Origin of the sequence: Pragia fontium DSM 5563 = ATCC 49100, from assembly GCF_900112475.1 — a bacterium.
In the GTDB taxonomy this organism is placed as follows: Bacteria; Pseudomonadota; Gammaproteobacteria; order Enterobacterales; family Enterobacteriaceae; genus Pragia; species Pragia fontium.
Genome location: NZ_FOLW01000002.1, coordinates 1 through 115,343 on the forward strand (window position 1 = coordinate 1; position 115,343 = coordinate 115,343).

General features: G+C 43.8%; 103 protein-coding genes and 5 tRNA genes (1 of these 108 running past the window's edge). 77 read left to right on the forward strand and 31 right to left on the reverse strand.

Annotated features, from left to right (window positions below; genetic code table 11):
* Positions 1-260: IS200/IS605 family transposase (tnpA, locus tag BMZ28_RS03085; RefSeq protein WP_074820650.1), on the forward strand; the 260-nt coding region annotated here is incomplete at its 5' end.
* A gap of 98 nt (positions 261-358) precedes the next feature.
* Here the strand turns inward: tnpA and BMZ28_RS03090 are convergent.
* Genes BMZ28_RS03090 through BMZ28_RS03100 form a run of 3 tightly spaced genes read right to left on the reverse strand, consistent with a single transcriptional unit; the run spans position 359 to position 2,836 of the window.
* Positions 359-1,471 carry a M20 family metallopeptidase gene (locus BMZ28_RS03090; RefSeq protein ID WP_074820652.1) on the reverse strand — a complete coding sequence of 371 codons (1,113 nt, stop codon included), beginning with the start codon at positions 1,469-1,471 and terminating at the stop codon, positions 359-361.
* 55 nt (positions 1,472-1,526) lie between these two features.
* The gene (locus tag BMZ28_RS03095) at positions 1,527-1,994 is read right to left on the reverse strand and encodes a YjiG family protein (protein WP_047780339.1); all 468 of its coding nucleotides are present in this window, start codon (positions 1,992-1,994) and stop codon (positions 1,527-1,529) included.
* 11 nt (positions 1,995-2,005) lie between these two features.
* Positions 2,006-2,836 (reverse strand): nucleoside recognition domain-containing protein, encoded by an 831-nt coding sequence (locus tag BMZ28_RS03100; RefSeq protein ID WP_047780340.1) that lies wholly within the window; start codon positions 2,834-2,836, stop codon positions 2,006-2,008.
* 368 nt (positions 2,837-3,204) lie between these two features.
* Here BMZ28_RS03100 and BMZ28_RS03105 point away from each other — a divergent pair, with 368 nt between their 5' ends.
* The 13 genes from BMZ28_RS03105 (at position 3,205) to rpoS (ending at position 13,383) form a co-directional block, all read left to right on the forward strand.
* The gene (locus BMZ28_RS03105; protein WP_074820654.1) at positions 3,205-3,981 is read left to right on the forward strand and encodes a basic amino acid ABC transporter substrate-binding protein; all 777 of its coding nucleotides are present in this window, start codon (positions 3,205-3,207) and stop codon (positions 3,979-3,981) included.
* Positions 3,982-4,049: 68 nt separating this feature from the next.
* A complete protein-coding gene (locus tag BMZ28_RS03110) occupies positions 4,050-4,811 on the forward strand; it encodes an amino acid ABC transporter permease (RefSeq protein ID WP_047780342.1) in 762 nt (253 codons plus the stop codon).
* Positions 4,804-5,532 (forward strand): amino acid ABC transporter ATP-binding protein, encoded by a 729-nt coding sequence (locus BMZ28_RS03115; protein ID WP_047780343.1) that lies wholly within the window; start codon positions 4,804-4,806, stop codon positions 5,530-5,532. Before BMZ28_RS03110 ends, BMZ28_RS03115 begins: the two co-directional genes overlap by 8 nt.
* A gap of 65 nt (positions 5,533-5,597) precedes the next feature.
* Positions 5,598-6,551: a PfkB family carbohydrate kinase gene (locus BMZ28_RS03120; protein WP_074820656.1), complete on the forward strand. Its 954-nt coding sequence runs from the start codon at positions 5,598-5,600 to the stop codon at positions 6,549-6,551.
* A gap of 76 nt (positions 6,552-6,627) precedes the next feature.
* Positions 6,628-6,924 (forward strand): cell division protein FtsB, encoded by a 297-nt coding sequence (gene ftsB / locus BMZ28_RS03125; protein ID WP_047780345.1) that lies wholly within the window; start codon positions 6,628-6,630, stop codon positions 6,922-6,924.
* Complete coding sequence (gene ispD / locus BMZ28_RS03130) at positions 6,924-7,631, forward strand: 2-C-methyl-D-erythritol 4-phosphate cytidylyltransferase (protein ID WP_074820657.1); 708 nt, start codon at positions 6,924-6,926, stop codon at positions 7,629-7,631. The genes ftsB and ispD overlap by 1 nt, the downstream gene beginning before the upstream one ends.
* Before the next feature lie 18 nt (positions 7,632-7,649).
* A complete protein-coding gene (gene ispF, locus BMZ28_RS03135; RefSeq protein WP_047780347.1) occupies positions 7,650-8,123 on the forward strand; it encodes a 2-C-methyl-D-erythritol 2,4-cyclodiphosphate synthase in 474 nt (157 codons plus the stop codon).
* 8 nt (positions 8,124-8,131) lie between these two features.
* Positions 8,132-9,172: a tRNA pseudouridine(13) synthase TruD gene (gene truD, locus BMZ28_RS03140; RefSeq protein WP_074821473.1), complete on the forward strand. Its 1,041-nt coding sequence runs from the start codon at positions 8,132-8,134 to the stop codon at positions 9,170-9,172.
* A 124-nt stretch (positions 9,173-9,296) separates the two neighbouring features.
* A complete protein-coding gene (locus BMZ28_RS17455) occupies positions 9,297-9,443 on the forward strand; it encodes a hypothetical protein (RefSeq protein WP_169052200.1) in 147 nt (48 codons plus the stop codon).
* Positions 9,444-9,499: 56 nt separating this feature from the next.
* On the forward strand, positions 9,500-10,249 hold the full coding sequence (gene surE / locus BMZ28_RS03145; protein WP_047780348.1) for a 5'/3'-nucleotidase SurE: 750 nt from the start codon (positions 9,500-9,502) through the stop codon (positions 10,247-10,249).
* 2 nt (positions 10,250-10,251) lie between these two features.
* Positions 10,252-10,884: a protein-L-isoaspartate(D-aspartate) O-methyltransferase gene (locus tag BMZ28_RS03150; protein ID WP_047780349.1), complete on the forward strand. Its 633-nt coding sequence runs from the start codon at positions 10,252-10,254 to the stop codon at positions 10,882-10,884.
* A gap of 286 nt (positions 10,885-11,170) precedes the next feature.
* Positions 11,171-12,334, forward strand: coding sequence for a murein hydrolase activator NlpD (nlpD, locus tag BMZ28_RS03155; RefSeq protein ID WP_071845443.1), 1,164 nt, complete (start codon positions 11,171-11,173; stop codon positions 12,332-12,334).
* Between the two features lie 59 nt (positions 12,335-12,393).
* Complete coding sequence (gene rpoS, locus BMZ28_RS03160) at positions 12,394-13,383, forward strand: RNA polymerase sigma factor RpoS (protein ID WP_047780350.1); 990 nt, start codon at positions 12,394-12,396, stop codon at positions 13,381-13,383.
* An 83-nt stretch (positions 13,384-13,466) separates the two neighbouring features.
* Here rpoS and BMZ28_RS03165 read toward each other — a convergent pair whose 3' ends face one another.
* Positions 13,467-15,578: a TonB-dependent siderophore receptor gene (locus BMZ28_RS03165; RefSeq protein ID WP_074820659.1), complete on the reverse strand. Its 2,112-nt coding sequence runs from the start codon at positions 15,576-15,578 to the stop codon at positions 13,467-13,469.
* Positions 15,579-15,799: 221 nt separating this feature from the next.
* On the opposite strand from BMZ28_RS03165, the gene BMZ28_RS03170 reads away from it, so the two are divergent.
* Together BMZ28_RS03170 and BMZ28_RS03175 are read left to right on the forward strand one after the other, a co-directional pair.
* The gene (locus BMZ28_RS03170; protein WP_074820661.1) at positions 15,800-16,906 is read left to right on the forward strand and encodes an ABC transporter substrate-binding protein; all 1,107 of its coding nucleotides are present in this window, start codon (positions 15,800-15,802) and stop codon (positions 16,904-16,906) included.
* Positions 16,907-16,910: 4 nt separating this feature from the next.
* Positions 16,911-17,486: an MSMEG_1061 family FMN-dependent PPOX-type flavoprotein gene (locus tag BMZ28_RS03175; protein ID WP_074820663.1), complete on the forward strand. Its 576-nt coding sequence runs from the start codon at positions 16,911-16,913 to the stop codon at positions 17,484-17,486.
* A gap of 165 nt (positions 17,487-17,651) precedes the next feature.
* On the opposite strand, the gene mutS is transcribed toward BMZ28_RS03175, so the two are convergent.
* Complete coding sequence (mutS, locus tag BMZ28_RS03180; protein WP_074820666.1) at positions 17,652-20,213, reverse strand: DNA mismatch repair protein MutS; 2,562 nt, start codon at positions 20,211-20,213, stop codon at positions 17,652-17,654.
* 882 nt (positions 20,214-21,095) lie between these two features.
* On the opposite strand from mutS, the gene BMZ28_RS03185 reads away from it, so the two are divergent.
* Both BMZ28_RS03185 and BMZ28_RS17460 read left to right on the forward strand, forming a co-directional pair.
* Positions 21,096-22,106: a Fic family protein gene (locus tag BMZ28_RS03185; protein WP_074820668.1), complete on the forward strand. Its 1,011-nt coding sequence runs from the start codon at positions 21,096-21,098 to the stop codon at positions 22,104-22,106.
* Positions 22,107-22,374: 268 nt separating this feature from the next.
* Positions 22,375-22,545, forward strand: coding sequence for a hypothetical protein (locus tag BMZ28_RS17460; RefSeq protein WP_164720438.1), 171 nt, complete (start codon positions 22,375-22,377; stop codon positions 22,543-22,545).
* On the opposite strand, the gene BMZ28_RS03190 is transcribed toward BMZ28_RS17460, so the two are convergent.
* The 16 genes from BMZ28_RS03190 to tssB form a co-directional block, all read right to left on the reverse strand.
* Positions 22,542-23,159, reverse strand: a complete 618-nt coding sequence (locus tag BMZ28_RS03190; protein WP_047780356.1) for a Fic/DOC family protein — start codon at positions 23,157-23,159, stop codon at positions 22,542-22,544. The genes BMZ28_RS17460 and BMZ28_RS03190 overlap by 4 nt on opposite strands.
* Before the next feature lie 530 nt (positions 23,160-23,689).
* Positions 23,690-24,460 carry a lipoprotein YafT gene (locus BMZ28_RS03195; protein ID WP_047780357.1) on the reverse strand — a complete coding sequence of 257 codons (771 nt, stop codon included), beginning with the start codon at positions 24,458-24,460 and terminating at the stop codon, positions 23,690-23,692.
* 40 nt (positions 24,461-24,500) lie between these two features.
* The gene (locus BMZ28_RS03200) at positions 24,501-25,859 is read right to left on the reverse strand and encodes a VasL domain-containing protein (RefSeq protein WP_074820670.1); all 1,359 of its coding nucleotides are present in this window, start codon (positions 25,857-25,859) and stop codon (positions 24,501-24,503) included.
* Between the two features lie 47 nt (positions 25,860-25,906).
* Positions 25,907-29,434 (reverse strand): type VI secretion system membrane subunit TssM, encoded by a 3,528-nt coding sequence (tssM, locus tag BMZ28_RS03205; RefSeq protein WP_074820671.1) that lies wholly within the window; start codon positions 29,432-29,434, stop codon positions 25,907-25,909.
* A 3-nt stretch (positions 29,435-29,437) separates the two neighbouring features.
* Entirely contained in the window at positions 29,438-30,850 is a 1,413-nt protein-coding gene (gene tssA, locus BMZ28_RS03210; protein WP_047780360.1) for a type VI secretion system protein TssA, read from the reverse strand.
* Positions 30,851-30,857: 7 nt separating this feature from the next.
* Positions 30,858-31,544: a type VI secretion system-associated protein VasI gene (gene vasI, locus BMZ28_RS03215; protein ID WP_047780361.1), complete on the reverse strand. Its 687-nt coding sequence runs from the start codon at positions 31,542-31,544 to the stop codon at positions 30,858-30,860.
* Positions 31,538-34,210, reverse strand: a complete 2,673-nt coding sequence (tssH, locus tag BMZ28_RS03220; protein ID WP_074820673.1) for a type VI secretion system ATPase TssH — start codon at positions 34,208-34,210, stop codon at positions 31,538-31,540. Before tssH ends, vasI begins: the two co-directional genes overlap by 7 nt.
* Positions 34,211-34,221: 11 nt before the next feature.
* Positions 34,222-34,986, reverse strand: coding sequence for a type IVB secretion system protein IcmH/DotU (gene icmH, locus BMZ28_RS03225; RefSeq protein ID WP_047780363.1), 765 nt, complete (start codon positions 34,984-34,986; stop codon positions 34,222-34,224).
* The gene (tssK, locus tag BMZ28_RS03230; RefSeq protein ID WP_047780364.1) at positions 34,986-36,329 is read right to left on the reverse strand and encodes a type VI secretion system baseplate subunit TssK; all 1,344 of its coding nucleotides are present in this window, start codon (positions 36,327-36,329) and stop codon (positions 34,986-34,988) included. The genes icmH and tssK overlap by 1 nt, the downstream gene beginning before the upstream one ends.
* A gap of 9 nt (positions 36,330-36,338) precedes the next feature.
* Complete coding sequence (gene tssJ, locus BMZ28_RS03235) at positions 36,339-36,863, reverse strand: type VI secretion system lipoprotein TssJ (RefSeq protein ID WP_047780365.1); 525 nt, start codon at positions 36,861-36,863, stop codon at positions 36,339-36,341.
* Complete coding sequence (tagH, locus tag BMZ28_RS03240) at positions 36,860-38,095, reverse strand: type VI secretion system-associated FHA domain protein TagH (protein ID WP_053007539.1); 1,236 nt, start codon at positions 38,093-38,095, stop codon at positions 36,860-36,862. Before tagH ends, tssJ begins: the two co-directional genes overlap by 4 nt.
* Before the next feature lie 3 nt (positions 38,096-38,098).
* Complete coding sequence (gene tssG, locus BMZ28_RS03245) at positions 38,099-39,076, reverse strand: type VI secretion system baseplate subunit TssG (protein ID WP_047780366.1); 978 nt, start codon at positions 39,074-39,076, stop codon at positions 38,099-38,101.
* Positions 39,055-40,773: a type VI secretion system baseplate subunit TssF gene (tssF, locus tag BMZ28_RS03250; RefSeq protein WP_074820675.1), complete on the reverse strand. Its 1,719-nt coding sequence runs from the start codon at positions 40,771-40,773 to the stop codon at positions 39,055-39,057. Before tssF (BMZ28_RS03250) ends, tssG begins: the two co-directional genes overlap by 22 nt.
* 32 nt (positions 40,774-40,805) lie before the next feature.
* The gene (tssE, locus tag BMZ28_RS03255; RefSeq protein WP_053007540.1) at positions 40,806-41,222 is read right to left on the reverse strand and encodes a type VI secretion system baseplate subunit TssE; all 417 of its coding nucleotides are present in this window, start codon (positions 41,220-41,222) and stop codon (positions 40,806-40,808) included.
* Between the two features lie 4 nt (positions 41,223-41,226).
* The gene (tssC, locus tag BMZ28_RS03260; RefSeq protein WP_047780368.1) at positions 41,227-42,714 is read right to left on the reverse strand and encodes a type VI secretion system contractile sheath large subunit; all 1,488 of its coding nucleotides are present in this window, start codon (positions 42,712-42,714) and stop codon (positions 41,227-41,229) included.
* Positions 42,715-42,803: 89 nt separating this feature from the next.
* On the reverse strand, positions 42,804-43,310 hold the full coding sequence (gene tssB / locus BMZ28_RS03265) for a type VI secretion system contractile sheath small subunit (RefSeq protein WP_047780369.1): 507 nt from the start codon (positions 43,308-43,310) through the stop codon (positions 42,804-42,806).
* A 752-nt stretch (positions 43,311-44,062) separates the two neighbouring features.
* On the opposite strand from tssB, the gene BMZ28_RS03270 reads away from it, so the two are divergent.
* The 13 genes from BMZ28_RS03270 to BMZ28_RS03330 all read left to right on the forward strand — a co-directional run bounded on the left by BMZ28_RS03270 (position 44,063) and on the right by BMZ28_RS03330 (position 56,640).
* Positions 44,063-44,578: an Hcp family type VI secretion system effector gene (locus BMZ28_RS03270; protein WP_047780370.1), complete on the forward strand. Its 516-nt coding sequence runs from the start codon at positions 44,063-44,065 to the stop codon at positions 44,576-44,578.
* A gap of 74 nt (positions 44,579-44,652) precedes the next feature.
* Complete coding sequence (tssF, locus tag BMZ28_RS03275) at positions 44,653-46,404, forward strand: type VI secretion system baseplate subunit TssF (protein WP_047780371.1); 1,752 nt, start codon at positions 44,653-44,655, stop codon at positions 46,402-46,404.
* 84 nt (positions 46,405-46,488) lie between these two features.
* The gene (locus BMZ28_RS03280; protein WP_074820677.1) at positions 46,489-48,669 is read left to right on the forward strand and encodes a type VI secretion system Vgr family protein; all 2,181 of its coding nucleotides are present in this window, start codon (positions 46,489-46,491) and stop codon (positions 48,667-48,669) included.
* A gap of 17 nt (positions 48,670-48,686) precedes the next feature.
* Positions 48,687-49,901 (forward strand): DUF2169 family type VI secretion system accessory protein, encoded by a 1,215-nt coding sequence (locus tag BMZ28_RS03285; protein ID WP_074820679.1) that lies wholly within the window; start codon positions 48,687-48,689, stop codon positions 49,899-49,901.
* 14 nt (positions 49,902-49,915) lie between these two features.
* Positions 49,916-50,269 carry a DUF4150 domain-containing protein gene (locus BMZ28_RS03290; RefSeq protein WP_074820683.1) on the forward strand — a complete coding sequence of 118 codons (354 nt, stop codon included), beginning with the start codon at positions 49,916-49,918 and terminating at the stop codon, positions 50,267-50,269.
* A 17-nt stretch (positions 50,270-50,286) separates the two neighbouring features.
* Positions 50,287-50,493 (forward strand): hypothetical protein, encoded by a 207-nt coding sequence (locus BMZ28_RS03295; RefSeq protein ID WP_074820685.1) that lies wholly within the window; start codon positions 50,287-50,289, stop codon positions 50,491-50,493.
* Positions 50,494-50,511: 18 nt separating this feature from the next.
* Positions 50,512-51,030, forward strand: coding sequence for a hypothetical protein (locus BMZ28_RS03300; RefSeq protein ID WP_074820688.1), 519 nt, complete (start codon positions 50,512-50,514; stop codon positions 51,028-51,030).
* 21 nt (positions 51,031-51,051) lie between these two features.
* The gene (locus tag BMZ28_RS03305; protein ID WP_074820690.1) at positions 51,052-52,158 is read left to right on the forward strand and encodes a beta propeller repeat protein; all 1,107 of its coding nucleotides are present in this window, start codon (positions 51,052-51,054) and stop codon (positions 52,156-52,158) included.
* 1 nt (position 52,159) lies between these two features.
* Entirely contained in the window at positions 52,160-52,705 is a 546-nt protein-coding gene (locus BMZ28_RS03310) for a hypothetical protein (protein ID WP_074820693.1), read from the forward strand.
* 443 nt (positions 52,706-53,148) lie between these two features.
* Entirely contained in the window at positions 53,149-53,409 is a 261-nt protein-coding gene (locus BMZ28_RS03315; RefSeq protein WP_074820694.1) for a hypothetical protein, read from the forward strand.
* A gap of 253 nt (positions 53,410-53,662) precedes the next feature.
* Positions 53,663-54,349 (forward strand): ZIP family metal transporter, encoded by a 687-nt coding sequence (locus BMZ28_RS03320; RefSeq protein ID WP_074820696.1) that lies wholly within the window; start codon positions 53,663-53,665, stop codon positions 54,347-54,349.
* Positions 54,350-54,574: 225 nt separating this feature from the next.
* On the forward strand, positions 54,575-55,660 hold the full coding sequence (mltB, locus tag BMZ28_RS03325; RefSeq protein ID WP_074820698.1) for a lytic murein transglycosylase B: 1,086 nt from the start codon (positions 54,575-54,577) through the stop codon (positions 55,658-55,660).
* 236 nt (positions 55,661-55,896) lie between these two features.
* Positions 55,897-56,640 (forward strand): SDR family NAD(P)-dependent oxidoreductase, encoded by a 744-nt coding sequence (locus BMZ28_RS03330; protein ID WP_074820700.1) that lies wholly within the window; start codon positions 55,897-55,899, stop codon positions 56,638-56,640.
* 76 nt (positions 56,641-56,716) lie between these two features.
* Here the strand turns inward: BMZ28_RS03330 and BMZ28_RS03335 are convergent, their stop codons facing one another.
* Positions 56,717-58,153, reverse strand: coding sequence for a 6-phospho-beta-glucosidase (locus BMZ28_RS03335; protein ID WP_074820702.1), 1,437 nt, complete (start codon positions 58,151-58,153; stop codon positions 56,717-56,719).
* Between the two features lie 216 nt (positions 58,154-58,369).
* Positions 58,370-59,104 carry a MurR/RpiR family transcriptional regulator gene (locus BMZ28_RS03340; protein WP_074820704.1) on the reverse strand — a complete coding sequence of 245 codons (735 nt, stop codon included), beginning with the start codon at positions 59,102-59,104 and terminating at the stop codon, positions 58,370-58,372.
* A 240-nt stretch (positions 59,105-59,344) separates the two neighbouring features.
* Between BMZ28_RS03340 and BMZ28_RS03345 the strand changes: the two genes are divergently transcribed.
* From BMZ28_RS03345 to BMZ28_RS03430, 18 genes are all read left to right on the forward strand, one after another.
* Positions 59,345-59,902: a Ppx/GppA phosphatase family protein gene (locus tag BMZ28_RS03345; RefSeq protein WP_074820706.1), complete on the forward strand. Its 558-nt coding sequence runs from the start codon at positions 59,345-59,347 to the stop codon at positions 59,900-59,902.
* Positions 59,903-60,133: 231 nt separating this feature from the next.
* A complete protein-coding gene (pncC, locus tag BMZ28_RS03350; protein WP_162488760.1) occupies positions 60,134-60,622 on the forward strand; it encodes a nicotinamide-nucleotide amidase in 489 nt (162 codons plus the stop codon).
* A 104-nt stretch (positions 60,623-60,726) separates the two neighbouring features.
* A complete protein-coding gene (gene recA, locus BMZ28_RS03355) occupies positions 60,727-61,770 on the forward strand; it encodes a recombinase RecA (protein ID WP_074820708.1) in 1,044 nt (347 codons plus the stop codon).
* A 27-nt stretch (positions 61,771-61,797) separates the two neighbouring features.
* Entirely contained in the window at positions 61,798-62,280 is a 483-nt protein-coding gene (locus BMZ28_RS03360) for a regulatory protein RecX (RefSeq protein WP_074820709.1), read from the forward strand.
* Positions 62,281-62,420: 140 nt separating this feature from the next.
* Positions 62,421-65,048, forward strand: a complete 2,628-nt coding sequence (gene alaS / locus BMZ28_RS03365) for an alanine--tRNA ligase (protein WP_074820711.1) — start codon at positions 62,421-62,423, stop codon at positions 65,046-65,048.
* 273 nt (positions 65,049-65,321) lie between these two features.
* Positions 65,322-65,507, forward strand: a complete 186-nt coding sequence (csrA, locus tag BMZ28_RS03370) for a carbon storage regulator CsrA (RefSeq protein WP_027275176.1) — start codon at positions 65,322-65,324, stop codon at positions 65,505-65,507.
* Positions 65,508-65,789: 282 nt separating this feature from the next.
* Positions 65,790-65,882: transfer RNA gene (locus tag BMZ28_RS03375), tRNA-Ser, on the forward strand.
* A 25-nt stretch (positions 65,883-65,907) separates the two neighbouring features.
* A tRNA-Arg gene (locus BMZ28_RS03380) sits at positions 65,908-65,984 on the forward strand.
* A 74-nt stretch (positions 65,985-66,058) separates the two neighbouring features.
* Positions 66,059-66,135: transfer RNA gene (locus BMZ28_RS03385), tRNA-Arg, on the forward strand.
* A 204-nt stretch (positions 66,136-66,339) separates the two neighbouring features.
* Positions 66,340-66,416 (forward strand) — tRNA-Arg (locus BMZ28_RS03390).
* Between the two features lie 1,372 nt (positions 66,417-67,788).
* Entirely contained in the window at positions 67,789-69,369 is a 1,581-nt protein-coding gene (locus BMZ28_RS03395; protein WP_074820715.1) for a MotA/TolQ/ExbB proton channel family protein, read from the forward strand.
* A 91-nt stretch (positions 69,370-69,460) separates the two neighbouring features.
* Positions 69,461-70,942, forward strand: a complete 1,482-nt coding sequence (locus tag BMZ28_RS03400) for a TolC family protein (protein ID WP_074820717.1) — start codon at positions 69,461-69,463, stop codon at positions 70,940-70,942.
* A 17-nt stretch (positions 70,943-70,959) separates the two neighbouring features.
* Entirely contained in the window at positions 70,960-71,520 is a 561-nt protein-coding gene (locus BMZ28_RS03405; protein ID WP_047780394.1) for a hypothetical protein, read from the forward strand.
* Positions 71,520-72,812: an HlyD family type I secretion periplasmic adaptor subunit gene (locus tag BMZ28_RS03410; RefSeq protein ID WP_047780395.1), complete on the forward strand. Its 1,293-nt coding sequence runs from the start codon at positions 71,520-71,522 to the stop codon at positions 72,810-72,812. Before BMZ28_RS03405 ends, BMZ28_RS03410 begins: the two co-directional genes overlap by 1 nt.
* 39 nt (positions 72,813-72,851) lie before the next feature.
* Positions 72,852-76,910 carry a beta strand repeat-containing protein gene (locus BMZ28_RS17465; protein WP_169052199.1) on the forward strand — a complete coding sequence of 1,353 codons (4,059 nt, stop codon included), beginning with the start codon at positions 72,852-72,854 and terminating at the stop codon, positions 76,908-76,910.
* Between the two features lie 58 nt (positions 76,911-76,968).
* Positions 76,969-81,024: a beta strand repeat-containing protein gene (locus tag BMZ28_RS03420; protein WP_074820719.1), complete on the forward strand. Its 4,056-nt coding sequence runs from the start codon at positions 76,969-76,971 to the stop codon at positions 81,022-81,024.
* A gap of 40 nt (positions 81,025-81,064) precedes the next feature.
* The gene (locus BMZ28_RS03425) at positions 81,065-83,134 is read left to right on the forward strand and encodes an ATP-binding cassette domain-containing protein (protein WP_074820721.1); all 2,070 of its coding nucleotides are present in this window, start codon (positions 81,065-81,067) and stop codon (positions 83,132-83,134) included.
* A gap of 491 nt (positions 83,135-83,625) precedes the next feature.
* Complete coding sequence (locus BMZ28_RS03430; RefSeq protein WP_053007543.1) at positions 83,626-84,483, forward strand: winged helix-turn-helix domain-containing protein; 858 nt, start codon at positions 83,626-83,628, stop codon at positions 84,481-84,483.
* Positions 84,484-85,294: 811 nt separating this feature from the next.
* On the opposite strand, the gene BMZ28_RS03435 is transcribed toward BMZ28_RS03430, so the two are convergent.
* Positions 85,295-85,369: transfer RNA gene (locus BMZ28_RS03435), tRNA-Arg, on the reverse strand.
* 284 nt (positions 85,370-85,653) lie between these two features.
* Here BMZ28_RS03435 and ccmA point away from each other — a divergent pair.
* The 10 genes from ccmA to mlaA are packed head-to-tail and all read left to right on the forward strand — an operon-like array spanning position 85,654 to position 93,430.
* Entirely contained in the window at positions 85,654-86,280 is a 627-nt protein-coding gene (gene ccmA / locus BMZ28_RS03440) for a cytochrome c biogenesis heme-transporting ATPase CcmA (protein ID WP_074821478.1), read from the forward strand.
* Positions 86,280-86,939, forward strand: a complete 660-nt coding sequence (ccmB, locus tag BMZ28_RS03445) for a heme exporter protein CcmB (RefSeq protein WP_047780399.1) — start codon at positions 86,280-86,282, stop codon at positions 86,937-86,939. The genes ccmA and ccmB overlap by 1 nt, the downstream gene beginning before the upstream one ends.
* A 47-nt stretch (positions 86,940-86,986) precedes the next feature.
* The gene (locus BMZ28_RS03450) at positions 86,987-87,721 is read left to right on the forward strand and encodes a heme ABC transporter permease (RefSeq protein ID WP_074820723.1); all 735 of its coding nucleotides are present in this window, start codon (positions 86,987-86,989) and stop codon (positions 87,719-87,721) included.
* Entirely contained in the window at positions 87,721-87,936 is a 216-nt protein-coding gene (gene ccmD, locus BMZ28_RS03455; RefSeq protein WP_047780401.1) for a heme exporter protein CcmD, read from the forward strand. Before BMZ28_RS03450 ends, ccmD begins: the two co-directional genes overlap by 1 nt.
* On the forward strand, positions 87,933-88,433 hold the full coding sequence (ccmE, locus tag BMZ28_RS03460) for a cytochrome c maturation protein CcmE (RefSeq protein WP_047780402.1): 501 nt from the start codon (positions 87,933-87,935) through the stop codon (positions 88,431-88,433). The genes ccmD and ccmE overlap by 4 nt, the downstream gene beginning before the upstream one ends.
* Positions 88,430-90,391, forward strand: a complete 1,962-nt coding sequence (locus BMZ28_RS03465) for a heme lyase CcmF/NrfE family subunit (protein WP_047780403.1) — start codon at positions 88,430-88,432, stop codon at positions 90,389-90,391. The genes ccmE and BMZ28_RS03465 overlap by 4 nt, the downstream gene beginning before the upstream one ends.
* Positions 90,388-90,942, forward strand: a complete 555-nt coding sequence (locus BMZ28_RS03470) for a DsbE family thiol:disulfide interchange protein (RefSeq protein ID WP_047780404.1) — start codon at positions 90,388-90,390, stop codon at positions 90,940-90,942. Before BMZ28_RS03465 ends, BMZ28_RS03470 begins: the two co-directional genes overlap by 4 nt.
* Positions 90,942-91,436 carry a cytochrome c-type biogenesis protein gene (locus BMZ28_RS03475; RefSeq protein WP_074820725.1) on the forward strand — a complete coding sequence of 165 codons (495 nt, stop codon included), beginning with the start codon at positions 90,942-90,944 and terminating at the stop codon, positions 91,434-91,436. The genes BMZ28_RS03470 and BMZ28_RS03475 overlap by 1 nt, the downstream gene beginning before the upstream one ends.
* A complete protein-coding gene (gene ccmI / locus BMZ28_RS03480) occupies positions 91,436-92,638 on the forward strand; it encodes a c-type cytochrome biogenesis protein CcmI (RefSeq protein WP_074821480.1) in 1,203 nt (400 codons plus the stop codon). The genes BMZ28_RS03475 and ccmI overlap by 1 nt, the downstream gene beginning before the upstream one ends.
* 36 nt (positions 92,639-92,674) lie before the next feature.
* Complete coding sequence (gene mlaA, locus BMZ28_RS03485) at positions 92,675-93,430, forward strand: phospholipid-binding lipoprotein MlaA (RefSeq protein WP_074820727.1); 756 nt, start codon at positions 92,675-92,677, stop codon at positions 93,428-93,430.
* A 102-nt stretch (positions 93,431-93,532) separates the two neighbouring features.
* Here mlaA and fadL read toward each other — a convergent pair whose 3' ends face one another.
* On the reverse strand, positions 93,533-94,828 hold the full coding sequence (gene fadL / locus BMZ28_RS03490) for a long-chain fatty acid transporter FadL (RefSeq protein ID WP_074820728.1): 1,296 nt from the start codon (positions 94,826-94,828) through the stop codon (positions 93,533-93,535).
* A 414-nt stretch (positions 94,829-95,242) separates the two neighbouring features.
* On the opposite strand from fadL, the gene BMZ28_RS03495 reads away from it, so the two are divergent.
* A complete protein-coding gene (locus BMZ28_RS03495; protein WP_074820730.1) occupies positions 95,243-95,536 on the forward strand; it encodes a YfcZ/YiiS family protein in 294 nt (97 codons plus the stop codon).
* Positions 95,537-95,618: 82 nt separating this feature from the next.
* Positions 95,619-96,098, forward strand: a complete 480-nt coding sequence (sixA, locus tag BMZ28_RS03500; RefSeq protein WP_074820733.1) for a phosphohistidine phosphatase SixA — start codon at positions 95,619-95,621, stop codon at positions 96,096-96,098.
* A 59-nt stretch (positions 96,099-96,157) separates the two neighbouring features.
* Here sixA and BMZ28_RS03505 read toward each other — a convergent pair whose 3' ends face one another.
* The 4 genes from BMZ28_RS03505 to smrB form a co-directional block, all read right to left on the reverse strand.
* Positions 96,158-96,487: a low molecular weight protein tyrosine phosphatase family protein gene (locus tag BMZ28_RS03505; protein WP_047780410.1), complete on the reverse strand. Its 330-nt coding sequence runs from the start codon at positions 96,485-96,487 to the stop codon at positions 96,158-96,160.
* Positions 96,484-96,708 carry a hypothetical protein gene (locus BMZ28_RS03510; protein ID WP_047780411.1) on the reverse strand — a complete coding sequence of 75 codons (225 nt, stop codon included), beginning with the start codon at positions 96,706-96,708 and terminating at the stop codon, positions 96,484-96,486. The genes BMZ28_RS03505 and BMZ28_RS03510 overlap by 4 nt, the downstream gene beginning before the upstream one ends.
* A gap of 141 nt (positions 96,709-96,849) precedes the next feature.
* The gene (gene cbrB, locus BMZ28_RS03515) at positions 96,850-97,284 is read right to left on the reverse strand and encodes an inner membrane protein CbrB (protein ID WP_074820735.1); all 435 of its coding nucleotides are present in this window, start codon (positions 97,282-97,284) and stop codon (positions 96,850-96,852) included.
* A gap of 77 nt (positions 97,285-97,361) precedes the next feature.
* A complete protein-coding gene (gene smrB / locus BMZ28_RS03520; protein WP_071845444.1) occupies positions 97,362-97,904 on the reverse strand; it encodes an endonuclease SmrB in 543 nt (180 codons plus the stop codon).
* Between the two features lie 191 nt (positions 97,905-98,095).
* Here smrB and prmB point away from each other — a divergent pair, with 191 nt between their 5' ends.
* The 7 genes from prmB to BMZ28_RS03555 all read left to right on the forward strand — a co-directional run bounded on the left by prmB (position 98,096) and on the right by BMZ28_RS03555 (position 103,195).
* Positions 98,096-99,028: a 50S ribosomal protein L3 N(5)-glutamine methyltransferase gene (prmB, locus tag BMZ28_RS03525; RefSeq protein WP_047780413.1), complete on the forward strand. Its 933-nt coding sequence runs from the start codon at positions 98,096-98,098 to the stop codon at positions 99,026-99,028.
* 65 nt (positions 99,029-99,093) lie between these two features.
* Positions 99,094-100,179: a chorismate synthase gene (gene aroC, locus BMZ28_RS03530; RefSeq protein ID WP_074820737.1), complete on the forward strand. Its 1,086-nt coding sequence runs from the start codon at positions 99,094-99,096 to the stop codon at positions 100,177-100,179.
* 14 nt (positions 100,180-100,193) lie between these two features.
* Positions 100,194-101,027, forward strand: a complete 834-nt coding sequence (gene mepA, locus BMZ28_RS03535; RefSeq protein WP_047780415.1) for a penicillin-insensitive murein endopeptidase — start codon at positions 100,194-100,196, stop codon at positions 101,025-101,027.
* 3 nt (positions 101,028-101,030) lie between these two features.
* Positions 101,031-101,831: a sulfite exporter TauE/SafE family protein gene (locus BMZ28_RS03540; protein ID WP_047780416.1), complete on the forward strand. Its 801-nt coding sequence runs from the start codon at positions 101,031-101,033 to the stop codon at positions 101,829-101,831.
* A 46-nt stretch (positions 101,832-101,877) separates the two neighbouring features.
* Positions 101,878-102,438, forward strand: coding sequence for an elongation factor P hydroxylase (locus BMZ28_RS03545; protein ID WP_047780417.1), 561 nt, complete (start codon positions 101,878-101,880; stop codon positions 102,436-102,438).
* A 46-nt stretch (positions 102,439-102,484) separates the two neighbouring features.
* The gene (locus BMZ28_RS03550) at positions 102,485-102,769 is read left to right on the forward strand and encodes a YfcL family protein (RefSeq protein WP_047780418.1); all 285 of its coding nucleotides are present in this window, start codon (positions 102,485-102,487) and stop codon (positions 102,767-102,769) included.
* Between the two features lie 195 nt (positions 102,770-102,964).
* Entirely contained in the window at positions 102,965-103,195 is a 231-nt protein-coding gene (locus BMZ28_RS03555) for a hypothetical protein (RefSeq protein WP_047780419.1), read from the forward strand.
* A 128-nt stretch (positions 103,196-103,323) separates the two neighbouring features.
* On the opposite strand, the gene mnmC is transcribed toward BMZ28_RS03555, so the two are convergent.
* Positions 103,324-105,348 (reverse strand): bifunctional tRNA (5-methylaminomethyl-2-thiouridine)(34)-methyltransferase MnmC2/FAD-dependent 5-carboxymethylaminomethyl-2-thiouridine(34) oxidoreductase MnmC1, encoded by a 2,025-nt coding sequence (mnmC, locus tag BMZ28_RS03560; protein ID WP_074820739.1) that lies wholly within the window; start codon positions 105,346-105,348, stop codon positions 103,324-103,326.
* 173 nt (positions 105,349-105,521) lie between these two features.
* Here mnmC and fabB point away from each other — a divergent pair, with 173 nt between their 5' ends.
* Together fabB and rhtA are read left to right on the forward strand one after the other, a co-directional pair.
* Positions 105,522-106,736: a beta-ketoacyl-ACP synthase I gene (fabB, locus tag BMZ28_RS03565; protein ID WP_047780422.1), complete on the forward strand. Its 1,215-nt coding sequence runs from the start codon at positions 105,522-105,524 to the stop codon at positions 106,734-106,736.
* 184 nt (positions 106,737-106,920) lie between these two features.
* The gene (rhtA, locus tag BMZ28_RS03570; RefSeq protein ID WP_074820741.1) at positions 106,921-107,835 is read left to right on the forward strand and encodes a threonine/homoserine exporter RhtA; all 915 of its coding nucleotides are present in this window, start codon (positions 106,921-106,923) and stop codon (positions 107,833-107,835) included.
* Positions 107,836-107,999: 164 nt separating this feature from the next.
* On the opposite strand, the gene BMZ28_RS03575 is transcribed toward rhtA, so the two are convergent.
* Positions 108,000-109,040 carry a PLP-dependent cysteine synthase family protein gene (locus BMZ28_RS03575; protein ID WP_074820743.1) on the reverse strand — a complete coding sequence of 347 codons (1,041 nt, stop codon included), beginning with the start codon at positions 109,038-109,040 and terminating at the stop codon, positions 108,000-108,002.
* A gap of 144 nt (positions 109,041-109,184) precedes the next feature.
* On the opposite strand from BMZ28_RS03575, the gene BMZ28_RS03580 reads away from it, so the two are divergent.
* The 7 genes from BMZ28_RS03580 to amtB all read left to right on the forward strand — a co-directional run.
* Positions 109,185-109,646, forward strand: coding sequence for an Lrp/AsnC family transcriptional regulator (locus BMZ28_RS03580; RefSeq protein WP_047782544.1), 462 nt, complete (start codon positions 109,185-109,187; stop codon positions 109,644-109,646).
* 131 nt (positions 109,647-109,777) lie between these two features.
* On the forward strand, positions 109,778-111,517 hold the full coding sequence (locus tag BMZ28_RS03585; RefSeq protein WP_074820745.1) for a SmdA family multidrug ABC transporter permease/ATP-binding protein: 1,740 nt from the start codon (positions 109,778-109,780) through the stop codon (positions 111,515-111,517).
* A gap of 1 nt (position 111,518) precedes the next feature.
* Positions 111,519-113,291 carry a SmdB family multidrug efflux ABC transporter permease/ATP-binding protein gene (locus BMZ28_RS03590; protein WP_074820747.1) on the forward strand — a complete coding sequence of 591 codons (1,773 nt, stop codon included), beginning with the start codon at positions 111,519-111,521 and terminating at the stop codon, positions 113,289-113,291.
* Between the two features lie 590 nt (positions 113,292-113,881).
* Positions 113,882-114,094: a hypothetical protein gene (locus BMZ28_RS03595; protein WP_074820748.1), complete on the forward strand. Its 213-nt coding sequence runs from the start codon at positions 113,882-113,884 to the stop codon at positions 114,092-114,094.
* A gap of 34 nt (positions 114,095-114,128) precedes the next feature.
* The gene (locus BMZ28_RS03600; protein ID WP_074820749.1) at positions 114,129-114,335 is read left to right on the forward strand and encodes a hypothetical protein; all 207 of its coding nucleotides are present in this window, start codon (positions 114,129-114,131) and stop codon (positions 114,333-114,335) included.
* Between the two features lie 470 nt (positions 114,336-114,805).
* Complete coding sequence (gene glnK, locus BMZ28_RS03605; RefSeq protein ID WP_074820751.1) at positions 114,806-115,144, forward strand: P-II family nitrogen regulator; 339 nt, start codon at positions 114,806-114,808, stop codon at positions 115,142-115,144.
* Positions 115,145-115,182: 38 nt separating this feature from the next.
* Positions 115,183-115,343: the 5' portion of an ammonium transporter AmtB gene (amtB, locus tag BMZ28_RS03610; RefSeq protein WP_074820753.1), read on the forward strand. It continues 1,126 nt past the right edge of the window; 161 of the gene's 1,287 nt are visible here — the first part of the coding sequence; the start codon lies at positions 115,183-115,185; its stop codon lies off the right edge, out of view.

Sequence of the window (115,343 nt, forward strand, 5' to 3'; positions counted from 1 at the left end):
ATCACGTTCATTTATTAGTCAAGATCCCACCAAAGCTCTCAGTGTCAGAGGTAATGGGGCACTTGAAAGGAAGAACAGCGATAAGGCTGTTTAATAAATTTCCCTATTTAAGAAAGAAAAAGCTGTGGGGCAACCATTTTTGGGCGAAGGGCTATTGTGTAGATACCGTAGGTGTAAATGCAGAAATGATTCGTAAGTATGTTAAGTATCAAGAGAAACATGAACTTGAAGATAATCAATTAAGCTTAAAAGGGATGTGAAGCGAGGGCCCTATGGGTTCGAGCTTAGTACGCCCCTCAGGGGCGCCAAAGCAATGCCGCCTTCTATGAAGGCGGATTTTTACTTATTCACGCCAAAACTACAGCGACCTAATAATTCGGCTTAGCAGCTTGATACGTGGAATGATACTGTCCAGTTCCACATATTCCGTCAGGCTATGGAAGTCGGCACCGATGGCGCCAAAACCGTCCAGTGAAGGAATACCCAGCGCTGCGGTGTGGTTAGCATCAGAACCGCCGCCAACCGCCAGCCAGTTAATCGGAATGCCTTCCTCTTTACCGCACTTCTCGACCAGTTCCATTAGCTTCTCAGTCTCGGCAGAAGGTGACATGGCTGGCGTGTGTGCCATTTGAGTTACCGTTGTGGTGACATCAGCCACGTAGGCGGTTTTGGTCATTTGGTTGATCGCGGTATTAATACGCTGATACTCATCATTATCCCAGAAACGAACGTCAACTACGGCTTGAGCTTTATCCGGTACGATATTGGCGGCATCACCACCTTTAACTACGCCGACGTTCAGGGTAGTACCAGTTTCTGCACTGCCTAACTGATTAATCGCCAGTATCCAATGGGCTAATTCAGTAATCGCCGAACGACCTTTCTCTGGGGCATTACCCGCATGTGCTGCGCGGCCGTGGAAATCGATGTTATAGCGAACCATACCTTTACGGGCTTTAACTAATGAACCATCTGCACGGGCGGCTTCGGCTACCAGCACATAGCGGCTTTGTTTAGCATATTCACCCAGCCATTCATGGGAATAGACTGAACCCGTTTCCTCATCCGGGTTCATCGCCACGGCGATAGACAGTCTGGCGACATCTTGATCGTTCAGCGCGCGCAGAGCCCACAAAATATTTAGCAGACCGGATTTCATATCTGCGGCGCCCGGCCCATACACACGGGTTTCATCGGTGGACATTGGCCGTTCCGCTGCGGTTCCTGGTGGGAATACGGTATCCATATGGCCAATTAACAGAACGTCAAACTGCGTTGCGCCAGGTTTGTTGGTGGCAAATACGCCAGGGCCAACCTCTTTACCCAGATCGACGATCTCGGCATGCCAGCCTAGATCTTTATATTTCTTTTCCATCATACCCGCGATAACGGCGACGCCTTCGGTGGTTTGGGTACCACAATCAATATTCACCAGAGGACGGAGTTCATCTAAATATTGTTCTAACTGCATGATATTTCCTTATTAAATTTTTAATCTGTTTTTGGAATGAGTCTCAGACAATGGGTTAGAGATTAATAATAATGCGCATCAGGAACATGGAGATAAACGCATTCACTACCGCGATAAGTAGCATCAATGGAATGCGGCTAGCCTTGGTTCCCACCACGCCTAAAATGCGCCCGGCGTATTGCACTAACGAGCCCATCAGATAAATAGCCGGCGCTAAAATAGCTAAATGTTCACCGCTAAGATGGCCGCTTTGGAACAGGCTGACGGCAACCCCGATAGCGCCACCCATCGACATCAGGCTACTGATTAATACCGCTGCTGCTTCGCCGGGCAGGCCGACTAAAGCCATCACCGGTTCACAGAGCTTACCTAGCAGATCTAACAAGCCAGTAATTTGTAGCGCTTTGATAATCACAAACGCCATGAGTACGTTTGGTAGGGTGCTGGTGGTGGCGATGACCCAGCCTTTACGGGCACCGGCAACGAAAATGTCGGTAATCATTGGTTTAGAGTTAGTTGACATTTTGCTATTCCTTATTGTTTTTCTGCGGTTTCATTAGCTGTTTTGGGTTCATCTTTATCTGACAAAATACTGAGATAAAGACGCATGACGTTAGCGCCAAAGACTTTCATAATGAAAATCACGCCAATGCAGGCGCCAATGGTGGTTGGAACAGCAAGTTCACCAGAAACCAGAACCAAGGTAAATAACACTGCACCGGATGAGAAAAAGTTAGTAATCATCGCGCCGCCAGAAAATTGGAACATGGTTAATACTTCTTTCTCTTTGGCGGTTATTTTGTTTTCATCCGCCAGAGCACGGGTCAGTGACGCACCAACGTCGGTGCTTTGTAAGCTACCGATAATGGCTAAGCCGGTAATCCCAGGGACACCCAGCAGTGGGCGCAGAATCACACTTAATAGTTTACGTGCGGCGTTCAGGGCACCATAGTGCTCCAGCACGTTGATCATGGCTAAAGCAAACATCACTGAGGGAATCAAACCAAAGGCAAACAGAAAACCCTCCATTGCACCGCTACCACCGTTGCCGCGGTAGGTGCCACTGGTGGCTTTTAACGCATCATCAACCTGACTAACGCCGGTCAGTACCTTACCGAACGAACCATTAAGCGTAGTAAAGTCGATAGTGGAAAGCAGTGGCACAATCCAAGCGGTTGTCCAATGAGCTAATCCCGGATGGGCGGTATGCAATAGATTAATCTGCGAGGCAATCCAGAGCGTGGTTGATGAATTCGGGCCAAATATTCCGGAGAAGAAGATAATGGCGAAAAAGAGAGCGAAATAGGCCCCAACACCAATCTTGAACTCCTTAGACTGGTCTGGAATAGGCGTTTCATTAGACATATTTAAACAATTCCCTGATGAAATGATATGTAGTTGTTGGTTGTAATTAACTTTTAATTATCGGTATTTCTGTTTTATTGACTTTTGACCTTGATCAAAAAGTGCTACTACTTGATATCACGCTTTGCCAAGAAATAGAATATTAAATCGTTTTTTATTGAATCATGATAAAAAATATAAGGTTAAATTTACGTCAGTATGGTTTTTTATTAATCAATGATGTGGCGAGTAACGGTGTTTCCTACTGTAATTTCAAGATAGACGTCGGTCTTATTATTTTTCTGCTCAGAAAGACATTTTGTGTATTTTTATGCGTTATTCATGCATACTTTCGCTATTCGTTTTAAAAAAAGTAAGGATATAGCTTAATGTTTAAACGTCTTTCCATTTTTGGCGCCTGTCTGGTGGCAGCATTGTGTACTTTACCTATCGTCAATGCAGCAGAGCCAACCTACGTGGTTGGTTCCGGTGGTACTTATCGTCCTTTCGAATTTGAAAACAGTAAAAAAGAACTGGAAGGATTTGATATCGATGTGATTTCGGCCATTGCTCAGGCCGAAAACTTTAAGATCAAGCTGGTGAATACCCCGTGGGAAGGTATTTTTGCTACTTTAAACAGTGGCGATCGTGACATTATTATTTCCGGTATCACCATTACCGATAAACGTAAGCAGATGGTTGATTTCTCAGCCCCTTACTTCCCGGCGGAGCAGGCTATTGTGGTGCCAAAAGGTAAAACCGTTAAGTCGATTGCCGAGCTAAAACCGCTAAAAGTTGGTGTCGTGAACTCCAGTACCGGCGATATTGTAGTTTCTGAGGTGTTGGGTAAAAACAGTACTGCAATCAAGCGATTTGATAATACCCCGCTGCTATTGCAGGAACTGTATGAAGACGGTATTGATGCTGCGGTAGGGGATGTTGGCGTCGCCAAGTTCTATATTAAAAACCACCCGGAAAAAGATTTTTCACTGGTTTCTGACGATAAATTTGAACGTCAGTATTTCGGTATTGCGGTGGCAAAAGGTAATGAGGAACTGCGCAATAAAATTAATGCCGGTTTGAAAAAAATCATTGCCGATGGTACCTACGCCAAGATTTACCAAAAATGGTTTGATAGCAACGTTCCTGTGCTGCCAGCCGAATAATTTTTTCATCATTGTTTTGTTCAGGGCGATAATCTCGCCCTGAATGCTTTTTATACGGATTCATTTTTATGTCAGGATTTCGCTGGGAAATAATCCAGGAATACGCCCCGCTGTTTGCCGAGGGCGCATGGATGACCATCAAATGCACCATTATTTGCGTAATATTGGGCGTCACCTGGGGATTGATTCTCGGGTTAGGGCGTTCCGCTCAGGCACCACGCAGTCGCGGTTTGGATCTCTTTTTACATCTGTTTGTGCAATGGCCGATAAAAATCTATGTCAGTGCCTTTCGCGGTACTCCACTATTTGTCCAGATTATGGTGGTGCATTTCGCGTTAATTCCTTTACTGATTAATCCGCGCGATGGGATATTGGTTAGCAGCGGCATCATGTCGGTGGATTTTGCCCGTATGCTGCGCTCGGAATATGGCGCTTTTCTTTCCTGCGTTGTAGCCATCACACTTAATGCAGGGGCTTATGTTTCCGAAATTTTCCGCGCCGGGATTCAATCGATCGATCGCGGCCAGATGGAAGCCGCCCGTTCCCTTGGCATGAGCTACGGCAAAACGATGCGCAAAATCATTTTGCCACAGGCTTTTCGTCGTATGCTGCCACCATTGGGTAATAATGCGATTTCGATTGTTAAGGATTCTTCGCTGGCATCAGCCATTGGTTTAGCCGATTTGGCTTATGCCGCACGCACCGTTTCTGGCGCTTATGCCAGTTATTGGGAACCCTACCTGACAATTTCTATTATCTATTGGGTTATTACGTTTTTACTTTCCCTGATGGTTAGACACATGGAAAAGAGGTTAGGCCGAAGTGATTAAGATTCGTAATTTACAGAAACAGTTTGGTGAAACTCACGTTTTACGCGGTATCTCCTGTGATATAGCCGCCAATGAAGTGGTGTGCATTATTGGCCCATCCGGTTCAGGAAAAAGTACTTTTTTACGCTGTATGAATGCGCTGGAAGAGATGAGCGGCGGCGAGATTACGGTTAACGGCTTTGAGGTTCACGATCGTAAGACCGATCTGAATAAACTGCGTGAAAGCGTCGGTATGGTGTTCCAACGATTTAACCTGTTCCCACATATGACGGTGTTAGAAAACCTGATTCTGGCGCCGATGGATGTGAAAAAGTTGACCAAGGCCGAGGCGATTAAAAACGCCGAGAGGCTATTACAGAAAGTTGGGCTGCTGGATAAGATTGATGCTTATCCAAGTCAGCTTTCCGGTGGACAGCAGCAGCGGGTGGCCATTGCCAGAGCGTTGGCGATGGAGCCGAAAGTGATGCTGTTTGATGAGCCAACTTCAGCTCTCGATCCTGAGCTGGTGGGAGAGGTGCTGGCGGTCATGAAGTCTCTGGCTCATGAGGGAATGACCATGGTAGTGGTGACCCACGAAATGGGGTTTGCCCGTGACGTGGCAGATCGCGTCATCTTTATCGATCAGGGCATCATTCAGGAACAGGATGTGCCGGAAAAACTGTTTACTGCGCCGTCGAATGAAAGAACTAAAGCATTTTTAAGTAAAATTCTGGCGGTTTAGCTTAAATCAAAAGAGAGAGGCGGACTCACATACCGACTCTCTCTGCTTTTGTATTGATAATGAATATGACAAAAATATGGTCGCTCGGCGATGCGGTAGTGGACTTATTACCGCTGGAGAATATGCAGTATCAGGCCTGTGCCGGTGGTGCGCCGGCTAACGTTGCGGTTGGCGTTGCCCGTTTGGGCGTCGCATCGAGTTTTGTCGGGCGTTTAGGCAGCGATCCTTGTGGGCGGTTTATGCTGAAGTCACTGGCAGAGGAAGGGGTTGACTGCCAGTGTATTGAACAGGATCAACAATATCTGACCAGCACTGTGATGGTAGATCTGGCTGAAAACGGCGAACGTAGTTTTACTTTTTTGGTCAGCCCATCAGCGGATCAGTTTTTACAGCAACAGGAACTCCCTTCTCAGAAGGCTGATATATTACACTTCTGTTCTCTGGCCTTAGTGGGTGACGTCGGTCGACATTCGCTGAATGCGATTCTTCAACAGATTAAGCGCCAACAGGGGCTTGTCAGTTTTGATCTCAACCTACGTGCTCAAATGTGGCAGGACAAAGTGCAGATGCACCGGATGATTAGCCAATATTGTGCTCAGGCCGATATTCTAAAGCTGTCGGATGACGAGTTATTCTGGTTAACGGAATGTACCGCCGGTGATTGGGATAGCGCATTGACGAAACTGGCCAGCTATCCGGCATCGATCAAGGCGATCACTCAAGGTAAAGATGGTTGTTTGGTGATGTATCAAAACAGTATCTATTGCTTTGATGGTTATCCGGTGGTGAGCGTTGACACAACGGGGGCCGGCGATGCTTATATGGCTGGGTTGCTGGCAGCGATAGCGGTTAATGGGATACCCCAGCAATTCGATGCCTTAAATAATGTTATTAGTCAGGCCAGCGCTTGCGGGGCTTTAGCAACGACGCGTAAAGGGGCATGGTCCGCGCTTCCTGATATAAATCAACTACACTCTTTTCTATCAATCCATGGGAAACTGGCCGCAGTAATGCGATAAGTTAAGTTTTATCCCATTTCTGTATGGAGTCTGGCTTGGAGTTATGGGATGATTAGCCGGTTTTTCGGGGGGTGGGATGAAGAAACTTACGCTATTACTAATCGTATTATTTGGCTGGCTACAGTATTCACTGTGGCTGGGCAAGAATGGCGTGCATGATTATATTCGTGTTAAAGATGATGTAGCCGTACAGCAAGACAACAATGCCAAATTGAAATCACGTAATGAACGACTGTTTGCTGAAATTAGCGACTTAAAAGGCGGTCAGGAAGCGATTGAAGAACGTGCCCGTAATGAGCTGGGAATGATTAAACCTGGCGAGAGTTTTTACCGGATTATTCCTGAACAGCCTGCTCAAGGTGGTACAAAGTAGTGAGTCAGTCTGTTGGCCTCCCCCTTAATATTGTTGCCATTTTGCCCGCTGCCGGTATCGGTAGCAGAATGCAGTCGGATTGCCCGAAACAATACCTCTCGATTGGCGATAAGACCATTATTGAATATGCCATCAATATGCTGCTGTCTCATCCGATAGTACAGCATGTGATTGTCGCTCTGCATCCGCAGGATTCGGTTTTTGCTACTTTACCCATTTCCACTGATGAGCGAATCTCAACGGTAACCGGTGGGGCTGAGCGTTCTGATTCTGTGCTGGCAGGCTTGGAACTGGCAAAAACAATGAACGTTGATTGGGTGCTGGTGCACGATGCTGCGCGGCCGTGTCTACGTTATGCGGATTTGGATAACCTGATTCAATCAACCCTGAAAGCTAAACAGGGCGGTATTTTAGCGATGCCGGTCCGGGATACCATGAAACGTGAAGTGATTGGTGCACAAACCATCTCCCATACGGTAGATCGCAGTGCGTTGTGGCACGCACTAACGCCACAAATGTTTCCCCTTGAATTACTCTATGAATGTATTACCTGCGCTCATCAAGAGGGCGTGGTGTTAACGGATGAAGCGTCGGCATTGGAACATTGTGGTTTCCATCCTTTATTGGTTTCCGGCCGTTCAGATAATATTAAAGTGACCCGTCCTGAAGACTTGGCACTGGCAACCTTCTATTTAACTCACCCATAATTAAGAGGAGTGTGACTAATGCGTATTGGTCATGGTTTTGACGTACATAAATTTGGCGGCGAAGGCCCGTTAATTATTGGTGGAGTGCGTATTCCTTATGAGTTTGGTTTACTGGCGCATTCTGATGGTGATGTGGCGCTTCATGCTTTAACCGATGCGCTTTTAGGCGCGGCGGCTCTGGGGGATATTGGTAAATTATTCCCGGACACCGACCCAGAATACAAAGGTGCGGACAGCCGTGAATTACTGCGTGAAGCCTATCGTCGTATTCAGCAAAAGGGATATCGCGTGGGTAATGTTGACGTGACGATTATTGCTCAGGCTCCCAAAATGGCACCGCATATTGCACAAATGCGCGTCAATATTGCTGAGGATTTAGCCTGCCATATGGACGATGTGAATGTGAAGGCAACCACCACCGAACAGTTAGGTTTCACCGGTCGTAAAGAAGGTATCGCTTGTGAAGCGGTCGCCTTATTGGTTAAAGCATGAATCAGGCTATGATGTCATTAGTTTGGCTCTATGGTAAGCCTGAAGGGACGGGAGTGTTGAAACAGTCTCCGGCTGATTTCTGCGTCCGGGAAGATTTAGGCTTTGAACCAGATGGCGATGGTGAACACGTCTTGGTCTATGTGCGTAAAACTGGCTGTAATACCCAGTTTGTCGCCGATAACTTAGCGCGATTCGCTAAAATTTCCGGCCGTGCAGTCAGCTATGCTGGCTTGAAAGACCGTCATGCGGTTACGGAACAGTGGTTCTGTTTACAGATGCCAGGTAAAGAAACTCCCGACTTTAGCGCTTTTACGCTGGAAGGCTGTCAGGTAATTAACGTCGCCCGCCATCGTCGAAAGCTGCGCATTGGTACTTTACGCGGCAATGCTTTTAGTCTGGTATTACGACATATCAGTCAGCGTGATGAGGTTGAGTCGCGCTTACAACAAATTCAACGTTTTGGTGTTCCTAACTATTTTGGTGAACAGCGCTTTGGCCGTGGTGGTAATAATCTGCTGATGGCACAACGTTGGGCCAATAATGATATCGTGGTCAGAGAACGCAATAAGCGCAGTTTTTATCTATCGGCTGCTCGCAGCGCCATGTTTAATCATATTGTTAGTCGTAGGATTGAGCAGATATTGCATCAACAGGTTATGGGTGGCGATGCCATGCAGTTGGCTGGCAGGGGGAGCTGGTTTGTGGCTCAGCCGGAAGAGTTGGTGACCTTGCAACAACGGCTGGATGATGGCGAATTACGTATTACTGCACCCCTGCCGGGAGACGGTGAACTAGGTACACAAGAGCAGGCGCTGGAATTTGAACAGCAGGCTTTAGTCGGCTATGACGATTTTCTTTCACTGGTAAAACGAGAGCGGGTTGAAACTGCACGTCGTGCGGCTTTAGTGATTCCTCAGCAGATGGCATGGCAATGGCAGGATGACAGCACCATAACGGTAGATTTCTGGTTACCGGCCGGGAGTTTTGCTACCAGCGTGGTGCGGGAAGTGATGCTGACGGCGGACGTTGAGGATATGCCTGAAGAGTAAATTATATTCTGCCCGATAAGCATGGCTTAAAATAGGGCAGAATAGCGCTTCTGCTGTTCATTTCACGTTACCTGGTCAGTGACCTCGATTCATTTGTTGTTGATTGCCGAACGGTGACTTTTGTGTGGTCATCGACTTAACCTGTGAATTATCCCCGATAGAAAGTGCCCCATCATTTTCCTGTATGCCAGGAAATGGTTATAATCAGAAAGCTAACGCTGAGTTGGTGGTGCCGATTGCAAAATGCATTGACGATGGCATGATGATTTAACGCATGATAAACAACTAAAATATGACAAAAATAGCAGGCAACGGGTTACTTCCATAATGAGAATTCTTCTGAGCAACGATGATGGCATTTCTGCGCCGGGCATTCAGATTTTATCTGAATCTTTGCGTCAGTTTGCTCAGGTACAACTGGTAGCACCGGACAGAAACTGCAGTGGCTCTTCTAATGCGTTAACGCTGGAGATGCCGGTTAAAATACAGACCTTGGCCAACGGTGATATTTCCGTCAGGGGCACCCCCACAGACTGCGTCTATTTAGGCGTCAATGCACTGATGGTACCGCGACCGGATATTGTGGTATCGGGGATTAACGCGGGTGCCAATCTGGGCGATGATGTGATTTATTCAGGTACCGTAGCAGCGGCAATGGAAGGTCGGCACCTTGGTTTACCTGCACTGGCGGTTTCTCTGGCGGGCTCTCGGTATTTTGATACTGCTGCTGCAGTGACCTGCCGTTTGCTGAAGGCATTGGCTCAAGAGCCGTTACGCACAAGTCGGATACTCAATATTAACGTACCGGATTTACCATTAAGTGAAATCAAAGGTTATAAAGTCACACGCTGTGGGCGACGCCATCCTGCGGATCAGGTGATTTGCCAGCAAGATCCGCGTGGTAATCCGCTGTATTGGATTGGCCCGCCGGGCGAAAAAGACGATTCTGGTACAGGTACTGACTTTGCTGCAATAGAGCAAGGGTATGTTTCTATCACGCCGTTGCAGGTTGATTTAACGGCGTATGCCGCACAAGATGTTATCAATCAATGGTTATCGCAAGTGAAGGTTAGCTGAGTATGTCCAGTAAACGTATGCAAACATTGCTGAAGCAGCTTGTTGAGCAGGGGATCCGCGATGAGCGGGTTCTGCAGGCGATTGCATCCGTGCCACGAGAAGGGTTTGTTGATGAGGCTTTATCACATCAGGCCTACGACAATACCGCTTTACCGATAGGTGCAGGGCAGACTATCTCACAGCCTTACACCGTGGCTAAAATGACCGAGTTACTGAAGCTAACGCCACACTCTAACGTGCTGGAGATCGGCACCGGTTCTGGTTATCAGACCGCGGTTTTAGCCCATCTAGTCAACCATGTCTATTCAGTTGAACGGATTAAAAGTTTACAGTGGCAGGCGAAACGACGTTTAAAACAGCTTGATTTACATAATGTCTCAACGCGTCACGGTGACGGATGGGAAGGATGGCCTGTGCGTGGGCCATTTGATGCTATTATTGTCACTGCGGCACCGGATGAAATTCCACAGTCTTTAATGAGTCAGTTGATCGACGGTGGTCGGCTGGTTTTGCCGGTTGGTGAACAGCGTCAGTCCCAACTATTGCAGTTGGTACAACGCCATGGTGATAAATTTATTGTTGATAATATCGAAATGGTGCGTTTTGTTCCGTTAGTAAAAGGTGATTTAGCCTGAACGTAAAATGTAGATATTGGTAAATATCGCTATTCTTGTTTGACCTTCTGCATAGATATAGTGTCCAATTCTCGGATATTTATCTTTTAGGAATAATTTATTGATTAATAAATTATATAAATAGCTAAACGATTTTATTTTTATAGCAGTGATATTGGCAGAAAATTGTAAGATAAATAGGTTAACCAACGTCTTAAACGGCCATGATTTATGGCATATTGGCTCGATATTTGATCGGGTACTCATGAGTTTTATTGGTTATTGATTTTGCTATGGTGGGGGAAGTATGAAGAAAGGAAGCCCGATGACAACATATCGGCGTATAACAATAGGTGCAGTGGTCAGTATGTTATTGGTGGGTTGTAATAGCGATCCTAAGAACCCCGCACCGATTACTTCTATTAATGACAGTAGCGGTACGCGCCCGTCTTCTTCAGCATCGAATACCAGAGCAAATAATGCTGGCTCGCAGAATACGATGGCGATGGATACCAGTCGTCCGAATATTGTCTACGGTCAGAGCCAAAATACGGCGCCTCAGTCTGGTGCTGGCACTGCTGCATCTCAGAATAGCGGCGGTAATCCATTCGGCCAGAACAATGCAGCCAATCAGGCTAGCAGCGTCAATACAGCCGGCGATCGCATCGTTTATAACCGCAGCTATTCTGACATTCCTAAAGGTTCTTATAACGGTGGACCAACCTATACTGTTTCCCGTGGTGACACACTCTTTTATATCGCTTGGATCACCGGTAATGATTATCGTGATCTAGCACAAAAAAATAACATTTCTGAACCTTATGCTTTATCAGCAGGCCAAACCTTAAATGTGAGTGGCGGCGCTAATAACGGCGGCATGTTGGCTGGAGCCAGTAATAATGGGGCATCCGTCTCATCTTCCACTGGAAATCAAAACCAAATAACAACGGTTGATTCTGGAAATTCAGGGGCGTACACTGCATCTGGTAGTAAACAGAATGTTGACAAAACGTTGCCAACTACCTCGACAGCGGGCACTATGACTGGCGCTTCAACCGGAACTGCAACAACTTCGGTTGCTACTGAAAGTCGTAGTTCAAACGTTCGCTGGCGTTGGCCGACCGAAGGAAAAGTGATTGAGAACTTTTCTACATCGGAAGGGGGCAATAAAGGTATCGACATTGCCGGGTCTCGTGGACAGCCGGTACTTGCCGCATCTGATGGGCGTATTGTATATGCAGGGAATGCGTTACGAGGCTATGGTAACCTCATCATTATTAAGCATAATGATGATTATTTGAGTGCTTATGCACACAATGACTCGATGCTCGTGGCGGAGCAACAAGAAGTCAAAGCTGGTCAAAAAATAGCAACAATGGGTAGTACTGGTACTAGCTCTGTCAGATTGCATTTTGAAATCAGATATAAGGGCAAGTCCGTTAATCCGCTGCAGCACTTGCCGCAGCGTTAACCGGGCAGGAAGTCAGTTTTCCTGCCTGTTGTCGCAATACTACGGGTAGGAAAACAAAAATGAGTTCCAATACGCTGAAAGTCAACGAATGGCCTGAAAATGCTGATTTCGATGATAGTGAACCCGCGGAGTTTGATGAAAAAGCTCAACTTGATGTAGTCGAGGACGACACCTCTGCGGATGACATACTGCTTTCACAAGATGTGACTCAACATGTGCTGGACGCCACACAGCTGTATCTCGGGGAAATTGGCTTTTCACCTTTATTAACTGCGCAGGAAGAAGTCTATTTCGCGCGTCGGGCTTTACGCGGAGATGCCGCAGCTCGTAACCGTATGATAGAAAGTAACCTGCGTTTAGTTGTCAAAATCGCCCGCCGCTATAACAATCGCGGTCTGGCACTTCTCGATCTTATCGAAGAGGGTAATCTTGGTCTTATCCGCGCGGTAGAGAAATTCGATCCTGAAAGGGGCTTCCGTTTTTCTACTTATGCGACATGGTGGATCCGTCAGACGATTGAACGGGCTATCATGAACCAGACCAGAACCATCCGTTTACCGATTCATATCGTTAAAGAGTTGAACGTTTACCTGCGCACTGCTCGTGAACTTTCACAAAAACTGGATCATGAACCACGTGCGGAAGATATTGCCATCCAACTGGATAAGTCAGTTGGTGATGTTAGCCGGATGCTACGCCTTAACGAACGCGTGACTTCTGTCGATTCACCTTTAAACGGTGAGTCAGACAGCGCATTGTTAGACATCCTACCGGATGAAAATAACAATGATCCTGAATATATGATTCAAGATAACGACATCAAACAAAGTATTGTGAAATGGCTGTTTGAGCTGAATCCAAAACAGCGGGAAGTATTAGCCCGTCGTTTCGGTCTGCTAGGCTATGAAGCGGCTACATTGGAAGATGTTGGTGCTGAGATTGGTTTAACCCGTGAACGCGTACGCCAGATTCAGGTTGAAGGTCTGGGTCAACTGCGTGAAATTCTGGTTAAACAAGGTCTGAGTATTGAGGCATTGTTTCAGGAATAATTCAGAGTAACGTGAGTTATTTTAGTCGTTAAGATGATAAAAACACCGTCCCATATGAGACGGTGTTTTTTTAACTTCAATCACTACCAGCGATAGTTCACTTTCGCGGTGACTGTCCGCCCATCACCGTAATAACACCAATAGTCACAGGCGCTGACGTATTTCTTATCTGCCAGATTATTGGCGTTAACCTGCACCGACCACTGCTTATTGACATCATAACGGATCATGGCATCCCACAGCGTATAATCAGGCACTTTCAGCGCTTGAGTGTTGGTCGCATCGCCATAAGTGCTACCAATATAGCGCACACCGGAGCCAATAGTTAATCCATCCAACGGACCGCTTAGTGCATAATCGGCCCATAGTGATGCCATATTTCTCGGGGTTGCCGGTAAGCGTTTACCAATCTCTTCATCATTGAGTGAACGAATGATTTGGATACGACTTAGCGTATAACTGGCGTGTATTTTCAGCGCATCGGTGGCATAACCAACGGCTTCCAGTTCTAATCCACGTGAGCGAGCCATACCGGTTTGGCTACGAATCGCCGGATCGTTTGGATCGGTGGTTAAGGTATTTTTTTGGTAAAGCTCATAGAGTGCTGCGTTGATGTAGCCGTTAAACCCTTGTGGCACGTACTTAATACCAATCTCAGTTTGTTGACCGGTTTGCGGAACGTAGGGTTTATTGTCGTTATTACGGCCGGACAATGGCTGGAATGATTCGGAATAGCTGACATACGGATTTAAACCGATATCTGACAGGTACATCAGACCAGCACTTTTGGTGTACTTATGATCATCCATATCCTGACGGTCGTTAGTATCTGGCTGGATATCACTGGATCTGGCTTTATCATAGCGCCCACCCAGCAGCAGCAACCATTTGTCATCAAACTTCAACTGATTCTGTACATATAAACCGGTCTGGAAACGTTTGGTGCGATGACTGAACAACTGGTCATCACTCACGGGATTATAGTCGCCGTAGGAGGGATTAAAAATATCCAGCGGGGCACCAAAACTATAGAGGTTGGCATCTTTACCCCGTGAGTTGGCGGTAAAGTAGTCAACTCCGAGTAATAAGGTATTTTCAAAACGATCGAAGGTCCAGTTACCCACCATACGGTTATCAATCGCCCAGCTTTGTGCGCTACCGTCACGGTAGGTCAAACCGCGGTTAACGTGACGATCGTCGACCATACCCAGGCCGTAAATACTACGCAGATCCATATTCAGATAGCTGTAGTTCATATTCTGGTGGAATGTCCATGTGTCATTAAAACCGTGTTTAAACTCATAACCAGCGTTGAATTGTTCAGTATTGTTGCGGCTATAGCTTGGCTCACCATAAGACATTTTATAATCGACTTTACCAAATGGCGTATTTTGCAGCGTTCCATAAGGCAGTTTAAAGCCGCTGGTCGGATTGGCATTATCTTTCAGGTAGCTGGTTAACAGGGTCAGGCTGGTATCATCTGATATATCAAAGGTCAGGCTTGGTGCAATATAGTAACGTTCGTCTTTAGCGCCATCGCTCGGTCCGTTGGTTTTCTTGGCAAAGCCAACCAAGCGATACTGAACGCTGCCTTCGTCGTTTAATGGGCCGGAGGTATCCAATCCGAAGTCGCGGTAATCATCGGAACCGTAAGATAGCTGTACTTCCCCTTGTTGTAGGCGGGTAGGGCGCTTACTAATCACGTTGACCAGACCACCTGGAGGATTTTGGCCGTAGAGCATAGAAGCCGGGCCTTTAAGCATCTCAATACGTTCGATGCCGTAGGCTTCTTGCTGCCAACCATAGAAACCATTTTCGTTAATGGCTTGTAGGCCATCTTGATAGCGACTCCAGCCGAAGCCACGTACAATTAACCAGTCGGTTTTATTATCCGGGCCATAAGGTGTAGCAAAAACACCGGAGCTGTAGCGCATGGCCTCATCAATTTTTTTACTTGCATGGCGATCCAAATCTTCACGAGTGATTTCGGATAACGCTCTTGGCGTTTCGGCTGCTGGGGTATCTATTTTGGAGGCGGTATTTCCACCAATAACCACCATCTTCTCAGTGCCGGAATTGGTTGAGGGTGATGTTTCAGTGGCGGCTAGAGCCGGTGCGGTTGCCGTTAGGCTGAGTAAAATAGCATAAGCTAACGGTTGATAGGTTAGGCCAGTCGGAACGACTCGGTTATCCATTGATGATGTTTCCTGAATCAGTATTGGTAATGAGAGTGATTATCATGCGTATTTTCTTTTTATTTAGGTGTTTCTGTCAATTGAAACCATCAAATGAGAATAATTTTTTACAACTCTTCTGCTTTGGTGGTTCAAAATGATATATTGAGAATCGTTATCACTATTTTTAACGGTTAGACTAGACTGCTACCATTCACCTGTTATTAAAGGTTCCGTATTTCATGAATAATCGATTGTTGAAGCTGTTACTGATATTTATTTTCAGTATTTCAACGGCCTATGCCAGTGAATGGCCAAAAGAAGTGACGGATATATTAGGCAATAAAGTGGTGGTTACACAGAAACCACAGCGGGTAGTGCTGGCATCAGGCTATAGCTTTGTTGCTTTGTCATTTGTTCATGAAGATCCGGCTTCGGTACTGATTGGCTGGGGAAGTGAACTGAAAAAATTTGATACCGCAACTTATGAACTCTACAAGAAGGCCTTTCCTAAACTGGCAACGCTGAAAACCATTGGCAGCGGCAGTGGCGATGAATTATCGGTAGAAACCATACTTTCCTTGTCGCCTGATTTAGTCATTTTTGAGGCGTGGCAGGCTCCTCGCTCTCAGGCTTTGATTGCTTTATTACGTAAGAGCCATATTCCCGTGGTGTTTGTCGACTTCTATCAATCACCTTTAGAAAATACCCTTCCTTCCGTGCGCTTATTAGGGCAATTATTAGATCGCGAACAGCAGACGGAACAACTAATTGCTTTTTATCAAAGCCATATGGAACGTCTTACTTCCAGATTAAACGATCCTAAAATAGAACATCCGCGAGTATTACTGCATGCGTATCCTGGCGTTTGGGAATGCTGTTGGACCAGCGGTGCCGGGGGAGTTGGTGAATATATTACCCTGTTTAAAGGCATCAACGTTGGCGCAGATAAATTCCCAACCGGTAATGGTGGTCAGCTTAGTCTGGAATATTTGATTCAGAAAAACCCTCAGGTGTATATTGCCACCGGACATTCCGGCGTCGATCCGAATAAAGCTTTGCCGCTAGGTACCGGAGTGGATATGGCCCTTAGCCAACGTCAGTTAAGTAAACTGGTGGCGGAGAAAGGGCTGAACACGTTTGATGCGGTACAAAATGGCCGGGTTTATGGCTTTTGGAACTATTTTTCTGGTTCACCGCTCAATATTGTGGGAGCAGAGGTGATGGCAAAGTGGATCCAACCGGAGTTATATCAGGATGTCGATCCACAAAAAACCATGGATGAAATGAACCAACGTTTTCTTCCGGTGACGTTAACCGGGACTTATTGGCTTACCCTACAGAGATAGCGTTATGTATATCAAACCAGAACATACAGTCACTTCAAAAGAGCAACTGCGTGAATATTACGCCATGCCACATCAGATGGTGGTGAAGAAGCAAATTGATTTTTTGGCGCCTTATGGCCAAAAGCTGATTTCCCTGTCACCGTTTTTTATGTTGGCAACGGTAGGTAAAAATGGTGTGGATGTTTCACCTAAAGGGGGATATCCCGGGTTTGTAAAAACGGTGGGTGAGAAGACACTGTTGATTCCTGATTATGCCGGTAACAATCGGTTAGATGGCCTACAAAATATTATTGATAACCCACAGGTTGGCCTGACATTTTTGATTCCCGGTTATAACGAAGCATTTCGAATAAACGGTAAAGCGACCGTTTCCATTGATCCCTCCCTGTGTGAGTTCTTCACGGATACTGGCAAAACAGTGAAGTGCGTGATTGTGGTTAACATTGAAGAGGCGTTTATCCACTGTGGTCAGGCAATATCACTGGCTAAACTGTGGGATGTCGAAAGTCAGCAAAATAAAGACAGTGCGCCAACGCTGAAGGATATTATTGCTTTCCATACGGAGCGGGAATCGGTTTAAGTCGACTACAGAAATATAAAGAATGTGTCATCCGATAAATTGACTCATTCTTGCAAATAAACTGCGACCTAAACGGTAATCTCTCCTGTCGTGTGATGATTGATACCATTCTTTATAAGTTAAAGAACCGATCGGTTTTAGCGATCGGTTCTTTTTTCGTTATAGCTAGACCAGATCTTTTAAGCGATAAATCCATTCCAGTGCCTGTTTGGGCGACAGCGTATCCGGATCTAAGGCTTCCAGCGCTTCTACCGCCGGGGATGTTTCTGCTTCAACGGTAAGTAGCGCCATTTGTGAGCCTTCAGCGGTGCTGTTGGCGGCGCTCAGCGAGAGCGATTCCAGCTCTTTTAGCTTTTGACGTGCGCGCTTGATAACGTCTTTAGGCACTCCGGCCAAAGCGGCGACCGCCAGACCATAACTCTTACTGGCTGCACCGGGCTGAACGCTATGCATAAAGGCGATAGTATCACCGTGCTCCACCGCATCCAGATGGACGTTCTCTACCCCTTCCATACGTTCAGGTAGGGTGGTTAATTCAAAATAATGGGTTGCGAACAGCGTCATGGCCTTAATTTTATTAGCCAGATTCTCTGCACAGCTCCAGGCCAGTGATAAACCGTCATAGGTTGACGTACCTCGACCAATCTCATCCATCAGAATCAGACTTTGTTCGGTGGCGTTATGTAGAATATTGGCGGTTTCCGTCATTTCCACCATAAACGTAGAGCGACCAGAGGCCAGATCGTCAGCGGCACCGATACGGGTAAAGATGCGATCGACGGGCCCGATGTTGGCGCTGTCGGCGGGAACAAAACTACCGATATGAGCCATTAACACAATCAGGGCAGCCTGACGCATATAGGTACTTTTACCGCCCATATTTGGGCCGGTGACAATTAGCATTCTGCGCTGGGGAGAAAGCTGTAGTGGGTTGGCGATAAAGGGTTCGCGCAATACCTGTTCAACTACCGGGTGGCGTCCGCCGGTAATATTGATGCCCGGTTTATCGCTCAGTTCCGGACAGATATAGTTTAGCGTATAGGCTCGTTCTGACAGATTGCACAACACATCCAGTTCAGCCAGCGCAGCAGCACTTTGTTGCAGAGCTTCAAGATGCGGTAGCAACAAGTCGAATAGTTCATCATACAGGGATTTTTCCAGCGCCAGCGCTTTACCCTTGGAGGTCAGAACCTTATCTTCATACTCTTTCAGTTCAGGGATGATATAGCGTTCAGCATTCTTTAGCGTTTGGCGGCGAACATAGTTAATCGGCACCAGATGGCTCTGACCGCGGCTAACCTGAATGTAGTAACCGTGAATTGCATTAAAGCCTACCTTTAAGGTATCCAATCCGAGTTTTTCACGCTCACGAATTTCCAGACGATCCAGATAATCTGTAGCGCCATCCGCCAGCGCGCGCCATTCATCCAGTTCGGCGTTATAACCGCTGGCAATTACACCGCCGTCGCGAATCAGTACCGGTGGCGACTCGATAACCGCTCTTTCCAGCAAATCCTGTAATTCATCAAATTGATTAATCTGATTTTTCAGCGTTTGGATATAGCCCGATGCGTAGGGCGCCAGTAACTGATGAATATCCGGGAGCTGTTGGAAAGCATAACGCATCCGCGCTAAATCGCGGGGGCGGGCTGTTCGCAGCGCCAGACGAGCCAGAATACGTTCTAAATCACCAATATTACGCAGATAGGGTTGGATGTCGCTATAGTTGCCCTGAAGCTCCTGTATCGCCGATTGACGGTTGCGTAGCAATGCCATATCGCGACTCGGCGCATGGATCCAGCGTTTTAGCATCCGGCTCCCCATTGGGGTAACGGCATGATCGAGAATCGCGGCCAGCGTATTTTCCGTTCCGCCGGACAGGTTTAACGTTAACTCCAGATTACGGCGGGTAGCAGCATCCAAAATAATACCGTCCTGCTGGCGCTCTAAGGTTAAACCTCGAATATGGGGTAGCGAAGTGCGCTGAGTATCTTTAACGTACTGCAACAGACAACCCGCGGCACGCAGGGCTCGTTCCGCTTTCTCTACGCCAAACCCATTTAAATCACGTGTGCCAAACTGGAGGTTTAACTGTTGACGGGCGGTATCCAGCTCAAATTCCCAAATTGGACGGCGGCGTAGGCCGTGGCGCTGATCGATTAAATCCATCGCCTGAAGGTCTTCCGGATAAAGCAGTTCCGCCGGATTGGTTCGTTGGATCTCTGCCGCCATAGTTTCTTTATCAAGGGGTTCAGAAACCTGGAAACGGCCGGAACTGATATCTAATGTGGCGTAACCAAATCGTTTATCTTCCTGCCAAATTGCTGCCAGTAGATTGTCCTGACGTTCCTGTAACAGCGCTTCATCACTGACGGTACCTGGGGTAACAATGCGCACCACTTTACGCTCTACAGGCCCTTTGCTGGTGGCAGGATCGCCAATTTGCTCACAAATCGCAACGGACTCTCCTAACTGAACCAGCTTTGCCAGATAGTTTTCTACCGCATGATGGGGAACGCCGGCCATTGGAATAGGTTCACCAGCAGAAGCACCACGCTTAGTGAGTGAAATATCCAGCAGCTGAGACGCGCGCTTGGCATCGTCATAGAAAAGCTCATAGAAGTCACCCATGCGGTAAAACAGCAGGATATGCGGGTGCTGTGCTTTCAGCTTCAGATACTGCTGCATCATTGGGGTGTGGGTGCTTAAGTTTACATTGTTATTCATAGGGTTAATCTTTTTAATTCATTGAATTTAAAGTTTATTGTGATTTTTATTGTTCTTACTTAGTCTCTTGTAATCTTAGTGAAAATCACTGAAACGCATAAAAATGTATAGGTTAAAATGTCGGCTGTTGTACCACCATCGGTATCATTCAGCATGTACAATCTACACTTTTTAAAATTTATTCTATATTATCATTTGGTTATGTGTAAATGGAGCCACCATAAAAGACAAACAGCTAGCCAATAACTTTCCACCGAAGCTATCGAAGCAATGAAATCCCCAATGATAAAGATAAGGCTAATACGGGAGAAAATACGGGCTTACGAGTTACCTGTGGTGCGATAGGCAGCAAAACATTTTTTCTACCGTTATAGTAGCCCAGTTATGGGTAAACTCATACAGCTAAAAACGGGAAGCTTTCCGCAAAATTCACTTGTAATAGCAAGGACTAAGCTAAAATGCTGAGGGAAATAAGGTGCGAAGGGTGTTGTCCGGTGGCTGAAAATAAAGAAGCAAAACCAAAGCAGCAGAAAGAGAGCCGAAAGCAATAAATCTCAGAGTTTACAGTGGTAGGGCTTACTCGACCGATCGAATTGAAGAGCGAAAAGGTGTCGATCATAAAATCTCTTTGAATGCGCCCAAAATAAAGGATGAATGCTTGATATACCGTACAGGGCACCTCATGATTTGAGCGGTACTGTCCGTACAGGGTTATTACGCTTACAATGCTCTAATGAAGTGGCTAAAGCTATTTTGGGGCATACCAAAGGCGGCATGAGAGAGGAGCTATCATCTCTATATGTATGGTGCTGAGAGCAGGAATGGAGAGATTATTCAGATGAATTGTAATCTTATTAAAATAGACAATAGGGAAGCGACATAATGAGCAGTCAATATTCACCTCCTTATGCTATTACACCGTCAATACTTAACTCTGTAGCGGAAATTAGCGAATTATTAGGCTATTGGTCGGCAAAAGATAAACTCGTTTCTCCACAATTGCGTAGAGAAAATCGCATTCGTACCATTCAGGCATCTTTAGCCATTGAACACAATAGCCTATCCACTGAACAAGTGACGGCTATTATGGATGGTAAACAAGTATTAGGGCCAGCTAGAGATATTCAAGAAGTACGTAATGCCATTTTAGCTTATGAGCAATTACCTTATTGGCGTAGTAATAATGTTGAGCATTTTCTTGAAGCACATAAATTACTCATGCAGGGATTAGTGGATTATTCAGGCCATTGGCGTAATGGCAATGTAGGTATTTATCGTGACAATCATTTGATTCATATGGCGCCACCAGCCAACCAAATTCCCAGATTAATGACCTCTCTTTTTGATTGGCTAACCAATACGGATATTCATTCGCTGATTAAAAGTTGTATTTTTCACTATGAGCTTGAGTTTATTCATCCATTTTCGGATGGCAATGGTCGTATGGGCAGGCTATGGCAAACGTTAATATTGAGTGAATGGCGACCGGAATTGGCATGGTTGCCCGTTGAGACACTTATTCAAAAACAACAGAATGATTACTATCGAGTCTTGGGTGAGGCTGATAAGGCGAGCAATTGTACCTGTTTTATTGATTTTATGCTGAGGGTGATAGCTGAGGCGTTGAAAGAGGGAATTGATAGTCATAGCGACAAAATGACGGGAGAAATGACGGGAGAAGTGTCGGGAGAAAATGAGCCGATTGCTCTACATAAAGTTGCTCGCCAGATCTTTGATGTGCTGAAGCAAAACCCAACGATGACGATACCTATGGTTGCAGAAAAGCTGAAAGTCAGTACCCGAACAGTTGAGCGTCATCTTAATACCTTGCAGCAGGTGAAATTGTTAGAGCGGGTAGGCTCGACAAAGGCGGGATATTGGAGGGTTGTTTAGTTTGTTGTGGTGAAATATAGTCTTGGTATGACTTAACTAACATCCGTATGGGATTATTACGCATACAATTCTCTAATGAGGTGGCAAGTGCAACACACATTGCATAGGCCAGTTGATCTTCGAAAATCCGTTTAATTAGGGGCATAAAGGTTGGTTATGTGTGTCTGGGATTGTGGTTAATATGTAACAGTCTAAAAATACTAGCATCTTACCAACGATAATAGCTTATAATATATATTCAATATATATCTGAAATCTGGAAGCCTTGATGAACAATAGCAAAAAAGAGCAGGTATCTTATACCAAGCCGTCTCGTGAAGAGATCGTTCGTTCGGTGGCAACGTCAACGGCGGTTGAAACGGGTCAATCTTCCAGTCAAATTGAAGCTTCACTTGAAGCTAAGCGCAAGAAGTTCTCCCATCTCCGTCTGGCTGTTTAGTTATTTCCTAATGCTTTTTTGACCCAAAATTTCATGGGGTCATAGTTCATTGATATACCTGCGTGGATAGCTGAAATATATTCGGCTTTATTCTGCTCCCAGCTTTGGTAATCCAATGGTTTAAATCCCCCTTGAACGGCCATCACATCAGCTAAAAGTCGTGATAAACGACCATTTCCTTCTCTAAATGGATGGATAAGTATCATTTCAACGTGGATTATTGCGATGGCCTCAATGAGCTGTTCTTCATCCATGCCGACACACGGTGTGTAATGGGCAAGGTACTTAGCTTCTAATTCATCCAGGAGTTTTGGGAGTTGAGCAGAAGGCGCAAACATAAAACCGCTTTTGCTGATGTTGACCGTTCTTTCCTGCCCGGCCCATCTATAAAGGTTACCTAACCACCGATGATGCCAGTTTTTAAGCATGGATACCGTGATTTGTTCAAGGGGAAAATGATCTTCAAAGATAAACTGATAGAGCTGTTCTAGTAACACCAGTTCGGCATCATCGATTTCATCAGAATTGGAAATACCTAATTTATTGGCTAAAACCTGTTCGTTCGAGTCTTCCTCATACTGTCCTTCACTGTTGGAAACATGGTATCGACTCATAGAAATGCTCTGTGTTGATGCGGTAATGGGGTTAACGAGAAACATACATAAATTATAACGCTATGTTAGTTATATACAATGTTATAAAAATTAATTAATTACATAAGTGTAGGTTAAACTATAGGTTTTTAATATAAGCTAATAAAAACTGTGAATATTGAGGTCGCTAGTATTACTCATGATGTTTTTCTTTTTAATACATTGAATTTGATATGAATTATCATTTCTGTTGCGCCAATTGTCTATGGCGGATTTTTACTGGAAATCACTCAATTTTATAAAGTCGATATGACGAACGTTATCGATAAAACAGGGTAGATACGGATTCTAAGCGCTGATGGATAAATTTCTCTGCCATTATACTAGCTGACTTAATGGCAAACTGATACTGGTAATCATTGGAGGTCTTACGCAAATTTTGCTTTAAATAGTAAGAGGTAAGAAGAAACAAAAGGCGGATACAGTCAATATTCTGCTCCGCCCTGTGAGGCTCATTAATTAGTTTTTATGGCAACTATTTTATGGCGTGACTACCTGAGTTTTTCAAAGCGTTCAGCAAAATTCTTTGCCGCTTCTACATAAGCACTTTCTTTAACCTCAGTGACCTGATTCAGTTTATTTTGACTGGATTGAAAGGCGACATTAATAAATTCACTTTCGGTATTAGGCGGCGTATACATCACCCACATTCCACTTTTAACATCAACGGTAGCAAAACGGATGCTGTACCGTAAGTATTTGGTTTCTCTTAGAATATCTCCATTATGATAAGGGAGCCAAACAATTTTCGTATTATCTTTGTCCGGTAAACCCTGTTCGAAGCTGCCCCAGTACACCACAATTTTATTTTGTCGCGCTTTAGCTGCGGCTAAACGGAGCGATTTAATATAGTTAGGTTGTGGTAACAGCGCCTGTTCTGCATTTTTCCGCGCGATTGGAGTTTTGGGTTTGGTGGGGGATAGGCCGGAATAGACGGAGATATTGTAATACTTCATCATTTCCTGCTGCATAGCTGCATCCGGGATATTGGCCCCTGATTGAACCAGCACAATAGGTGAGTTTTTTGGAATCAGAAAACTGTCTTTATTGGCCTCTTTTAATGCTTGTTGGATATCATGCTCGGTAATTTCAGTGAGTGGATCGATATCCAATACTTCCTGCTCTGTCAGTTGACTTTTACCGGTAAGATTTGCTGCTCTGGATTTGAATTCGGGCGCTGAAGAGCAACCGCTAATAAGAGTGGCAGAAATAAGAATCAGCGGTAGAAAAATAGCTGAACCCAGACGCTTTACTGATTGCATTATTTTATCCTTTTTATATAAAAACGGTGACATCATTTTGCTAGTTGTTATCCGTGATTAACTCATGGTAATGGCTTAATAAGCCATTGAGCCGTTGTTCGATCTGTTTGGTTTGTGCCGCTGTTGGTGAAGGCTGATCCGCCTGCTGCCGCAATAGCTCTTCAACAGGTGGACTGTCATTTAACTGGCGTTGAATGGCATTTAGTGAAGACTTTAATTGTGCAAGAGATAACGTTCTCCCCTGAGCTTCGGCTTGGTTAATCTGACGGATTAAACCGGTTATCCTTTTTTGTGCCTGACTATATCCATCACTGAGTGGGTTTTCGCTGCGTAAACTGTTCTGATGTTGTTGCCATTCTTGTTTTAGTGCGGCTGCTTTTTTGGAGTCGGGCCACAATTGGGTAATTAGCGTAGACAGATTGTCGGCATAAAAGTGGCTGGCAAGCGGCGATTGATTAGCTAACGAAGTTAACTGTTGTTGGTAAATCGGCAAGTCCGGCTGATAGGCTCGGAGTGGGTTTGCCTGTAGCTCATTGGCATACTGGATGATTTCTTGCCGTGGTATTTGGGCGAAAAATTGCGGATCCATCAAGGGGGATTTTTGTAATTGGCTCAGATGAATCAACGTCAGAAAAGCTGCACTGGCAAGGCAGATTCCCATTAAAAAACCGTGCCATGCTTTAAATCGCGGTATCTGCGTCGGGGCAAATGGTAAATTTATCGATAGCGGTGGCTGTTGAGCATTGATCCTTACCGTTTCAGGTTCGGGCTCCTGTTCCGCTTTGGTCAGCACAATCGTCGGCGGATTATCAACCTTTACCTCTTCAACTGGTTCCGGCTCAGCGGGGAATAAGGCTTTTTTCCTTTGTAACTTAAGCTGGCTGGCGGCTCTTATCTCAAGGGTTTCACGCGTATTATGAATAAATTTATACAGCTCGATTACGCTGGAGTCTTTTTTTAGTTTCAGCTCATTCAACGTATCTGCTATTTGCTTTAACGGTTGTTCCAATTGGATTAGGAGCGGGATATGCGAGGCTTTAAAGGAAAACGTTCGGATATCGTAGCCAACCCGATTATTTAACCAATCCAGCATTTCTATGCGGGAAGTATCGCTTTCCGGCCATAGCTCTTGCCAATGTTCAGCTATCAAGCCAGCGATAAGGCAGCATCCTTCACCAAAACCGGCTAATCCTTCAAGTTTAGTTTTAGCAAAAGTAAAGTAGCTGGCAGTTTGTAAATCAACGCCATTTTTGCGGAATAATTCCTGAGATAAGCTGACGATTAAGGTGAAATCAACATCCGGCGCTGCGGGATGGCTCAGCTTATTAATCTCACTGCGTATTTCAGTAAATTCCAGATAGTTACGAGGATCGCCGCCAATATGGATATCCTTATGCATAAACAAATCTCCAGAGAAGGCCGGAACTTTATCCGGCCAGACAGGATTTAATACAAGGTGTTAGGTAAATTGAACTGACTAAACAGCCCACCGGCGAATGGATTATCCGATTCATCAATAAACACGCGATAAATAATGTAGCCATTATCAATGTCATAACGCACATCAAACGAGTTATTGCTTACATTGGTTAGCTTGCCTGAATTGATCATGCGTAGCAGACCCCAGGCACTGCTATAACTTAGTGTTTTATTGCTTCTGTCTCCGCCAATCAAAGTGAGTTTACTTTCCACATTATCGCGCATGGAGTTTGGCCAGATTAAGCGAACCGGAATACTGCTTGAATGGCGGTATTCAACTAATTGACCATCCAGATTGAGCACGCCGCGGCGGCGATTGCCTGACATATTGATCGGTTGAATTGAGAACTGAATGCCTAATCCATTCTGTTTACTAAAGAAGGTACGGCGGATTTTTTCAGCGATCTCAAGCTGTCTCAAGATGTTTGGATGGATAAGTGACTTACCGTTTTCATTCATACCCAAATCATTATCGATAAACACTTTCAGATTTTGTTGGTAGAAGGCATCCAGCGTACCGCCATAGCCAAAGAAGCGCTCGAACTCGCTAAGAGGCACATCAAGTTTAGCACCAGGGGCAAACGGATAACGGTTAGCCAGCGTTTGACGATATGGCATAACAACCTTGTCATTCCATTCAATCTCCAGCGATTTAATCGCTTCGATCATGATGACATTCCAGGCTTCTGTCGCCAGTTCGCTGACCCAACGTCCCAATGGTTCTGGTAGCGATTTTGAGAGCTGCTGAGCTTCAAAAATAGGATCGCTGTTATTATTGCTTAACCGTAGCTGTACCGCCTGTAGTGCGGACTTCCCTGGCGATGGCGAGTTCTGTATTGCCATCATATAACGATGTAAATCAGTCAGTCTGACGCTAACATTGCCCAATGCACTGATTTGATCTTTATCTTCAATGGTGACGCTATTTTCTTTAGTGAACTGGTGGCTTAAGTAGTTCAGTAAGCGGTAGTCACTGCTTTGGGTTGGGTTACTGGTATTGAGTAGTTTAGATCCTTCCCCTAATACGGAATCTTTAGGGGTGGTGTTCTCTCGCAGTAACTCCATGATTCGTTTAAAAACATATTCACCGCTGGTGATTTGCTCCAACCCGGCAATCACGTCCGGAATATCAGCAAATTTACGGATATGGATGTTGTTATAAGCGTTATGCCAAGTGGTGATATAGTCATTGAGATACAGCGAGGTGATTTGCTTTTGTATCTCTTCACGGTCAGCTTTGCTGTAATGGACGTTCTTGGTAATCTCCAATACCCAACTATCCAGTGAGGTATATTTAATTAAAGAATCATCCTGCAGGACAAAAAAGTTAGTGAGGCCTGACCGCGTCAGGAGTTGAGGCACTTTAAGCAACGCTTCATTATCGGCAGCAAACACCGAGTCAAAGCTGGCCCCCACCTGATTCCGGATATTTAAATCAGTTGGTAAGGCTGATTTAGCCTGTCCATGTAAGCTTTGATAAACCCGGCGATAGATGGATAAACGGCGTAGATCAACCTGAGCATCTTGAATGTTTTGCTCATAAGGCCGATAACTCTCAATGGCCAGTCGGTTTTTCTTCAGGCGCTCAGCTTTCCAATGGATGTTATCTAACGCATAGGAAAGGTGATTTTCCAGTTGGATCTGGACATCATTCTGACCTTTAAATTCTTCACTCCAGCGATCAATCATATAATTCATCACCGCCGTTTTATCACGGCCGGTTTCATCTTCAATCATTCGCATGATGCGCAGGATTCTGAGTTTATTATCACTCCCTTCTTTTTCTTTACTAAGCTGTTGTTCCAGGCCATTCATAATGGATGGAAGAAAGCGCTGTAACAGCAGGTTATAATACGTTGATTCAACATAAGGACCGATTTTATAGCCCTGATATAGTCCCATATCCGACAGCATACCTCGCCGATTATAGTCACCATAGGCAAACGTCGCCTGACTGACCGGATTAAGAAGGGGAAGCTGTAAGGCACCCAGATAATCTTTTTCAGTTGGGAGTTCGATGTTCACATACTGTTTCGCTTTGGCTAAGACTTCCTCACCGGCTTGATGGTTACTGCTATAGAAATATTGCCAACTGGCAATAATGATCACGGCTAATCCGGCTGCACTGGCACTCCAACGATATAAACGATGGCGAACATACTGACGATATTCTTCATTTTTACCCGCTAGCTGTGTCTCTTCAAATAACAGATTGTTCAGTAACTCATGGGTAAAATAGGTATGGGATAATGGGGATTGCCAGCTTGGGTAAACCTGTTCCGGCAAGTTATATTGCGATGCCGCGGATTTGACAAACAGATCCTCCATTTGCCCTTTCTGCATCGAAGAGGTCAAATAGAGACCACGCAGTAAGAATGGCTGGTGTTCTGATGAGAATAATCCTTGGTCAATCAGATCTTCAATATAGTCCTTAAGTCCATTAATCTGGCGGATAAAGGTAAAAAGTTGGCTACGTTGACTAACGTCAACATTGTTGAGCATCATGCCCGGTAAGGCGTTATTGAGCTGATGGATCCACTGTTGCCAGAAATTATTCAGCGATTTTTTCCAGTCACCGTCATCAATTGGGAAGGTGATGCCCAGAATTTCTTCCCGCTGGGCTTTATCCAGTGCTTGGTACATGGCACCAAAACCATACAGCAAGTCGAGTTTTGTCAGCACGATATAGACTGGAAGTTTGGTATGTAAATCTTGAGCGATTTCAGTTAAACGGGATTTCAACGCGGAAATATAGTTTTCCCGCTCTATTTTATTAAAGGTACAGAATTGGTAGAGGTCAACGGTCAGAATAATCCCGTTTAAGGGTTGTGCAGGACGAATCTCAGCCAACCATGACAACGCGTTTCGCCATAACTTTTCATACAGCGTGGGCAGCGCATGATCGGTAGGTTGCTCCAATAAAATCCCATCGGCTTCAATAATAACCGCCTGATCGTTCAGCCAGCAATGAACTCGCTGTTCATTTTCCGGAGCGTAGAGTTCATTCAGTTTACAACCTTCTTTAAGAAAGGTGGTTTTACCGGCACCGCGATTACCAATAACCAGATACCAAGGTAATTGATACTGGTAATCTTTTACCGTTAGCTGCTTTTGTAAATTCACTATCCAGCGATCGAAGTATCGCTGTTGAATGCCAACCTCCAACTGAACCGGATCTTTGACTTCTTGCTTAGCCTGCTTTTGTTGTGAGCGTAATCGGCGGTTAGTGAATTCCAGATGCAGCAGTGCCCATATCATGGCGCTAAGAATCGTTATTAAGGTAATCAGCCAGCGGCGAACGGATGGAGCAAAGGGTTTCATCTCCATAATTTCAAAGTCATCACCATAGCTCCACATCCAAAACATGAAGAACAGCCAGATACCGGCAATGACATACAGTCGGGTTTTTTTAGCCGGTAATTTGGGTGATTTTATTAGCTTCGGTAATCTGGGAAGCTTGGGTAACCGGGGTTTTAGTATAGACGGCAGCTTCATTGATTACTCCTTGTTACCTAATGAGTCTTTTAGTCCGTTACAACTATCAAAGAAAGAGGGTTCCCACTCTTTTGCGGATAGCTGGGCTGCTTTATGAACTAAGTTTTCTAATTGTTGTTTGCCTAACTTATGGCATCCGGCCTGATGTAACAGCTTGATGGTTTGCAGTTGGGTATAACTCCGTGAGCGGGGCTCATCGCCGGTGGTTTGTTCCAGAAACGTTAGCGCTGACTGTAGGCCTTCGCTGTTAAACAGGGATAAAGCCTGAGAAAAATCTTCACTTTGTGATTGGCTATGTTCTTTCTGGTTTAGCCACTTTTGAGTTTGTGGATTCATAAACGGTTCACCGTTAGAGAAACACAGTGATTGGCATTCAGAAAAACGCGCCAGAAAATACTTCAGTTCATTTTTGATGACGTCCGCCGTAGTGGGATGTCCCAGCTTGTTGGCAATGGCGGCGGAGAGATAGTGGCCATCAAACCAGAAAGGAGAATAGGCGATGGTGTTTTCTACCTTGAGCCAGAGTGCCAATGAGGGACGAGACAACTCACGTTCAAATTCACTGATTTTTTCTATCGGTAGTGCCGGTACCGAAGTCACACCATTACTGACGGCGGGTGGTGTGGCAATATTAAACCAGACGGCATGGCGTCTTAACTGAAAGCTGATTGGTGTGGTAAATGAGCGCTCTGCCTCAATTTCGGCAATTTTTAGCAGGGTTTTACTCCAGGCTCGCTCAGATGAGTCATCCAGCATCACATGAGGGAGCGAGGTATGAGGTACCTTGGATTCAGAGGTTGTCTGCGAACCGTTATTTGGGCTTGTTGATGGTGCTGCTGCGGCTACTGTGGTCGGCGTCACTGCCGCTGCCGACGGTAGCTCACTAATGGATGATTTTGAGTAGCTAACAATCAATTTATCCAGTTGTTCACATAGGGCGGTTTGCTCTTGCCACAGCTGTTTTAAACGAACAAATTCGCTGATAGATTGCTCACGCTCTTCGGCAATCGCCGAGTGGCTAAACAGCTCTTTGGCGTTAACAAAACGCTGGATAATCATTTGAGCGATGCGCAGTTTATTTTTCTGCGGGGCAGCAATACTCCAGTAAGCTTCAACATAATCAGCCAGCAGAGCGATAGCCAGCAGAATACTGGCGGGGCGTTCACTGCGCTGTAACGTATTGAGCAGGTGAGTTAATAGCCTGAAATCTTTCGTCTCTTCAGCCAGCAATTTTAAGATTCGATCTTGAACATCGGGGATATTGACCGTTTCATGGCTAATCGTGCCGAGCTTAGCCATTTCGGTGTCAATATATTCCCAGTCCCCATTATCCGATGGGATAGCCTGTTCTAATTGTCTTTGTGGCAGTGGCTTAAGGATTAAGTCACGCCAGGGGTGCTGAGTAATAAATTCCATAATTCGTTTACCATCTACAGGCTTGTCGAAGGGGGGAAATTGCTTTTGATAGCCCGCTAATTTGGAAAGAGATCCCGTTTAATGCTTTGTTTTCTGATTCAATAGTTAATGTTTCAGCATTGAGCAGGCGCTGAATTTCCGAAATACCGGGTAATCCACGGCTGCTTTCCAGCAACAGACCGTTATCGCGAACGAACCAATGACTGCGGAATGTGGTACCGGTATTGGTTTTCAGCGTAATGGTGCTGCTTTTGTCATTTGAGAGCGGATTAAAAAATGCAATTTGCATACGGGTAATGTTGTCCTGACAGCTAAAGATCAATACCGGCCGGGGAGGGCGAATACCCAACGCCGGCGTAGAGATAATGACTTCAGGAGACAGTTCACCGTCCGCCTGCTCAGTAAGAAACTCAGTGGAGTGCTCAGGCCGCTGTTTTTCAAGCAACAGGGCTTTTTGTACTGTATCACTGCGCTTCATAACGGCAGGTTGAGAGACATTCGCCTCGGTTGTTTTGAACAAATTGTCATAACAGGCCAAACGCAACAGTGCCGACGGCTCACTTCGGCATTGAATCAGCGCTTGCTCCAGACCAGACTTATCGGCAATTTGGGGCTCTGCGGACACGCTGACTGACCCGGCCAAAAGTAAAGCTGGTAATAGACGTTGTCGTAGCGCTACCCCGATGTTTAACATACCGGTTCCTCACCTACATAAGAGGTAAACTGGTTGTTGTTAACGCTGAAGCGTACATAGTTAATGGATTCACCCGCGGCCATTTTATTCAGCAGTTGCAGAGACACCGGCGGCAGAAGTTGACCATCAATGATAGATTCCAGCATACGAGCTCCGTTCTCTGCCCGGGTAGCTCTGGCAATAATTTGTTCAGGCACGTCTTCATCGAATACCACTTTGGCATCAAATTTATCCTGAAGCGTTCTTTCCAGTTTCTTTAGTTTTCCTTGAACAATCACGCTTAACACTGCTTTGGAAAGTGGTAGGTAAGGAATAATTTCCATACGCGCCAGCAGCGCTGGTTTAAAGAAGTCAGCTAACTCTTGATAAAGTTGGTCGCCAATCATCTCTGGTCGATCGGCATAGTCAACGATGGTTTGGTAACCTAAGTTAGACGTTAGGAAGAACACCACATTCTTACAGTCAATGATTCGACCTTCTCCATCAGCTAATTCACCTTTATCAAAGGCTTGATAGAACAAGTTGAGGACATCCGGATGGGCTTTTTCTACTTCATCCAGCAGTACCACTGAATAAGGTTTTTGACGAATACTCTCGGTCAGAATACCGCCTTCACCGTAGCCGACATAGCCAGGAGGAGAACCAATTAGGCGAGATACGGTATGCTTTTCCTGATATTCAGACATGTTAATGGTCGTCAGATACTGTCTGCCACCAAACATCAGCTCAGAAATTTGAATAACGGATTCTGTTTTACCAACGCCACTCGGGCCAACTAACAAGAATGCGCCCAATGGTCTACCCGCTCGGCGAAGATCGGCGCGAGCGGTTAATAAATGTTTATGCAGATTCTCAATGGCCAGATCCTGACCTTTAATTTCGCTGCTGAGATATTTCGGTAGTTCGGTGACAATGGATAGTTCATTTTGCGAAATGCGGTTAAGCGGTACACCAGTCCATTCAGCAATAACGGAAGAGATCTGTTTTTTATCCACGTGTGGCGATACTAACAGCTCTTCTTTTTGTAGTTCATTGAGCTCCAGCGTTAACGAGGTGAGCTCACCCAGTAGAATCGGCTCTTGTGATTTAGCATCATTGATGCTGTCATCCTGTGTATCTGCTTCACTTCCTCCAGTGACTACCGGAGTTGAAGGAGAGAGTAACAGCGCTCGCAGTTCAATAATGCGGTGAACCAATGCTTGCTGTTTTTGCCAGAGAATATTGATGTTATCCAGTTGTTCCTGACTGTCATCACACAGTTGTTTGAGACCAATGATGCGTGCTGAGTTATCTTTCAGCCCCAAACGATGTTCTCTCTCCAGCAGTTCAATCTCTTCGTTAAGCTGATGCAGGCTATTTTCCAGCACCGAAACCTGACGTGGCGGAGAAGTTAAATTGATGGAGATACGAGCACAGGCGGTATCCAATACATCAATAGCTTTATCGGGCAGTTGGCGACCTGAAATATAGCGATCGCTGAGATAGGCGGCAGCCTGTAATGCATCATCATCAATTAATACCCCGTGAGATTCTTCATAGATTTCACGGAGTCCCCGCATGATAATGACCGCTTCGTCAGCAGAAGGCTCGCCAACTTTAACTAATTGGAAGCGGCGAGAAAGGGCGGCGTCTTTCTCAAAGTATTTTTTGTATTCGCTCCAGGTCGTTGCTGCGATAGTTTTCAGTTCACCACGGGCTAACGCAGGTTTCAACAGGTTCGAAACGTCTAATCCTCCTTGCTGATTACCAGCACCGATGAGCGTATGGGCTTCATCAATAAACAGGATAATCGGAATAGGAGAATGACTGACTTCAGACATAATACCTTTGAAGCGTTTTTCAAATTCACCTTTTACTGAAGCCCCTGCCTGTAGCGAACCTAAATCCAACGACATAATTTGTGTACCCAATAAACGTTCTGGTACACGGTCTTTGGCAATTCTTATGGCTAATCCTTCTATCAGGGCACTTTTACCGACGCCAGCGTCGCCGACTACGATCGGATTGTTTTTTCTGCGGCGGGAGAGAATATCTACCATCAGGTCGATCTCTTTATCACGGCCTAATACCGGATCAAGTTTTCCATCAATCGCCTGTTGCGTCATGTTGGTGGCGTATTTATCGAGTAAGGTCGCATTGTGGGCAGAAGCTGCGCCGCCAACCTTTCTGTCGGATGAATGGGGCGTAACGCTTTCGGCAGAACCACTGGTCCACTGATGGAATTCAGACTGTAACAAGTCTTTATTGATCGACGTCAGCAACTGGGCGACTGGTTTTGAAACATAGCGGTTTGGACTATGCAGAATAGTCAGCAAAATGACGCCGGTTCTGAGGTTGGTTTCTTTTAATTCAGCGCTACTGAGTAACAGTGAATCTTGTAATAGTTCGACCAACAGTGGGGAAAAACTCGGGGTCGTTTGCCCATTTTGCGCATTATCAATCGGTGTTTGTTCTAATAAGCCACACAGAACTTCGGTATCGATATTGGCTTTAGATAATATTTGTCGAATATCACATAGCGGCGTTTCCAGGCTTTGTAACAGGAAATGCGAAACCGTAATCTCTGCACTTTGCGAGTTGACACAGATGGCGGCAGCACTTTCAAAAATATGACGACTGACCGGGTTTAGCTGTTGAAGTAATTTTGGAAGTTCAATACGAATCATGGCTAATCCCTTTATTTAAGTAGCATATTAAGTTGTTCTAATATGCTGATACTTTGTGAGTTGAGTTTGGATAAATAGAGCGAGTAGGCTAAAACCAGCACGCCAACGGTAACGATAACAATATGCTTTGTCGTCAATTGCTTAGGTAGAAAATAGCGAGCTGGTTTTTTAACGCCAAGGTGCAGACGAGTAGACGTCGGCTCGCCGTTTAGCGATAACAGTAAGCTTTGTAGGCGGCGGAATAATTTTTCAAACTCGTCGTTATTGGCATTCTGAACTTTATAGCGTCCTCTGAATCCAAGGCCAAAACACAGGTAAATAAATTCCAGCATATCTTTGTAGCGTTTAGGCTCATTCATCAGTCGTTCGGTAATCTGAAATACTCGCTCGCCGCCCCAGCCTTCATTGTGAAAGTGAATAAGTAATGACTTCTGGCTCCAAAACTTGGCCAGAGAAGAGTCAGCGCTCATCACACATTCATCAATAAAGGTGCACAGGACATAGCGAAAGGTCACAATCGATCCTGGCTCATAACCTTCCATTTCCAGAAACTGCTCGATACTTTCAATATCGGTTTGAATCTGACGGTATAAATAATCCGGTTCAGGGATATCCACTGATAGATCCTGCATACGCAGAATCATGCCTAACAGAGGGGTTGCCGCATCAATAATGGGATTGATATTGCGACCCCGAAGGGTTAATGAGTATTGTTCCAGCCTATTTAGATAACGGCTGGACTGATCGGCTCCGTGCCATAGTGATTGTTCACTCATTACTTACTCCTCACCGCCCAGAACTGCAGGTCAAGCTCAGGGAAGTTACCTGCAACATGGAAGGCAATGCTGTTTGCTTTGACAATTTCTTGCCATTCAGCAGACTGGTTATCCAGTTGGAAATAGATATAGCCAGCATGGAATGGTAACTGAGGTGGTGCTGCAGACAGTGGCGTCAGAGGAATACCTGGTAATTGAACCCTGACCAGATGCTCGACTTTGGTTGGTGTGGATATCTTAGTTTGCTGAACAAACAGGCGAATTAATTGATCCTGCGGTAGTTGAGCCTTAACCGCCAGAACAAAGTTAGCGGTTTTCAGCAGATCAATATCGTTAATCACACCGGTATATGCATTGTTGCGATCGACCAGTGGAATCGGTACCGCTCTCGGGGTTAGAACAATACTTAACGCCTGACGGGTTTTCAGCACTAAATCACTGAATGTCCGCGTTAGATCATCATGATTATACAGTTGGAAATCCTGCGCGGTTTTCGATTCAGAAGTGAACGTCATTAACTCTGAGCAGGTTTTGGTTAACATTAAATACAACGTTTCCGGGTGCACAATTTGTGTGTGCGCCAGATGCCGATAAATAGGTTTCGTTGAATTCAGCAGCTGTAACATCAGGAATTCGGCGATACCAGAAATACCTTGTTGCGTTGGTGAACCAATTTTTTCCGACAGTTGTTTAGCGCGTTCAGCAACCAGATTGGCTACTTCTTCCATAAAGGTTTGTAAGTGGGAGGCCACCTGTACTTTGGAAACGGTAGGAATAAAATCTTCATCCAGCATCAGTGTGCCATCGGCTCGCACTTCTTTGATGCGGCATAATGGCAAGATAGTATAAGCGCTTAAATTATCGGAACCTCTAATAAGCCGCGGCGATAGTCGGGCAATATTGACCTGAACATAGTTACCGTTTTGGCTATGTAAATCTCTAATTTGATGAGGATGATTTTTAAAACGCGATATCTCAGACAAATTGTCTGAGTCATGATGCAGTTCAGTAATCACATCACTGATGATGGGGAGAGCCAGATAAACATCACGGCTTTCAGTGCTCGGAATTTGCTTTATTTCAATCGGTTGAGGCGGAATATCCTCAAAAGGAATATCAAATAATGTTCCGTCAGGCATCACTCCAGCGGCATCAGTGATACTGATACGGCCCAACTTAAGCATTTCGTGGTCGATAGAAAGGCGACTGAATCCATAAGAATAGTTGACTGCGGCATCGACTCGACCGTGAATTAAATAATCAATATGCCTTTGTTGCTGTTGTAAATGCTGTGGCGCGATGGAAAGTCCTTCACGCCAGATTACGCGATTCTTATTTGCCATTTTATTCCCTTAAGATTTCTTTATTTCGACTTCGCCAGCGCGCAAGTGAATAAGGATTTTGTATTTTTTTCCTACCCCATCGATATCAACGATATCTAACCAATAGATCAGTCCCGAATCTGAGCCTGCATAGTGGGCAATAACCGCCAGATATTGAGTTTTAGACTCAATTTTTATCGGTTTTAGGGGTTTAAACTGCCCCGGCTCTAGCGTGTAGTCCTGATGGTCGACATAGTTTTTACCCAATATTTTGTCTAACGGTTCCGTTGCAATCTGGTAGTAGTCAGTGCTGAGCAGTTTCGAGTCGTCTTCTAAATAGATCACCTGAATATCGGTCGGGGAAGCTTCTCCCTCCAGATTCTGGTTAATGTCACTGTCCGCCAGTAATGAGAACTCGATTTCCGTCGGATTTTGGTCCGGATAACCAACCGGGACATCTGGATCCTGAATGACGGTATAAACCTTTTTAGACACTTCACAGCCTGATAGCATCAGACTAATGAAAACCAATATAACGACCCAGATACGGCTCATAGCGGATCCTTTCCATCAACCTCTTGTTGAAGTTGGCGAATGTGTCGGTCATAGGATTGCTCATAAATTTCCCAAAACAGTTTTTCAAATCCTTGCTGACGGTTAGAGGTCAGTTCGTCAAAGTAACTGCTGTACATTTCCCACGCCCAGGAACCATCTGGAGTACTTTTTTCACTTGCACGGCGATAGCGTAGGAAGCGGGTAATTAATGCCTGTGGAGAGAAGGCCTGAAGTAGTGCCGCGAGTGCTTCGGAGATAGCCCGTTGGTTTGCCGTATGATGAAGGCGAATTTGACTGAGGCTTTCTGCAAAAGCGGATGGTGCAGATAAATGCACCGGACATTTTTCAGTGGAATATAATAATTTCAGCATTTCGTCATAGCTGAGATTAAGGTGTAGAGGGTTATCTTCAATCGGTCTTAAATGTTTATCCGACGAATAGAGATTAGCGGCATGTAGCGAGCTTAATCCTTCAACCACGGATTTGATGCTATGACCAATTTCTTCTAGTAAATCGTAAGCTTCTTTACTGTCTTTTAGGTTAATGGAGTGCTGTAATCCCTGAAATAACGGGTTAATGGCTAAGTGATTGAGGTCATTATCCAGAGGCGTAAAATCGTTATTTGACTGGCCTTCTAACCGAATAGATTGTTCGAGCACATTTTGTGTGGTGACCACAGGAGGAACCTTATTAATAGTGAACTGGGTGGTAGGTTGTGCAGCATCCAGAACTTTCATTGGATCAAGCGGTAGTGACGACAGCACGGGAGTTTGCTGTAGTTCAGTCAATGAATATTCTTCAACGGAATCCACTTTTTTTGACAAAATTTCATTAATTGGGTCGTGATGATTGGAAATAATATTTTCAGGTCGGATCGATAGAGGATCCTGATACAACGTGCCATTTGGATTGACCTGAACTTTGATTTTAAAATCGGAGAGCTTCATGATGTCACCATGCTGCAAACGCACCGGTTTGGCTTTGGCAAATAGATCAACATCGTTCAGATAGAGCCCCGGCGCATAAGCACTGATGCAGAAGTGAGAATCAACCATATCAACTTTGGCATGCAGTGGTTCAATCTGGCCTCGTTGATTTTGAATTGACCAGAAATTATCAGCATTGCTGCCTATTGTTGCACCTTCCTGATCTATCAATGTATTTCCATGTTTTCCACTGGCAAGACATTCATGATTGAGTATCTGGAGTGTCAGCGTGTTTGAATTATTCATTAATTACTCCTGCATCTTCAGCATGGTGCTGGGATTACTTGGTGGTTCTTGGAGGAAGGTGGTCCATCCCAGATAACATCCGGTATTTTCACCTAATGTCATGGCGTCGATCTGGTTTTCCCCCAGTACCAGCTGCAGATCCCAGGCAAACTGATCCCTTAAAATAAATGACACAAAATTATGGAGAGCGTGGTGGAGCGAGCCGGTAGGAAGAAATTGCTCCATTTTTTCACGACTTAATTCACTGATGGTTAAGGTAAACTTACCGCTGTAGTCAGGAATATGTGTGCCAATAATCAGGTTTTCGCCCAGCACGGCATTGGCTTGGCCAATACGGTTTTGCTGTTGTTGAGGTATGGGCACTCGGCGAAATTGCCATGATTCAATATTGACATTCGATAAATCAAAACAGTGAGCAATAAGGGAGGCCATCAAATGAGGTGAACGTCCTGCACTGGCGAGAATACCGGCATAAGACAGCATCTTGCTTTGGTTCACTTGTAATGATTGGCGAATACTTACTTTCCCCAAGCCAACCAGTGCAAACATCCGCTGGGAAAATTCATCTTGGCCACTATGGCTATAGCAGATGTAGTAACGATACTTCCGCCAGACTTTGTATAAGTAAGTGGCTAAACGGTGATTAAACAGATCGAGCAGGGCGGTTAACCGATAATCCTGCTGAATCTCTTCCCATGCCATTCCTTCCAGATAATAATTTGGCAGAGGAGAATGGGTACCTGTCAGGCTCAAAAACGGTAATTTGATCTGTACTTTATTATCTTTAACGGTAACAGAGGAAATATCCCGGGTTACGAAGGCCAAAGATGGATTGCTAATAAAGCGGATAGATTCTTTATCCGGCGGTAAATTCAGTAAGTTATCGATATCGGTACCGCTAGACTTAGCCAGTAGCTCGATAAGCTGATAAAAGTTATATTTTTCAGCCTGTTCAGGGACTAAGTATTCATCAACGACCATTGATACACCTCATGAGTTGATGAATTAACCAATTCCAGTACGTGGAATGAATTGACCGTGGCATATTGCGAATAGAAATGCGCCATGATTGAGCCAAACAGATACATCTCCCCGGTGTTATTAAATGCATCAGGAGAGATGACTAAGGTTGATTTATGACCTTCAATAATTAAGTCATTGAAATACTGCTGATGTGGCACTGACTCAAAACTCTGGATACAGGATAATAATTTAGTCAGTGACTTCTCTGAACGTTGGTTATAACGAGCAGTGAAATTATAGTTTTGTAGAATTTGGCACAGCGAGTCCTTATTGAGTAAGGACAGATAGTTTAGAGACAGTAACGATATGGTGCTCCACTGTAAGCTGCCATCAAGGTTAGGACGGGTAATACCGGATGGAAAGGTGATGTTTTTAAACGTCACCGTTGCTGGAATACCCTCACCAGCAAGATTAATCTCTCCAATACGTAATTTCTGCGCTTCATCTCGATTACTGCACAAGGCGCGAATGGAAATGATCTCATCGTCATTGCGTCGCTCTGCTTCATCACCTCTGACAAAAGATAAAGAATAATCGATGTGCTCTTTTTCTACGCTCGGTTTACGATTTAAGTGGTAATAGAGTGGATTACCGCCATTTTCATAATTTATTTGATGTTGAAAACTGTCAAATGCCGTGTATTTCCGCGTTTGATTGTTAGCCCATCCGGTTATGCTATCAATGGAAAATAGCTCATAATGTTGGCGCTGTTGATGGTTGATATATAAAGGATATTCTGTTTTTTCACCGCTGAGGGTGATGGGTTCACAATCATGATAGAACAGATTAATGGCCGGCACACAGTTCACTTTGATGGAATCCGTGGTCAGCTTCAGCGCTGGTGGCAGTGGTTGTTTAAATTCGAATTCAAGCGCGAACGTTTCACTGGATAATCGATCCAGATAATCAGGCAATCCTTTCAGGGTAAAAAAGAGAAATCCCTCGGTAAAACTGAAGTATTCATGCAGTAATCGATAACCGGCATAAGTATTAATCGGGTAGTCCAAAATAGCATCTTCGGCATTAAATCCTGTTGCGACTAACTGAAGGTCAGGTAGCGGTAGAGATTGCCCATTGATGTGCAGTGTTGCTGCGGATAAATATTCGGCAAAATAGAGGTAGAGCTGGAAGCTGGTCATCATATCCGCTCCCAGAAATAAGCTTAATTTATCAATGCCGGCAGCGGCCAGATTTTGGCTATTGTGGCTAGTAAAGCTCAGACGAAGGGTATTGGTTGATGTTTTAGCCGTCTGATTAATAACAAATGGCGTTACCCATATATCCCGGGTTGTTCTGAAGGTACATGAAACCGGCTGACTGGCGGTGACCGGACTTAATACCGTCGCTTGCGACAGTATTTGCACGCCTTCATGATCCTGATGATTAAACTCCATAATGGTGATGCTTGGCGTTAGCTGTAAATAATTCGGCCATAGCATGTCCATCAGGTTTGAGGTGAGTTGTGGATATTCCTGATTGATTTTTGCGTGTAGCAAGCTGCTTAGATAGGTAAAACCATCTAAGGTACGATTAACGTCCGGATCGAAATAAGGCTCCGCAAGAAATTGAGAAATCTGAGGGAACTCCTCAACAAATCTCTTACTTTCTTCATTGAGATAGTGATTTTCTTGCTTAATATAACTATCTGACAACATATCATCCCTAATAGCGCTCAGAAATAAATTGATTAAAGAACTTCTAATTTATTGTTATTTATACGAATATCGAGTTCGATTTTCTCTATGTCATATACCTGAGCTATTTGGGCGATGACCAAAAAATAATAGGTAAAGGTAATAGGGTCCTGCCTGACAACAACTTGGGTATGGCTGATTCGCGGTTCATAACGTGCAATGCAATGGCGAATCGAATGACAGATAGAACTTTGAATTTCTTCAGTACCTAGCAGGGCATCATTAACATCAATGATGCCCAGTTCTTTAGTGCCATGGCATTCACCGGGCCTTGCGTTGAAAATATGACGCAGGTTATTTTTGATCGAGAGAATAAAGGCCGCGTCACCTTTGAGTCGCGGCTGGTCGTTCTGTAATCGGTCAAACAGGCTGCCTTTACTGCCTGTATCCCAGCGTCGCAAGGTTGCCATGTGACTATTCCTTGTCCAAACGTCCTACCAGAGAAAGCTCGGTATACGAACCCATACTCTTCAAATGAGGACGCAGCAACAGACGCGTTTTCACCCAACCTGGTTCACCAGGAACGTCGCTTACTGCCAGACTGATTGCGCGGAATGGGCGGCGGCAACGTACATCTACCGGTGGATTTTCCTGATCGGATACGTACTGCTTCAGCCAGGTATTCAGATTACGCTCTACATCAGCAGATTCCTGATAGGAGCCCAGTTTTTCACGCTGAATAACTTTCAGATAGTGGGCAATACGGGTAGACAGCATAATGTAAGGTAGTTGAGTACCCAGTTTGCTGTTGGTTTCTGCCGCTTTACCTTCATCCGTATTCGGGAATTTCAACGGCTTCTGAACGGATTGAGCCGAGAAGAATGCGGCATTATCCGATCCTTTACGCATTGTTAAGGCAATAAAGCCTTCTTCGGCCAGTTCAAATTCGCGGCGATCGGTAATCAATGTTTCGGTTGGGATCTTGGTTTGTAACTCACCCATTGCTTCAAAGACGTGCACCGGTAAATCTTCAACCGCACCGCCACTTTCTGGACCGATAATGTTTGGGCACCAGCGATATTGAGCAAAACTGTCTGTCAGACGAGTACCAAATGCGTATACAGAGTTGGACCACAGATAGTGTTCATGATCCTGACTGACATTTTCGTCATAGCCAAAGCTTTTAACCGGATTATCCGTTGGTGAGTAGGGTAAACGCGCCAGATTTCTAACCGTCAACAAACCCAACATTCTTGAATCTTCAGCTTCACGCAGTGAGCGCCACTTGGTATAGGTCGGGCTTTCAAAAACTGAGCTGAGTTCTTTGATGCTATCTAATTGGGTATAGCTATCAAGGCCGAAAAATTGAGGTGATGCTGATGAGATAAACGGAGCATGCGCCATGGCACCAACAGAAGCGGTATATTGCAGTAGCTTCATATCTGGCGCCGTTGGTAGGAATTGGTAATCGGCTAAAATTGCGCCAATCGGTTCACCACCAAATTGTCCATATTGAGCAGAATAAACATGCTTATAGAGACCGGATTGGGTAATTTCAGGCGCAAACTCGAAGTCTTCTAAAAGTTCATCTTTAGTGACATACATCAGATTAATTTTGATGTTTTCTCTGAAATCAGTGCGATCAACTAACAGTTTTAAACCACGCCATGATGATTCGATTTTCTGTAGTTCCTGATTGTGCAGGATTTCATCGATCTGTTGGCTGAGTTTTTTATCCAGTTCTGCAATCATTCTGTCAACCAGCTGTTTGTTGACCGGTTCTTCCGTATTTCCCGTATCCAAGAGATGGGAGACCAGCGTAGCGATACCCTGTTTAGCAATATCGTAGCTTTCATCAGCTGGAGAATAATTGGTTTGAGAAGCTATCTGATCCAGAAGGCTCATTGAGCTAAGAGCCTGCTCCTGAGAATCGGCAGCAATATTTTGTTCAGCTATAGACATATAAAGTAATCCCTTCTTAAAACATCAAATGCAATGACACAGAGGCCCGATACAATTTATCAATCTGTCACAATTGGCTTTTATGCTTACTATTCATCCGATCCAGTTGTCATACTTAATTCACGCAGCAGCTGTTCACGGCTCTTCTCATCACCGAGGATCGCTTCAATTTGGGCACGGAACGCAGGCTTATTACCTAATGGGCCTTTTAGGGCTACCAGTGACTCTCTTAACTCAATCAATTTTTTCAATTCAGGGATGGCTTGAGCAATGCTATCTGGGGAGAGATCTTTAAGTGTTTCCACTTTTAATTTGACGGGAATTTCCGATTCAACCTCGGCATTTTCTTCCAATCGATTAGGCACCGAAAACTCAAGCTCAATACCTGCATTTGCCATCACAGAATCAAAAGAATATTTATCAATTGATATCGGCTTACGTTCTTCAATCGGAGTATCTTGGGCTTTACCGGTAAAATCACCTGTCACTAATACGTGAAAGGGTAATTCTTTTTCTGCAACCTGACCGTTAGTCTCGGTTGTATATTTAATGTTGATTCTTTCTTTTGGTGCAACGCTACCTTTTTTACCAGCCATGAGTTAATCCTTTGCTAACTATATCCTGAGATTGAAAAGTGTGTGGGTGTGTTTCAGTTAATCTGATATTTAACCTGATTTAATTAATGATACGCGTATTTTTATACGACAATAATGATCAAAATACAAAATGGCAATAGCAAATTTTTTTATTTTATATTGCTTGTGCATTCATTGTGTTGCTATTTAAAAAATAACTCGCATATGTATTTTTTATATTTTATTGTTATTATTCATCCGGTTGTGTTTGTTTTTTTGTGTTGTATTTTTTGTAATTAAAAGCTGTTTTCATGTTCTTGTTTAATGAACAAAAGCTAATAAACTAGTATAAATAACAGGTGTGAAAATAATTATTATATGTTTAACATATCCCAGCTTAAATCAGGGTATTACGTATGTTTGTATATAATTTCGCACGTTATTTTATCGGTACTTAATAATCTAAATTTTAAATAAACCTGTTGGTTTTATTTTTCTTAATTTGAATTGAATTTAACTGTTATATTTATTGGGTTTATTGTGGTGGATTGACGTTATTGATGTTCTGAATAAACAACTTCGCTTAAATAATCGTGTTGTTTTAAGAACATTAAGATTTTTTGGGAAATGGAATTTAAACATGGATGCATGGCTAACAGATATGGTTTTATCGAATGTATTCATGATTTTAAGAAATTTAGAATAGCGTACTGAATAATCAGTAATTGTTACTCTAAATATACTCTTGGCAACTAAATGTAAAGGAGAATGCGATGCCAACACCAGCTTTTGCCTCGATCACGGGGAAAACTCAGGGCAATATTACTCAGGGTGCTTATACCTTAGAATCTGTAGGTCAAGGTTTTGTCGAAGGTCATGAAGATGAGATGATTGTTCAGGAAGTTAAACATCAGGTATTTGTTCCTACCGATCCTCAAAATGGCCAGCCTTCAGGCCAGCGTCAACACAAACCTTTAATTCTTACTATTGCATTAAATAAAGCAGTTCCTCTGCTTTATAACGCATTAGCTTCAGGTGAGAGCCTGCCAGAAGTGAATCTGAAGTGGTACAGAACTTCTCCAGATGGTAAGCAGGAGCACTACTTCACCACTAAGCTGGAAGACGCCACTATTGTTAACATGAACTTAGTGATGCCTAACAGCCAGGATCCTTCTCAGGCTCATTTCACTCAATTGCTTGATGTGCACTTAGCCTATCGCAAAATCGATTGGGAACACACTGTAGCCGGTACTTCCGGTGCAGATGACTGGCGTAAACCAGCAGCTTAATTGTTGTGATATGACAAAGATAGCCGTATTCGCATGGATATGGCTGTCTTCATATAATAAGCCGAGGTGGAAATATGGAGCTAAGGGATTGCTTCAAAGATGAATTACAATATATCAAACAGTTAGCCGCGGAGCGTGCAAATCAAAATTCATCGTTTGGTGATTTTCTGCAGTCTGCCGAGAATGATGCCGACGTCGAATTTTTATTTGAACACTTCGCATTTTTAATGGCCAGATTGCGCCAAAACGTTGATGATGCGTTTCCTGAAATTACGCAAAACTTATTATCGCGGGTCTGGCCTACGCCGATCAGACCAGTACCCTCAACCGCAATTCTCCGTTTTCAACCTAAGTCGGATGAAATCTATCAGCTTGCCAAAGGCAGCAGGGTCGAGGCTAATCTGGAAAATGGTGAGGTTTGTACTTATCAATTGGCCAGAGAGATCCGCGTTCTTCCCTGTTTTGTCCGAGACTGTAGTTTAGTTAATACGCCAACTAATGGCGCAATTAAGATAAAAATTGAATGGCAAGGCGGTATCACTAAAACCGGTGAGTGGATTACTGAGCCTTTTCGATTGTTTTTGAGCCATGATCCTCAGATTGCTGGGTTGCTGCAGCTGTGGTTACAGCAATATCTGGTTAAGATCTCCGTTGTTAGCGGCGATAAGCGTTTCTCTTTATCAAACCAGGTTATTGAGACTTTTATTCCGGATGCGGAGAATTTAATTCTGCCATTGGATATTCCATTATTCTGGCGATTACAGCTGTTACAGGAGTATTTTCATCTACCACACGTGAATGATTTTATTACTCTCGATCTCAGTCATGAGCTGAGTGAAATCACGTTAGATGAAGATAAAACGTTTGAGCTGATTTTTGAGTTTAACCAACCATTATTGACGGATAAAACCATTGATGCAGCATCGGCATTTTTATCTAACTGTACACCTATCATTAATCTTTACAGCAGCCAGCCGCAGATCCGGGATTTTGTTAAAGGACAAAGTTCTTATCAATATATCGATGAAGAAGATAACCATCTTTATCAAATAAAATCCATTTACTCCATTCTGGAGTCAGGGCAGCGTAACACTCGCGGTGATAACATTGCCTATCTTCCAGTAACACAGTTTGCGACCAATAACTTTAATGGTCAGCAGATTTACTATCAGAGTATGTTGGAAAACAACGTAAAGGGAGAGGCGCAGAGCCAAATTACCTTTATTGATAGTCAGGGGAAACGAGTGATTGATTTTCCTCATAAGACTTTCTTTTGTGATGTTCAGTTAACCAACGGTAAAAAATGTGATGAATTAAGTATCGGTGATATTTGTATACCCACGTTGGATATTGCCAATAGCTTAAATTTTACCAATATTACTCAGCCAACCAGTGAAATTGCTCCGTTAGTGGATAGCCACGAACACTGGCCAATTATCTCCTATTTATCATTAAGTCCGCTGTTCCTGAAAGATTTAAGTGCGATGAGGCAGTTGATCATTGACTTAAATTATCACATTCACACCAGTGCGCCATTACAGCAAATGAGTGAACAACGCCTAAAAGGCATTGTGAGCCTGCAAACCAAAGCATTGGATTGGATCTGGAATACCGGGGCCATAAAACGAGGGTTAGAGATGACATTATCTTTAGATCCTGACTGCTTTAGGGATGAAGGAGAGATGTATCAGTTCGGCTTCATTTTAGGCAATGTGCTGCCGTTTTGTATGACCAGCAATAATTTCCTGACGATGAAGATCGTCAACAGTAAAACACAGAGATTATGGTCTTTAGCGCCGATTCTTGGCGGTAGGGAGCAAATCTGAATGTTGATAACCACAATATGGATTGTGCAAGCCGCAGGGTTATATACCGCACATCGTGTTGATGTAATGAAAGGGACGTAGGTTATGGATACCGGCTTATATTTTTCATGTAACATTGGCGGCCTGCCAGAATCGACTTTTGATGTGGTTGATTTCACGCTGGAAGAAGCATTATCAACGCTGTTTACCTTGGAGGTTCAGGTAGCCAGTGATGATGCTAACGTCGATATGGATGAGCAGTTACTACAAAATGCCTCACTGACCATCAAAGTGGATGGGCAGGTTAAAAGAACGATTAATGGCATTGTGGCTGAGGCATTCCGTGGTGACAGTGGTTTCCATCGTACTTATTACACTTTTACCATCCGGCCTGAAATGTGGTTATTGACGCTAACTCAGGATAACCGAATTTTTCATTTCAAATCAGTTCCTGATATTTTAGATGAACTCTTACAAAAACATAATGTTAGGTCTGAATCTAAGTTAATCGACTCCCATAAACAGTGGGAGTACACCACCCAACGCAATGAAACGGATTATCACTTTTTCAGTCGCTTAGCCGCAGAAGAAGGGATTGTTTTTTGGTTTGAAGAAAACAAAATGTTTTACAGTGATAGTCGAACGGGAATGACCGGAGGCGAAAAGCTGCTGTATAACGCACATGTTCAGAGTGCCAGCAAAGAGTCGGTGATTCATCGCCTGCAGTATGGGGCAAAAATGAAGCCTAATGCGGTTCATCTGAAAGATTATAAATTTTCTCATCCGGATGTTGGCCTGGACACTAAAGCCAAGCAGGCTAAAAAACGTCCTCTATACACCATGTATGAAAGCTATGGCCGCTATGATGATGATGGTGTAGCCCAGCAATATGCCAAATATCGGTTAGAGTCTCATCAGTCTAATAGTCTATCCGGCAAAGCCGAGAGTAACTGTATTCAACTGATGCCAGGCAAGATTTTTGATATAGAAGAGCATCCTACTGATGCAATGAACAGCAACTGGCAAATTGTCAGCATTGTTCATCGTGGATCATTACCCCAATCTGTCGCGGAAGAGTCCGGAGATAAAGTTGCGGCGTTAACCAACAGTTTCACTTTTATTCCCGGTTCTGTGGACTGGCGTGCGCCGTTTATTGCCAAACCTACGGTATACGGTGATGAAACGGCTACGGTGGTTGGGCCGGCCGGTGAAGAGATTTATGTGAATGAATACGGTGAGGTGAAGATCCACTTCCACTGGAATAAGTATGATGCCGCTGATGAAAATGCTTCTTGCTGGGTACGCGCCGGGCAGGGTTGGAACGGCGACGGTTTTGGCTTTATGGCAGTGCCACGCATTGGTCAGGAAGTGATTATTGCCTATTTAAATGGCGATATTGATATGCCGGTGATTGTCGGCACCTTGTATAACGGCAAAAACGCCACACCAGTATCACTGCCAGCGAAGAAAACCCGCATGACTATTCGTTCCCAAACCCATAAAGGGGATGGATTTAACGAAATTGGTTTAGAAGATGAGGCCGGTCAGGAAGAGTTCTACATGCATGCCCAGAAAGACATGAATGTGGATGTACTCAACGACAAAGGTGTACATGTTATCAACGATCATAATGAGAATGTTGATAATAATCAGACCATGGTGGTCGGCGTTGACCAAAAATTAAACGTCGGTAATAACCAAGCTGGCACCATTGGTGTGGATCAAACCTTGGATGTTGGCAATAACCAAACCAATACCATTGGTAATAACCAAGACTCCACCATTGGCGTAGATCAGAGCTGGACCGTTGGTAGCAATCAAACCAATACCATTGGCAGTAATCAAACGGACAATGTGGGCGCTAACCGTACAACCACCGTGGGCGGTAATGATGTACTGACGGTGCAAGGTAATCAGGCTGAAACGATAGCTATAGCTAAAGCAGAAACTATTGGTGCGGCTAAAGCAGAAACCATTGGTGCAGCTAAAGTATTAACTATTGGTGGTGCTTATCAGATTTCTGTTGGTGCAGCGATGAATACTTCAGTTGCTTTGGTGCAGGCAGAAGAGATTGGATTAAATAAGATTGTTCGGGTTGGTAAGAATATTGGAGTTAGCTCTGGAGATTCAATCAAAATTACAGCTAAGAATACGATCGAATTAGTTTGTGGTAAGAGCATATTAAGAATGGATAAAAGCGGTAAAGTTACGATAAAAGGTAATGACATTCTTATTACGTCGAAGGGGCCACTTAAACTAAAAGGCAAAGACATTGATCTGAATTAGCGGGAGATTTTTAGTATATGAAGTTTGCTAATAAGACACCTTTTGACGCATTGTGCTACCAAATGGTCGATAAAAATGACGCTGAATATAATGTCTTTGTTGCTAAGGTCGGATTCAATTTAATTCAGCAAGAAAATGGTGAGTATCGTGTAGATATTCAAGATGAGAATTCTGTTCCTCTGAGCTTTCAGGATGTTTATGCCGGAGAGATGAATAAAAGTGCAGTGTTGGTTGAGAGCGATCTAGCGCCCTATAAACCTTATTGCGATGTTGTGATTAATGCGACAGCTTATGCGCCTGGTGGCAAAGCATGTTCAGCTTTTTCGGTTAAGGCACAGCTAACATCTTTAGATGGTGAAATAACACTCTGGTCTAAAGAGGTGGATATAATTGGAGAACGCAGAATAACGCGGAATAGCCTGACAGCGCATCATATTAGTCAACCTAAGCCATTTCTGTCGCTTCCGATCAATTATCAGTATGCATTTGGGGGGGAGTGTGTAATTGACAAGCAGGATAAACGAGCATCACGTATAGATAAAAAGTATCAATTAACAGAAGAACAATTGATTGCTTATGGTGATTTTCCTCCTTGTAATGCTATTGCCCATACAGCTTGTATGAGCAATCCTATCGGTTTGGGTTTTTGCGAGTCATGGTATTTAGATGTTATTAAAGAAGACTGTTGGTCAGCGCCGAGGATCATGAATGTTGGGAGAGCATTATCTAATTCTCATATTAGTAAAATGCTAAAAGGAAAAATGGATTTATCCGATCCGGTTTATTCCCCAGCTGGATTTGGTTTTATTGGTCGAGGCTGGTCACCTAGATTAGCAAAAGCAGGTACTTATGATCAGGAATGGATCGATAATCGTCATCCTCATTTACCGCATGATTTTGATTTTAATTACTGGAATGGAGCGCCCGAGGATCAGCAGGTGGTTGAATTGCCATCAGGGCTTCATGTCTCGATAACGAATGTTAGGCCTGATGGTGAGATTAGTTTCAATTTACCAAACCATTTAGCTTTTATCCTGTTGAGAGCTGAACAGGGTGTGATTCCTCAACCAATGAAGCTTGATACTTTATTGATAGATACTGAGTCGTTGACGGTGCATTTAACTTATCGCTACTTAATCAAAGCCGATATTCCTATATCAGCGGCTGAGTTTCGTTACGAGATTCATCCTCTGACATTGCTAGATAAACTGTATCCTCGTTCATCAGTATAAGGGAGTGAAATAGAATGGCTAAAAATTTAATCGCGAGGAAGAATGGCACTTGGTTAGTCGTCTGTATCTTTCCTGATGTGTGCAAAACTCCGATTGGTCCTTCAATGGTGCCAATTCCATATCCAGTGATGACTTACTTATCAAATTCAAAGTCAATAGTTCCATCGGTTAGAGTTAATGGTGATCCTATATTGGTTCATTCAAAAAGTTTTGTTTCGATTACTATCGGTGATCAACCCGGGATCGGTCGTGGTCTTAAAAAGGCTAAAGTTAGCGGTAAGTGCCGGCCTGACCAACGAAGCGATACGGTGAAGGCCAAGAAGAAAAAAATATTAAGGCACGGTGATAAATTTCATATGAACGGCTAACAAAGGGAGGGGACATTATGGCAAAAGGCAATACGGTTGGTAAAATTGTCAATAAACCAGCGATGTCGTTGGTTAAAGCATCTGAAGCGAATCCGGCGGAGGTTTCATTAAAAAGTGAGCTGGAGAAAATTAATCCGCTTGAGATTATTGGTGGGATTTTAGCCAGCTTCGGTGATTCGCCAGATATAGCAGATATAAAGGCAAACGCAGTGAAGCTATTGTAGTGGTAAAAAGGAGTTAAAATGTCAAAGTTTGGAGGAAAAGTTAGTGGCGGTGGGGACCAAAATGAAAATACTCCTGACTGTCAATTATACTCCTATGAAGATAAAGATTGTCCCTCAGGTTATGATGCCCACCATATCGTGCCCGATTTTGTTTTACGATATGGTACGCGTAAAGATGCGATAAAAAATGATAAGCGAATAAGTGGAATGCCGACTTTAAAAGAAGGTGTGTGTATTTGTTTGAGCGAAAAGGCGCATAAATCAGCACATGAAGTTGATGCTGCTATTAAAGATCTTGGGGATATGGGAAATCCTATCGGTACATCAACACTTTTTGATGTTTTGGAGGAGGTTAAAGTTTCTTTGGACGATATTGAGCCAGAGTTAACCGACGATTGTAAAGAAAGAATAGAAAAAAAAATCGATGGGATGTTTCCTGGGGTTGATAAGACAGCAGTCCCAGTAAGAACAACAAAGCGGCCACCAAAAGAGGGAAGTGACGCTTATAGTAGGTTGGCTAACTTTAAGTCTAAATAATATGTAAGAGGATATGGAATAATGATAATAGATCAAAATATTAAGTTTACCGGTGGCTGTTTAGTTGACAATGACCGTTTGGTCTTGACATCTGTAGATAATGATATTGAATTTTATTCTGATTATTCAGAATTTAGCTTTTGGGATACCTCCAATATAAATGATTTAACGTTTACTACTCTGGAAGTAAAAAACTGGGCTGATAATATGGTGCGTTATATATCCGCTCAGGAGGAGTTTAATGGTCTTTGTTGTTTGTCTCCAGTTGGTAAAGTTTTTTTTATTCAGGATGGTAAAATTGTTAGCATTGAAACTCTGAATGAAGTAGAACGCTGGGGCAATTTACGAAATATAGTACAAATTGGTGGACAATTATATGTATGTGGTAATAAAGGGCAAATTTATCAACGGGTAGAAAAAAATAAGTGGCAGCATATTGATGATTCTATTCTATCGGAACAGGATAGGAAAGCTGGCGTAAAAGAACGAAAAAAAATGCGTGACGAAGTCATCAATAGTTTACCAGAAGAGCAGCGAACGATGGAAAATATTACGCGAGTGCTCGACGAAAGAAAAAAGCAGGAAAAAAAACAAGGAAATAGAAATTTATCCGCAATCAATGGTTATTGTAGTAACGACATTTATGTATGTGGAACCTCGCCGGGGAGCAAAGAAGGTGGTGTGGTATTTCATTATAATGGTATTAATTGGCAAAGGTTAACAGTGCCAACGACTGATGGTTTGTTGAGCATCTATCTTCACGATGAAAATACAGTGTATATTGGTGGCTATAATGGTTATCTGTTAAAAGGTAATTATCGTGATGGCTTTATTGAAATTAGTGATAGTACTAATCTTGTCTCTATTGATAATTTTGTGTCGATAGCGGGGCGAGTTTTTCTCAGTACCAATAAGGGAGTGAGGCAATTAAAAGACGATAAGGTAGTAACCGTTGATATGTATGATGAATTAAATCAAGTAGCGTCTGAATTATTAAATGATACTGTTATAATTGATGTTTACGGTGATAATTTACTTATTGTTGGTAAAAAAGTTGTTTGTCGTTATTCGTTTAAAGAGAGTAAGATCAATTTCTTATTGTCAGTTATCGGGCAGGATGATAACTAGTATGGATAAAACACAAAGAGAGATCATAATGCAAACGTTAATGGAGCCTTTTCCGACATTAGCCGAAGCGATTTGTATCAGAGTCGGTTGCCATAATATTTATAATTGGCTGTTACGGTTAGAGCAGCTCTATGAGCTATCTCCGCATACGATCTGCCCTGAGTTGCTAAAAAAACAACATCGAGTTGTATTGGCGCAAGAGGGTTTAACCTTAACGTTGTCACATCCTCACGTGATTTATGTACCAAGGGGTGATAAAGAACGGTGGTGTTTAGAATCGGCTGAATTTGAGTTTGTTCAGACTAATAGTTGGAAGACAGAAGCGCCGTTTTCACTGGATATCCAGTCAGAATCATTAACTTCAATTCAAACTAAGCTTAGCGATGACTTTACTGATATTACTGATGATTTACGCCAATCCTATTATCTAGATGATGGACGGGTTGTTGAAGTGACCTGGAATGATAAATTAGGAAAGGGGATTCAACGTATATTAGTAGTAAGATTAGGTGTTGATATTGAGTTTGAACTTCCTGAAAGTGAATAGCGCTATTGTCGCGAACCTCTTATTTATTTTTGTTAGTCGGCGCTATATAAAATTATATTTCAGATTATTTTTGCATATCTATAGTAGGTGGCAACTATTATTTTTAGTTATCACCTGTTTTATTGCTTGTTGAATTTTTTATGTTGTATTTATGTTAAGAAATAGAGGCAGGAGTCCATTCTTACATAAACAATTATCTATTTGTGGTTCGGGGTATGTTAGCCGGATCAGTTTTAGTTTAACGGATATGACGGTGGCTAAAAGTATAGTCTTATTACCGATTCGTTATGAATAGGTGTTTGGAGAGGAGTGCTGTCTTACTTCAAAGAAGAAGTGTGCAAATAAAGTCGCTAAAAATATCAGTTAACAGAAAAACAAGTCTCTTAAACGAGAGTCTATAGTACTTAAAAATAATATGTAATTAAACTGGCAGGATGCTGACAATGACTAAAGGTGAAATAAGTGAATTAAAAAAAGAGAAAATGGCAAGAAAGATTGAGAATATAACGATACTCGAAAAACACAATGTATCTTATTCTCAATATGATATTAACCAGTCCGTTGTATTTGATACTTTAGATGGTGCAGTATGTTTTTACCCTACAACGAATAAAATTCAACACCGGGGTAAAGTATTTCCAGGGAATGCTTATGATGTTCTTGATTATGTTGAACGAATTATTAGCGGCTGCAATAATGATTAAATATCATTTTAGCCTTGGTTAAAAACTATTTTGGTATTCAATAAGTTGTTAGTCTCTGAGGGAAGCTGGCTACGAATATAGAGAAATATTTATAATTCATCAATTTTTTAGTCAATTAGCCTCTTATTCGCCTGAATGAGAAAATCATTGGTTTTTGAAAACGATTTGCCGCCTAGAATCTCACCCCAATAAAAACAGTTTTACAAGTCTGCTAAACTTATCCCTAAGCCCCCAATCATAATTGGTCTATCCCATGACTGTTGCCGTGCTTTATACGTTAATTCCTGCTGCTGCTGCCATTATTGGTGCTTCTGTTGCGCTATTTCGCCGCCCGGGTGATGGAACGATGAGTATTATTCATCATTTTACCGCTGGGATTGTTTTTTCTGCGGTGGCTGTGGAGATCCTTCCCGACTTAAAGGGGCATTCTCTTTGGGCAGTGCTGTTAGGCAGTATTACCGGTGTAATACTGATGCTGGGTATCAAATATCTGGGGGAGAAGGCAGAGGGGCCGGTGGGGTTTATTTCTGCGGTGGGTATCGATATTTTTATTGATGGTTTGGTATTAGGGATTGCCTTTGCTGCTGGGGCGAAAACCGGAATGCTGTTAACTCTGGCGCTGACGCTGGAAATTTTATTCCTTGGATTATCGGTGGTTGGTGAGCTACGGGACTTTTTAGGTAATCGTCGTCGGGCATTGGCGGCCGTGATTGTACTGGCATCATTACTACCAATCGGTAGTATGCTGGGCGCACCCTTAGCTACACTTGGAACCTTCTGGTTGACAACTTTTTTGGCATTTGGCCTGACTGCTCTGCTTTATCTGGTTACTGAAGAGTTGTTGGTTGAGGCTCATGAAGGGGGTAAAGATACGCCACTGGCAACCGCCATGTTTTTTGCTGGTTTTATATTACTGCTGGTATTGGAAGAAAGTATGTAAAACGGTGAGCAATTTTAGTCGCTGTTATTAAAGCCGATAGATTGGAAGAGTGGCTTATCCTTAACCGATCACTTTTCCAATTGCATGTCGGCTATTGAAAGCTACAATAATCACAAGTACCTCCCTGATTAACTCAAGGGAGTCAGGAGAGATTTTTATTTTTCGCGCGCAGGGCAATGTTTTACTATAGCGCCCAATTCTTTTACACCGCCGTATGGATATCCGATGCGTTATTTAGCTGCTTGTATACCTTTAATTTTTTTGCTCTCTGCCTGTAGCAGTAAGCCTAAACCTACTGACACTGTCTCTGAACCTACTTTTGTGCAGGGAGGATTCAAGCTTGAACCAGAACATGCGGTTCATCCATTAACCGGTGATTTTGCCGCTAACCCGGCAACCGAGCGCTTTATTAATAATATGGTGCAGAAACACGGTTTTGATCGTCAGCAACTACATGACATATTGGCACAGGCAAAAAGGTTGGATAGCGTGCTACGCTTGATGGATAAGCAGGCTCCGTCGACAACTAAACCTGTCGGTATACCAAAACCGAATGGCGCATGGATTCGTTACAGCAACAAATTTATTACCCCTGACAATATACAAAACGGTGTTGCTTTCTGGAATCAATACGATGCAGCCCTGCAACGCGCATGGAATATTTACGGTGTACCACCTGAGATTATCGTCGGTATTATCGGCGTGGAAACCCGTTGGGGACGCGTGATGGGCAGAACGCGGATTCTCGATGCGCTGGCGACCTTATCGTTTGAATATCCGCGTAGGGCAGAATATTTTAGTGGAGAACTGGAGACGTTTCTGCTGATGGCACGAACGGAAGGTAATGATCCGCTTTCTTTACGCGGTTCTTTTGCCGGAGCCATGGGGTATGGGCAGTTTATGCCTTCGTCATTTAAGGATTATGCGGTGGATTTTAACGGCGATGGACATATCAATCTATGGGATCCGGTAGATGCGATCGGCAGCGTTGCTAATTATTTTAAGTCTCATGGTTGGGAGAAAGAAGCCACTGTAGCCGTTCCGGCAATCGGACAGGCGCCTGAACTTAAGCATGGTTACAATACCCGTTATTCTTTGACCACTTTGGCTATGGCGGGTTTAAAACCGCAGGGTTCAACCAGTCATCATAAGGAAGTGAGCTTGCTGCGTCTGGATATGGGAAGCAGTTATCAATATTGGTATGGCTTACCCAATTTTTACGCGATTACTCGCTATAACCACAGTACTTATTACGCCATGGCCGTCTGGCAATTGGGAGAATCGGTACGGGTTGCCCGTAAGCGCCAGTAAATAAGTTTATTCACTCAATAAAGGGTCGCTAATCAGCGACCCTTTTTGCGTTATATCACAACGAGATTATCTGTTGGCAGGTGCTGGTGCACCTGGTTTTGCCAAAGTTAAAAGCTACTTTTCATTTGTAAAATTATTGTAACTGGATGCCATTTTATGTGAAACAAGCCGCTGGGTTAGAGCGTATCAATAATTACAGTAAATATGATTATTTAGGACAATGAGAGGTAAACAGTATGAGTTTTCAGGAGAAAGTCGTCATTGTTACCGGGGGTGGTAGCGGTATTGGTCTTGAAGCGGTAAAAGCCTTTGCCAGAGAAGGAGCGTCAGTCGTTATTGCTGATATTAGCGAGCAAGGTGAAAAAGTAGCTGAGTCACTTAGACAGGATGGATTTAATGCGCTGTTTGTTAAGACGGATGTTACCAGTGAACCAGATCAGCAAAACCTGATAGTCCAAACGATTAAGCATTTTAAACGCCTGGATGTTGTGTTTGCCAATGCGGGAATTGCCCGGGATAACGTTATTGATAAATTGAGTCTGGCTGACTGGCAAAAAACTATCGACATCAATTTATCCGGGGTATTTCTCAGCAATAAATGCGCTATCAGTCATTGGTTGGAGAACCAACAACGCGGGGTTATTGTTAACTGTGGTTCTATCCATAGTTTCGTTGGTAAGAAACACGTTACTGCTTATGCTGCGGCTAAAGGTGGAGTTAAGCTGTTGACGGAAACGTTGGCTGTTGATTATGCCAGTCAAGGCATTCGAATTAATGCGGTTTGTCCCGGCTATATTGATACGCCATTACTCAGTGCCTTAACTTCGGAACAGAAAGATGCGTTGGTAAGCCTACACCCTCAGGGGCGTTTAGGGCGTCCGGAAGAAGTGGCTAACGTTGTGTTGTTTCTGGCTGGAGATAAAGCGACTTTTGTTAACGGCGCATCGGTGTTGGTGGATGGTGGTTATACGGCGCAATAATTAATGCCAGCAGTAAAGCACGAACTTCCGCTTTTTTGATAGTAGAAGTTCGTGACCCGCTTTTTACTCCATTCGGTTACAGTATTTCACCATTACTGGCGATAACCTGGCGATACCAGTCAAAGCTGACTTTTTTCGAACGCTCCATAGTGCCAGTTCCATCATCATGTTTATCAACGTAAATAAAACCGTAACGTTTATCATATTGGCCGGTGGTAAATGATACGCAGTCCAAGCATCCCCATGGCGTATAGCCCATTAACTCAACACCATCGTAAGTAACGGCTTTTTTCATCTGCTCAATATGGGTTTTTAAATACTCAATGCGGTAATCATCGTTAATCTTTCCATCTGTACCGATCTTATCAATGGCACCAAAACCGTTTTCTACGATAAACAGCGGCTTTTGATAGCGTTCATACAGAATATTGAGCGAATAGCGCAGGCCAACCGGATCGATTTGCCAGCCCCAGTCTGAGGCTTTGACATAAGGATTGACTACGCTGCTCTCAAAACCGGTAATAGCATCGGTATTACCTTTGGTATCGGCTGAAACGGCATTGCTCATGTAATAACTTAGGCCAATATAGTCGACGCAGCCTTCACGTAAGATTTCAGCATCCTGCGGTTGCATGTCAATATGAAAACCTTTACGTTGCCATTCAAGCAGAGCATAGGCAGGGTAATAGCCGCGAACCTGAACATCGCTGAATAGGAAACGATGATGCATTGCTTCCTGCGCGTACATAACATCATCCGGATTACAGGAAAATGGATATAGTGGAATAGTGGCGATCATACAGCCGATTTTAAACGCTGGGTTAATGGCGTGCCCCAGTTTCACAACCTGAGCACTGGCAACAAATTGATGATGCAGTACTTGATACATGCACTCTTCGGGATTCGGTTCCTGATTGAATATAACGCCAGAACAGCAATAGCCAAATAAAGGGACTTTATAGTCACGTTGATTGTTTATTTCGTTAAACGTCATCCAGTATTTAACTTTGTGCTGATAACGTCGCATGACCACTTCGCTGTACTTAACGAAGAAATCAACGACCTGACGATTTTTCCAGCCGCCATACTCTTTTACCAGATGCCACGGCATCTCGAAGTGCGACAGAGTAATCACCGGTTCAATATTGTATTTGAGCAATTCATCAAACAGGTCATCGTAAAACTGTAAACCCGCTTCATTTGGCGTGGCTTCATCCCCATTAGGGAAAATGCGTGTCCAGGCAATGGAGGTGCGGAAGCATTTAAAGCCCATTTCAGCAAATAAGGCGATATCCTGTTTATAGTGCGAATAAAATTCAACGGCCTGATGGTTGGGGTAATAGTTGTCTTGTTGAATATCGTCGGTTATCACGCGTTCGACGCCGTGAGCGCCGCCGGTTAAGACATCTGCAATGCTGATGCCTTTGCCTCCCTGATTCCATCCACCTTCAACCTGATGGGCAGCGACTGCGCCTCCCCATAAAAAACCTTTAGGCAATTGATGCTGTGTCATATCGCAGTTCTCATTTGGTAATAATGATGATTTTAACTCGTTGGTTTAGTGTAGGTGTGGACGTGCAGTAATCAGTTATGACTACGCGAAAATATGCCCAACGAGTATGCATGGGATAATAATTTGCTTTGTTGAAGATTAACAAAAATAACGGGGATGTCACGATATAACAAATAGGGTAAAAAGTGATTTGTTACCGCCAAAAAACAAGCTGTTTTATTTGCTCAAAGACATTTGTGCCAGATGATGTCCGATCGCTTCTAATATATAAATAACCGGGACTTGGGTAGTAATATTATGTCCGCCAGAGACAATGGTTTGAGGCATATGATAGGAAAGATTAAAGTCAGCCATTCGTGCTAAAGAACAGGTTTCACTGTTGGTAATACTAATAACTTTGCAGCCGTGTAGGCTGAATTGACTGGCCAGACGAAGGATTTCCTGAGTTTCTCCAGAGACCGAAAGAATAATCGCTACGGCATTTTTAAAGGTATCTGTACTGACCGGATAATAAGGGTCGTCAATATAATTGCTAAATTTACCGACGTTAGAAAAAAAACGCGCTCCGTATTTCCCTAATGAGCCAGAAGAGCCCGCACCGACAAAGACAATTCTGTCCGCATTAGCAATGTGAATAACGGCTTGATTTATTAATTCATCGAATTCTTTATTATTGATGCTGTTAAAGAAGCTGACGATCTCACCCACGCCAAAATTAACCGGTTGATGGATTTCCTGCTCAATAGAGAGCTTAAAACGAATACGAAATTCAGAATATCCGTCACAGCCCATTTTCTTACAAAAACGCATAACGGTAGTGGTTGAAACATCAGCTGCATCGGCAAGCTCACGGATAGTCATATACATAACTTTGTCCTTATTCTTAATGACATAGTTATAAATTATCAATTCCAGAGCGTTAAGATTTGCGATTGCAGTATGAGTAAACATTGTTATGCCTGAGTAAACGCCAGTCGTTTGAATAACGCCAGTCGTTTGAATAAGGGCTAAATTTAATAACACAATAACAGATTTTATGTTTATCGGCATACTTGATCGAATGCGGACTGAACAGGACGAAAGGCTGATTTATGTATGCTGTAAATTAACCATCTAACGGCACAATAACGCTTATAAGCAGGGTGATATGCTGTAAGATTGGCGTAACACGTTTTCAGACAGGAAAGTGATATGAATGATTCCTCATCCATCATCTCAACATCTGATGATGCCGCTATTCAGCAACAGTTTATTCAGCTAAGCCACAGCCTAAAACACAATCTACCAATAACCTTACTGCATATTGGTCAGGAAAAAACATGGGTGTTATCCGGAAGCTCACAACGACTATCTACTGTTCAACGGCTGAATATTGGCGCTGAAAATATTGCGAAAGACTGCTTTTTTCATCAACCTCCTACGGAGGGTGAAATGGAGAGGGCGATTATGTCGGTTGAGGATGAGGTGATTCGTATTAGCAATCAGATAACTGCAGATTCACAATTATATACAGCTGATAGAACGCTGGATGATATTGCCCGCGCACTTGGAATCGCGCCTCAACCTGAATACAGACTTTCTCTGGAAGAGGTTGAGCGGGTATTTGATAGTTTGGCAGCAGTAATGTCAGGCCGCTCTGCGGCATGGGAAGGCATACCTGAAGATAATGTTTTTTCTGCCAGTTTATTGATTTTACGTGAATTCATGCATCATTTGGGTTTTTCGGCGATTACTGTGGTTGAACTTTAATGTTTAATCTAAATTTGAGAATCAATAACGAGAGAGACTTTTTATTCTAGTACGTTAAAATATGGTTCATCTCATTATTGGAAAAGTTGGAATGTGTTTGGCAAAGCTGACTTAAGCGGTTTGCCTAATGTGTTCGAATGTCGCTAGGATAAATACGCTGAGGCATATGGTGGTGAGTTGGCGTATTTTATACGATGTTGCTAAAAATACGATAACCAAATGGGGATATCGATTTTGAATAAAAGAACGTGTGAATTAAGCCAGCAGGTAGGGGAACGCTTAGCCAGACAAGGGCTGTGGTTTACCTGTGCAGAATCTTGTACCGGCGGTCTGGTGGCCGCATATATTACTGAGATACCGGGAAGTTCGGCCTATTTTGACCGTGGTTTTGTTACCTACAGCAATCAGGCCAAGCAGGATTTACTGGGAGTGAAGCCGCAGACGCTACACCAATGGGGTGCTGTCAGTGAGTTAACGGTACGTGAAATGGCGAGTGGCGCTCTCAAAGCCGCTAACGCTGATGTTTCCGTGGCTATCAGCGGTATTGCTGGGCCAGATGGTGGAACGCAAGATAAACCAGTAGGTACGGTCTGGTTTAGTTGGGTACACCGGGATGGCCGGGTACTCGCTAGGAAGATATGCTTTACCGGTGATCGTCATCAGGTGCGCCAGCAGGCTGCAAATTACGCATTGACGGTCGTGTTGGAAAAATTTCTTTAAAACTCTCTTGATACTGTATGATTATACAGTATAATCATTTTATCGCTTTAGAAATGAAGCCTCATACATTTTTATGACCATATTTATAACCATGGAGCCACACAATGGATGACAACAAACAAAGAGCACTTGCCGCTGCATTAGGGCAGATTGAAAAGCAGTTCGGTAAAGGTTCAATCATGCGTTTGGGTGATACTCAATCCCTTGATGTGGAGTCTGTTTCTACCGGTTCTCTGAGCCTGGATATTGCACTAGGCATTGGTGGTTTACCGATGGGCCGCGTTGTTGAAATTTTCGGGCCAGAATCTTCCGGTAAAACTACCTTGACTCTATCGGTTATTGCTCAAGCGCAGAAAGAAGGCAAAACGTGTGCCTTTATCGATGCGGAGCATGCGCTGGATCCCGTTTATGCGGAAAAATTAGGCGTACAGGTTGATGACCTGTTGATCTCCCAGCCGGATACCGGCGAACAAGCCCTTGAAATTTGTGATGCGTTGGTGCGTTCTGGTGCTGTTGATGTCATCATTATCGACTCCGTGGCGGCACTAACGCCGAAAGCGGAAATTGAAGGCGAAATGGGGGACTCACACGTTGGTCTGCAGGCTCGTTTGATGTCTCAAGCGCTGCGTAAGCTAACCGGTAATATTAAGAATGCGAAATGTCTGGTAATTTTTATTAACCAGATTCGTATGAAAATTGGTGTGATGTTTGGTAACCCGGAAACCACTACTGGTGGTAACGCGCTGAAGTTCTACTCTTCTGTTCGTTTGGATATCCGCCGCGTTGGTGCGATTAAAGACGGTGACGAAGTGGTTGGTAACGAAACCCGCGTTAAAGTGGTGAAGAACAAGATTGCTGCACCATTCCGTCAGGCTGACTTCCAAATTCTTTACGGTGCTGGCATTTCTAAAGAGAGCGAGCTGATTGACTTAGGCGTGAAACATAAGCTGGTTGACAAATCCGGCGCATGGTATGCCTATAACGGTGACAAGATTGGTCAGGGTAAGGCTAACTCAATGAAGTTTTTACTGGAGAATCCGGCTATCTCTTCTGAGCTGGAAAAACGCCTTCGTGACTTGCTATTGAGTAATAATCCGGTGATTGAAGCTGAAGCCGAATCAGAGCTACCTGAAGGCGAAGAGCTTTAATTAGCACTCATTAGGATCTTTGTTTAAATGAAATCACTGTTACCACGAGCGATGCGATTACTGGCTCAGCGTGATTACAGTGAACAAGAAATGCGCCGTAAGCTTGCGGCGCATTCTCCTTTTGACGGTTTTAGTAAAGACCGTTACGCAGAAAAAACGCCCATCTCAGAAGAGTCTATCAACCAGGTTATTGAGTATTGCCATCAACACAACTGGTTGAACGATGCCGACTATGCCCGCCGTTTTATTATTAGCCGCAGCAATAAAGGTTATGGTCCACAACGTATTCAGTCTGAATTACAGCAAAAAGGCATCAATCGTGATGAAATTCGTCATGCGATGTCGGAATGTGAAGTTGACTGGTATCTGAAGGCCAGAGAGGTTGCTGTCAGACGTTTTGGCTATGAGTTACCCACTGACTGGAAAGAGAAATCTAAAGTTCAGCGTTATCTCGCCTACCGGGGTTTTATGCAGGATGAAATCCAATCAGTTTTTACTGATTCTGAATAATAAACCCTCTGTGGATTTACTTCCCATCAAAGAAATTTTATCTTATGCCTACTTTTAATTCGTAAGCCAGCCATTTTTCTTCTGATTCGCTGTACTTTACTTACGGATAGCCTTCATTTTAGCCAGATATTGGAAATTATATGAGCAAGAGCACCGCTGAGATCCGTCAAGCGTTTCTCGATTTCTTTAATAGTAAAGGGCATCAGGTTGTTGCCAGCAGTTCTTTAGTCCCTCATAACGATCCTACGCTTCTGTTTACCAATGCGGGGATGAACCAGTTTAAAGATGTGTTTTTGGGGCTTGATAAGCGCCCTTATACCCGAGCGACGACTTCACAGCGTTGTGTGCGTGCTGGTGGTAAACACAACGATTTAGAAAACGTGGGTTACACGGCCCGCCATCATACTTTCTTTGAAATGTTAGGTAATTTCAGCTTTGGTGATTACTTTAAGCATGATGCGATTAACTTTGCCTGGGAATTATTGACCGGGGCGGAGTGGTTTAATCTGCCAAAAGAGAAGTTATGGGTGACCGTTTACGCCACCGATGATGAAGCCTATGACATTTGGGCTAATGATATTGGCGTTCCCCACGAAAGAATTATTCGCATCGGTGATAACAAAGGTGCTGCGTTTGCCTCGGATAACTTCTGGCAGATGGGTGATACCGGTCCTTGTGGCCCATGTACCGAAATATTCTTTGATCATGGCGATCATATTTGGGGTGGGCCTCCGGGATCCCCAGAAGAAGATGGCGATCGCTATATTGAGATATGGAACATCGTCTTTATGCAGTTTAACCGTCAGTCTGACGGTACCATGCTGCCATTACCTAAACCTTCAGTAGACACCGGTATGGGGCTGGAGCGTATTGCAGCAGTACTGCAACACGTTAATTCTAACTATGATATTGACCTGTTCCGCACTCTGATTGCTGAAGCAGCCAAAGAGACTAAAGCAACGGATTTAGACAGCAAATCTTTACGCGTTATTGCCGATCATATTCGTTCATGCGCATTCCTGATTTCTGATGGTGTAGTGCCGTCAAATGAAGGGCGAGGATATGTGTTACGCCGTATTATTCGTCGTGCGGTTCGCCATGGCCATATGCTGGGCGCTACAGAAACGTTCTTCTATAAGCTGGTGAAACCACTGATTAGTGTAATGGGCAGTGCTGCTGATGAGCTACTGCGTCAACAGTCGATGGTTGAGCAAACTCTAAAAACGGAAGAAGAGCAGTTTGCGCGTACGCTGGAACGAGGTCTGGCCCTGCTGGATGAAGAACTTGCCCAGTTAACCAGTGATACATTAGCGGGTGAAACTGCATTCCGTCTGTACGACACTTTTGGTTTTCCACTCGATTTAACGGCAGACGTTTGCCGTGAGCGTAATATCAAAGTTGATGAAGCCGGGTTTGAAAAAGCGATGGAAGAACAACGTCGTCGAGCCCGTGAGTCCGGTGGTTTTAGCGTAGATTACAGTAAGCTGATTCGCGTTGAAGGTGAAACAGATTTCAGCGGCTATCAGCGTCTGGAGCAGTCTTCTAAAGTGGTTGCTTTGTTTGTTGATGGTCAGGAAGTCAATCGTGTTCAACAGGGGCAGGAAGCGGTCGTTATTCTTGATGGGACGCCATTCTACGGTGAATCCGGTGGTCAGGTAGGTGATGCTGGTTTGCTTAAATCAGCTAAGTTTGCTTTTGATGTACAGGATACTCAGAAGTATGGTCAAGCCATTGGTCACATTGGCCGTTTAACGCAAGGTGAACTGAACGTTGGAGATAGTGTTGATGCTATCGTCGATGGTGTACGTCGTGAGCGAATTCGTTTGAATCACTCTGCTACTCACTTGCTTCATGCTGCATTACGCCAGATATTGGGTGAGCACGTTGCTCAAAAAGGCTCATTAGTAAACGACAGCTATTTGCGTTTTGACTTCTCCCATTCTGAAGCAATGAAACCGGAACAAATTCGTGCTGTTGAAGATTTGGTTAACCAGCAGATTCGTCGTAATTTGACGGTTGAAACCAATATTATGGATTTAGATGATGCTAAATCCAAAGGTGCTATGGCGTTATTCGGTGAGAAGTACGATGATAAAGTTCGTGTACTTTCAATGGGTGATTTCTCGACTGAACTTTGTGGTGGTACGCATACTGAGTCAACGGGTAACATTGGTTTATTCCGTATTACCTCTGAGTCGGGTATTGCTGCGGGTATTCGTCGTATTGAAGCTGTAACGGGCGAAAACGCGATTGTTGCTATGCATCAACAAAGTGATGTGTTAAATGAGGTAGCATCACTGGTTAAAAGTGATGGCAATGGCTTAATTGAGAAAGTAAAAGGATTACTGGAACATAGCCGCGCAGTTGAAAAAGAGTTGCAACAGCTGAAAGATCAGATGGCAGCACAGGCAAGTTCGTCGTTAGTCAATAAGGCGATAGATGTAAAAGGTGTGAAGCTGCTGGTCAGTAATTTGAATAACGTTGAGCCTAAAATGCTACGTACGATGGTTGATGATATCAAGAATCAGTTAGGTTCTGGTATCATTGTGTTAGCAACCGTACATGATGGCAAAGTAAGCCTGATTGCTGGCGTAACTAAAGATTTGGTTGATCGGGTAAAAGCCGGTGAGCTTATTGGAACCGTCGCACAGTTAGTGGGTGGTAAAGGCGGAGGTCGTCCTGATATGGCACAGGCCGGCGGTACGGATACTAGTGCATTACCAGCAGCGTTGGCTACAGTTGAGAGCTGGGTTGCTGCGAAGTTATAAAGTATTAAGCCGCATATTTATCATAATAGCGTTTGTTGCTTTGTTTATATATGCGGATTTTGTTAATATTTTTAACGTAAGTAAAACACAAATTTAAAAAAGTTGGCTAAACTTAGATGTATACATGTTCTTATCTTGGTTATTGATAGAATGAGTTTGAGCTAAAACGATCGGTATCGGCTGTAATAGCTTACGTTCTTGTGGTATATCATGGATAATGGGCAGGATGCACAAGAGAAGCAATGGTCTGTTTAATCTGTCAAGGAGCAAAGAATGCTTATTCTAACTCGTCGAGTTGGTGAGACGTTAATGATTGGTGATGAAGTTACCGTTACCGTTCTGGGCGTAAAAGGTAATCAAGTTCGTATAGGTGTTAATGCACCTAAAGAAGTATCTGTTCATCGTGAAGAGATCTACCAACGAATTCAGGCTGAGAAGTCACAGCAATCGACTTTTTAAGCTTTTGGCGCGTCTCGCTTTGTTGAGTGAGGCGCGTTGATTTTTCCTTTCCTGCTTTATCCCTCTCCCGTTTTTCCATCATTCAATATTGATTATTCGTTGCTGGTGATAGCCATTTTATGCGCATTTTTTGCTGGTAAACTGTTCGGGTTGTTTGCTTAGTGCACAAACGAACGTTATGAATAAAAAAGTATTTGACTTATAAGCCCGGGAAAGTAATATGTGCGCCACGCAGTGCCGATAAGCATTTCAAATGTTGAAGGTATTGTAAGTAGTAAGAACGGTGAGGTGGCCGAGAGGCTGAAGGCGCTCCCCTGCTAAGGGAGTATGCGGTCAAAAGCTGCATCGAGGGTTCGAATCCCTCCCTCACCGCCATTCTTATTACAGATTTTAGTAATCTGCACCCGTAGCTCAGCTGGATAGAGTACTCGGCTACGAACCGAGCGGTCAGAGGTTCGAATCCTCTCGGGTGCACCATCTTATGTGAATATTGTTTTAGCAACGATATTCAAACAGATAGTATTATCGCGTATGTCTTAGTATTTCAAAGAGCACCCGTAGCTCAGCTGGATAGAGTACTCGGCTACGAACCGAGCGGTCAGAGGTTCGAATCCTCTCGGGTGCACCATCTTCCTCTTAAATCTTAGTTACTTTTTGTAGCGTTAAGGTTTTGCGAAAACGCAGAGAGAGGATAACGTTGCGTAAGCAACGGCCCGAAGGGCGAAACAATAGTGGAGTCATCCTCTCGGGTGCACCATCTTATTATCAATATCGTTTTAGTTACGATATTCAAGCAGATAGAATTATCGCGTCTGTTTTAGTATTTCAAAGAGCACCCGTAGCTCAGCTGGATAGAGTACTCGGCTACGAACCGAGCGGTCAGAGGTTCGAATCCTCTCGGGTGCACCATCTTCTTCTTACATCCTAATTACTTTTTATCTCGTTAAGCTTTTGCAAAAGTGCAGAGGGCGTATAACGTTGCGTAAGTAGCGTCTCGCAGATCGAGACAATAGTAGAGTCCTCTTGGGTGCAGCATCTTCTTCTTGATTCCTTTTTTATTCCCAGTTAATCCCTTCTGGCTTTGGTGCTAATACTCTTTAAAAGTGCAGCATAGAGCAGAGCTTCCTATTGGGTATGCTTAGCGTAGTATCTGGCAAGTTATGCAGAGGGCTTATAACATGATGACAGCGGCCTTTATTACGCAATTCTTCAATATACTCCAACATATCCAAATCTAGCGCCATAGCGGCTGCTTGGTTTGAGTATTAAATCAAGTCAGGGTCAAGTTCAGGATGGTTTACCGCGATGCCTAAGAGTGCCGTTAATTCGTTTTTTGGACGGATTATATTGTGTGGATAAGCATTCAGTGGTGTTGATGAATACGAATTGTATCTGAGCTTGTCGCTAATCTAATGAACCTGGAGTGACTAATCGAAAAGTTTGGGCTTGGTTATCGTTATCGCTGATTAGACATGATGTGTAAATTAGTTTGCCTGCGATTGTTAGTTACTGCTAATGATTTTGTTATGGAAATGTTGATTAATATTGTTGATGTAAATCGATAAAATAGTAAATACCTAATTTTAGTCATTTGATTTTTTTAAATGAAATGATGTTTTTAAAATGGCCGAATACATATTCGGTATTTATTGTGACACAATTTTGTATAAAATTATTATCATTTTCAATGATGTTTAAGTCTTTTTTGGATTTAACTATCCACATGAAATACTAATTAGTGCAATTTTGATAATAGGAAATTTTATAATCGCCAGGGGTAAGCCGGTTTTAACTTATTAATGTATTATTAATGACCAGATTTCTTTGATCCTCGGTCATTTTGGTTAGAGTGAATAATGAATGGTAAATTATTTTAAGTTGTTTTCTTTGTTTTTTTTGAAATAAAAATCTATATATGTGAAATTTTATAGTTAAGCTTTTATTTGTAAGGGCAGTATTGTTATTATTTACCAATAGGGAACAGGTGATTCTCATTGTGCTTAGCGCTAATTTGATAAATAACTTAGGGTTTATATTAGTATGATGACACTCTTTAGTATTTATTAAATCAAGTTTTTCGCTGAGTCAGAAAATAGCGAAACAGGATATTATCAAGCTATTTACATGGCAGTAATATTCTTAATGGTTTTCATATCTGGTTGTTTCAAGTGAATTTTTATTAGGCTATAGATAATTAAGTTATCGGGCCATCGGTTTTTTGTCTTTTGGAGATATATAGACACTTAAATAATTAAGATGTTTATTATAAGGATGTATAAGCATGTCGTTAAAATCAGCAAGCCAATCATTACGATTTATATTTATTATTCTAGCGGTAATCGTTGGTTGCTATGTCTTTTTTTTCCACGATCTATTAGAAACCATTGATCATTCTCCGTTAGTCAATGCCAGTATTATTACCGTTCAGATTGTTGGTGTTCTCTATTCATTTTTTATGGCGATTTCTCTGGTGATTGGTATCAGAGATTGGCGTCGTTTTACGCAAACAACGCCTTCAGAAGGTACATCGGTTCGTTTACGAGGTGCAATTAACCCACTGCAAAGTCGTATATCCGACTTGATGCATTCTAATAGTGAAGTCCGTGGGGCTTTGTTACAAACGTTAAGAGAATCTTTAACGCGTAAAGTGACCGGTGCAGAATATCTTTCAGGACTACTGGTTGGTCTGGGGTTATTAGGAACGTTTATTGGTCTGATTATGACCATGGGCAGTATTAAATCAGCGATTGGCGTGATGAGTTCTGGTAACAGCGAAATTTCGGCATTGTTGGACGGTTTGGCCGCACCTTTAGGTGGGATGTCTGCTGCATTTACTGCATCGTTACTTGGGTTATTAGGTTCACTGGTGATGGGACTTATCGCTCATATGCTAAGTACCGCATCAGAGCATTTATATACTGATATTGATGGCTGGGTTCATACACAACTTGCTGAGAGTAATTCAGGGGATGAAGGATATACCAGCAATTTGGCCGATGGTCGGCCAGGTGTTAGCCAGTATGCGCCAGCCAGTGGAATTGGTCCGAATTATGAAGTTGAGCGTTTGTTAAGGGGAATCTTAAAGTTCACTGAAGTTCAGCAAGCTCAACAACATGAGAGTATTGGTTATTTGAATAAATTGTTAGCCTGCCAGGAAAAATTATTTGCCAGTCAACAGGCTGTTGCAGAAAGTCAGCAAAGTACGTTGGAGAATCTGGAAAATAATCATCAGCACGTTATGGACATTATTGATGTTCATAATCGCCATATTGTTGATATTTTGCAGGGTTCACTGAATCAGCAATCAGGTCTGGTTACCGCTTTACAAAATACTAATCATTATCTCTCCGTTAATGGCGAAGTTCTTCAACAGTCACTTCAGGTTCAGGAAGGATTATCGAAGGGATTAAACGGTATCCAATATGAGTTAAGCGAATTAAACCAGCATGCTGAGCAGCAGAGCCTGAAACAGGATGATCTTGTTAATACCGGGCAGGAAACATCTACCTCAGTGAAATATGTGAAACAAGCCCTGATTGAATGTACGGGGTATCTTAACCAGAATCGAATTCAGCTCGGTGATACCTTTATTCAGGTTGCCGATAGTTTGAAGAGTTTACAGGCTGAAATACAAGGCGGCCGCCAACAGATACTTACTCTGGAATCCATACTGAGAATGGGGGCTGGTGATTCTGACAATATTTCTCAAGCCATTCAGTCTCAGAATAATGCATTACTTGAATGTATGCGCCAAATTACAGAAGCTAACATTTTTATGCGCTCGAGTAGTGAAGTGTTTATGGAGGAATACCGCAATATCCAGAAAGAAGACCAGAAAGCCGTGCCAGCAGAAATAAACTAATTTCTTTTTATCAATGAATTATTGTTTATACCGAACCGTGTTTTCAGGTAGTGATTGAGTCGTAAGAACGCTACAGGGATGTTTTAATATTATGAAAATAAAAAGAAAAAAAATAGTTTATTCTGTTTTATGTGCGCTTCTTATTTCCGGATGTCGTTCTGGAACGTCAGATACACAAATACATACATTAAACTCGGAAGAGAGTAGTGGCGTCCCGAATATTGAGGCCCCAAACAATGAGGTAGAAACGAATACTGCGGTTGTATTTAACTCGGTTATCGTTGCCTCTTCAGACCTCATGGCAGATAGCTCAAAAGAAGGAATATTTAAACCGGCATCCAGCGTTGGAATGTTTTCACTGACGGCGGCATTGAAACAAGCTCAAGAATATTCATTGCGTACGGTGATAAGCCGCGCAAAAGTTGATGAAGCAGAGTTACGAATCGATGAGGCTAAAGCAGGCTACTATCCAAAATTGCAAGCGATGGTAAAAACGGCAGATTGGCTCTCCGACCGCAGTGCTAAAGTGGCGCGATCTTTTGATGAATATTCCCAGATGCAATTAACATTGCAATATAACCTGATGGACTTTGGTCGAACCAGTCATGCGGTTGGCAGTGCCCATGAGATTCATCGGTCGGCACTTTTTAGTTCGGATAGTGAAATTAACTCGGTTTCTTTTGATACCACCAAAGCTTATCTCGATGTTCGTCGTTACACATTATTGCTGGCTGCCGCCAAAGATTACGTGACAGTGACTTCAGAGTTGGTTGATACATTAAAAATTAGGGTTGCTGGAGGTGGTTCCCCCGAATCGGAACTGATTAGAGGGCAGTTAGCGCTGACCAACGCTAAAAATCGTCAGAAAACCATTGATCTTCAGTTGACCAAAGCAAAACAAAAACTACGTAGTTTGTTGGGGCAAGAGATATCCATTGAAATGGTTGAGCTCGCAGATATTCCTGCGAACATTGATTTTAATGCCATGATTGCCAGAGTCCGGTTAGAAAATCCAAATATTAAAGCCCGTTTGGCTGAGCTGAACGGTGCTAAAGAGGATGTTTCTGCGGCCAGATCTGGTCGCTATCCTAGCGTGGATGTTGTTGGGGGTTACAAGCGGCCTTTCCAACACCCGGAGAATTTAGACGGTAACTATTTAGGCGGTAACGTTGCTTTGCAAGTGAGTGTTCCCGTACTGGATGGAGGAATTAATAGTTCACGTATTGGTCAGGCATTAGCTCGCTTACGTATGGCTGAAGCGTCATATGGTCAGTTACAGCGTGATGTCAGCGAAATGGCATTTAACTTATCTAACGATGCACTGAATGCCAAAGATTTGTGGAGAATCCAAGGTCAGGCCAAAACGGATGCCAGCCGTACGAAAAATTTATATTTAGATGAGTTTCGTTTAGGTACCCGTAGTTTGAATGACCTAATTAGCGTACAGACAGACTTCTTTAATGCCAGCGTGGGACGGGTGACATCGCAATATGATTATTATTTATCCGTATTAGGACTTTATCTGCTCTCAGGGCAGGTAGATAACGGCATTACCATGCTCAAGCTACGCTAAAAACAGGAAGCAGAAAGATGAAAGGGAATGGACATTTTTGGCCAGCTTACGTTGATATGATGACGGTCCTTTTACTGGTCTATTTACTTATTTCAATGATTTTTCAGGTTTTATTGATTGTTGCTCAACAAAATGTTGGTGTAAAGCTTAGTGCTCAGCAGCAGGTAGAGATTCACGCAGTTCCTCAAGGTTCTAAATTGAATGAATTACGTATGATGCTGGATGTTAATCAAAACTATCTGGGTTCGAAAAATAAGAAAGAGCTGATTAGCTGGCTGGAAAAATACAAGGATGACATTGAAAAAAATGGAGTGGTTATTTATGCCGCTTCAAAAGAAGGTAAGCAAATAGGTGTAAATCTGACGTTGCAATACGATCGTTGTCTGGAAGTGCTTAGGACTATGCAACAGTATGAAATATCGACTCAAAAAGTGACAATTAATAATTCATCAGTCAATATTTTTCCTGAGGATTTTGCGGCAATTTACCTTAAGTCACCGTCAGATGTACCAGTGAAAAATGACGAAATGAGTACATCTGACAGAGCAGGAAATCCTGCCTCAGTTGGAGGGGTATAGTGTCTCAACCAACCCTTATCAAGCGCGGGATGACTGCTTTCAGGCTGATAACAAGGTGGTTTCCTCAAGGAATAGCCGGTTATACCTTATTGGCATTTTTTCTGTTTTTTATTTGGGCATTTTGTTTCCAACTCGATGTATTAGTTAAAGGTAGCGGCGTCATCCGGGTAGAGAGTCGCAACCTTTTGCTACAGCATCCTGAAGGTGGGGTAGTACGACAACTATTGGTCCACGAGGGGGAAACAGTTACCAAAGGGCAGTTAATTGCGGTTATTGATAACAGTTTGATCAGTGAGGATTCAGCCAAGAATGAGGCAGAGCGTCAGGCGTTAAAAATAAGAGAACAGCGCTTGCAGCATGAATTATCAAAAACCAGATTTGAATTAACGCTGACTGGCAATGATGAAACAGACAAAATAGTCCGTAGTGAATATCAACTCTATTTGTCTCGCCAAACTGCATTGCATGAACAGCTACAGGTTAATAAAGCACAGTTGGAGCAGCGTAAAGCCCAGCAGACCGAACTGATGACCAAAGTCAGTGATTTAACCAAGCAGCTGGCCTTGTCACAAAGTCAGGTCAATCTCTATAGCTCCATGGTTGCTAAAGGAGCTGCTGCGGAAGCTTCGTTATTACAAAAACGGTCAGAATTCCAGCAAGTTCAAACTTCTCTGAATGAAGCACGTCTGAGATTACCAAAAGTCCAAAGTGAGTTAGATGAGTATCAGGCCAGATCTAATCAGGCTTTGGCTGATTTTATGTCGGATACACAAAGCCAGCTCAACCAAACCAAAGTCGAATTAAGCCGGGTTGATGTACAAAACACCGCGAGCGAAGGACGTAAAGCTAACGCTCGCATTGTTAGCCCGGTTGATGGCGTGGTTCAAAAACTATTCGTGGCCCATAACGGTGCGGTGATCAAGTCTGGTGGTGAAGTGATTGAAATTGCGCCGTCAAAAGTTCCATTAATTGCTGAAGTTAAAGTTCGACCGGAAGACCGGGATCGTATTTGGGAGAAAATGCCAGCGCGTTTGCATATCAGTGCATTTGGTTCGTCTTATGCCAATACATTGGAAGGGAAAATTACGGTAATTAGCGCGGATGCCATCAGCGATGAGCAAAATGGTCGCTATTACCTGATTAGCGTTGAAGTGCCTGAACAGCAATATGAAAAAGTTATTTATCCGGGAATGGGGGTTGATGCCTATTTGCTTACCGGAAAAAGAACACCGTTAGAATATTTAATTAAGCCATTATTAAATAATGCAAAATTAGCATTGTCTGAGCCATAGAAAAGGATTTTAGACAGTACCATATAAAAGGAACTGATAATGATAAACGATTTTCCATTACCGGCTTCACCTGCCGTTTCAGTTATTCCTATCACGTATGCGGATAACCATATCCCACTCGATTTTGATCAGATTCAATTACTGATTAATGGTCCGGATTTAATTATAAAAAGCGGGGATGATAAACAGCTGATATTGCCGTTGGGGGCTAAATTGGCCTCACTGAATCAGCATTTATTTACCCTGAGTTTTAGTGATGGAACGGTTATCAGTTCAGACGATTTACTCAGACAGGCCAAAGTCGAAATTGAAGCGCCGGGGATGAATAGAGCAGGAAAAGATCTCAAAGGAGAGCCAACGACAGAACCTCAGGTGGTGATTAAAGAGGTCATTAATCAAGTTATTATCGATGAAAATATCGGTGGTGCCGTTGACGAGGCGGAATCGGATGAGATTACCATAACTCAGATTGATAGCGCTCTGCCTTTACCGGACAAACAACCCGTCACTGAACTGTTGGTCAGATCTACCTCATCCGGGACTCCACCCGAACCTTTAGGCCAAGCGGCATCTGCCGGTGAATCTTCTCATCCACCGGTTACTCCTCCAGATACGGAGGGTAATGGTGTGGTTGCCATGCCACTAACCTTAACACAGGTAGCCGGTGTTGCGGATATGTTGAATCATTTTTGGCAAGGCGGGACGGGAAATCTGGCAGCAACCAAATCAGGTGATTGGGCAACTCAATATGTGGCGACTAATATTGATTTATCTGCGGAGTCATCTAATTGGACCATTCAAGTCAACAATAATCAGGTGATACCTGAAGGTATGGTTGCCAGGGTGATTCGGTTAGATAAGAGTAGTGGCGATATTAGTGTGACTGGCCTGCCTGCCGGATACGTATTGATTACTGCGGATAGTGCGGAAGGTAAATTTTACAATCTGCAACCTAATGAATTGATGCTTATTTATCCGCAAGGACATAAAGCATCGTTTGAATTGAGTTTTACCTATACCTCGTTATCCGGTACTCAGATCAAAGAGAGTGCTAAGTTTGTCATTGTTGATAATCCCACTACTAATATCGACAGTGATGGTCGCTTCCAGCTGTCAACAATGATGAATGACGTTAACGTTTTGGGCGGCAGCGGCGATGACCACATTATCGCCGGTCATCAATATGGTATTTATGATGGCGGTGCTGGACACAATACTGTGGATTATTCCGCTTCATCCCAGGCATTGGTGATTGACCTGACAAAAGGGGAAACCACCATTGCATCCAATGGTACTAAGCAGCATAGCCTAATTAATATTCAGGAAGTGGTCGGCTCAGATTATGGCGATACGCTGATTGGTAATAGTGTTGATAACGTTTTACGCGGTGGTGCTGGTGATGACTTGCTGATCGGCGGAGCGGGAAATAATCGCTTAGACGGCGGTAGTGGAATCAATACTGTTTCTTATGCGGCATCCACGACTGGCGTTTCCGTTGATCTTAGTGGTGGAGTGACCAGTAATAATGGACTAGGTGGTCAAGATACCCTGTTAAATATCCAAAATATTATTGGTAGTAGTCAGGATGATGTGTTGATTGGAAATCATCAAAATAACCATATTCAGGCGGGAAATGGTGACGATACCCTAATGGGAATGGGGGGCGATAACTATCTTGATGGCGGTGCTGGTATTAATACCGTGAGTTATGAGCACGATATTGCCGGTGTTCATGTGGATCTCTCTACGGGAGTCGCACAAAACGGCTTCGGTGGGACAGATACGCTGATCAATATCCAACAAATTATTGGTTCATCATTTAATGATGTTTTACTCAGTGGTCGGGGATATTCCTACATCCGAGGTGGTGGTGGGAATGATACGCTGATTATTAACGGTGACATGGCCAGCCGGGCAATACTTGAAGGTGGGCTAGGTGATGATATGTTTATTGCTGGTAACGGCGTGAATAAATTTATCGGCGGTGGTGGTTTTGACAAAGTTGATTATAGCCAGGCTCGTAGCGGTATTGATGCTAATCTAAAAACGGGTCAGGTTTATGATAATGGCTTTGGCGGCATGGATACGCTGGAGGAGATTTCAGCCATTATCGGTACCCAGTTTGCCGATCGTTTTATATTAGGTAACGGTAATCATCATATTTCGGCTGGCGGTGGAGATGACACCATTATTGCGGGTAGCGGAAATAATCATATTGACGGTGGAAGCGGGTTTAATACCGTTGACTATAGCGCTGCTGTTAGCGCGATTAACGTTGATCTACTGAGTGGTGTTGCCAGTAGTAACGGTTTTGGCGGTCAAGATAATCTAACCAACGTTAATCAGATTATCGGGACTGCATTTAACGATGTCATTGCCGGCGGTAATGGTGATGATGTTATTTATGCCGGTGATGGTGACGATATTATTCTTGGTTCATTAGGCAGCGATACGCTGTTTGGCGGGGAAGGGAATAATAAACTGGATTACAGTCGGTTATCTGCCGGCGTCACCATTGATGTCATTAACGGCCGTACAATCAAATCAGTCGGTGGGACAGATTCATTTTCACATTTCACCCAGTTTATTGGTTCTCTCGATAACGATGTATTCATTATGTCTAAGGGCAACTTCACTATCGACGGTGGTGCAGGGGTGGATACGGTTGATTATAGTCAGATCAGCGCGAGAATTGTGGTTGATTTACGCAGTGGCCGTGCCTACCAATTTGATGCCGCCAATGCTGATTTCGGCGTTCAGTACTTATCCTCAATAGAAAAAATTATCTTACCAAATTCAGTATCCGGTAGAGGAAGCGTGGTTTATACCGGTACCAGTGGTGGCCTTTGGGTTATGGGTAGTGATGGCGCAGATACCTTCTATGTTATGGGGGGAAGTAATACGTTTACTGGCGGAGGTGGTACTGATTGGATTTCTTATATACATGCCAAGTCTGGTGTCAACGTGAGAGTCGATGCCAATAACAATGGCAAAGCTACGAACAATGGTTATGGTGGTCAGGATATTCTCAACGGGATTGCTTATATTCAGGGGTCGTCACATGACGATTATCTGGCGGGTAATAACCTACTGAACGGACGCAAGGGTAACGATACTCTGGAAGGAACGGGCAGCGGTGCGATTGCTTATTATCGTGAATCACCGAGGGGTATTGTGGCGGACCTGGAAGCTGGGATAGTGAGTGATGACGGCTATGGATATCAGGATAAGTTAATCAATATCAACAAGATATATGGCAGCGATAGCGGCGATATTATCTATGGTAATTCGCAAGATAATGTCATTAGTACTTATGAGGGGAATGATTTAATTTTTGGCAGCAAAGGTAATGACTTTCTTAATGGTGGCAGTGGCATTGATACCGTTGATTATAGCCTGCTGGACGCTGGGATCCAGGCCAACCTGTCAACGAAGATAGTGAATAAAGGCGTTAACGGTAAAGATAATTTGGCATCAATAGAAAATCTGACTGGAACGATATTTGATGATGTCCTGATCGGTGATGCAGGGAATAATATTCTGGTTGGTGGTGGTGGTAATGACATTCTCATTGGCGGCGGTGGTGATGATTTACTTTTCGGTGGTAATGGATTTGTTACCGCCAGCTATCAAACATCGACCTCAGGTATTCATGCCAATTTGAGTACCGGGGTGGTTGCTGATGGTTTAGATGGAACAGATACGCTGGTTCAGATTAATAAAATTTTGGGCTCATCCCATGATGATATCTTCACCATTACCAGTAGTAGCGATCTGCAGAACTATGTTATTGACGGCGGGGCAGGTATCGATACGTTGAAGAAAGTCGGTTCTGGCCAGACGTTCAATTTAACCGGTCCAGATTTTCAGATTAGTAATATTGAACGGTTTGATTTTGCTGATAAAGCTGCCGACGACATTACTGTCGATCTTAATGCGTTATTTGCCGGGCAGGCTGCCACCTCTTCTATTTTTATGAATACCGATGCTGCCGATGTTGTTCATCTCTCTGGTAGCGGTTGGTCAATGGTCGCTAGCGATGCGAATAGTGAAACATGGGCTAACGGGAATCAGACCTTCAGCCATACGTGGGCTTAAGCTATGACACTAAGCAAGAATAACCAAGGCAGCATAAGCAGCATAAAAGGATTTAACCATGAATAATAATGTATCTGTACCTGGCACCAATCCCACATCCATGGTGCCTTTTACCTATGCTGAAAATAAAATTCCTTTTTCCTGGAGTAAAGATGACGTTCAGCTATTGATTAATGGGCCTGACCTGATTATTCAAACCAGCAATGGCGAACAGATAATTTTGATGCTGGGAGCTGAGTTGGCATCGTTGCATGATGGGTTGTTCAGACTCATATTCAGCGATGGTAAAGTACTGGATTCAAGTGAAATTATTACTCAGGCAAAAATACAGAGTACTGCACCAGAGAGAGATAAGGCACCTGAGAGCCTAAATCCAGAAGCACTTCAGGAAGGTAATATCGTCGTTAAAGAAGTTGTTGTCGAAGATATTATTACCATAGACAGCAAGGGTGGTGGTGCAACAGAACAACAAGATGATTCAACCTACGTTCAATTAGATGCCACTGTTGAGACGACGCTGACGAAAAATCAGGTTGTTGATGACTCTATTCCTGTGATTAAGAAAAGTTCGGGTTCTCCACCGGTCGAGCAGCAAATTCAAAACAGTAATATTCCGACGCTAGGTGAGCCAACGGAGCCAACCATTGTTTATCCTAAGGTCACATTATTGCAAGTGAGTTCATGGCGTGATCCTGTTGCTCATCGTTATCAAGTGGGGACGGGGAGTGAGGAGGCCAGAACGGATGGCAGCATTAAGCAACAGTATCAATCTACGCGAATTGATTTATCTAATGAAAGCGCTAATTGGACTATTGATGTTCAGAACACCGCGTATTTTGCTGATGGAATGGTCAGCCGGATCATTCGTTTTGATGAGGCCATGGGCCAGGTAACCTTAAGCGGATTGCCGGCAGGATACCAAATGATTACCGGAGGTACGGCAGAGGGGAATCGATACGGTTTATTACCGGGTGAAATAATGTTGATTTATCCTCAGTCACAATACGATACCTTTACTGCAAACGTCTCTTTTACCGACGCTGAAGGCAATATCAAGCAGCAGAAAATGACCTTTAGCGTAGTGGATAATCCGACATCGTTAATTGATAGTAAGGGACAAATCCAACTGGCAGCGAGCCCGAATGATGTGTCTGTCATTGGTGGTACCGGCGATGATTTTATCATTGCCGGTAAAGGGAATGACAGTTATGACGGTGGGGCTGGGAGCAACACTGTTGATTTCAGCAAAATTACTGTCGGAATAACGGTTAATTTAACGGAAGGAACCGTTACTGGTGGTGGGCAATATAGTTTGTCTAATATTCAGAATATTATTGGTACAGATTATGATGACGTGTTGATCGGCAATCACCAGAATAATCATCTACAAGGTGGGTTGGGTAACGATACGCTAATTGGTGGTGGTGGGAATAATATTCTCGACGGCGGTGAAGGTGTTAACACCTTGAGCTATCAACATGCCAATTCCGCCGTGAGTGTTGATCTGAGCTTGAATCAGGCCACCAATAATGGGGAAGGTGGTACCGATCAAATCACGAATATTCAAAACGTCATAGGAAGCCAACATAACGATCGGATTGTGGGTAATGGGAGTGATAATTATCTATCTGGTGGGGATGGTGATGATGTCCTTATTGGTATGGGTGGAAATAATACTCTTGATGGCGGAACGGGCATCAATACTGCCAGCTATGAGAATTCAACGTCAGGTATTCAAGCCGATTTAATAACCAAGATGGTCAGTAATGGTTTTGGTGGAACGGATACTTTAATCAATATTCAGGACATTATTGGCTCTAGTTTTAATGACAGAATTGTGAGTGGCAACGGTAGTTCCTCAATCCACGCGGGAGCGGGTAACGACATTATTATCGTCGGCGGAAATGCAAGTAGTCGAGCTATTCTGGATGGTGGTGAAGGCGATGATTTATTTATTGCTGGCTATGGCTATAACGCCTTTATTGGCGGAGGCGGTATTGATACGGTTGATTATAGTCATGCATTAACTGGTATTAACATCAGTATGAAAGATAATCGCGCCTATGTGAATGGATTTGGCGGTATCGATCAATTTGACGGGATTACCGGTATTATAGGTTCTGAATTCGACGACCGTATTGAGCTCGGTGCGAACGATGCCATTATTCATGCGGGCGCTGGAAACGATCTAATTATTGCTGGTGGCTCCGGGACTAATTTGATTGATGGCGGCAGTGGCATTAATACGTTGGACTATAGTAATGCAGCATCCGGTATCGATCTCAGCTTGCAACAAGGTAAGGCGCGACAGAATGGATTTGGCGGTCAGGATACAATCGCGAATATCCAAAACTTAGTCGGTTCGGGATGGAACGACACTATCGAAGGCGATGATCACGATAATAATATTAGCGCTGGAGCGGGTGATGATTGGGTATACGGTTCCAAAGGCAATGATGTCATTGATGGTGGAAAGGGCAGTAATACTCTGGACTATAGCCGGTTATCTGAAGGTGTCACCGTTAATATGGTGCAGGGCACTGTACAGAAAGGGATAAACGGTAGCGATAGTTTTACTTCCTTCGACAGTTTTATTGGTACGGAACAAGACGATTCATTTCTTATTACTACTGAGGTTGCTTCAATTGATGGCGGTGCTGGCTTTGACAGCGTGGACTTTGGCACTATCGGTGGCAGCTTTATCGTTGATTTGTCTAGCGGAACCGTTGTTGGGCGCAATGGTACTAATCAGAATATGGGAACAATACGCCTGAACGGTATCGAAAAGGTTATCATCAGTTCGGGAGTTGGCAGCCATTTCATTGGTCATATGACCGAGAGTAATGAGTTTGTTGGTAGTGCCGGCAATGATATTTTCCGTGCTAACGGTGGCAATAATGTGATTACTGGAGGCGGAGGCGCTGATTGGGTGGAATATATTAGTGCTACCCAAGGTGTTAACGTTAATCTGAATCAAAACGGTATTGGCCTTGGTGTAAGTAGCGATAACGGATTTGGTGGGCAAGATATTTTAAATGGTATCACTCATCTTCGGGGTTCTTCTTTCGATGACGTTTTAACCGGCAGTCATTACCTTGATGGCGGTCGTGGCAATGATGTTTTGGTCGGGGATAATGGCGCTACGGCATATGCCTATTATGGTTCAGTAAGCTCAGGAAGAGGGGTAGTTGTCGACTTGGCTGCGGGTATCACTTCAGAAGACGGATATGGTACTCAGGATACTCTGTCGGGCATAAGGAACGTTATTGGTTCAAGTAATAACGATACGGTATATGGCGATAATAGTAATAATATCATCAGACTCGGTGCGGGTGATGATTATATGTATGGTAGCCAAGGAAATGACGCATTATATGGCGAGGCTGGCACAGATACCATTGACTATAGTTTGTTAAATGCTGCTGTTAATGTGGATCTGTCTACTGGTAAAGCGAATAAAGGCGCTAACGGTACAGATACGTTAAGCAGTTTTGAGAATATTACCGGTACACAATATGCCGATGTATTAAAAGGGGATAACGGCAGTAATGTTATTCGCGGCGGCGGTGGAGACGATATTCTTATTGGCTTGGGCGGCAATGACACTTTAATTGGTGGTGATGGCTTTGTGACCGCCGATTACAGCTTATCTCCAGACGGAATCATTGCCAATCTTTCCAATGGTCAGGTTCAGGATGGTCACGGTAGTCTGGACACGCTGATCTCCATTTCAAAAATTACCGGCTCAGGTAAAGACGATATATTCCAAATAACCAATAATCTGGATTTGCATCAGTATACGCTCGATGGTGGGGCGGGGAATGATGTGATTAAAAAATCTGGCGCTGGAGGATTATTTACGATCGGTGACAGTAACTTTCATATTGCTAATATTGAAAAGCTGGATTTTGCCGACGGTAAAAATGACACGCTTAATGTGGATCTTTCCGGTTTGTTCAATGGATATTCATCAAATGCTTCAATCAATTTGAATACTGATGCTGGAGATACGGTAAATATCAGCCCTGGTGGTGGCTGGAGCCTGACTGCCAGCGGTAGTGGCCATGAAACGTGGAGTCATGGTGAGCAATCTTTTACTTGGTCATGGGCATAAAATCCAGCGAATGATAGATAAAAAATAGGCGTTTATAAAGATGGCATTTATTGATCCAGAATTAAATAAACTTGGTAATGAGAGCGCCAACTTATCAGGAAAGTATATCTCATTAGGAGATGGACTGGTCGAGGCTGCTAATAGGCTGTCTTTGCCTATTGCTCGTTGGGAGTGGCAGCATAGCTCAGAGCAGCTATCATCAAATGCCCAACCAGAAGTTTGGTTTGAGCAGGCAAAGAAAATTTTGGATGTTGAAGCAATATTCTGTAGCCCGGATCATCAGATTCTGAATGGCGCGGTGTATCTGATTGAGACTAATAATGGCTGGTTAGTATTGCAAGCGGGAAGAGAGAGACAGCTTAAAACACCAGAAGGACAACTTTTATCATTAGCTGAAAGTCGTGCCTGGCGTATTGTCCCGCTAGAAAAAGAACGTTTATTAAGCTGGCGTTCTTTATTCAAGCTGGGAGAGCAAGAAGGGCGAATTGTGACTCGTTTATTGTGGTCAACATTGATTATTAACCTTCTGGCTATCGTTATGCCACTTTACTTAAATGCCATTTATGATCGGATAATTCCGGGGCATGCGGATGCTTCGCTCTGGACATTATCCATTGTTGTGTTGCTGGCTTTAGCTGTTGAATACGTCTTTCGTATGGAAAGAGTTAAAACCGGTTGCCATTTTTTAACCTCAATGCAGCAACGGCTCGAACCCGGTTTAATCCGCGATCTTATCCATGTCACGCCAACTCAAGACAATCGCTGGGGCAGAAACGTCTTAGAAGCGATGAATAACTGGAATCGCTTTCGTATGCAATGTCTGGGGTTATTTTCGAGTTCTGCCCTCGATTTAGCCTTCTGTATTATCTATTTCGTAGCCATTGCGGCGATTGCCGGTTGGCTCGTTCTGGTACCGCTGTTTATTTTTATATGTGCCATTATTCGTGTTGTGGTTTTCCATAGGGAAAGCGAGAAGATTCCAACCATTCAGGCCCAGGTTCCTTTCTCTACCGGGATGTTAGAGAACTATCAAGCGACGGTTGCTTATCAAAATGCGTCTTTACGCTTTCTTTGTGCTAATGAAAAAGCGCAACAGGCAGAACAGGCTCGTTTTATTGCTCAGAATAGATGTAGTGCCTCGTTGTTAGCGCTGATGAATATTCAAACTGTATTGGCGGTTATCGGTGCATTTTATTTGGTGCAACTCGGTGGTATGTCTCCTGCCGGATTATTTGCAACTATCATTATCGCCGGTCGTCTTGGACAACCTATATTTTCTCTGATGCATCTGTTGCCAAATGTGCAGCAAATGCGCCGGTCAATGCGAGAAACTAATCGGTTGTTACAAGAGCGAAATCAAGAGTCTGATACTAACCTTATGGGATACCACGGCCCGCAAAATGGTTGGGGCGTTTCACAGTTGGAGTTCAAATATCATTCTGCGTTACCCTTGGTTAGTCAGCTCAATTTTAACATTGGACCTAAAGAGAAAGTTGCTATTGTCGGCGGCGCGGGGGCAGGAAAAAGTACCGTATTGAAATTATTGATGGGTATTTTATCTCCGGTTGGCGGTCATGTTACATGGAATGGATTGCTGTTATCCGCAGATACTGTTAATTCAATGCGTAATAGCGTTCATTATTCCTGGCAGGATAGTGACATTATTGGTGATACATTATACGAGTATTTATCTTTAGATAATGCGATTACCAATAATCCGGAAGCCATTCTGAATATTTTAAAGCGGGTTAATTTAACCAATTTACTGCCTTTTCTTAATCAAGGGCTAAATACTCAGTGGAAAAATCTGGCAGTACCGTTAACGGCTTTACAAAGACAGCAGCTGTCACTGGCTCGGTTATTATTGTCACAGCGTAAGTTTTGTATATTAGATAATCCCAGTGCCCATTTGGATGCGGCTTCTGAATTAGTGCTTATTGAACAGCTAAAAGAAAGAGTTGAAGCCGGTGAAGGATTTCTGATTGCAACGGATAGAGCTAATTTAGTTTCCTTAGCCGATCGCGTTATTATGTTGAGCTCCGGAAATGTTATATTTGATGGTAATAGAAGTGATTTCAGTGCGTTTTTACAGGCCAGAAGAGATAACTGAGCCTGATTTTTAATTCCCTTTATAATATTATTGATAAAGGTCAGGCTAATAAGAATAGCCTGACCTTTTTTATTGATAATTCCTATCTTTTAAAACCTAATCTTAACAATAATTATCTTTTTCTATTTTAAACTCGTGTTTCTTGAGTGTTAAAACTTTGTTTTTTAGAAATTTGATACAAATCAAACAGATCTGTAACTTGTTAATTATTGGCGTAAAAACATTATTTAATAAATCAATCTGGACTCAAAATCTAATTTTTTGTTGAAAATTGGTTTTTTTATCTGTAGTTTATGGTTTTCTTCATTAAGGTTTATTCTTTGGTTTTTAACAATATAATCAAAAAATCGATATGGATGTTAATGGTTATTAATCGGGTTATTTTTATTAATGAGTTTTGTTTTTATATTTTAAGTAAAAATCAGGCCTTTTGATTTTTTATAACGATGATAAACCGATTGTGAGAAATTTTTATCAGGTGAAATTACATTATGATATATCTAATAAATAATAATATTGTTTATAATACTGAAGATAGAACCTTAGTTATGCAGCAAGACGACATGTCAACCGTCATGTTATCTAATTCATCTAATAGATTGCTTTATGAATTGCTATATAACTATGGACAAACGGTTTCTCGCGATACGCTATTTCAGAATGTATGGGATAATCATGGTCTGGTTTCATCAAATAGTAATTTAAATCATTATATTAGTCAGCTAAGAAAGAACCTTATTTCTTTTGGCTTATCGGATAAAATCATCATTACGATTCCTAAGGTCGGTTTCAAATTTAGTGAAAAAATTCCGGTTATGATTCTGGACAGTGGTGGTGAAACACCGCGAGCAGAAAATGAAACTGATAGATTAGAATCAATTGATTTACAGCTTAATAAATTAACCTCTGAAATATTAGTTGAAACGCAAATTCGACATGAAGAGGTTGATGAGCCTTTACCCCTAAAAGTGGATGAGACACCTAACATTCATAATAATGAGGTGACTAAGGCAAGGTTTAAATGGCCTGGTAAAATATTTTATATTTCCCTGCTACTTTTAGCTTTAATTTCTGCGGTGACTATAGCTTTTTTTGCTATGGAACATAAGAAAAGCAATAGTGGTTTGTTTTTGTCTGCAAAAAGCATCTGTCCTATATATACCTTTTATCCATTATCTACAGATGAAAAAGTAAAAATGGTTGATAACGTTGATGCGATACTGAAAGAAAATAATATTTCCTGCGGAAAAGAAAAGTTTGTTATGGTTCATTATAATAGCCAGATATTAATATCCCTTTGTTCAGTAAAAGGTGAACGAACATTCTCTTGTTCTAAGATTAAATTTTGATATCAATTGTTGTTTAGCCTTTTTTATTGAAGGACCATGTGGATGGTTGAGTTAAGGCCCCTTTGTAAAAAGGGGCCTTAATTTATCTCTGATTGTTATTATATTTAACGGATATAACCCTTTAATATCACTTTGTTTTTATCAAATGTTGCTGCATTCTTTGATTTTAGTTTAAAAATAACATTAATTATTATTTTTTGAAATAATCATCTGCCTTGTTTTTGTTTATGGTGGTAAAAACTATATAACGGTGATATTTAGATTAAGCTTTTTTTTAGTGAAAATTGCCTATTATAATTAAGTGGTGCGGAGATTGACTCTCTATCATCGTTATTTTGATGATGGTTTAAATAATTATTTCTAGTTTCTATCTCCGCGGTTAATAATCAAAATTATTAAATAAAATAGTTGTGATTTTTACCAGTGGCCATTGGCTGATTTTATTAATTTAAAAATAGAAGGGTTTAATAAAATGAGAGTGAATAAAACTCCTTGTAGATTTTGTGGGGAAGTTGAAGGTGTGCGTAAACATGGCAGCGGTAAGTCGACAAAAATTCAACGTTATTATTGTACTCATTGTGCGAAAACATTTCAGGCAAAGTATATTTATAACATAATTCAACCAGACGTATCTTCATCGGATGTAGTGAATAAAACACGTTATTCTTCAACTAATTCAGTGAACTCATCGACAATGATGAATAATTAAAAATATCATTTTGAAGAATACGTTATTTCTACAGCTTATGATTTTAACTAAAAATCATTCAGAGAAGATCGGCTATTCGTTTGACTTTGAATGATTTTATGATGGTGTCCCCTGCAGGAATCGAACCTGCAACTAGCCCTTAGGAGGGGCTCGTTATATCCATTTAACTAAGGGGACATCTAAGATTTTGCAGTATACCTGCTTTTATCATGATATCCAGCGGACGGGGGCGTGTTTGTGCAACTTGTAACCGATTTTCTGCAAAATATTTCCGGTCATTCATTGGCGATTAAATATTGTCGATGAATTTTACATTCCATTCGGTTTCTCGTTTCTGTTTTGATCTGAATTCTATATTTACTCATAAATAGGTATGTGTCGGGCAGGCGTCACGCTACGAGCGAGCGAAATGCTGTGATATGATAATGGCAAGATTCATTATTCAAGCCATGTATAAAACGATGCTGGAAGTGCAAGGACTAAATTGTATCCGTGATGAGAGAGCTCTGTTTACAGAGCTAAGTTTCGTTATACATTCCGGTGAACTGGTACAGATTGAAGGGCCGAATGGCGCAGGGAAAACCAGTTTATTACGAATATTGGCAGGGTTAGCCAGCGCTGATGGCGGTGAAGTGTTATGGCAGGGCAACTCGATTTACCGTAACCGTGACAGTTTCAATCAATCCCTCTTATATATTGGTCATCATGCTGGTGTAAAAGCCGTGCTTACTCCATTTGAAAACCTCTCTTTTTTTCAGCAGGCAACCAGTGAGAAAAATAGCGATGCTATTTGGCAGGCTTTATCTCAAGTTGGATTAGTCGGTTATGAAGATGTCCCTGTTGCTCAACTCTCTGCCGGACAACATCGTCGGGTAGCTTTAGCACGTTTGTGGCTGAGTGACGCACCACTATGGATTTTGGATGAACCGCTGACTGCAATTGATAAACAAGGGGTTGCATATCTAACTCAATTGTTTGAGCAGCATGCGGAAAAGGGCGGCATTGTGATATTAACCACCCATCAGGACATGATGAGTTCGCGTTGTCCGATCCGTAAAATTAAACTTGATGGCGGGGTGTGGCGCTGATGTTTTTCGCTATTTTACATCGTGAGTTGAAAATCGCCTTTCGTAAGGGCGCGGAGATTATCAATCCACTTTGGTTTTTCCTAATTGTAATCACGCTCTTTCCATTAAGTATTGGTCCTGAACCTCAGCTACTTTCACGGATTGCTCCGGGTATCGTTTGGGTTGCGGCACTGTTGGCCTCTTTGCTCTCGTTGGAACGTTTACTACGGGATGATTTTCTTGATGGTTCTCTGGAGCAACTGATGTTGCTACCTGTGCCATTACCGATGACTATTCTAGCGAAAGTATGTGCTCACTGGTTATTAACCGGTTTGCCGCTCATTATTTTGTCGCCGTTGGTCGCGCTACTATTGTCATTTGACTTTGCTACCTGGAAAGCGGTGACGTTGACCCTGCTGTTAGGCACGCCAACCTTAAGCTTTATTGGTGCGATTGGTGTATCGTTAACCGTCGGGTTGCGTAAAGGCGGGGTGTTGCTTAGTTTGCTGATTTTACCGTTATATATTCCCGTATTGATTTTTGCCACATCAGCGATTGATGCTGCATCGATGGCGCTGCCAATCAATGGCTATTTAGCAATTTTGGGGGCGATTTTGGCCGGAACGGCAACCTTGGCTCCTTTTGCGGCTTCATCCGCTTTGCGGGTAAGCGTGCAGTAACAGAAAAAACATAATTTTAATGATATTTCAATGTGAGCATAACGACTATGTGGAAGTGGCTACATTCCCTGGCAAAACCTGAGACGCTGTATCATCTCTGCGGTAAATTTATTCCTTGGTTGGCTATTGCGGGTACGCTGTTCCTGCTTGGCGGATGGATATGGGGATTTGGTTTTGCCCCTTCTGATTATCAGCAAGGGGACAGTTTTCGGATTATTTACATCCATGTTCCGGCTGCCATATGGTCTATGGGAATTTATGGTTCGATGGCCATCGCTGCGTTTATTGGCCTGATATGGCAAATGAAATCCGCTGATATGGTGGCATCGGCTATGGCGCCAGTGGGGGCCGTGTTTACTTTTATCGCATTAGCAACCGGGTCCGCATGGGGTAAGCCGATGTGGGGGACTTGGTGGGTGTGGGATGCGCGTTTAACCTCTGAGCTGGTGCTACTGTTTTTATATCTTGGGGCCATTGCTTTATATAATGCTTTTGAAGATCGTCGTCTTGCAGGACGTGCCGCAGGGATTTTGGTATTGGTCGGTGTTGTGAATTTACCGATTATCCATTTCTCTGTAGAGTGGTGGAATACGCTGCATCAGGGCTCGACTAATATGCAGCAGACCGTTGATCCAAGCATGCGAACGCCATTGAGATTGTCTATTTTTGGTTATTTGTTCTTTTTTATCACCCTAACCCTGATGCGGTTACGTAATTTGATTCTTATCCACGACCGCCAGAAACCTTGGGTTGAGTCACTGGTCAGTAAGGGAGAGCGTTAATGACACCGGCATTTTCTTCATGGCAGGATTTTTTTGCGATGGGCGGTTATGGCTTTTTCGTCTGGCTGGCCGTAGCGGCAACCTTGATTCCTTTATTGGCACTGGTTTGGCATACCCGCTGGCAGCGTAAGCAATTACTCACCGAAATCCAGCGTCGTAAATCTCGGGAAGCGCGGATCGAGAAGGCAAAGAATAAGCAGGGGACTACCTTATGAATCCACGTCGCAAGAACCGATTGTTTTTAGCCGTTGCCGTTTTGATCGGTATGGCGCTAACTATTTCGCTGGTGCTGTATGCGCTTCGTTCGAATATTGATCTGTTTTATACGCCGGGCGAGATTATTTATGGCAAGGGTGAAGCTAAAATTAAACCTGAGCCGGGGCAACGACTGCGGATTGGCGGTATGGTGATGCCGGGTTCGGTAAAACGCGATCCAGATACGCTCAAGGTCAGTTTCAAAGTTTATGATGCCCGCGCCGCTATTGATGTCCACTACGAAGGTATTTTACCTGACTTGTTTCGCGAAGAGCAAAGCGTAGTGGCTCAGGGGGTATTTGAAGAGGGTAATGTGATTGATGCTAAAGAAGTTCTGGCCAAGCATGATGAAAATTATATGCCACCAGAAGTGGAAGAGGCGATGAAAGAGAATCATCAGCGTCCGGCAGAAAGTTATAAAACCCAGCCATCTGAATCTCAGGGGAATGGCAAATGATTCCTGAAATTGGTAATTTCGCACTGGCGCTGGCTGCTGCGTTGGCATTGCTATTAAGTATTTATCCGCTTATTGGCGCCTATCAACAGAACTCCCGCATGATGGCGGTGGCTCGGCCATTAACCTATGGTTTATTAGCCACAACGCTCTTGGCATTTGGCTGTTTAATGTATGCCTTTATCATCAATGATTTTAGCGTGATATATGTTGCAACCAACTCCAATAGCCAATTACCGGTGTATTTCCGGATGGCGGCAGTATGGGGAGCCCATGAAGGTTCTTTACTACTGTGGATTGTTTTACTTTCACTGTGGACTGGGGCTGTCGCGGTATTTAGCCGCAAAATGCCGTTGGATGCAGTCGCGCGGGTTTTATCCGTGTTGGGGATGATCAACGTTGGCTTTCTGCTGTTTGTGATTCTGACCTCTAACCCATTTACTCGCGCTTTACCGATGTTCCCGATAGATGGGCGTGACCTTAATCCACTGTTGCAGGATGTTGGCCTGATTTTCCATCCGCCGTTACTGTATATGGGATACGTTGGATTTTCTGTCGCTTTTGCCTTTGCCATCTCATCCTTGATGGTTGGTCGTCTTGATACGGCTTGGGCTCGTTGGTCTCGTCCATGGACCACTGCCGCATGGATCTTTTTAACCCTGGGTATTGCTCTGGGTTCATTCTGGGCTTATTACGAGCTGGGATGGGGAGGATGGTGGTTCTGGGATCCGGTGGAGAATGCTTCCCTGATGCCGTGGATTACTGGGACGGCATTAATGCACTCTCTGGCAGCAACGGAAAAACGTGGCTCCTTCAAAGCATGGACGGTGTTACTGGCGATTATTTCATTTTCTCTTTGTTTGCTGGGTACCTTCTTGGTGCGTTCCGGCATTCTGGTTTCGGTTCACTCGTTTGCTTCCGATCCCGCGCGCGGCATGTTTATTCTGGCGTTTCTGGTGGTGGTTATTGGCGGTTCTTTATTGCTGTATGCGATTAACGGTAGCCGGGTCAGTAAAACCAAAGCGCGCCATGAGTTTTTCTCCCGGGAATCATTTTTACTGGGTAACAACATTCTGCTGATGGCAGCGATGTTGGTGGTGCTATTAGGAACATTATTGCCGCTGGTGCACAAGCAGCTCGGTCTTGGTTCTATTTCAGTCGGTGCACCTTTCTTTGACACGATGTTTATCTGGTTAATGGTGCCGTTCTCCCTATTGTTAGGCGTCGCCCCTCTGGTGCGCTGGCGTCGTGATGAGCCATCGAAACTGCTGAAGCGTTTAATTGCCGCGGTGGTTATCACCTTGATTGCTGCTTTTGCTTTACCATGGTTACTACAAGATCGGATCATGATGATGACGGTCTTGGGGCTGATGATGGCTATTTGGGTGGTGGTTCTGACGTTGATGGAGCTACATGAACGAGCAACTCATCGTTATGGCTTCTTTAAAGGACTGACTCATCTTTCCCGCAGCCATTGGGGGATGGTGATTGCTCACCTTGGTGTGGCGGTGACGGTATTTGGTATCGCTTTTAGCCAAAACTATAGCGTGGAAAGAGATGTTCGCATGAAGGATGGCGATAGCATCATGATTCATGATTACACCTTTACTTTCCGTGATGTACGTGAAATTACCGGGCCTAACTATACCGGTGGTGCCGGAGAAATTGCCATTACGCGTAACGGCAAGCCCGAAGCGACGTTACACGCTGAGAAACGCTATTATAAAGTGGCTGGCAGCATGATGACCGAAGCGGCTATTGACGGCGGCTTCAGCCGGGATCTCTATGCGGCACTGGGCGAGCAGTTAAGTGACGGCGCTTGGGCGGTCAGGATTTACTATAAACCGTTTGTGCGTTGGATATGGTTCGGTGGCCTGTTTATGGCCTTTGGTGGACTGCTTTGCATCTTGGATCCACGCTATCGTATTAAAAAACAGTCTACCAGCGAGGCAACAGTATGAATCGGAAACTACTGTTTATTCCATTAATCGTTTTTTTGGTGATGGTTACCGCCTTTATGGTGCAACTACAGCGTAATGCAGACGGTGACGATCCGACTACGCTTGAGTCGGCTTTGATTGGTAAACCGGTTCCTCAGTTTAAGCTGGAGTCATTGGATGTTCCGGGCAAGGTTTACGATCGCGCCGCATTAAACGATGGTAAACCCGTGTTGTTAAACGTTTGGGCGACCTGGTGTCCAACTTGTTATGCCGAACATAAATTTTTAAACAAACTTGCTGCACAAGGGATTCGTGTAGTGGGAATGAATTATAAAGACGATCGCAATAAGGCCATTAAATGGCTCAATGAACTGGGTAATCCCTATGCCCTAAGTCTGTATGACAACAACGGTATGTTAGGGCTCGATCTTGGCGTATATGGAGCACCCGAAACCTTTCTTATCGATGGGGATGGCATTGTTCGCTATCGGCACGCCGGCGACCTCAACGACCGGATATGGGAAGAAGAGATTAAACCCCTTTGGATTAAGTATCAGGGGAGCGGATCATAATGCTTAAGCGAATTTCGTTCATTCTGTTTGGCATGGCGCTGACTTTTATCGCTCATGCCACCATCGATACCTATGATTTTAAATCAGTAGAAGAAGAGCAACAGTTTCGTGAGCTAACCGGGCAACTACGTTGTCCGAAGTGTCAAAATAATAGCATTGCCGACTCCAATGCTCCCATTGCTACTGATATGCGAGAGAAGGTTTATCAGTTGATGGAACAAGGGAAGTCTCGGCAGGAAATTATTAATTACATGGTTGATCGTTATGGCAACTTTGTGACTTATGAGCCTCCGTTAACGCCAGCGACGATTATCCTTTGGCTGATACCGGCTCTTTGTGTCGTTTTTGGTGCCGTAGCAATTGTGATGCTTTCCCGTCGTCATAAACGAGCGGTATCTGACGCCACGCCGGATGCGTTATCTGCTGAAGAACAGAAACGCTTGCAGCAACTATTAAGCGATGAACATAGCGCGAAAGGCAGGAAATCATCATGATTGCATTCTGGCTAACAATTATTGTGTTACTGGTTATTGGTGCTGCATTATTGATAGTACCCACCATGTGTAAAGCTAATCCTGATACGGATACCAACCGTGATGCGATCAATAAGGCTTATTATCAACAACGTTTAACCGAGTTGACCGAAGATGAAGCTCAGGGAGTGATCGCCGAGCGGGAAACGATGGTAGCGGAACTTCAGCATAATCTGTTGGAGGATATCCCGGTTGATGAGTCGGTGGCTAAGCAGACTTCATTTAATCGCATGCTGCTGTTGCCTGGTGTTTTGTTAATGTTGGTTGTTTCTTTGGGCCTGTATTTGCATACCGGTGGTTTAGGGCAGGTCATGCAATGGCAGCAGGTGATGAAAGAGATGCCGGATTTACGCCACCGTGCCGATACAGGGCAGCTCTCTACGCCAGAAGATATTGCTCGTTTTGCTTTGGGACTGCGTACCGATTTGCTTTCAGAACCCGCTAACGTACGTGACTGGACAATGCTGGGATTAGCCGGTTTAAAACTAGGTAACGGTGAAATGGCTTTACAGGCTTATGAGAAAGCTTATCAGCTAGCGCCAAACGATGCCTATATTCAAATTATTTATGCCAAGCTGCTTACTCGTTCTAACGATCCTAACGACATTCAACAAGCCAGCGCTATTTTGAAAGATATAGTGAAAACCAATCCAAACAACGTCGATGCGCTATCGGCTTTAGCAATGAATGCTTTTGGGCGGGGAGATTTTAATCAAGCTATTGCGGCTTGGGAGAAAGTGTTGACATTATTGCCTGCGGATGCGAACGGTATCGATGTGATTAAAAGCAGTTTAGCCTACGCTAAAGCACAACTCACCGCCAACGGTTCTCGGTTATCTGTGAAGCTATCATTAGCGACGGAAATGGCCGCTCAGTTGCCTGCTGAGGGAAGTGTTTTGATTGCGGTAACCGATGGTGAGTCTCCGGTACCAGTGGCGGTTAAACAGTTGCCATTAGGCCAGTTCCCGCTAGAATTATCGTTAGATGACAGTAATGCCATGATGCCATCACGTTTGCTTTCGAGCCTGAAAAAAGTAAAAATAAAAGCAACAATTACCAGTAATGATCGGGCTGATAACCGACATATAATGGGTGAAAGTGATATTCAGCCGTTTAGCGGTAAAGAAACCGTAAATGTGACTATCGGGCATATTAAGCAGTGAGTAAAGCTGTAAGGCCTACATAAAAGGGAGAGTAGAATGAAATGCCGTCTTATTAGTCTTGCGCTTGCTGGAGTAATGCTTACTGGCTGTGCCAATAGCGGTCAGTTAAATGAAGATGGAACCCGTCCTGATCCAATGGAAGGGTTTAACCGTAGTATGTTTAACTTTAACTACCACTATATGGATCCGTATGTGGTACGGCCTATTGCCGTGGTGTGGCGTGATTATATGCCGCAACCGGCTCGTAACGGCTTGGGCAATTTTACCAGTAATCTGGGTGAACCAGCCAGCATGGTGAATAATTTCCTACAGGGCAATATTTATGATGGTATGCGCCACTTTAACCGCTTTTTCCTGAACACGTTATTAGGGATGGGTGGCTTTATTGATGTGGCGGGTATGTCTAACGATAAGCTGAAGAAGGATTACAACAAAGAGTTTGGTCAAGTACTGGGCTATTATGATGTACCTTATGGCCCTTATGCCGTGTTGCCGGGCTATGGCTCTGCGACGGTGCGTGATGAAGGTGGTGGCTATGTGGACTATGTTTATCCGGTATTAAGCTGGATTACCTTCTGGGGTTCCGTTGGTATGTGGGCCGTTGAAGGGATTGAAACCCGTGCTCAATTCCTCGATCAGGATCAGATGCTGGCTAATTCACCGGATCCATATGTCTTTATGCGTGAGGCTTACTTCCAACGCCATGACTTCCTGGCAAATGATGGTCAGATTGAAGCCGAGAAGAATCCTAATGCGGATGCCTTGAAAGATCAGTTGGATGATATCGATTAATTGCTTTATTCGATGATAAACAAAAAGCCCTGTCACAGTGTGACAGGGCTTTTTTACTATGCATATTCTCCATGGTAAATACATGGAGGGCATCGCGCTAAATTAGAAGGTATAGTTCAGGTTAAGACCATATAACCAAGCTTTGCCTTTCGAATGGAAAGTATAAACCGGGCTGTTTGGCGAGTTGTTTAACTTCTCTTCAACCTTCACTTCTTTGCCGTTCATATAGGAAATACCTACGTCTACTGAAGCATCTTTAGTGAAGTTATAGGTGGCACCGGTACTTAACCATACACGGTCTTGGTCAGGAATAGAAATAGAACGGTTCTTGGCAGGTACGGCGCTATCATCAAAGGCAATACCGGCACGCCATGTCCAGTTCTCATTATGGTAATAAGTGGTACCTAATGCGATACGGTAAGCATCACGGAACCCTTCGTGTTTGTAGAACAGAGTATTGCCGTCAGAGTCGGTTCCTTTCAGCTGTTCAAACTCACTCCAACTGGTGTAGGCCAGGGTATAGTGCATAGCCCATTTAGGCGCCACTTTATGGTAACCGGACAGCTCCCAAATCTCTGGCAGGTTTAGCGTCAGGTCACCGCTCATAGTAGAACCATTGGTTCCCCATGGATAGCCGGTAACAGACTGCATGCCGTTAATATTGGATGGTAAATTACTGCTGTAGTCGCCGGTAAAATCGATATCAACTTTAGAGCGATAGCTCAGACCAATACGGTTATCTTTATCGATTTCATATAATAATCCGGTATTCCAACCGTAGCCCCATTCGTCACCTTTCAAGTGAGCGACTTCAGTATTGCTTGGCATACCGTTTTGGTTTTCACCGGCATAGCGGCTTATTTTCGCTTTTGCATAAACAGCATTGAAGCCTGCGCCGAAGCTAAGGTATTCATTAATACGGTAAGCAGCACTGAAGTTAAAGTTACCGGTTGTCAGCTCGGTCTTACCGGCCAGTGGTCCGGCAACATATTCATCGCTGAATTCTGTCGATAAACCATAGTTAGTGGTCAATGAGGTACCTACCGCCCAGCGATCGTTAATAGGGTAGATGAAGTGCAGATTAGGTACCCACTCGTTTGGCGTGATGTCACTGGAGGACATATCACTACCGGAAGGGGATGTACCGGTAATTTTTACCGTAGGCTGAACATAGATTGCCCCGCCGGAGAAAGTTGGACGATCAAACATCATCATTGATGCAGGGTTACGATTGCCTGAAGATGCGTTATCAGCGATAACACCTTCACCGGAGAACGCGCGACCCAGACCTGAAGCTGAGGATTCCTGAAGTTGGAAACCAGAGGCGTAGAGGTTGGATGATAATGCTGCGACAACGATAGCCAGTGCCGACTTTCTTAAAATGTTTTTACGGGACATACAAGATCTCAAAAGTTCAAAAATCATTACGGATTGTAATAATTAAGGAGGGCATTGTATGGAGGAAGGCGTTATCGACAGATTAGACCAGTTCAACGATCTTGAGATATTTTGTTAGCATTTCTATCTAATGTTCCGACAAAAAGTAAATGTTTTTTCACGCGCATGCGTATTTTGTTAGTGGAATAAAAAGTGAAATGGATAAAAAAAATTAAATATCAATCGATTAATTTGGCGAGTGTGGCGATTTAAAAAACTGACCTTGCGTCAGATCATGACAATTTAACAAAGTTCATGCGTAACTTGGGCTGGAAGAGTAGTATAAGCGAGATTATTAAATTTTGAGCTAGATCTCATAAACAGACGTTAATAGAGTGGTTATTTGTCCGCTTTATTCCAGAGGAGATAAACAATATGTCTGATTCATTGAAGTGTAATGCACAAGAAACAGCGGCCTGCTGTTGTGTTGATGTTGGTACCGTAATGGATAACACGGATTGCACCGCGTCTTATCAGAACGTGTTTGTTAACCGTGATGAAGCAGAACAAATGCTGAAGATGTTGACAGAGAAAGCGCGCGCTGTTGAATCTGAACCTTGCCTGATTGAAAGTCGCCTGGAAGACGTGACTGGTGGCGTGCAATTGACTACAGATTTCACGTTCTCATGTCAGGCTGAAACCATGATTTTCCAGCTGGGTCTACGCTAATACTGTTTGGTTGATAAGAGATTCGGGTGAGGCATTTAACGTCACTGCTTTGGCGTTAACGGTTAAGTGAACGGAGTCAAATATGCAAATCTTTATTATGCGCCATGGTGAAGCCAGCTATCATGCTGACAGCGATCCACAGCGTCCCTTAACGGATAAGGGACGTCAGCAAACCGCTGAAATGGCTCTTTGGTTGCGAAAAAAGATTGCAGAAATTGATTGGGTTCTGGTTAGCCCTTATGTCAGAGCACAGCAAACGCTGGATGTTTTCAAAGCAGAGTTTCCGATACCTGAACCGACAACGATTGAGACATTTTCTGCTTTGATACCGGGCGGTGATGCCATGTTGATTGCGGACTACCTGATGACCTTAGCTCAGGATGGTGTTAGTTCTGTATTGCTGGTTTCTCACTTGCCTTTGGTGGGGTACTTGGTTTCGGAATTGTGCAGTGGTGTTTATCCTCCGATGTTTAATCCTTCGGCAGTGGCCTGTATTACCGTGGAGCCACAAACGGGTAGAGGCACTCTAGACTGGCAGCAAGCGCCAGACGCACTAGCTTGATCGTTTAGGTTTTATTGACCGAATTAAAAAAGAGACGCTAATGGCGTCTCTTTTTCTGTTTATATGGCTAGCCTCAATCGGTGGGCCACAACGTCTTTCAGCAACTCAACCAATTGCGGATCCATATATTGGTAATCATCAGCAATATCCAATACATGAATCGTTTTATGTTCCAACAGCCGGTGATATTCAGCGACCAGACGATTTTTATGTTTTTGCTCCATCACGCAAATGGCATCAGCCCACTGTAGCAGTGCGGGTGTTACCGGTTTACGGGCATTACGGCTGGTGCCAGCGGATTTGACCGATAAATCGGGATGGTAACGCCAAACCTGTTCTGCGGTTGGACTACGCCATTGATTACGACTACAGATAAACAAAACATTCACGCTGAGGTCACCTCTTCCATGGCTTTTAATGTCAATTGGGCATTGCTAACCCTTGGGTACGCCATGCCTAACTGCGCCGCTCTGACTATTTTATCTGAGCGGGTATACATCATTTTCCAGTTTTTCTCTCTGGGGAAATCATTCCTGATGGAACTACTACCCCGATGCTTATTACGTTTATTTTGTGCCAGCCGCCAGGCTCGAGTGCGGATATTATCCATTATATTGCCTCATAAGATTAATCGTGGTTCAGCAGCCGCGATAATACAGAGAGGTCTAAATGGCAGTATTTATGCCAGCACTAATCATACATCATTTTGCTTAAATCAAAATAGAGTGAGTAACTATTGAATTTGGCTCAGTTATGATTGAGCGGGGTTTACCTTGCTGGAAAACCTCGGTGGAAGATAGCGGATGAAATAATTCATTATGACAGCAGAGATAAGTCCAGCTGCTGCGCAAACTAAACTCAGCTCGGAAGCATCGTTATTTCCTAATATTAATAAAGCGAGGGGAAAGAGCAGTGAGGTCATCATACCAATTAATGCTATGTAAATAATGTGAGCATATTGTTTGGGTAAACAAGCGATGATGATGCCAGTAAGCAAGGCAGCGGGTGCACCCCAGACATAAACAATCAACAAGACTAAGGGGAATTCGCTAAGTATATCCCTCAGAAAATGATGTGGGTAATTAAGGATGATATACATCAATGGGATGGCTGCAATCAGTCCAATAAGCGGCCCTATAAGGGTAAACCAAAAGGCATGATGGCAGATTCGCTGTATTTTATTCATAAACTGTCGTTTCCTGCAGGGGGATAACAAAATGTTTTAATGCAGATTAACGACAGTATGTGAAAAAGGCGTGAAGTTTAAATATCGATTCTATCTTCCAACTCAATTAGAACCAAAATGGCCGCATCGCCACCAAACTCTTTTGATGCTTGATGAAAGGCCAATACGTCAGGATGTTGGGCTAACCACAGCGGTGTCTGTTTCTTCAATATATGTTTACCGTGGCCGTGCATAACGCAGGCACAGTGAACGTGTTCACGCCGACAGGCGGCAATAAGCGCACCGAGCTCCTGTTTTGCCTGCTGTTGAGTTAATCCATGCAGGTCGAGAAATAGCTCCGGCGAATAATCACCACGTCGAAGTTTTTTGACCTCATAAGCGCTGGCTCCGGGGCGAACATAGCGCATTGGGCCTTCTTCACTGAGTAGCGGCTGGAACTCATCAGAAAAATAAAAACTGGCATCGATCTGATCTTGCAACAGACGTTCCGGCGAAATCTTCTTGTTTTTAGGTTTGGTTGAGTGAACCGCTTTATCCTGTTGGATCGGTTTAGTGCCGCGTACAGACTCTCTGAACAGGGCAAATTCTTCATCGGATAAGGCAAATTTCTTTTTCTTCACGGGATAATAATCGAGTAAAAATAATATGAGATAGGGGTAGTGTAACCTTATCGTTAATTCTGTTCATGCAGTTATCGCCATTGTTGATAAAATTGAATAGAACAATATCCGCGGATAGAAGCTGATTTGTTATGTACTTCATGGCAAACTAAGGGGTTATTTCCAGATTAGAATCCCGGTCGGAGGGTCAATTGGACAAGATTTTTGTGGATGAAGTTGTCAGTGATATGCATACCATTCAGGATATGCTGCGCTGGTCGGTGAGTCGTTTTAATGCGGCGAATATTTATTATGGTCATGGAACAGATAATCCGTGGGATGAGGCGGTACAATTAATATTGCCTACGCTATTCCTGCCGTTAGATATTCCACCGGAAATGTACCTTTCTCGTTTAACCGTTAGTGAGCGTCATCGCATCGTTGAGCGGGTTATTCGTCGGGTTAATGAGCGTTTGCCGGTGGCTTACCTGACGAATAAAGCTTGGTTTGCTGGTCACGAGTTTTTTGTTGATGAGCGGGTTTTAGTACCGCGTTCACCGATTGGTGAATTAATCAACAATCGCTTTGAATCACTGATCCCCCACGAACCGCAGTCTATTTTAGATATGTGTACCGGCAGCGGATGTATTGCTATCGCCTGTGCTTATGCTTTCCCCGAGGCTGAAGTGGATGCGGTTGATATTTCCGTTGATGCGCTGGCCGTGGCGGAACAGAATATTGAGGCTCATCGCCTGGAGCATCAGGTGACGCCAATCCGTTCTGATCTGTTCAGGGATATGCCACCGATGAAGTACGATCTGATTGTCTCTAATCCACCTTATGTGGATGCCGAGGATATGTCAGATTTACCGAAAGAGTTTCGTTTTGAACCTGAGTTAGGTCTGGCGGCCGGCACGGATGGCTTGAAGTTGGTGCGCCGTATTCTGGCTCGTGCCCCTGACTTCCTGAATCAAGATGGTGTCTTGATCTGTGAAGTCGGTAATAGCATGGTGCATTTAATGGAAGAGTACCCGGATATTCCATTTACCTGGCTGGAGTTTGAATACGGCGGTGATGGTATCTTTATGCTGACGCGTGAACAATTGCTTGCTTGCAGCGAGCACTTCCGTATTTACCGCGACTAATAAACAGCACAACATTACCGGGCTATTGAACGCTCTAATAATAATTAACGGCTAAAGGAGCTGTGATGGCAGGGAACAGTATTGGACAACTATTTCGCGTAACAACGTTTGGTGAATCTCATGGTGTTGCGTTGGGCTGTATTGTAGACGGTGTGCCACCGGGAATTCCTTTAACCGAGGCGGATCTTCAGCACGATCTCGATCGTCGTCGCCCGGGAACGTCACGTTACACCACTCAGCGCCGCGAGCCTGACAGTGTACGTATTCTGTCAGGCGTTTTTGAAGGGGTAACCACCGGCACCAGTATTGGTTTGTTGATTGAGAATACCGACCAGCGTTCGCAGGACTATGGCGACATTAAAGATACGTTTCGCCCAGGCCATGCAGACTATACCTACCAACAGAAATATGGCCTGCGTGATTATCGGGGCGGTGGGCGTTCTTCTGCTCGGGAAACCGCGATGCGGGTAGCGGCAGGAGCTATCGCTAAGAAATATTTACAGCAACAGTTCGGTATTCAGGTTCGTGGTTATCTATCACAGATGGGAGATATCAGCTGCGAGTTAAAAGATTGGCAACAGGTAGAACAAAACCCTTTCTTTTGCCCGGATCCATCACGGATTGACGCATTGGATGAGTTAATGCGTGAACTGAAAAAGGCCGGCGATTCCGTTGGGGCTAAAGTTACCGTGGTTGCTGATGGAGTTCCGGTTGGTTTAGGTGAGCCGGTATTTGATCGCTTAGATGCCGAACTGGCCCATGCTCTGATGAGTATTAATGCCGTTAAAGGTGTGGAAATTGGTGATGGTTTTGCGGTAGTGAATAAACGCGGTAGTGAAAATCGCGATGAAATCACTCCTCAGGGATTTATCAGTAATCATGCCGGTGGCATTCTTGGTGGAATCAGCAGCGGACAACCAATAATCGCTAATATTGCACTGAAACCGACCTCCAGCATTACCATTCCAGGGCGCACGATCAATAAGCAGGGCGAAGCGGTAGAGATGATTACTCGCGGGCGTCACGATCCTTGCGTGGGGATTCGTGCGGTACCAATCGCAGAAGCCATGATGGCAATCGTGTTAATGGATCATTTAATGCGTCATCGTGCTCAGTGCTATGACGTGAAATCAGATGTGCCAAGTTGGTAATCAGGATATTGACGATGAAACAGATATTTTTCGCCGCGATGGCACTGTTTTTTTCTACTTCTACGCTAGCAGCAACGCCGTGGCAGCAAGTTAAACAGCCGGTTGAGGGTACACCTCAATCGATCGGTGGGTTTTCCAATGGTTGTATTATTGGGGCTCAGCCACTTTCACTGCAAGGTCAGGGGTATCTGGTGATGCGCAGTCAGCAACTGCGTTATTTTGGTCACCCTGATTTGCTGGCATTTATTCATCGTTTGACCAATAAAACCCAATCCTATGGTTTGGGCAATGTACTGATCGGCGATATGGGCATGCCGGCTGGTGGGCGTTTTGCCACCGGACATGCCAGCCATCAGAGTGGTCTGGATGTGGATATTTGGTTGCAGTTACCGCGTGAACGTTGGAGTGCGACCCAATTGAAAAATCCAAAGGCGATTGATTTGGTTGCCGGTAATGGTAAACAAGTGGTGGAAAGCTTATGGCAACCGCAAGTTGGCGAATTGATTAAGTTGGCGGCCAGCGATAATGACGTAACACGTATCTTTGTTCATCCGGCGATTAAGCAGAAATTGTGTCAAACCGCAGGTAGCGATCGCACATGGTTACGTAAGGTTCGTCCATGGTTTGGGCATCGCGCTCATATGCACGTGAGGTTACGTTGTCCGGCAGATAGTCTGGAGTGCGAAGAGCAGGCCGCTATTCCTGCTGGTGATGGATGTGGTGCCGAACTGGCCAGCTGGCTGGAAGCACCGGCTAAATTACCAAATGCCAAGCCGAAACCGCCGCAAATTCCTGAACCGCCTGCATCATGTAAGGCTCTGTTGGTGAATAACTTTAAGGTAGAGTAAAAAATGGAGTGGTTTTCCCTCAGCGTTGAGATTTATATCATATTATTTTTCGTTGCAATGCTGGCCGGATTTATCGACTCTATTGCCGGCGGCGGGGGACTCATTACCTTACCCGCACTGCTATCTGTGGGGCTTCCCCCGGCTCAGGCATTGGCCACCAATAAATTACAGTCAATTGGTGGCTCATTTTCAGCCAGTCTCTATTTTATTCGCCGCAAAGCAGTGGATTTAAAAGAACAGCGCTGGGCTATTTTACTGACGTTTATTGGCGCCATGATCGGCGCAATCCTCATTCAGCGCATTAATGCTGATGTTTTACGTTCTATATTGCCGCTGCTGGTGATTGCTATTGGTCTCTATTTTTTACTGAGTCCGAAAGTGGGTGAAGCGGAGCGGCAGAAGCGTTTAAGCGCTTTGCCCTTTGCTTTTATTGCTGGTTTTGGCATCGGTTTTTATGATGGTTTATTTGGACCCGGTACCGGTTCTTTTTTTGCTCTGGCCTACGTTACCCTGCAAGGTTTTAACCTGACTAAATCTACCGCTCACGCTAAAGTACTCAACTTCACCTCAAATCTGGCTTCACTGCTGTTTTTTATTCTGGGTGGCAAAGTGGTATGGGCCATTGGTTTAGCCATGTTAGGTGGACAGGTTATCGGTGCCCGACTCGGTGCTCGTATGGTACTTTCTCGCGGACAGAAGCTGATTCGGCCAATGTTAATCGTGGTGTCATTCGTCATGAGCTGTAAATTAATTTATGATAGCCACGGCGCTGAAATATCCCAGTGGATTACGCGTTTTTTCTAATTTGAATTTCCAGGATATTTTCCTGCTAAAAATAGAGTTAAGTTAATTGACCAGACAACATATTCCTCAAGATCTTATCGATCTGTTTGAGCATACTTTTGGTGCGGATTACCAGACAAAACTCGTTCAGGGCGATGATGAGCCAATATACCTGCCGGCAGATGAGCAGGTGCCTTATCATCAAATTGTGTTTGCCCATGGTTTTTATGCCAGCGCTTTTCATGAAATTTCTCACTGGTGTATTGCCGGTGAAGAGCGACGCAAACAGGTTGATTACGGCTACTGGTATTGCCCCGACGGTCGTGGTGCGGATAAACAGGCCGAGTTTGAAGTTGTGGAAATTAAACCTCAGGCGTTTGATTGGTTTTTTTGTGTCGCCTCGGGTTATCCGTTTAACGTGAGCTGCGATAATCTGGACGGTGATTTTCAGCCCGACCGCGTTGCTTTTCAGCGTAAGGTTCATGCTCAGGTATTAGATTATTTAGCTAATGGTATTCCTGAGCGCCCAGCTCGGTTTATTCAGGCCCTACAAGAGTTTTATCAGACCAAGCCGCTAGTTGCTGATGATTTTCCTTATCCGCAATACCCAACCGGCTGGTGTGTGTAATTTTAGCAATATTTTATTTTTTGAATCAATATATTGAGGAACCTGCATGATCGCAGAATTTGAAGAGTCCATTCTGGCGTTGATTGATAACAATGTTGAACATGCCAGTGATGATGAGCTGTTTGCCGGTGGCTATTTACGCGGTCATATTACCTTAGCGGCAGCCTTGGCTGAGGAGCAGGGGAAAACCACACTTGAGGATTTTGCTCACTTGATTGAACAGAGTTTGGCTGATGCGATTAAATTAGGGGAGCTTTCTCCGGTGGATCAGGTCTTAGTTTTTAACCTGTGGAAGACCTTGTTGCAACAAGTTTCAGCAGAAAAAAACTAAGTAATACTTAGAATTACTGGGTGGAATTTAGACGAAAACATTTTAGTTATCAATAACAAATAATGTAGCTTATTAAAGTATCTGAACCTTGATATGACAAATAGTGGTATCAACGGGACGGTACTTTTTTATTCATCAGCTCTGCAAGATTTAAGATGAATATAGGTTCATTAATCAAAACAATGGAGATGTTTTATGTCTAAAAAGACGTTAGGTATGTTGTTAGCCGGTTGTGCTTTAGCGATTAGCTGCAGTGCTTCTGCTGCTCAGTTGGGACCGTGGTTTAAAGCGGCATCGAGTTATAATGCCTTATGGGAACACTGTACGTGGAAACAATACCTGTACAATGATCAAGGCCAAGTTATTGGTTATGGTAAGAATGTTAAAAAAACATTTGGCTTCTTAAGAGGTTGCCCGAAGCCATAATCAATTCGATTTAGGCTCGATGGCGTGAATATACCGATGAATTAAACCAGCTAAGGCTGGTTTTTTTGTATTTATTACACGACAGTGATTCAACTTAAAGGCTGAACCTTCGGCTTTTTTCTTTACCGCTATAGCGGTGCCCCTTTTAACAGTTTCTTTATCCACTTGCGGTTCGGGCTTAACGCTTCCAGCAGGTCAGCCGTCATCGGTAAAGGCTCATCAAATATTTGACCTGCCAAAATTTCTGCCAGCAGTGGGGCGGAGCATAATCCTCGGGAACCCAACCCGGCGATTAAATACAGATCGGGCCATATCGGTGCTTGTTCAATACCTTCATGCTTTTTTACGCGGTGTTCGAGATGTTGGTAAACCTCGAGTAAGCGCGAATAATCAGGTAGAGCACCCAACAGCGGGAAATGATCTCTGACCGCGCTGCGGATACTGCATCGGGCGATGTTGTCGCTGATATCAACATGCTGTGGCCACGCAAGGTTTGGTAAACAGTTAATTAGACGCTGGCGGTTTTCTTCTTGTTCAGTCTGGCGATAGTCGGTTTGACCATCATCTCGCCCATGGCTGGCACCCAGACAGTGAAACTGACGTTGCTGATCTACCGGTGTCAGATAACCGTCGTAACACAAAACCTGTTGCAGTGAACTTAACTCGGGTGAGGTTGGTACCTGCGACACCTGCCCGCGAACGAGAGTAAGGGGCAGAGTTGCTGCTTGAGTGATATCGCTGACTTGATATCCCATAGCCAGAATAACCGTTGCATGCTGAACGGTCTTGCCATGTTTAAAGCTAAGCGACCAGCTTTGTTCCATTCGTTCTAGCTTGATTAGCTGAGATTGATAATAGGTTTTCATGCCTAAGGTTTCTGCATAGGCCAAGGCATTAGTCGTCAGTTGTAAAGGGGAGAGCCATCCTCCCATCGGGTAGTGAATGCCATCACAGCCGACGGGTAATCCACAGGCGGTTTCCGCCTCTGGTTGAGAAAAGCCGGTGACGATTTGAGGTAAAGGTTTTGATGCCAAAATAGCATCATTCCTACGTTTATTTTTTAGGTTATGGCCAAGTTGAATCACGCCACACCACCGATGATCAAAATCAATGTCTTTATTTAACAGACTGTCATAGGTTTGTCTGGCAAAAGTGAATGCCTGAGTAAAGAATTGGGTCAATGGCGAATTATCTTTGACCATCAGTGGATAGAGTACGCCCTGATGGTTGCCAGAAGCAGATTGCGCCGGAGCGGCATCAGCACAGTAAAGCGTCACTTTGGCACCACGACGCAATAACGATAGCGCCGTCATGGCCGAGGCTATGCCGCCGCCAATAATGGCAACATCCTGAGGATTATCTGCTGGTGGTCTGGCATACCAAGGGGCAGGGTGTGGTTGTTTGACTATTGTGTCGGCGTCTTTTATGCCAACCAGCATTTCTCGTTTATGGCCGAATCCTTTGATGCGTGAAACCTTAAATCCAGCGTCCTGTAGCCCACGACGGACAAATCCGGCGGCCGTAAAGGTAGCAAATGTCCCGTTATCGGCCGCAAGTTTAGCCATGTGGTTAAACAACAGCGGGGTCCACATATCCGGGTTTTTAGAAGGCGCAAAACCGTCAAGAAACCAAGCGTCGACTTTAGCGTGAATACTGTAATCTAATGTGGGCAATAACTGATTTACATCGCCAAACCATAAGTCCAGCATCACTTGCTCATTGTCCAGATACAAGCGATGACACCCTGCGGTTGCCAGAGGCCATATTTGACGTAATTCGGCACAGAGTTCAGCAAACTGTGGCCAAGTTTGTTGAACAGTGGTCAGGTCTTCGCGGGTTAAGGGATATTTTTCAAAGCTGATAAAGTGTAGTCGCTTTAATGCTGATTGTGGATTGGCCGTTTTAAAACGGCGAAAAGCGTCCCATAAGGTGATGAAATTTAATCCGGTACCAAATCCGGTTTCGGCAATAACGAAATGACTTTTAGAGTGAGTGCTAAATCTTTCCGGAATTTGGTTTCCGGTCAAAAACACGTATTTGGTTTCTTCCGGTCCATCCTGATTGGAAAAGTAAACATCATCAAACTCTCGGGAAACAGGTGTACCCTGTTCATTCCAGTTCAATGTTGCATGTCGAATTGATATCTCACCCACGTTAAAATACCGTCTGTTCAAGTACTAGAGTGATAATAATGATGAACGACTCGTAAAGAAATTAACATCTTTTGTTGCATATATTTTGCTGATCGGACTTGTTCAGCTTACAAGTGTAAGCTAATCTGTTAGGCAAATTCGCAATACAATAAAAAAGTAGAAAGAGGTAATAGATGAAACGTGCAGTTATCACCGGCTTAGGTGTTATTTCTAGTATCGGTAATAATAAACAAGAAGTCTTGGAGTCTTTAGAACTGGGACGTTCCGGTATTACCCATGCTCAGGAATTGCAAGATGCAGGCATGCGCAGTCATGTTTGGGGTAATATTAAACTGGATACTGCTGGATTAATTGACCGCAAAATTGCTCGTTTCATGAGTGATGCATCAATTTATGCTTATCTTTCTATGCAAGAAGCGATTAAAGACTCAGGATTAGCAGACGATCAGGTTTCTAACGACCGTACTGGCTTGGTTGTCGGTTCAGGTGGTGGTTCTCCACGCAGTCAGGTGGCGGGTGCTGATGGTATGCGCGCTCGCGGCTTACGTGGCGTAGGGCCATATATGGTGACCAAAGCGATGGCTTCAGGTGTTTCAGCATGTTTAGCCACACCTTTCAAAATTCGAGGCGTTAACTACACCATTAGTTCCGCTTGTGCCACTTCCGCACACTGTATTGGTCATGCCTTGGAACTGATTCAGTTAGGTAAACAGGATGTCGTCTTCGCCGGTGGTGGTGAAGAAATGTGCTGGGAACTTTCCTGTGAGTTTGATGCTATGGGTGCATTATCTACCCAATATAACGATACGCCGGAAAAAGCATCCCGTACTTATGATACCGACCGTGATGGTTTTGTTATCTCTGGCGGTGGCGGTATGGTTGTGGTTGAAGAACTGGAGCACGCTCTGGCTCGTGGCGCACATATCTATGCTGAAATTGTTGGTTACGGTGCGACGTCTGATGGTGCGGATATGGTTGCTCCTTCTGGTGAAGGTGCGGTTCGCTGTATGAAGATGGCAATGCAAGGTGTTGATACCCCAATTGATTACCTGAACGTCCATGGTACTTCTACGCCGGTTGGTGATGTGAAAGAACTGGGCGCTATTCGTGAAGTGTTTGGTGACAATACGCCAGCGATTTCATCTACTAAGGCAATGACGGGTCATGCGCTGGGTGCTGCCGGTGTTCATGAAGCTATCTATACGTTGTTAATGGTTGAAAATAGCTTTATCGCCCCTAGCATCAATATCGATAATTTAGATGAACAAGCTGCCGGTATGAATATCATTACTGAGACAACTCGCCGTGAGTTAACTACTGCGATGTCTAACAGTTTCGGCTTTGGTGGTACCAACGCCACGTTAGTGATGCGTAAATACAGCAAATAAGTTCTCGAAACTTTGTCTCTATAAACTGCCGGTGATTTGTGTCACTGGCAGTTTTTATTTTATAGCCTGGGGTAAAAACCAGCGTAGTATTCAGGTATCATAGACGGTATCTATTTAGCTATTTTGATTTAATTAAACACGCTTTCGGTTGCTGAAATTGACCGAAAGAAGGTTAAGCGTATCTATGTTTCTGAAAGAGAAAAAAACTTCAGTATTGCTACTGGTCATCTTATTGCTTATTGCAATGTTATCGATTCAAAGTGGTGCTTCGCTGGCGAAAAGCCTGTTCCCTATTGTGGGTGCCCAAGGCATGACGGCTCTGCGTCTGTTTTTGGGGACTATTATTCTGATGATCTTTTTACGCCCTTGGCGTAAGAGCAAAACTCGGATCCCTGCACCGGGAGCAAGATGGTGGCTGCTGGCCTATGGATTGTCCCTTGGTGGAATGAACTTACTGTTTTATATGTCCTTGAGAACGGTGCCGCTGGGAATTGCTGTAGCGCTGGAGTTTATTGGACCGCTGGCCGTAGCGATGTTTTCTTCTCGTCGTTTGGTGGATTTTCTGTGGGTTGGTTTAGTTATTGTCGGTTTAGGGTTATTGCTACCGCTAAATCAATCCGTTAATGGCGTAGATCCGGTGGGTGCCTGCTATGCGCTGGGTGCCGGGGTATTTTGGGCCCTATATATTGTATTTGGTCAACGGGCAGGCGCCAGCTACGGCACACGCTCCGTTGCGTTAGGGGCATTGGTTGCCACAATCATTGTTTTACCTGTTGGGGTTATTTATGCTGGCAGCGATTTGTTTTCGCTGTCAATACTGCCTGTCGCCATCGGTGTAGCAATACTGTCAACTGCGCTACCTTATTCATTAGAGATGGTTGCTTTAACGCGTTTACCAGCACAGACCTTTGGCACGCTGACCAGTTTAGAACCTGCAATGGGGGCGTTTTCTGGCCTGATTTTCCTGAATGAAACGCTGTCTTTTATGCAATGGATGGGACTGTTAGCGGTAATTATTGCTTCGATGGGGGCATCATTAACCATTAAGCCCAAGGCTAAGCTTGAATCGGTGAAGATTGATACTGAAAGCGTCCGTTGATGTTAATAGATCGCCACAATATTTTGACCGTCATCCCGGCGAAAGCTGTGATCTCGTTTAAGCCAAGCGTTGTTATTAATATAAAATGACCGGATAGATGGCGTAAAAGTGCTTAACAGATAAAATAGCCACCTAAAAGGTGGCTATTTTGTTATCCATTATCTTTACAGATTTTCCAACTGTTGCTGATACTGGCTTAAATCGCCCAGCGTTTGAGCCACCCACTCAGGATTGTAGTAGGTGTCCAGATAGCGTTCTCCGCTATCGCACAATAATGTCACAATAGCGCCTTTTTCACCGTTGTCACGCATACGCTTAGCCAACTGTAGTGCTCCCCAGACGTTAGTGCCTGTTGAAGCGCCGGTTTTGCGTCCTAAAATCTTTTCTAACCAAAGAATCGTGGCGATACTGGCGGCATCTGGAACCTGAATCATTTCCTCAATCACTGCAGGAATAAATGAGGGTTCTACTCGTGGACGGCCAATGCCTTCAATTCGGCTTCCGCAGTGGGTAGAGAGGGCACCATCTCCGGTTTGGAAATAGTCATAAAACACTGAGTTTTCTGGATCGACGACTATCAGTTTAGTGTCATATCCTTGATAGCGGATATAGCGCCCTAATGTGGCAGAGGTTCCGCCAGTGCCGGCACTCATCACAAGGTAATCGGGAACGGTATGTGGCTCACGCTGCATTTGACGGAAAATACTGTCGGCGATATTGTTATTACCACGCCAGTCGGTGGCCCGTTCGGCATAGGTAAATTGATCCATATAGTGACCGTTAAGCTCTGTTGCCAGGCGCTCAGAGGCGGCGTAGATTTCAGATGAATGCTTCACGAAATGGCAGCGCCCACCATAGAATTCGATTTGCTCTATCTTACGTTTTGCCGTGCAGTCGGGCATGACGGCAATAAAAGGCAATCCCAGCAAACGGGCAAAATAGGCCTCTGATACGGCGGTACTGCCGGATGAGGCTTCAATAATGGTGGTATCCTGTTTAATCCAACCATTAGACAGACCATATAAAAACAGTGAGCGAGCCAAACGGTGCTTTAGGCTACCAGTAGGATGAGTGCTTTCATCTTTCAGATAGAGATAGATACCGGGAAATTGGGCTAACTGAATGCGAATGAGATGGGTATCTGCGGAACGTTGGAAATCAGCTTCAATTTCACTGATGGCCTGTTTTACCCAATGGCGTGTCATATTTTTCTCCGGATCTGTGTGGTTAATCTGTGGCTTTAGACAATGGGTCTATACTGATAGACTAACGGTAATTTGAGAAAAAATTATTGCTATTTTTACTCTATATTTACTCAGTAATGGAAAAATTTTCTCCCGGGAGTGGTTGTGCTAGATAAAATTGACCGTAAACTACTGACCCTTTTGCAAAAAGACTGTACGCTGTCTTTACAGGCTCTGTCTGAAGAGGTGAATCTAACTTCTACTCCTTGCTGGAAACGATTAAAAAAGCTGGAGGATGATGGTTATATCCGCCAGAAGGTGGCATTGCTTGATGCCACAAAACTAGGGTTAAACCTAACGGCATTTGTGCTGATTAAAACCCAATGTCATAGCAGCGAATGGTATCAACATTTTGTTGATCGGGTTAATGCGATGCCGGAAGTCATGGCATTCTACCGGATGGCGGGAGAATATGATTATCTGATGCATGTGCAAGTAGCGGATATGAAAAGTTATGATAACTTTTATAAGCAGCTAGTGAATAGCGTTAGCGGATTAAGTGATGTGACCTCAAGTTTTTCGATGGAAGAGATAAAGCTGACGACCTGCTTACCCATAACCGAGTAATGCTTTCCGTTTTTCCAAATGAGAAATTGTTTCATTTAGTTCTGGTGAAGGTGCTATTCTACTTGGCTTATTAGTATCGGATTCAACCTGAAGCGGTGACGGATTAACCGCCTAACCACTGGATTATTATAGTGAAACTGTTTTCCCAATTGCGCTGGTTTTTTGTCCTTGAATGGAAACGTTATCTAGGTGCAGTGACACTTCTTATCGTTATTGCGATGCTGCAACTGCTGCCACCAAAACTGGTCGGCATTATTGTGGATGGAATTACTCATCAGCAGATGAGCGGTCGTACTCTATTACTGTGGATTAGCCTGATTGTAGGTACGGCTGTGGTGATTTATTTGCTGCGATATGTATGGCGTATCTTATTGTTTGGTGCCTCTTATCTACTCGCGGTTAAATTACGTAATAATTTCTATAATCAGCTTAGTCGCCAACACCCCAATTTTTATTTGCGTCACCGTACAGGTGACTTGATTGCTCGCGCAACGAATGATGTTGACCGAGTGGTATTTGCCGCGGGAGAAGGGGTGCTAACGCTGGTGGATTCCTTGGTAATGGGGTGTGCGGTACTCATTATCATGAGTATTGAAATCAGCTGGCAACTCACGCTGCTATCCCTACTGCCGATGCCCATTATGGCGATCTTTATCAAGCGCTATGGTGATGAACTGTATAATCGTTTTCGCGTGGCTCAGGCCGCGTTCTCTTTATTAAACGATCGTACTCAGGAAAGCTTAACCAGTATCCGGATGATTAAAGCCTTTGGGTTAGAAAATTATCAATCAAAACTATTTTCTGACGTAGCCATCGATGCTGGTAATAAGAACATGCATGTGGCGAAAGTGGATGCCCGCTTTGATCCAACTATTTATCTGGCGGTTGCCTGTGCCAATATGCTGGCAATCGGGGGCGGAAGCTGGATGGTGATTAATAACCAACTGACGCTAGGACAGCTAACCAGCTTTGTGATGTATTTAGGGTTGATGATTTGGCCTATGCTGGCGCTGGCGTGGATGTTTAATATTGTTGAACGCGGTAGCGCTGCCTATAGCCGCATATCCAGTTTGTTAACAGAAGCCCCAGAAGTGGTCGATGGTGAACTGTCTTTGCCTCCAGGGCGTGGAGTGCTGGAACTCAATATTATTCGCTTTGATTATCCACCGGCGGAAAAACCGGTATTGGAAAATATTCAGGCTCGTTTGGAACCGGGAAAAACTCTGGGGTTATGTGGCCCCACTGGTTCAGGCAAGAGTACGTTGCTGGCGCTGATTCAACGTCAGTTCGATGTAACGCAAGGTGAAATTTGCTACCACTCGCTGCCTCTTAGCCAAATTAAACTGGATGAATGGCGGGCACGAATGTCGGTCGTCAGTCAAATGCCGTTCCTGTTTTCTGCCACTATTGCTGAAAATATTGCCTTGGGTAACCCATCGGTATCACAAGATGAGATCGAACGCGCGGCAGCACTGGCCTGCGTTCATGAAGATATTTTGAATTTGTCTCAAGGCTATCAGACTGAAGTTGGAGAGCGGGGCGTGATGTTGTCAGGTGGTCAGAAACAGCGGATAGCTATTGCCAGAGCGCTACTGATGGAAAGTGAAATTCTGATTCTGGATGATGCTTTATCTGCCGTTGACGGGCGTACCGAATATCAAATTTTGCAAAATTTACGCGGCTGGGGACAAAATCGTACGCTGATTATCAGCGCCCATCGGCTTTCCGGACTATTGCATGCCAGTGAAATACTGGTGTTGCAGGATGGCAAAGTGGCCCAGCGAGGCACGCATTCTGAACTGGCTGAACAGATGGGATGGTATCGTAATATGTATCGTTATCAGCAATTGGAAGCGGCACTGGATGAGTGATATGAATACGGATAGCAATCATAAATTCCGCCAGCTTTGGCCGACGTTAAAACGTTTACTTTCCTATGGCTTACCTTATCGACGTCCATTGACGTTGGCGGCGATATTACTGTGGTTAGCGGCTGGGGCTGAGGTATGTGGCCCGGTCTTGATCAGCTATTTTATCGATAATATGGTGGCCAAAAACAGTATGCCGACCGGTAAAGTTATCGGGTTAGCGGTGGTGTTTCTACTGTTACAAATTTTGGCGGCTACCCTGCGCTATAATCAGGCGTTGTTGTTTAATCGTGCCTCAGTAGGGGTTGTTCAGACGATTCGTAGCGATGTCATGGATGCGGCACTTAAACAGCCAATCGCGGTGTTTGATACACAGCCGGTTGGTCAACTAATCTCAAAAGTGACCAACGATACCGAAGTAATTAAAGATCTCTATGTGACGGTTGTTGCCACAGTATTGCGTAGTGCCGCGTTAATCAGCGCGATGCTGATTGCGATGTTTAGCCTGAACTGGCGGATGGCATTGGTGGCAATGATGATGTTCCCGGTTGTATTGATTCTGATGGGACTTTATCAACGTCACAGTACTCCTATTATTCGTCAGGTACGAAGCCTGTTAGCGGATATTAATAACGGTTTTAACGAGGCTATCAGCGGGATGGTTGTTTTACAGCAGTTTCGCCAGCAGGGGCGTTTTGGCGAGAAGCTTGGAGAGACAAGCCATGTGCATTATTTGATGCGCCTTAAGACGTTAAGGCTGGAAAGTCTACTATTGCGACCATTGCTGAGTTTAATTTCTGCGCTGGTGCTAAGTGGTTTATTGATGCTGTTTGGCTTCAGTCAGGAAGGGGCCATTGGTGTTGGCGTGCTGTATGCCTTTATTAACTATTTATCCCGATTAAATGAGCCATTAATCGAATTGGCATCTCAGCAGGCCATGTTACAGCAGGCGGTGGTAGCGGGTGAGCGAATTTTTGAACTGATGGATGGCGAGCAGCAGCAGTATGGTGATGATCTTCGTCCATTGGCTTCAGGTAAGGTAGAGATTAATCATGTGGACTTCGCTTACAACCCGTCTAAGACGGTGTTGAAAGATATTAATCTACAGGTTCCATCGCGTCATTTTATTGCGTTAGTGGGGCATACCGGGAGCGGTAAAAGTACGCTGGCGAATTTGCTGATGGGGTATTATCCCTTGGTTAGCGGCGAGATTTATCTTGACGATCGTCCCTTGAAAACGCTGAGCCATCAGGTATTACGTAGTGGTGTCGCCATGGTGCAGCAAGATCCCGTGGTGTTGGCGGATACGGTATATGCCAATATTGCTTTGGGTCGTGATATCAGTGAAGAACAAGTCTGGCAGGCGTTACAGATTTCTCAGTTAGAACCGCTGGTAAAAGAGATGCCTAAGGGCATTCATACTGTATTTGGTGAACAGGGTAATAACCTATCCGTAGGGCAGAAGCAATTGTTGGCGTTAGCCAGAGTGCTGGTTCAAACACCGCAAATCCTGATATTGGATGAGGCCACGGCGAATATAGATTCCGGAACTGAGCAGGCAATCCACCGTGCATTAAGTGCCATTCGTCATAAAACGACGCTGGTTGTGATTGCCCATCGTCTTTCAACCATTGTGGATGCCGATCAAATTGTAGTACTCAACCGAGGTGAAATTGTTGAGTCAGGCAATCATCAGCAGTTGCTGGCGCAAAAGGGACGTTATTATCAGATGCATCAATTGCAGTTGGCCGCTACGGAGTTGGAAGCGCCTCTCTGATTTTTTTATCTATTTTTTTCAATTTTCCCCGGCTCTATTGAGCCGGAAATATTGTGCTATGCCCTATTGGGAATGCAAAACAATATCATTACTCTTTTGTTAATGTATTGTTGTGATTTCGATCCACTGTTTTTGGATTTTGACAATCTGAGTTTAAATTAAAATCATCGACAAATTATTAATGTATTTACAATTCATATAATAAAGACTCATCGAATAACGTTTATTTTTTTCTTTATAAATCATCAGATAACATTTTTCAATTTTTACTCTTATTAGAAAAATGAGGCGCTTAATAATGTGATTAGACCAGTTATTTTATAACAATATTGTTAAGGGGAAATATTGTTATTAATTGAATCTATTTATATTTTTTATCTTAACTTGAAAACAAAATATTATTTTTTCTTGTTACACTTAATTTACAATCCAATTACTCAGGTCTTACGATCGCTGACAGAATTCGGTCTAGTATCTACTTCAGATTTAACAGAAACGTTATGTGAAGCTAAATCAAATTAGCATTCGGTCTATCACTGCATGCTGAATATTAAACGCAATGTAAGTTAACAATCCTGAGGATATACCAAATGAAAAAATTATTACCTTTAGCAATCGCTTCAATGTTCGTACTTTCTGGTTCTGTATTCGCTGCTGAGACAACTGCTGCTCCGGTTAAAACTGAAGCTCAGCCAGTTTCAGCTACGCAACACAAAGCAGGTGAAAAAGCTAAGCAGCATAAAAAGCATGTAACAGCTAAGTCAGAAACTAAACAGCCAGCTAAAGACGCTGCTGCTAAGTAATTAGAATCATTAACTGATATCCAAGGTGTACCAAATGAAAAAATTACTTCCGTTGGCCGTAGCCGCAATGTTTGTTCTGTCTGGATCAGCATTTGCTGCTAGCACAGCTACACAACCCGTTAAAGATGTACAACACGCATCGGTTACTAAACATAAAACTGCTCATAAAGCTAAACAGCATAAAAAGCAGGTTAAAGCTAAATCAGAAAGCCAACAGCCGGCTGGTACTCCGTCAGCTTAATATCAGGTTTGTTTATTGCGTAATAAAAACCCCGGTCTCGGGGTTTTTGCATTTTAGCTTGGTAAAAAAGGATTATCGTTGAGTGAATTGAAAATCGTTGCATCATAATTTATCTATTAAGCACTATTTTAGTGCGTAACGATGTTTAATGAATTTGGTTTATGATTTATTCAACGTCATAGTTATCTAACCCGTAAAATAATACCTGAGTGTTTATTTTTTCATTTCGCAACGTTAAGTCAGCTTTCCACTTTAGTGATATACCATCATTGCCTGAAATATCAGCATGGCACAAGATTATTTCCCTCGATCACTCTCCAATTTAAGCCGCAATTTATTTATTCGATCTACTCTTTTTAATTAAAACGAACATTTTTTTATATATTGGCATGTAACTTGCTTTTGCATGTTTGTTAGCTATTTGTCAGTAAATTGTTTTTAACCGTTGGTTTGAATCTGAGGAGAGGCATATGAAACTGGTCACGGTGGTGATTAAACCCTTCAAGTTAGAAGATGTACGCGAAGCCTTATCTTCAATAGGCATTCAGGGATTAACGGTTACTGAGGTGAAAGGATTTGGGCGACAAAAGGGGCATGCTGAGCTTTACCGCGGTGCCGAGTACAGTGTGAATTTTTTACCCAAGATGAAGATAGACATCGCGATGTCTGACGATCAAGTTGAAGGCGCAATAGAGGCCATCACCCAGTCAGCCTACACCGGGAAAATTGGCGATGGAAAAATATTTGTGACCGAGTTGCAACGGGTCGTTCGTATCCGCACCGGTGAAACTGATGAAGACGCGCTGTAATTCACTTATAGACTCAATTTTGGAAAGGATGGAATAACATGAAAAGATTTTTATCCACAGTGATGCTGAGTGCATCGGCCATATTTCCAGAAGTGACCATGGCGGCTGAAAATGTAGCCGATAAGGCTGACAACGGTTTTATGATGATCAGTACTGCATTAGTACTGTTTATGTGTATTCCAGGTATCGCCCTGTTTTA

Coding starts and splice junctions, on each gene's coding strand:
- BMZ28_RS03430 (WP_053007543.1), top strand. CDS start 83,626: ATGATATATCTAATAAATAATAATATTGTTTATAATACTGAAGATAGA.
- BMZ28_RS03295 (WP_074820685.1), top strand. CDS start 50,287: ATGGCAAAAGGCAATACGGTTGGTAAAATTGTCAATAAACCAGCGATG.
- fadL (WP_074820728.1), bottom strand. CDS start 94,828: ATGTCCCGTAAAAACATTTTAAGAAAGTCGGCACTGGCTATCGTTGTC.
- BMZ28_RS03495 (WP_074820730.1), top strand. CDS start 95,243: ATGTCTGATTCATTGAAGTGTAATGCACAAGAAACAGCGGCCTGCTGT.
- BMZ28_RS03200 (WP_074820670.1), bottom strand. CDS start 25,859: ATGCATAAGGATATCCATATTGGCGGCGATCCTCGTAACTATCTGGAA.
- BMZ28_RS03450 (WP_074820723.1), top strand. CDS start 86,987: ATGTGGAAGTGGCTACATTCCCTGGCAAAACCTGAGACGCTGTATCAT.
- BMZ28_RS03290 (WP_074820683.1), top strand. CDS start 49,916: ATGGCTAAAAATTTAATCGCGAGGAAGAATGGCACTTGGTTAGTCGTC.
- BMZ28_RS03310 (WP_074820693.1), top strand. CDS start 52,160: ATGGATAAAACACAAAGAGAGATCATAATGCAAACGTTAATGGAGCCT.
- BMZ28_RS03175 (WP_074820663.1), top strand. CDS start 16,911: ATGTATATCAAACCAGAACATACAGTCACTTCAAAAGAGCAACTGCGT.
- alaS (WP_074820711.1), top strand. CDS start 62,421: ATGAGCAAGAGCACCGCTGAGATCCGTCAAGCGTTTCTCGATTTCTTT.
- BMZ28_RS03195 (WP_047780357.1), bottom strand. CDS start 24,460: ATGCAATCAGTAAAGCGTCTGGGTTCAGCTATTTTTCTACCGCTGATT.
- cbrB (WP_074820735.1), bottom strand. CDS start 97,284: ATGAATAAAATACAGCGAATCTGCCATCATGCCTTTTGGTTTACCCTT.
- tagH (WP_053007539.1), bottom strand. CDS start 38,095: ATGAATAATTCAAACACGCTGACACTCCAGATACTCAATCATGAATGT.
- aroC (WP_074820737.1), top strand. CDS start 99,094: ATGGCAGGGAACAGTATTGGACAACTATTTCGCGTAACAACGTTTGGT.
- tssG (WP_047780366.1), bottom strand. CDS start 39,076: ATGGTCGTTGATGAATACTTAGTCCCTGAACAGGCTGAAAAATATAAC.
- nlpD (WP_071845443.1), top strand. CDS start 11,171: ATGAAGAAAGGAAGCCCGATGACAACATATCGGCGTATAACAATAGGT.
- rhtA (WP_074820741.1), top strand. CDS start 106,921: ATGTTTCTGAAAGAGAAAAAAACTTCAGTATTGCTACTGGTCATCTTA.
- mltB (WP_074820698.1), top strand. CDS start 54,575: ATGCGTTATTTAGCTGCTTGTATACCTTTAATTTTTTTGCTCTCTGCC.
- icmH (WP_047780363.1), bottom strand. CDS start 34,986: ATGAGTGAACAATCACTATGGCACGGAGCCGATCAGTCCAGCCGTTAT.
- tssK (WP_047780364.1), bottom strand. CDS start 36,329: ATGGCAAATAAGAATCGCGTAATCTGGCGTGAAGGACTTTCCATCGCG.
- BMZ28_RS03280 (WP_074820677.1), top strand. CDS start 46,489: ATGGATACCGGCTTATATTTTTCATGTAACATTGGCGGCCTGCCAGAA.
- ccmA (WP_074821478.1), top strand. CDS start 85,654: ATGCTGGAAGTGCAAGGACTAAATTGTATCCGTGATGAGAGAGCTCTG.
- BMZ28_RS03105 (WP_074820654.1), top strand. CDS start 3,205: ATGTTTAAACGTCTTTCCATTTTTGGCGCCTGTCTGGTGGCAGCATTG.
- BMZ28_RS03110 (WP_047780342.1), top strand. CDS start 4,050: ATGTCAGGATTTCGCTGGGAAATAATCCAGGAATACGCCCCGCTGTTT.
- mlaA (WP_074820727.1), top strand. CDS start 92,675: ATGAAATGCCGTCTTATTAGTCTTGCGCTTGCTGGAGTAATGCTTACT.
- tssC (WP_047780368.1), bottom strand. CDS start 42,714: ATGTCTATAGCTGAACAAAATATTGCTGCCGATTCTCAGGAGCAGGCT.
- tssB (WP_047780369.1), bottom strand. CDS start 43,310: ATGGCTGGTAAAAAAGGTAGCGTTGCACCAAAAGAAAGAATCAACATT.
- BMZ28_RS03395 (WP_074820715.1), top strand. CDS start 67,789: ATGTCGTTAAAATCAGCAAGCCAATCATTACGATTTATATTTATTATT.
- BMZ28_RS03150 (WP_047780349.1), top strand. CDS start 10,252: ATGTCCAGTAAACGTATGCAAACATTGCTGAAGCAGCTTGTTGAGCAG.
- BMZ28_RS03090 (WP_074820652.1), bottom strand. CDS start 1,471: ATGCAGTTAGAACAATATTTAGATGAACTCCGTCCTCTGGTGAATATT.
- tssF (WP_074820675.1), bottom strand. CDS start 40,773: ATGTTGTCAGATAGTTATATTAAGCAAGAAAATCACTATCTCAATGAA.
- vasI (WP_047780361.1), bottom strand. CDS start 31,544: ATGTTAAACATCGGGGTAGCGCTACGACAACGTCTATTACCAGCTTTA.
- BMZ28_RS03550 (WP_047780418.1), top strand. CDS start 102,485: ATGATCGCAGAATTTGAAGAGTCCATTCTGGCGTTGATTGATAACAAT.
- BMZ28_RS03345 (WP_074820706.1), top strand. CDS start 59,345: ATGAATGATTCCTCATCCATCATCTCAACATCTGATGATGCCGCTATT.
- tssE (WP_053007540.1), bottom strand. CDS start 41,222: ATGGCAACCTTGCGACGCTGGGATACAGGCAGTAAAGGCAGCCTGTTT.
- BMZ28_RS03100 (WP_047780340.1), bottom strand. CDS start 2,836: ATGTCTAATGAAACGCCTATTCCAGACCAGTCTAAGGAGTTCAAGATT.
- BMZ28_RS03190 (WP_047780356.1), bottom strand. CDS start 23,159: ATGAGTCGATACCATGTTTCCAACAGTGAAGGACAGTATGAGGAAGAC.
- ccmB (WP_047780399.1), top strand. CDS start 86,280: ATGTTTTTCGCTATTTTACATCGTGAGTTGAAAATCGCCTTTCGTAAG.
- mutS (WP_074820666.1), bottom strand. CDS start 20,213: ATGAATAACAATGTAAACTTAAGCACCCACACCCCAATGATGCAGCAG.
- tssA (WP_047780360.1), bottom strand. CDS start 30,850: ATGGAATTTATTACTCAGCACCCCTGGCGTGACTTAATCCTTAAGCCA.
- glnK (WP_074820751.1), top strand. CDS start 114,806: ATGAAACTGGTCACGGTGGTGATTAAACCCTTCAAGTTAGAAGATGTA.
- BMZ28_RS03470 (WP_047780404.1), top strand. CDS start 90,388: ATGAATCGGAAACTACTGTTTATTCCATTAATCGTTTTTTTGGTGATG.
- BMZ28_RS03475 (WP_074820725.1), top strand. CDS start 90,942: ATGCTTAAGCGAATTTCGTTCATTCTGTTTGGCATGGCGCTGACTTTT.
- BMZ28_RS03400 (WP_074820717.1), top strand. CDS start 69,461: ATGAAAATAAAAAGAAAAAAAATAGTTTATTCTGTTTTATGTGCGCTT.
- tssF (WP_047780371.1), top strand. CDS start 44,653: ATGGAGCTAAGGGATTGCTTCAAAGATGAATTACAATATATCAAACAG.
- tssH (WP_074820673.1), bottom strand. CDS start 34,210: ATGATTCGTATTGAACTTCCAAAATTACTTCAACAGCTAAACCCGGTC.
- ispF (WP_047780347.1), top strand. CDS start 7,650: ATGCGTATTGGTCATGGTTTTGACGTACATAAATTTGGCGGCGAAGGC.
- BMZ28_RS03360 (WP_074820709.1), top strand. CDS start 61,798: ATGAAATCACTGTTACCACGAGCGATGCGATTACTGGCTCAGCGTGAT.
- BMZ28_RS03185 (WP_074820668.1), top strand. CDS start 21,096: ATGAGCAGTCAATATTCACCTCCTTATGCTATTACACCGTCAATACTT.
- ccmE (WP_047780402.1), top strand. CDS start 87,933: ATGAATCCACGTCGCAAGAACCGATTGTTTTTAGCCGTTGCCGTTTTG.
- BMZ28_RS03165 (WP_074820659.1), bottom strand. CDS start 15,578: ATGGATAACCGAGTCGTTCCGACTGGCCTAACCTATCAACCGTTAGCT.
- BMZ28_RS03600 (WP_074820749.1), top strand. CDS start 114,129: ATGAAAAAATTACTTCCGTTGGCCGTAGCCGCAATGTTTGTTCTGTCT.
- BMZ28_RS03315 (WP_074820694.1), top strand. CDS start 53,149: ATGACTAAAGGTGAAATAAGTGAATTAAAAAAAGAGAAAATGGCAAGA.
- ftsB (WP_047780345.1), top strand. CDS start 6,628: ATGAAGAAACTTACGCTATTACTAATCGTATTATTTGGCTGGCTACAG.
- BMZ28_RS03465 (WP_047780403.1), top strand. CDS start 88,430: ATGATTCCTGAAATTGGTAATTTCGCACTGGCGCTGGCTGCTGCGTTG.
- BMZ28_RS03305 (WP_074820690.1), top strand. CDS start 51,052: ATGATAATAGATCAAAATATTAAGTTTACCGGTGGCTGTTTAGTTGAC.
- BMZ28_RS03340 (WP_074820704.1), bottom strand. CDS start 59,104: ATGTTTACTCATACTGCAATCGCAAATCTTAACGCTCTGGAATTGATA.
- fabB (WP_047780422.1), top strand. CDS start 105,522: ATGAAACGTGCAGTTATCACCGGCTTAGGTGTTATTTCTAGTATCGGT.
- BMZ28_RS03095 (WP_047780339.1), bottom strand. CDS start 1,994: ATGTCAACTAACTCTAAACCAATGATTACCGACATTTTCGTTGCCGGT.
- BMZ28_RS03425 (WP_074820721.1), top strand. CDS start 81,065: ATGGCATTTATTGATCCAGAATTAAATAAACTTGGTAATGAGAGCGCC.
- BMZ28_RS03320 (WP_074820696.1), top strand. CDS start 53,663: ATGACTGTTGCCGTGCTTTATACGTTAATTCCTGCTGCTGCTGCCATT.
- BMZ28_RS03510 (WP_047780411.1), bottom strand. CDS start 96,708: ATGGATAATATCCGCACTCGAGCCTGGCGGCTGGCACAAAATAAACGT.
- BMZ28_RS03555 (WP_047780419.1), top strand. CDS start 102,965: ATGTCTAAAAAGACGTTAGGTATGTTGTTAGCCGGTTGTGCTTTAGCG.
- ccmD (WP_047780401.1), top strand. CDS start 87,721: ATGACACCGGCATTTTCTTCATGGCAGGATTTTTTTGCGATGGGCGGT.
- surE (WP_047780348.1), top strand. CDS start 9,500: ATGAGAATTCTTCTGAGCAACGATGATGGCATTTCTGCGCCGGGCATT.
- BMZ28_RS03270 (WP_047780370.1), top strand. CDS start 44,063: ATGCCAACACCAGCTTTTGCCTCGATCACGGGGAAAACTCAGGGCAAT.
- BMZ28_RS03575 (WP_074820743.1), bottom strand. CDS start 109,040: ATGACACGCCATTGGGTAAAACAGGCCATCAGTGAAATTGAAGCTGAT.
- recA (WP_074820708.1), top strand. CDS start 60,727: ATGGATGACAACAAACAAAGAGCACTTGCCGCTGCATTAGGGCAGATT.
- BMZ28_RS17465 (WP_169052199.1), top strand. CDS start 72,852: ATGATAAACGATTTTCCATTACCGGCTTCACCTGCCGTTTCAGTTATT.
- BMZ28_RS03335 (WP_074820702.1), bottom strand. CDS start 58,153: ATGACACAGCATCAATTGCCTAAAGGTTTTTTATGGGGAGGCGCAGTC.
- rpoS (WP_047780350.1), top strand. CDS start 12,394: ATGAGTTCCAATACGCTGAAAGTCAACGAATGGCCTGAAAATGCTGAT.
- BMZ28_RS03595 (WP_074820748.1), top strand. CDS start 113,882: ATGAAAAAATTATTACCTTTAGCAATCGCTTCAATGTTCGTACTTTCT.
- BMZ28_RS03120 (WP_074820656.1), top strand. CDS start 5,598: ATGACAAAAATATGGTCGCTCGGCGATGCGGTAGTGGACTTATTACCG.
- BMZ28_RS03285 (WP_074820679.1), top strand. CDS start 48,687: ATGAAGTTTGCTAATAAGACACCTTTTGACGCATTGTGCTACCAAATG.
- BMZ28_RS17460 (WP_164720438.1), top strand. CDS start 22,375: ATGAACAATAGCAAAAAAGAGCAGGTATCTTATACCAAGCCGTCTCGT.
- BMZ28_RS03590 (WP_074820747.1), top strand. CDS start 111,519: ATGAATACGGATAGCAATCATAAATTCCGCCAGCTTTGGCCGACGTTA.
- sixA (WP_074820733.1), top strand. CDS start 95,619: ATGCAAATCTTTATTATGCGCCATGGTGAAGCCAGCTATCATGCTGAC.
- BMZ28_RS03170 (WP_074820661.1), top strand. CDS start 15,800: ATGAATAATCGATTGTTGAAGCTGTTACTGATATTTATTTTCAGTATT.
- tssJ (WP_047780365.1), bottom strand. CDS start 36,863: ATGAGCCGTATCTGGGTCGTTATATTGGTTTTCATTAGTCTGATGCTA.
- BMZ28_RS03405 (WP_047780394.1), top strand. CDS start 70,960: ATGAAAGGGAATGGACATTTTTGGCCAGCTTACGTTGATATGATGACG.
- BMZ28_RS03300 (WP_074820688.1), top strand. CDS start 50,512: ATGTCAAAGTTTGGAGGAAAAGTTAGTGGCGGTGGGGACCAAAATGAA.
- tssM (WP_074820671.1), bottom strand. CDS start 29,434: ATGAAGCTGCCGTCTATACTAAAACCCCGGTTACCCAAGCTTCCCAGA.
- BMZ28_RS03330 (WP_074820700.1), top strand. CDS start 55,897: ATGAGTTTTCAGGAGAAAGTCGTCATTGTTACCGGGGGTGGTAGCGGT.
- truD (WP_074821473.1), top strand. CDS start 8,132: ATGATGTCATTAGTTTGGCTCTATGGTAAGCCTGAAGGGACGGGAGTG.
- csrA (WP_027275176.1), top strand. CDS start 65,322: ATGCTTATTCTAACTCGTCGAGTTGGTGAGACGTTAATGATTGGTGAT.
- BMZ28_RS03540 (WP_047780416.1), top strand. CDS start 101,031: ATGGAGTGGTTTTCCCTCAGCGTTGAGATTTATATCATATTATTTTTC.
- mepA (WP_047780415.1), top strand. CDS start 100,194: ATGAAACAGATATTTTTCGCCGCGATGGCACTGTTTTTTTCTACTTCT.
- BMZ28_RS03420 (WP_074820719.1), top strand. CDS start 76,969: ATGAATAATAATGTATCTGTACCTGGCACCAATCCCACATCCATGGTG.